The 109,623-nt window shown below is 68.1% G+C and carries 107 protein-coding genes and 1 pseudogene (1 of these 108 only partly in view); 68 read left to right on the top strand and 40 right to left on the bottom strand.

Annotated features, from left to right (window positions below; all coding sequences use genetic code 11):
- Together TSB10P1A_RS16960 and TSB10P1A_RS16955 are read left to right on the top strand one after the other, a co-directional pair.
- Nucleotides 1-505 carry the final stretch of an aspartate aminotransferase family protein gene (locus TSB10P1A_RS16960; RefSeq protein WP_186389131.1) on the top strand. The gene continues 809 nt to the left of window position 1, outside the view, so 505 of the gene's 1,314 nt are visible here — the last part of the coding sequence; its start codon lies beyond the left edge, outside the window; its stop codon occupies nt 503-505.
- A gap of 150 nt (nt 506-655) precedes the next feature.
- On the top strand, nt 656-997 hold the full coding sequence (locus TSB10P1A_RS16955) for a RidA family protein (RefSeq protein WP_186389130.1): 342 nt from the start codon (nt 656-658) through the stop codon (nt 995-997).
- A gap of 74 nt (nt 998-1,071) precedes the next feature.
- Here the strand turns inward: TSB10P1A_RS16955 and TSB10P1A_RS16950 are convergent, their stop codons facing one another.
- Nucleotides 1,072-1,947: a universal stress protein gene (locus TSB10P1A_RS16950; protein ID WP_186389129.1), complete on the bottom strand. Its 876-nt coding sequence runs from the start codon at nt 1,945-1,947 to the stop codon at nt 1,072-1,074.
- Nucleotides 1,948-2,073: 126 nt separating this feature from the next.
- Here TSB10P1A_RS16950 and TSB10P1A_RS16945 point away from each other — a divergent pair, with 126 nt between their 5' ends.
- Both TSB10P1A_RS16945 and TSB10P1A_RS16940 read left to right on the top strand, forming a co-directional pair.
- Nucleotides 2,074-2,289, top strand: a complete 216-nt coding sequence (locus TSB10P1A_RS16945; protein WP_186389128.1) for a helix-turn-helix domain-containing protein — start codon at nt 2,074-2,076, stop codon at nt 2,287-2,289.
- Nucleotides 2,289-4,019: a cation:proton antiporter gene (locus tag TSB10P1A_RS16940; RefSeq protein ID WP_208987128.1), complete on the top strand. Its 1,731-nt coding sequence runs from the start codon at nt 2,289-2,291 to the stop codon at nt 4,017-4,019. The genes TSB10P1A_RS16945 and TSB10P1A_RS16940 overlap by 1 nt, the downstream gene beginning before the upstream one ends.
- A gap of 160 nt (nt 4,020-4,179) precedes the next feature.
- On the opposite strand, the gene TSB10P1A_RS16935 is transcribed toward TSB10P1A_RS16940, so the two are convergent.
- A complete protein-coding gene (locus TSB10P1A_RS16935) occupies nt 4,180-5,100 on the bottom strand; it encodes a LysR substrate-binding domain-containing protein (RefSeq protein WP_186389127.1) in 921 nt (306 codons plus the stop codon).
- Between the two features lie 135 nt (nt 5,101-5,235).
- Here TSB10P1A_RS16935 and TSB10P1A_RS16930 point away from each other — a divergent pair, with 135 nt between their 5' ends.
- From TSB10P1A_RS16930 to TSB10P1A_RS16900, 7 genes are all read left to right on the top strand, one after another.
- A complete protein-coding gene (locus TSB10P1A_RS16930) occupies nt 5,236-5,706 on the top strand; it encodes a TRAP transporter small permease (RefSeq protein WP_186389126.1) in 471 nt (156 codons plus the stop codon).
- A complete protein-coding gene (locus TSB10P1A_RS16925; protein WP_186389125.1) occupies nt 5,703-7,001 on the top strand; it encodes a TRAP transporter large permease in 1,299 nt (432 codons plus the stop codon). The genes TSB10P1A_RS16930 and TSB10P1A_RS16925 overlap by 4 nt, the downstream gene beginning before the upstream one ends.
- Nucleotides 7,002-7,055: 54 nt before the next feature.
- The gene (gene dctP / locus TSB10P1A_RS16920; RefSeq protein WP_186389124.1) at nt 7,056-8,045 is read left to right on the top strand and encodes a TRAP transporter substrate-binding protein DctP; all 990 of its coding nucleotides are present in this window, start codon (nt 7,056-7,058) and stop codon (nt 8,043-8,045) included.
- A gap of 64 nt (nt 8,046-8,109) precedes the next feature.
- Nucleotides 8,110-9,210: an FAD-binding oxidoreductase gene (locus tag TSB10P1A_RS16915; protein WP_186389123.1), complete on the top strand. Its 1,101-nt coding sequence runs from the start codon at nt 8,110-8,112 to the stop codon at nt 9,208-9,210.
- Entirely contained in the window at nt 9,185-9,490 is a 306-nt protein-coding gene (locus tag TSB10P1A_RS16910) for a (2Fe-2S)-binding protein (RefSeq protein ID WP_244293154.1), read from the top strand. The genes TSB10P1A_RS16915 and TSB10P1A_RS16910 overlap by 26 nt, the downstream gene beginning before the upstream one ends.
- Entirely contained in the window at nt 9,483-10,883 is a 1,401-nt protein-coding gene (locus tag TSB10P1A_RS16905) for an NAD(P)/FAD-dependent oxidoreductase (protein WP_186389121.1), read from the top strand. Before TSB10P1A_RS16910 ends, TSB10P1A_RS16905 begins: the two co-directional genes overlap by 8 nt.
- On the top strand, nt 10,880-11,221 hold the full coding sequence (locus tag TSB10P1A_RS16900; RefSeq protein ID WP_186389120.1) for a RidA family protein: 342 nt from the start codon (nt 10,880-10,882) through the stop codon (nt 11,219-11,221). Before TSB10P1A_RS16905 ends, TSB10P1A_RS16900 begins: the two co-directional genes overlap by 4 nt.
- A 64-nt stretch (nt 11,222-11,285) precedes the next feature.
- Here the strand turns inward: TSB10P1A_RS16900 and TSB10P1A_RS16895 are convergent, their stop codons facing one another.
- From TSB10P1A_RS16895 to TSB10P1A_RS16885, 3 genes are all read right to left on the bottom strand, one after another.
- A complete protein-coding gene (locus TSB10P1A_RS16895) occupies nt 11,286-12,602 on the bottom strand; it encodes a M20/M25/M40 family metallo-hydrolase (RefSeq protein WP_186389119.1) in 1,317 nt (438 codons plus the stop codon).
- Nucleotides 12,603-12,634: 32 nt separating this feature from the next.
- Complete coding sequence (locus tag TSB10P1A_RS16890) at nt 12,635-13,450, bottom strand: aspartate dehydrogenase domain-containing protein (protein ID WP_186389118.1); 816 nt, start codon at nt 13,448-13,450, stop codon at nt 12,635-12,637.
- Between the two features lie 148 nt (nt 13,451-13,598).
- Nucleotides 13,599-14,474, bottom strand: a complete 876-nt coding sequence (locus TSB10P1A_RS16885) for an ABC transporter substrate-binding protein (protein WP_186389117.1) — start codon at nt 14,472-14,474, stop codon at nt 13,599-13,601.
- 117 nt (nt 14,475-14,591) lie between these two features.
- On the opposite strand from TSB10P1A_RS16885, the gene TSB10P1A_RS16880 reads away from it, so the two are divergent.
- Nucleotides 14,592-15,620, top strand: coding sequence for a phosphotriesterase (locus TSB10P1A_RS16880; RefSeq protein WP_186389116.1), 1,029 nt, complete (start codon nt 14,592-14,594; stop codon nt 15,618-15,620).
- A gap of 25 nt (nt 15,621-15,645) precedes the next feature.
- On the opposite strand, the gene TSB10P1A_RS16875 is transcribed toward TSB10P1A_RS16880, so the two are convergent.
- Nucleotides 15,646-16,371: a GntR family transcriptional regulator gene (locus tag TSB10P1A_RS16875; protein ID WP_186389115.1), complete on the bottom strand. Its 726-nt coding sequence runs from the start codon at nt 16,369-16,371 to the stop codon at nt 15,646-15,648.
- A 74-nt stretch (nt 16,372-16,445) separates the two neighbouring features.
- Between TSB10P1A_RS16875 and TSB10P1A_RS16870 the strand changes: the two genes are divergently transcribed.
- From TSB10P1A_RS16870 to TSB10P1A_RS16845, 6 genes are all read left to right on the top strand, one after another.
- The gene (locus TSB10P1A_RS16870; protein ID WP_186389114.1) at nt 16,446-17,090 is read left to right on the top strand and encodes a GntR family transcriptional regulator; all 645 of its coding nucleotides are present in this window, start codon (nt 16,446-16,448) and stop codon (nt 17,088-17,090) included.
- 390 nt (nt 17,091-17,480) lie between these two features.
- Nucleotides 17,481-18,173 (top strand): amino acid ABC transporter permease, encoded by a 693-nt coding sequence (locus TSB10P1A_RS16865; RefSeq protein WP_186389113.1) that lies wholly within the window; start codon nt 17,481-17,483, stop codon nt 18,171-18,173.
- 22 nt (nt 18,174-18,195) lie between these two features.
- Nucleotides 18,196-19,086, top strand: a complete 891-nt coding sequence (locus TSB10P1A_RS16860) for a dihydrodipicolinate synthase family protein (RefSeq protein ID WP_186389112.1) — start codon at nt 18,196-18,198, stop codon at nt 19,084-19,086.
- A gap of 16 nt (nt 19,087-19,102) precedes the next feature.
- Nucleotides 19,103-22,012 carry an FAD-dependent oxidoreductase gene (locus TSB10P1A_RS16855; protein ID WP_186389111.1) on the top strand — a complete coding sequence of 970 codons (2,910 nt, stop codon included), beginning with the start codon at nt 19,103-19,105 and terminating at the stop codon, nt 22,010-22,012.
- Between the two features lie 2 nt (nt 22,013-22,014).
- Nucleotides 22,015-22,743: an amino acid ABC transporter ATP-binding protein gene (locus TSB10P1A_RS16850; protein WP_186389110.1), complete on the top strand. Its 729-nt coding sequence runs from the start codon at nt 22,015-22,017 to the stop codon at nt 22,741-22,743.
- Between the two features lie 74 nt (nt 22,744-22,817).
- Nucleotides 22,818-23,228 (top strand): DUF3830 family protein, encoded by a 411-nt coding sequence (locus TSB10P1A_RS16845; protein ID WP_186389109.1) that lies wholly within the window; start codon nt 22,818-22,820, stop codon nt 23,226-23,228.
- A gap of 135 nt (nt 23,229-23,363) precedes the next feature.
- Here the strand turns inward: TSB10P1A_RS16845 and TSB10P1A_RS16840 are convergent, their stop codons facing one another.
- Entirely contained in the window at nt 23,364-23,822 is a 459-nt protein-coding gene (locus TSB10P1A_RS16840) for an Lrp/AsnC family transcriptional regulator (RefSeq protein ID WP_186389108.1), read from the bottom strand.
- Between the two features lie 116 nt (nt 23,823-23,938).
- On the opposite strand from TSB10P1A_RS16840, the gene TSB10P1A_RS16835 reads away from it, so the two are divergent.
- Nucleotides 23,939-24,928, top strand: coding sequence for a nucleoside recognition domain-containing protein (locus TSB10P1A_RS16835; RefSeq protein ID WP_186389107.1), 990 nt, complete (start codon nt 23,939-23,941; stop codon nt 24,926-24,928).
- Between the two features lie 55 nt (nt 24,929-24,983).
- On the opposite strand, the gene TSB10P1A_RS16830 is transcribed toward TSB10P1A_RS16835, so the two are convergent.
- From TSB10P1A_RS16830 to TSB10P1A_RS16820, 3 genes are all read right to left on the bottom strand, one after another.
- Nucleotides 24,984-26,369, bottom strand: a complete 1,386-nt coding sequence (locus TSB10P1A_RS16830; protein WP_186389106.1) for a PepSY domain-containing protein — start codon at nt 26,367-26,369, stop codon at nt 24,984-24,986.
- A gap of 132 nt (nt 26,370-26,501) precedes the next feature.
- A complete protein-coding gene (locus TSB10P1A_RS16825; RefSeq protein WP_186389105.1) occupies nt 26,502-27,023 on the bottom strand; it encodes a copper chaperone PCu(A)C in 522 nt (173 codons plus the stop codon).
- A 77-nt stretch (nt 27,024-27,100) separates the two neighbouring features.
- Complete coding sequence (locus TSB10P1A_RS16820; protein WP_186389104.1) at nt 27,101-27,493, bottom strand: hypothetical protein; 393 nt, start codon at nt 27,491-27,493, stop codon at nt 27,101-27,103.
- Between the two features lie 147 nt (nt 27,494-27,640).
- On the opposite strand from TSB10P1A_RS16820, the gene TSB10P1A_RS16815 reads away from it, so the two are divergent.
- Both TSB10P1A_RS16815 and TSB10P1A_RS16810 read left to right on the top strand, forming a co-directional pair.
- Entirely contained in the window at nt 27,641-27,778 is a 138-nt protein-coding gene (locus TSB10P1A_RS16815; protein WP_186389103.1) for a hypothetical protein, read from the top strand.
- A 344-nt stretch (nt 27,779-28,122) separates the two neighbouring features.
- On the top strand, nt 28,123-29,784 hold the full coding sequence (locus TSB10P1A_RS16810; protein WP_186389102.1) for a hypothetical protein: 1,662 nt from the start codon (nt 28,123-28,125) through the stop codon (nt 29,782-29,784).
- Between the two features lie 404 nt (nt 29,785-30,188).
- Here the strand turns inward: TSB10P1A_RS16810 and TSB10P1A_RS16805 are convergent, their stop codons facing one another.
- Together TSB10P1A_RS16805 and TSB10P1A_RS16800 are read right to left on the bottom strand one after the other, a co-directional pair.
- Nucleotides 30,189-30,944: a class I SAM-dependent methyltransferase gene (locus tag TSB10P1A_RS16805; protein WP_186389101.1), complete on the bottom strand. Its 756-nt coding sequence runs from the start codon at nt 30,942-30,944 to the stop codon at nt 30,189-30,191.
- Nucleotides 30,941-31,291 carry a hypothetical protein gene (locus TSB10P1A_RS16800; protein ID WP_186389100.1) on the bottom strand — a complete coding sequence of 117 codons (351 nt, stop codon included), beginning with the start codon at nt 31,289-31,291 and terminating at the stop codon, nt 30,941-30,943. The genes TSB10P1A_RS16805 and TSB10P1A_RS16800 overlap by 4 nt, the downstream gene beginning before the upstream one ends.
- A 121-nt stretch (nt 31,292-31,412) precedes the next feature.
- Between TSB10P1A_RS16800 and TSB10P1A_RS16795 the strand changes: the two genes are divergently transcribed.
- The 4 genes from TSB10P1A_RS16795 (at nt 31,413) to TSB10P1A_RS16780 (ending at nt 34,303) form a co-directional block, all read left to right on the top strand.
- Nucleotides 31,413-31,745, top strand: coding sequence for a helix-turn-helix transcriptional regulator (locus TSB10P1A_RS16795; protein WP_186389099.1), 333 nt, complete (start codon nt 31,413-31,415; stop codon nt 31,743-31,745).
- 41 nt (nt 31,746-31,786) lie between these two features.
- On the top strand, nt 31,787-32,296 hold the full coding sequence (locus tag TSB10P1A_RS16790) for an arsenate reductase ArsC (protein WP_186389098.1): 510 nt from the start codon (nt 31,787-31,789) through the stop codon (nt 32,294-32,296).
- A 3-nt stretch (nt 32,297-32,299) separates the two neighbouring features.
- Nucleotides 32,300-32,986: an MIP/aquaporin family protein gene (locus TSB10P1A_RS16785; RefSeq protein WP_186389097.1), complete on the top strand. Its 687-nt coding sequence runs from the start codon at nt 32,300-32,302 to the stop codon at nt 32,984-32,986.
- Between the two features lie 90 nt (nt 32,987-33,076).
- Nucleotides 33,077-34,303 carry an MFS transporter gene (locus TSB10P1A_RS16780; RefSeq protein ID WP_186389096.1) on the top strand — a complete coding sequence of 409 codons (1,227 nt, stop codon included), beginning with the start codon at nt 33,077-33,079 and terminating at the stop codon, nt 34,301-34,303.
- 6 nt (nt 34,304-34,309) lie between these two features.
- Here the strand turns inward: TSB10P1A_RS16780 and TSB10P1A_RS16775 are convergent, their stop codons facing one another.
- Complete coding sequence (locus TSB10P1A_RS16775) at nt 34,310-35,203, bottom strand: LysR family transcriptional regulator (RefSeq protein WP_186389095.1); 894 nt, start codon at nt 35,201-35,203, stop codon at nt 34,310-34,312.
- Nucleotides 35,204-35,329: 126 nt separating this feature from the next.
- On the opposite strand from TSB10P1A_RS16775, the gene TSB10P1A_RS16770 reads away from it, so the two are divergent.
- Both TSB10P1A_RS16770 and TSB10P1A_RS16765 read left to right on the top strand, forming a co-directional pair.
- Nucleotides 35,330-35,962 carry a nitroreductase family protein gene (locus TSB10P1A_RS16770; RefSeq protein ID WP_186389094.1) on the top strand — a complete coding sequence of 211 codons (633 nt, stop codon included), beginning with the start codon at nt 35,330-35,332 and terminating at the stop codon, nt 35,960-35,962.
- Between the two features lie 105 nt (nt 35,963-36,067).
- Nucleotides 36,068-36,940: an EamA family transporter gene (locus TSB10P1A_RS16765; RefSeq protein ID WP_186389093.1), complete on the top strand. Its 873-nt coding sequence runs from the start codon at nt 36,068-36,070 to the stop codon at nt 36,938-36,940.
- A 27-nt stretch (nt 36,941-36,967) separates the two neighbouring features.
- Here TSB10P1A_RS16765 and TSB10P1A_RS16760 read toward each other — a convergent pair whose 3' ends face one another.
- Nucleotides 36,968-37,243, bottom strand: coding sequence for a PilZ domain-containing protein (locus tag TSB10P1A_RS16760; RefSeq protein WP_186389092.1), 276 nt, complete (start codon nt 37,241-37,243; stop codon nt 36,968-36,970).
- 241 nt (nt 37,244-37,484) lie between these two features.
- Between TSB10P1A_RS16760 and TSB10P1A_RS16755 the strand changes: the two genes are divergently transcribed.
- The 5 genes and pseudogenes from TSB10P1A_RS16755 to TSB10P1A_RS24000 form a co-directional block, all read left to right on the top strand.
- Entirely contained in the window at nt 37,485-38,063 is a 579-nt protein-coding gene (locus TSB10P1A_RS16755) for an NnrU family protein (RefSeq protein ID WP_186389091.1), read from the top strand.
- 245 nt (nt 38,064-38,308) lie between these two features.
- Nucleotides 38,309-38,980: a tetratricopeptide repeat protein gene (locus TSB10P1A_RS16750; RefSeq protein WP_186389090.1), complete on the top strand. Its 672-nt coding sequence runs from the start codon at nt 38,309-38,311 to the stop codon at nt 38,978-38,980.
- A gap of 47 nt (nt 38,981-39,027) precedes the next feature.
- The gene (locus TSB10P1A_RS16745; RefSeq protein WP_186389089.1) at nt 39,028-40,356 is read left to right on the top strand and encodes a PQQ-binding-like beta-propeller repeat protein; all 1,329 of its coding nucleotides are present in this window, start codon (nt 39,028-39,030) and stop codon (nt 40,354-40,356) included.
- Between the two features lie 138 nt (nt 40,357-40,494).
- Complete coding sequence (gene der / locus TSB10P1A_RS16740) at nt 40,495-41,982, top strand: ribosome biogenesis GTPase Der (protein ID WP_186389088.1); 1,488 nt, start codon at nt 40,495-40,497, stop codon at nt 41,980-41,982.
- A gap of 195 nt (nt 41,983-42,177) precedes the next feature.
- Nucleotides 42,178-43,257, top strand: a pseudogene (locus tag TSB10P1A_RS24000) (adenylate/guanylate cyclase domain-containing protein); the annotation flags it as partial.
- Nucleotides 43,258-43,301: 44 nt separating this feature from the next.
- On the opposite strand, the gene TSB10P1A_RS16735 reads toward TSB10P1A_RS24000, so the two are convergent.
- Nucleotides 43,302-44,060 (bottom strand): DUF599 domain-containing protein, encoded by a 759-nt coding sequence (locus TSB10P1A_RS16735; protein WP_186389087.1) that lies wholly within the window; start codon nt 44,058-44,060, stop codon nt 43,302-43,304.
- Nucleotides 44,061-44,359: 299 nt separating this feature from the next.
- On the opposite strand from TSB10P1A_RS16735, the gene TSB10P1A_RS16730 reads away from it, so the two are divergent.
- Nucleotides 44,360-45,829, top strand: coding sequence for a PAS domain-containing protein (locus TSB10P1A_RS16730; protein WP_186389086.1), 1,470 nt, complete (start codon nt 44,360-44,362; stop codon nt 45,827-45,829).
- 745 nt (nt 45,830-46,574) lie between these two features.
- Complete coding sequence (locus tag TSB10P1A_RS16725) at nt 46,575-47,006, top strand: rhodanese-like domain-containing protein (protein WP_186389085.1); 432 nt, start codon at nt 46,575-46,577, stop codon at nt 47,004-47,006.
- Here the strand turns inward: TSB10P1A_RS16725 and TSB10P1A_RS16720 are convergent.
- A complete protein-coding gene (locus TSB10P1A_RS16720) occupies nt 46,995-47,603 on the bottom strand; it encodes a hypothetical protein (protein WP_186389084.1) in 609 nt (202 codons plus the stop codon). The genes TSB10P1A_RS16725 and TSB10P1A_RS16720 overlap by 12 nt on opposite strands.
- A gap of 116 nt (nt 47,604-47,719) precedes the next feature.
- On the opposite strand from TSB10P1A_RS16720, the gene TSB10P1A_RS16715 reads away from it, so the two are divergent.
- The 4 genes from TSB10P1A_RS16715 to TSB10P1A_RS16700 all read left to right on the top strand — a co-directional run bounded on the left by TSB10P1A_RS16715 (nt 47,720) and on the right by TSB10P1A_RS16700 (nt 52,652).
- Entirely contained in the window at nt 47,720-48,367 is a 648-nt protein-coding gene (locus TSB10P1A_RS16715) for a glutathione S-transferase family protein (RefSeq protein ID WP_186389083.1), read from the top strand.
- Nucleotides 48,368-48,515: 148 nt separating this feature from the next.
- Nucleotides 48,516-50,123 carry a carboxyl transferase domain-containing protein gene (locus TSB10P1A_RS16710; RefSeq protein ID WP_186389082.1) on the top strand — a complete coding sequence of 536 codons (1,608 nt, stop codon included), beginning with the start codon at nt 48,516-48,518 and terminating at the stop codon, nt 50,121-50,123.
- A 63-nt stretch (nt 50,124-50,186) separates the two neighbouring features.
- Nucleotides 50,187-52,124 carry a biotin carboxylase N-terminal domain-containing protein gene (locus tag TSB10P1A_RS16705; RefSeq protein ID WP_186389081.1) on the top strand — a complete coding sequence of 646 codons (1,938 nt, stop codon included), beginning with the start codon at nt 50,187-50,189 and terminating at the stop codon, nt 52,122-52,124.
- A 93-nt stretch (nt 52,125-52,217) separates the two neighbouring features.
- Nucleotides 52,218-52,652 (top strand): DUF1489 family protein, encoded by a 435-nt coding sequence (locus TSB10P1A_RS16700; protein WP_186389080.1) that lies wholly within the window; start codon nt 52,218-52,220, stop codon nt 52,650-52,652.
- Between the two features lie 44 nt (nt 52,653-52,696).
- Here the strand turns inward: TSB10P1A_RS16700 and panC are convergent, their stop codons facing one another.
- Entirely contained in the window at nt 52,697-53,563 is an 867-nt protein-coding gene (panC, locus tag TSB10P1A_RS16695; protein WP_186389079.1) for a pantoate--beta-alanine ligase, read from the bottom strand.
- Between the two features lie 152 nt (nt 53,564-53,715).
- On the opposite strand from panC, the gene TSB10P1A_RS16690 reads away from it, so the two are divergent.
- A complete protein-coding gene (locus TSB10P1A_RS16690; RefSeq protein WP_371515141.1) occupies nt 53,716-54,462 on the top strand; it encodes a VWA domain-containing protein in 747 nt (248 codons plus the stop codon).
- Nucleotides 54,463-54,567: 105 nt separating this feature from the next.
- A complete protein-coding gene (locus tag TSB10P1A_RS16685) occupies nt 54,568-55,278 on the top strand; it encodes a DnaJ domain-containing protein (RefSeq protein ID WP_186389078.1) in 711 nt (236 codons plus the stop codon).
- A 51-nt stretch (nt 55,279-55,329) separates the two neighbouring features.
- Here the strand turns inward: TSB10P1A_RS16685 and TSB10P1A_RS16680 are convergent, their stop codons facing one another.
- The gene (locus tag TSB10P1A_RS16680; protein ID WP_208987127.1) at nt 55,330-57,033 is read right to left on the bottom strand and encodes a D-alanyl-D-alanine carboxypeptidase; all 1,704 of its coding nucleotides are present in this window, start codon (nt 57,031-57,033) and stop codon (nt 55,330-55,332) included.
- Nucleotides 57,034-57,711: 678 nt separating this feature from the next.
- Here TSB10P1A_RS16680 and TSB10P1A_RS16675 point away from each other — a divergent pair.
- The 6 genes from TSB10P1A_RS16675 to TSB10P1A_RS16650 all read left to right on the top strand — a co-directional run bounded on the left by TSB10P1A_RS16675 (nt 57,712) and on the right by TSB10P1A_RS16650 (nt 63,378).
- Nucleotides 57,712-58,041 carry a phasin family protein gene (locus TSB10P1A_RS16675; RefSeq protein WP_186389190.1) on the top strand — a complete coding sequence of 110 codons (330 nt, stop codon included), beginning with the start codon at nt 57,712-57,714 and terminating at the stop codon, nt 58,039-58,041.
- Nucleotides 58,042-58,560: 519 nt separating this feature from the next.
- Nucleotides 58,561-58,890: an ATP-dependent Clp protease adapter ClpS gene (gene clpS, locus TSB10P1A_RS16670; protein WP_186389077.1), complete on the top strand. Its 330-nt coding sequence runs from the start codon at nt 58,561-58,563 to the stop codon at nt 58,888-58,890.
- A gap of 9 nt (nt 58,891-58,899) precedes the next feature.
- Nucleotides 58,900-61,326 carry an ATP-dependent Clp protease ATP-binding subunit ClpA gene (gene clpA / locus TSB10P1A_RS16665; protein WP_186389076.1) on the top strand — a complete coding sequence of 809 codons (2,427 nt, stop codon included), beginning with the start codon at nt 58,900-58,902 and terminating at the stop codon, nt 61,324-61,326.
- A 154-nt stretch (nt 61,327-61,480) separates the two neighbouring features.
- Complete coding sequence (locus TSB10P1A_RS16660) at nt 61,481-62,254, top strand: AzlC family ABC transporter permease (RefSeq protein WP_186389075.1); 774 nt, start codon at nt 61,481-61,483, stop codon at nt 62,252-62,254.
- Nucleotides 62,251-62,601, top strand: coding sequence for an AzlD domain-containing protein (locus TSB10P1A_RS16655; protein WP_186389074.1), 351 nt, complete (start codon nt 62,251-62,253; stop codon nt 62,599-62,601). Before TSB10P1A_RS16660 ends, TSB10P1A_RS16655 begins: the two co-directional genes overlap by 4 nt.
- A gap of 114 nt (nt 62,602-62,715) precedes the next feature.
- Nucleotides 62,716-63,378: a glutathione S-transferase family protein gene (locus TSB10P1A_RS16650; protein WP_186389073.1), complete on the top strand. Its 663-nt coding sequence runs from the start codon at nt 62,716-62,718 to the stop codon at nt 63,376-63,378.
- Nucleotides 63,379-63,392: 14 nt separating this feature from the next.
- Here TSB10P1A_RS16650 and TSB10P1A_RS16645 read toward each other — a convergent pair whose 3' ends face one another.
- The 4 genes from TSB10P1A_RS16645 to TSB10P1A_RS16630 form a co-directional block, all read right to left on the bottom strand.
- Nucleotides 63,393-63,821 carry an HIT family protein gene (locus TSB10P1A_RS16645; RefSeq protein ID WP_186389189.1) on the bottom strand — a complete coding sequence of 143 codons (429 nt, stop codon included), beginning with the start codon at nt 63,819-63,821 and terminating at the stop codon, nt 63,393-63,395.
- A 215-nt stretch (nt 63,822-64,036) separates the two neighbouring features.
- Nucleotides 64,037-65,296, bottom strand: a complete 1,260-nt coding sequence (locus tag TSB10P1A_RS16640; RefSeq protein WP_186389072.1) for a GNAT family N-acetyltransferase — start codon at nt 65,294-65,296, stop codon at nt 64,037-64,039.
- A 122-nt stretch (nt 65,297-65,418) separates the two neighbouring features.
- Nucleotides 65,419-66,189 (bottom strand): glycerophosphodiester phosphodiesterase family protein, encoded by a 771-nt coding sequence (locus tag TSB10P1A_RS16635; RefSeq protein ID WP_186389071.1) that lies wholly within the window; start codon nt 66,187-66,189, stop codon nt 65,419-65,421.
- Nucleotides 66,190-66,214: 25 nt separating this feature from the next.
- Nucleotides 66,215-66,679, bottom strand: coding sequence for a RidA family protein (locus TSB10P1A_RS16630; RefSeq protein WP_186389070.1), 465 nt, complete (start codon nt 66,677-66,679; stop codon nt 66,215-66,217).
- A 193-nt stretch (nt 66,680-66,872) separates the two neighbouring features.
- On the opposite strand from TSB10P1A_RS16630, the gene TSB10P1A_RS16625 reads away from it, so the two are divergent.
- Entirely contained in the window at nt 66,873-67,727 is an 855-nt protein-coding gene (locus tag TSB10P1A_RS16625; protein ID WP_186389069.1) for a cell envelope integrity EipB family protein, read from the top strand.
- Between the two features lie 65 nt (nt 67,728-67,792).
- Here TSB10P1A_RS16625 and TSB10P1A_RS16620 read toward each other — a convergent pair whose 3' ends face one another.
- Complete coding sequence (locus TSB10P1A_RS16620) at nt 67,793-68,821, bottom strand: amino acid ABC transporter substrate-binding protein (protein WP_186389068.1); 1,029 nt, start codon at nt 68,819-68,821, stop codon at nt 67,793-67,795.
- Nucleotides 68,822-68,898: 77 nt separating this feature from the next.
- Nucleotides 68,899-69,879, bottom strand: coding sequence for a N(4)-(beta-N-acetylglucosaminyl)-L-asparaginase (locus tag TSB10P1A_RS16615; RefSeq protein ID WP_186389067.1), 981 nt, complete (start codon nt 69,877-69,879; stop codon nt 68,899-68,901).
- Nucleotides 69,880-70,129: 250 nt separating this feature from the next.
- Here TSB10P1A_RS16615 and TSB10P1A_RS16610 point away from each other — a divergent pair, with 250 nt between their 5' ends.
- Nucleotides 70,130-70,858 carry a GntR family transcriptional regulator gene (locus TSB10P1A_RS16610; RefSeq protein ID WP_186389066.1) on the top strand — a complete coding sequence of 243 codons (729 nt, stop codon included), beginning with the start codon at nt 70,130-70,132 and terminating at the stop codon, nt 70,856-70,858.
- Here TSB10P1A_RS16610 and TSB10P1A_RS16605 read toward each other — a convergent pair.
- From TSB10P1A_RS16605 to TSB10P1A_RS16595, 3 genes are read right to left on the bottom strand one after another with little or no spacing between them, the layout of a single operon-like run.
- Entirely contained in the window at nt 70,855-72,207 is a 1,353-nt protein-coding gene (locus tag TSB10P1A_RS16605; protein WP_186389065.1) for a DNA polymerase IV, read from the bottom strand. The two genes, TSB10P1A_RS16610 and TSB10P1A_RS16605, sit on opposite strands and share 4 nt — an antisense overlap.
- Before the next feature lie 38 nt (nt 72,208-72,245).
- Complete coding sequence (locus TSB10P1A_RS16600; RefSeq protein WP_186389064.1) at nt 72,246-72,926, bottom strand: hypothetical protein; 681 nt, start codon at nt 72,924-72,926, stop codon at nt 72,246-72,248.
- Nucleotides 72,923-73,252, bottom strand: a complete 330-nt coding sequence (locus TSB10P1A_RS16595) for a DUF3572 domain-containing protein (RefSeq protein ID WP_186389063.1) — start codon at nt 73,250-73,252, stop codon at nt 72,923-72,925. The genes TSB10P1A_RS16600 and TSB10P1A_RS16595 overlap by 4 nt, the downstream gene beginning before the upstream one ends.
- 156 nt (nt 73,253-73,408) lie before the next feature.
- Between TSB10P1A_RS16595 and TSB10P1A_RS16590 the strand changes: the two genes are divergently transcribed.
- Together TSB10P1A_RS16590 and TSB10P1A_RS16585 are read left to right on the top strand one after the other, a co-directional pair.
- Entirely contained in the window at nt 73,409-73,777 is a 369-nt protein-coding gene (locus TSB10P1A_RS16590; RefSeq protein ID WP_186389062.1) for a response regulator, read from the top strand.
- Nucleotides 73,778-73,804: 27 nt separating this feature from the next.
- Entirely contained in the window at nt 73,805-75,310 is a 1,506-nt protein-coding gene (locus TSB10P1A_RS16585) for a PleD family two-component system response regulator (RefSeq protein ID WP_186389061.1), read from the top strand.
- A 15-nt stretch (nt 75,311-75,325) separates the two neighbouring features.
- Here TSB10P1A_RS16585 and TSB10P1A_RS16580 read toward each other — a convergent pair whose 3' ends face one another.
- Entirely contained in the window at nt 75,326-75,967 is a 642-nt protein-coding gene (locus TSB10P1A_RS16580) for a DUF2799 domain-containing protein (protein ID WP_186389060.1), read from the bottom strand.
- A gap of 323 nt (nt 75,968-76,290) precedes the next feature.
- On the opposite strand from TSB10P1A_RS16580, the gene topA reads away from it, so the two are divergent.
- The 5 genes from topA (at nt 76,291) to rpmG (ending at nt 82,902) form a co-directional block, all read left to right on the top strand.
- Nucleotides 76,291-78,990 carry a type I DNA topoisomerase gene (gene topA / locus TSB10P1A_RS16575; RefSeq protein WP_186389059.1) on the top strand — a complete coding sequence of 900 codons (2,700 nt, stop codon included), beginning with the start codon at nt 76,291-76,293 and terminating at the stop codon, nt 78,988-78,990.
- Between the two features lie 86 nt (nt 78,991-79,076).
- Complete coding sequence (gene rnr / locus TSB10P1A_RS16570; protein WP_186389188.1) at nt 79,077-81,329, top strand: ribonuclease R; 2,253 nt, start codon at nt 79,077-79,079, stop codon at nt 81,327-81,329.
- Complete coding sequence (locus TSB10P1A_RS16565) at nt 81,326-81,814, top strand: DUF983 domain-containing protein (RefSeq protein ID WP_186389058.1); 489 nt, start codon at nt 81,326-81,328, stop codon at nt 81,812-81,814. Before rnr ends, TSB10P1A_RS16565 begins: the two co-directional genes overlap by 4 nt.
- Entirely contained in the window at nt 81,811-82,554 is a 744-nt protein-coding gene (locus tag TSB10P1A_RS16560; protein ID WP_186389057.1) for an NUDIX hydrolase, read from the top strand. Before TSB10P1A_RS16565 ends, TSB10P1A_RS16560 begins: the two co-directional genes overlap by 4 nt.
- Nucleotides 82,555-82,734: 180 nt before the next feature.
- Nucleotides 82,735-82,902 carry a 50S ribosomal protein L33 gene (rpmG, locus tag TSB10P1A_RS16555; protein WP_186389056.1) on the top strand — a complete coding sequence of 56 codons (168 nt, stop codon included), beginning with the start codon at nt 82,735-82,737 and terminating at the stop codon, nt 82,900-82,902.
- Nucleotides 82,903-84,499: 1,597 nt separating this feature from the next.
- Here rpmG and dprA read toward each other — a convergent pair.
- The 6 genes from dprA to ruvX form a co-directional block, all read right to left on the bottom strand.
- Nucleotides 84,500-85,645, bottom strand: a complete 1,146-nt coding sequence (dprA, locus tag TSB10P1A_RS16550; protein WP_186389055.1) for a DNA-processing protein DprA — start codon at nt 85,643-85,645, stop codon at nt 84,500-84,502.
- Entirely contained in the window at nt 85,642-86,262 is a 621-nt protein-coding gene (gene plsY, locus TSB10P1A_RS16545) for a glycerol-3-phosphate 1-O-acyltransferase PlsY (protein ID WP_186389054.1), read from the bottom strand. Before plsY ends, dprA begins: the two co-directional genes overlap by 4 nt.
- A 102-nt stretch (nt 86,263-86,364) precedes the next feature.
- A complete protein-coding gene (locus TSB10P1A_RS16540) occupies nt 86,365-87,675 on the bottom strand; it encodes a dihydroorotase (RefSeq protein ID WP_186389053.1) in 1,311 nt (436 codons plus the stop codon).
- 11 nt (nt 87,676-87,686) lie between these two features.
- Nucleotides 87,687-88,643: an aspartate carbamoyltransferase catalytic subunit gene (locus tag TSB10P1A_RS16535; RefSeq protein ID WP_186389052.1), complete on the bottom strand. Its 957-nt coding sequence runs from the start codon at nt 88,641-88,643 to the stop codon at nt 87,687-87,689.
- 139 nt (nt 88,644-88,782) lie between these two features.
- Nucleotides 88,783-89,709, bottom strand: coding sequence for an AEC family transporter (locus TSB10P1A_RS16530; protein WP_186389051.1), 927 nt, complete (start codon nt 89,707-89,709; stop codon nt 88,783-88,785).
- On the bottom strand, nt 89,706-90,245 hold the full coding sequence (ruvX, locus tag TSB10P1A_RS16525; RefSeq protein ID WP_186389050.1) for a Holliday junction resolvase RuvX: 540 nt from the start codon (nt 90,243-90,245) through the stop codon (nt 89,706-89,708). The genes TSB10P1A_RS16530 and ruvX overlap by 4 nt, the downstream gene beginning before the upstream one ends.
- A gap of 111 nt (nt 90,246-90,356) precedes the next feature.
- Here ruvX and TSB10P1A_RS16520 point away from each other — a divergent pair, with 111 nt between their 5' ends.
- The 5 genes from TSB10P1A_RS16520 to gatA all read left to right on the top strand — a co-directional run bounded on the left by TSB10P1A_RS16520 (nt 90,357) and on the right by gatA (nt 95,176).
- Nucleotides 90,357-91,064, top strand: coding sequence for a metal-dependent hydrolase (locus TSB10P1A_RS16520; protein ID WP_186389049.1), 708 nt, complete (start codon nt 90,357-90,359; stop codon nt 91,062-91,064).
- A gap of 1,008 nt (nt 91,065-92,072) precedes the next feature.
- Complete coding sequence (locus TSB10P1A_RS16515; RefSeq protein WP_186389048.1) at nt 92,073-92,633, top strand: hypothetical protein; 561 nt, start codon at nt 92,073-92,075, stop codon at nt 92,631-92,633.
- Between the two features lie 206 nt (nt 92,634-92,839).
- Nucleotides 92,840-93,127: an Asp-tRNA(Asn)/Glu-tRNA(Gln) amidotransferase subunit GatC gene (gene gatC, locus TSB10P1A_RS16510; protein ID WP_186389047.1), complete on the top strand. Its 288-nt coding sequence runs from the start codon at nt 92,840-92,842 to the stop codon at nt 93,125-93,127.
- Nucleotides 93,128-93,129: 2 nt separating this feature from the next.
- The gene (locus TSB10P1A_RS16505; RefSeq protein ID WP_186389046.1) at nt 93,130-93,603 is read left to right on the top strand and encodes a GNAT family N-acetyltransferase; all 474 of its coding nucleotides are present in this window, start codon (nt 93,130-93,132) and stop codon (nt 93,601-93,603) included.
- 97 nt (nt 93,604-93,700) lie between these two features.
- Nucleotides 93,701-95,176, top strand: coding sequence for an Asp-tRNA(Asn)/Glu-tRNA(Gln) amidotransferase subunit GatA (gene gatA / locus TSB10P1A_RS16500; protein ID WP_186389045.1), 1,476 nt, complete (start codon nt 93,701-93,703; stop codon nt 95,174-95,176).
- A gap of 164 nt (nt 95,177-95,340) precedes the next feature.
- On the opposite strand, the gene TSB10P1A_RS16495 is transcribed toward gatA, so the two are convergent.
- A complete protein-coding gene (locus TSB10P1A_RS16495; RefSeq protein WP_186389044.1) occupies nt 95,341-97,131 on the bottom strand; it encodes a methyl-accepting chemotaxis protein in 1,791 nt (596 codons plus the stop codon).
- A gap of 274 nt (nt 97,132-97,405) precedes the next feature.
- On the opposite strand from TSB10P1A_RS16495, the gene rpiA reads away from it, so the two are divergent.
- The 3 genes from rpiA to gor all read left to right on the top strand — a co-directional run bounded on the left by rpiA (nt 97,406) and on the right by gor (nt 100,112).
- Nucleotides 97,406-98,110 carry a ribose-5-phosphate isomerase RpiA gene (gene rpiA / locus TSB10P1A_RS16490; RefSeq protein ID WP_186389043.1) on the top strand — a complete coding sequence of 235 codons (705 nt, stop codon included), beginning with the start codon at nt 97,406-97,408 and terminating at the stop codon, nt 98,108-98,110.
- 62 nt (nt 98,111-98,172) lie between these two features.
- Nucleotides 98,173-98,715 (top strand): DUF2059 domain-containing protein, encoded by a 543-nt coding sequence (locus TSB10P1A_RS16485; protein WP_186389042.1) that lies wholly within the window; start codon nt 98,173-98,175, stop codon nt 98,713-98,715.
- 23 nt (nt 98,716-98,738) lie between these two features.
- A complete protein-coding gene (gene gor, locus TSB10P1A_RS16480; RefSeq protein ID WP_186389041.1) occupies nt 98,739-100,112 on the top strand; it encodes a glutathione-disulfide reductase in 1,374 nt (457 codons plus the stop codon).
- A 95-nt stretch (nt 100,113-100,207) separates the two neighbouring features.
- Here gor and TSB10P1A_RS16475 read toward each other — a convergent pair whose 3' ends face one another.
- Nucleotides 100,208-100,870 (bottom strand): LysE family translocator, encoded by a 663-nt coding sequence (locus TSB10P1A_RS16475; protein ID WP_186389040.1) that lies wholly within the window; start codon nt 100,868-100,870, stop codon nt 100,208-100,210.
- Nucleotides 100,871-100,995: 125 nt separating this feature from the next.
- Entirely contained in the window at nt 100,996-101,253 is a 258-nt protein-coding gene (locus TSB10P1A_RS16470) for a YjhX family toxin (RefSeq protein WP_186389039.1), read from the bottom strand.
- A 319-nt stretch (nt 101,254-101,572) separates the two neighbouring features.
- Here TSB10P1A_RS16470 and TSB10P1A_RS16465 point away from each other — a divergent pair, with 319 nt between their 5' ends.
- Nucleotides 101,573-101,878 carry a phosphatidylglycerophosphatase gene (locus tag TSB10P1A_RS16465; protein WP_186389038.1) on the top strand — a complete coding sequence of 102 codons (306 nt, stop codon included), beginning with the start codon at nt 101,573-101,575 and terminating at the stop codon, nt 101,876-101,878.
- Between the two features lie 70 nt (nt 101,879-101,948).
- Here the strand turns inward: TSB10P1A_RS16465 and TSB10P1A_RS16460 are convergent, their stop codons facing one another.
- Nucleotides 101,949-102,209, bottom strand: a complete 261-nt coding sequence (locus tag TSB10P1A_RS16460) for a DUF6455 family protein (RefSeq protein ID WP_186389037.1) — start codon at nt 102,207-102,209, stop codon at nt 101,949-101,951.
- Between the two features lie 207 nt (nt 102,210-102,416).
- Here TSB10P1A_RS16460 and TSB10P1A_RS16455 point away from each other — a divergent pair, with 207 nt between their 5' ends.
- The 3 genes from TSB10P1A_RS16455 to TSB10P1A_RS16445 all read left to right on the top strand — a co-directional run bounded on the left by TSB10P1A_RS16455 (nt 102,417) and on the right by TSB10P1A_RS16445 (nt 105,246).
- The gene (locus TSB10P1A_RS16455) at nt 102,417-103,682 is read left to right on the top strand and encodes a flagellar hook-length control protein FliK (RefSeq protein ID WP_186389036.1); all 1,266 of its coding nucleotides are present in this window, start codon (nt 102,417-102,419) and stop codon (nt 103,680-103,682) included.
- A 52-nt stretch (nt 103,683-103,734) separates the two neighbouring features.
- Nucleotides 103,735-104,001 (top strand): EscU/YscU/HrcU family type III secretion system export apparatus switch protein, encoded by a 267-nt coding sequence (locus tag TSB10P1A_RS16450; RefSeq protein ID WP_186389035.1) that lies wholly within the window; start codon nt 103,735-103,737, stop codon nt 103,999-104,001.
- 222 nt (nt 104,002-104,223) lie between these two features.
- Complete coding sequence (locus TSB10P1A_RS16445) at nt 104,224-105,246, top strand: fatty acid desaturase (RefSeq protein WP_244293152.1); 1,023 nt, start codon at nt 104,224-104,226, stop codon at nt 105,244-105,246.
- An 83-nt stretch (nt 105,247-105,329) separates the two neighbouring features.
- Here the strand turns inward: TSB10P1A_RS16445 and chrA are convergent, their stop codons facing one another.
- Nucleotides 105,330-106,700, bottom strand: coding sequence for a chromate efflux transporter (chrA, locus tag TSB10P1A_RS16440; protein WP_186389033.1), 1,371 nt, complete (start codon nt 106,698-106,700; stop codon nt 105,330-105,332).
- A complete protein-coding gene (locus tag TSB10P1A_RS16435) occupies nt 106,697-107,518 on the bottom strand; it encodes a sulfurtransferase/chromate resistance protein (RefSeq protein ID WP_186389032.1) in 822 nt (273 codons plus the stop codon). Before TSB10P1A_RS16435 ends, chrA begins: the two co-directional genes overlap by 4 nt.
- A 388-nt stretch (nt 107,519-107,906) precedes the next feature.
- Between TSB10P1A_RS16435 and gatB the strand changes: the two genes are divergently transcribed.
- On the top strand, nt 107,907-109,391 hold the full coding sequence (gene gatB / locus TSB10P1A_RS16430) for an Asp-tRNA(Asn)/Glu-tRNA(Gln) amidotransferase subunit GatB (protein WP_186389031.1): 1,485 nt from the start codon (nt 107,907-107,909) through the stop codon (nt 109,389-109,391).
- The last annotated feature ends 232 nt before the right edge of the window (nt 109,392-109,623 follow it).

The raw sequence follows: 109,623 nt of genomic DNA, 5'->3' as shown, positions 1-109,623 counted from the left end.
AGGCCTGCCGATCTCCGCCGTCGTCGGGCCCGAAACCGTGATGAACCATGCGGTGGCGTTCTCGCTGCAGACCGTCCACGGCAATCCGGTCTGTTCGGCCGCGGCTCTGGCGGTGCTTGAAACCATCGAGGGCGACAGGCTGGCGGAGAATGCCAACGCCACAGGCCGTGTGCTCTTCGAGGCTCTCGGCAGGCTGGCGGCAACGCAGCCGCTGATCGGGGAGGTGCGCGGCCGCGGTCTCGCTCTCGGGATCGAGCTCGTCACCGACAGGGGCACCCGTCGGCCGGCATCGCGGCAGGCGGCACTGACGGTCTACCGCGCCTACCAGTTGGGGCTCGTGCTCTACTATGTCGGGGTCCATTCCAATGTCCTGGAACTGACGCCGCCGTTGACGCTTACCGAGGCGCAGGCCCTGGAGGGCGCCGCCATTCTGGGCCAGGCGCTTGACGATGTTCAAAACGGGCGCGTCGACGAGAACCTGCTTGCCGGATTCGCCGGCTGGTAAGGCTCCTTCGTCCCGGCGCTCCCATCATCCCTTGCATGGCTGGCCCGAAGCCTGTCAGACAGACCCTCGGCCCGTCGTTGAGGCCGGCGATTCCGGGCGGACGGGCCGCGCCGGTCGTCTGGCCGGGTCGGCACACAAGGAGAGATTTGAATGATCGAACGTATGGATGTCGGGACGCGCCTGAGCCAGATCGTCAAGCACAATGGCGTTGTCTATCTGGCCGGCCAGGTCGGGGAGGGCGCGACCGTCGCCGAGCAGACCCGCGACTGCATCGCTGAGGTGGAGGCGCTGCTCGCCCGCGCCGGCTCCTCGCCCGAGAAGATGCTGCAGGCGATCATCTGGCTGGCGGACATGACCGACTTCGCCGAGATGAACTCGGTGTGGGACGCCTGGGTGCCGGCCGGCTGCGCGCCCGTGCGCGCCTGCGGCGAGGCGAAGCTGGCTACGCCCGAATACAAGGTCGAGATCATCGTCACCGCCGCCTGCGACTGATCTGATCGCGGACGGCGGGGCGACCCGCCGTCCCTTTTTCGCTCCCGCGTTGCGGGCCGGCGTCGTGCCGTGCGTCAACCGGCGTCCGCTGTGGCCGGACCCGGCGGGATCGCAAGCACATCCATCGTGGCGTTCCTCAGCACCTCTTCGGCGACGCTGCCGAGCAGGAACTTGGCAAGGCCGCCGCGACCGCGCGTGCCGACGACGACCAGCCCGGCCTCGTCCTGCCGCGCCGCGGCCAGGATCTCGTCGGCCGTGCCCGATGCGTCGTGGCGCGCCAGATATTCGGCCGGCGCGATGTCGAGCCCGTCGAAAAAGGCCGCAAGCTTGCCGGTCGCCTCGCTCCGCTCCCGTTCCAGATAATGCTCCTTGTCCTCCTTGTTCAGCGAATGGCCCATGGCAAGGCCGATCGCCGGGGCGTCGAAGACATGGAGGGCGGAAAGCCGCGCATGCCCGTGCAGGGAGAGCGCGCGGAAGGTTTCGATCGCCGCGCGCGAGGCATCGGACAGGTCGGTGGCCAGCAGGACGTTGCGATAGGGGCCGACCGGAGGCGCGTTGGCCATCAGCACCGGGCAGGCGACGAAGCGGATGGCACGTTCGGCCGTCGTGCCGACAAAGGCGTCGCGCAGCACCTGCCGGCGATGCGGACCGAGCACCAGCAGGTCCGGCGTCTCATCGTCACTCGCCTGCGCGATGCCGGCGAAGGGGGAGGCGAGGACCACGCGGGTCTCGCAAGCCACCCCGTCGATCCGGCGCAGCGTCGCGGACTGCTCGTAAAGCAGGCGCAACGCCACCTCGCGCTCGGCGTCGACGATCCGTTGCGGCTGGTCGTCGTCGACCACATGAACCAGCGACAGGCTGGCGCCGGTCTGCCGTGCCAGCAGCGTGGCGCGCCGCAGCGCGCGGTCGGACCGCTCGGAAAAATCGGTGGCCACCATGATTGTCTTCATTGCGCGTGTTCTCCGCCGTTCCCGACCTACACAGACACGAGAAAAGGACACTTTCCTTGATCTGGATCAGGCGGGGATCATCATGTTTCGCTATTCTGCGACAAACACGTGCAAAATGGCATACCCATGACCCGAGAGCAGTATCAGACAGTCAGGGAGGTGGCCGAGCGCCTGAAGATCAGCGAGGCGACGGTGCGGCTGTGGATCCGCAGCGGCGAATTGCGGGCGATCGACATCGGCAAGGGATGGCGGATTGCAGACAGTGATTTCGATACCTTCCTGAACAATCATGCGACAAGGGCACGGCCGGATATGGCGTCGCCCGAGGACAGGAGTGCCTGATGGACGTGCTGATCCAGTCTCCGTTTGCCGAGATTGCCGCCTTGCTGGTGATGGCCGCGGCCGTCGGGCTGGTCGGCATCCTGCTCCGGCAACCGCTGATCGTCAGCTTCATCGCGGTCGGCCTGATTGCCGGACCCTCGGCGCTGGACCTCGTCCATGCGGACGAGCAGATCGCGTTCCTCGCCGAGCTCGGCATTGCCGTCCTGCTGTTTCTCGTCGGCATCAAGCTGGACGTAAAGCTGATCCGCTCGCTCGGCGCGGTGTCGCTGTTGACCGGGCTCGGCCAGGTCGCCTTCACCTCGTTCTTCGGCTATCTGATCGGCCTTGCGCTCGGGCTCGGCCACACGACGAGCCTCTATGTGGCGGTGGCGCTGACCTTCTCCTCGACGATCATCATCGTCAAGCTGCTGTCCGACAAGCGCGAGATCGATTCGCTGCACGGGCAGATCGCCCTCGGCTTCCTCATCGTCCAGGACCTGGTCGTGGTGCTGGCGATGATCGTGCTGTCGGCCATCGGCATCGGCGCGGCCACTGAGGGGGCGGGGGGACATGGCGGCGGCTCGGTGCTGACGGTGCTGGTCTCCGGCATCGCCATGGTCGCGCTGGTGGTTCTGTTCGTCCGTTTCGTCGCCACCCCGCTGACCGAGCGGCTGGCGCGGGCGCCGGAGCTGCTGGTGATCTTCGCCATCGCCCAGGCGGCGATGTTCGCCGCCATCGGCGATGCGGTGGGGCTCGGCAAGGAGGTCGGCGGGTTGCTGGCCGGCGTCTCGCTCGCCTCGACGCCCTATCGCGAGACCATCGCGGCGCGGCTGGCGCCGCTGCGCGACTTCCTGCTGCTGTTCTTCTTCATCGCGCTCGGGGCGACGCTCGATCTGTCGCTGCTGGGCGCGCATGTGACCGGCGCCATCATCTTCTCGCTGTTCGTGCTGATCGGCAATCCCTTGATCGTGCTGGCGATCATGGGGGCGATGGGCTACCGCAAGCGCACCGGCTTCCTGGCCGGCCTGACCGTGGCGCAGATCAGCGAGTTCTCGCTGATCTTCATCGCCATGGGCGTCTCGCTCGGGCATGTGCGGGACGATGCCCTCGGCCTCGTCACGATGGTCGGTCTCGTCACCATCGCCGCCTCTACCTATATGATCACCTATTCCCACCACCTTTATGCCTGGTGCGAGCCGTTGCTCGGCCTGTTCGAGCGCAGGGGCACGCCGCGCGAGCCGAGCGAGGCGGGGGCGCATGAGGTCACCGGCCACAAGGTGATCATTTTCGGCCTCGGCCGCTTCGGCACGGCGATCGGCCTGCGGCTGCAGCGGCGGGGCATCCGCGTGCTCGGCGTCGACTTCAATCCGCTGGCGGTGCGGCGCTGGCGCGAACTCGGTCTGGAGGCCGAGTTCGGCGACGGCACCGACCCGGAGTTCATCTCCGAACTGCCGATGTCCCATGCCGAGTGGCTGGTGTCGACCGTGCCGAGCCACGTCACCGGGCTCAGCCAGGAGGATCCGCGCACGACCCTGCTGCAACTGGCCCGCAGCGCCGGCTTCGGCGGACGTATCGCCGTCTCCTCGCATCACGCCAGCGATACGGAGACGATGTTCAAGGCCGGGGCGGACATGGTGCTGGAGCCGTTCCAGGACGCTGCCGACCGTGCCGTCGAGCTGCTCTGCGGCGCCCGCAAGGAGGAGCGCACGGTCATTCCGCTGATCGAGAGCGAGGCGAGGGAGGCCTCCTGAGGCCGCCCTGCCGCCGCGTTCGCTCAACGCTTCGCCTCATCCATCTCGGCGCTCTCGCGGGTCAGGTAGGTCCGTGTGATGCCGGGGATGCGCTCGGCGAGCCAGCCGCCATATCGATGGGTTCACGACCTGGCTTCCGCAACGCTTTGCGCGGGCCTGGCTACCAGTCGCGCCTTGCGGCAAGCTCGGTAAGCTGATCGGCCAGCTCCGCGGCGAACTCCTGCACCAGCATGGAGAGCGGCCGGTTGGCGGGCGTCATCAGCGACAGGTTGTGGTGCAGTTCGGGGGCGAAGGGACGGAAGACGATGCGGCTCGACGTCCCGAACGTTTCCTCATGGCTGATGGCGGTGAAACTGTCGCAGATCGTGCAGCACAATCCTTCCGAGACGAGCTGCAGCGCCGGCAGGAAGGTGCGCAGCTCGAAGCGGCGGTTGAGGCGCGCCCCCGCATCCCGAAAGGCACGGTAGGTCTGCACCGCGGTGATGTGCTCGTCATACAGCATGGCGAGCGGCCGGCCGTCGAGGTCGGCCGGCGTGATCACCTCCCGTTCGGTGAGCGGATCGTCCGCGGGCATCGCGCAAAGCCCGGGAAAGACGAAGTCCTGCGAACGGATCGTGCGCCGCGGCTCGGACGTCTCGGCAAGGCCGATGTCGTATTGCTGCGATGCGATCCAGTCGGTGATGACCACCGACGACTGCATCATCAGCGAGACTTCGACCTGCGGGCGGCCGCGCAGGAACCCTGCCACCACCTTGGGCATGAAAAAGCCGGATGCGGCCGGATTGCAGGCGATCCTGAGCTTGCCCTTTTCCAGGTTGCCGATTTCCTGCAGCGTGCGCGCCGAGTGCGACAGGCGCTCCAGGACGAATTCCGCCTCCTCCAGGAAGTAATGGGCCTCAGGCCGGGCCACCAGCCGGCCGCGCTCGCGCTCGAACAGGGGAAAGCCGATTTCCCGCTCCAGCCCCGAAATCATCGCGCTCACCGCCGGCTGGGTCCGCCCGAGGGAACGGCCCGCCTCGGAGACCGAGCCCGTGCGCATCACCTCCACGAAAGTCTGCAACTGGCGGAATGACAGGTTCATGTCCGTCCCATAGGGTGACTTTATTGATATAGCAGTAATTCTAATTTGATTTTATGCCATAGCAGATCCGACAATGGCAACTGCAATGGAGGTTGCTGTGGCGCTCGCAAGACCGCCATGAGAGGGGGGCGTGTTTTGGACCGGTTTGCGAAATACCTTCTGACGACGCTGATCTGCATCGTGGCGCTCGGTCAGTTTGCTCAGGCACTCACGCGTTACGTCTTCCAGATTCCGGTGATGGGGCTGGAGGAGACGATGATGTATCCGACGCTCTGGCTCTACATTCTCGGGGCGGTCAATGCGTCGCGGGAGAACAGCCACATCCGGGCCAACGTGCTGGAGATCTTCCTCAAGACGAAGCGTCAGCACACGATCCTTGCCATTATCGGCGAGATCCTCAGCCTGATCATCGGCCTCTGGCTGCTTTACTGGGCCTGGGACTTCACCCGCTATGCCTGGCGCGTGTGGAAGGAGAGCCCGACCCTCTACATCCCGACCTTCTACTCGGATGTGGCGCTGGTGATCGGCCTTGCGCTGATGATGCTCTACACGGCGATCCACATGGTCGGCCATGTCCGTGCCCTGGCGGGTGAGGGCGCACGATGATCGAGATCGCGCTTCTGGCCATCGCGGCCCTCGTCGTCACCCTGTCCTTCGGTGTTCCGCTGCCCTGGTGCTTCGGTGCCGCGCTGATGGTGATGTACTATCTCGGCGACGTCACCATGAAGGGCATGGTGCTCTGGGGCTTCCAGCAACTGGGCAACCCCGTGCTGCTGGCCATTCCGCTCTTCGTGCTTGCCGGCGCGGTGATGTCGGAAAGCGGCATCGCCGCCTCGCTGCTGCGCTTCGTCAACGCCTTTGTCGGCCATGTGCGCGGCGGCCTCGGCATCGTCGCGGCGGTGAGCTGCGCCGTGATCGGGGCGATCTCCGGCTCCGGCCTCACCGGCATTTCGGCGATCGGCCCGCTCCTGATCCCGGAGATGGAAAAGCGCGGCTATCCGCGCGAATACGCCACGGCCCTGATCGCCAATTCCTCGATCCTCGGCCTGTTGATCCCGCCATCCCTCAGCATGATCCTGTTCGGCTGGGTCACCGAGACCTCGATCCTTGCCTGCTTCCTGGCGACGCTTGGGCCGGGCCTCTTGATCATGGTCAACTTCTCGCTCGTCAACCTGTGGATGTCGCGCAAGTTCAACCTGGTGCTGGACGAAAAGCCGGCGCTCGGGGACCTTGCCGGCGAGGTGGCGCGGCGCGGCGTCCATGCCTTTCCGGCGATGCTGATGCCGGTGATCATTCTCGGCGGCATCTATGGCGGCATCGTCACGCCGACGGAGGCGGCGGCGCTCGCGGTGATCTACGCCGTGCCGGTCGGCTTCCTCGTCTACAAGGGGCTGAAGCTCGAGAACTTCCTGTTCGCCGGCAAGGAAGCGGCCACCGCCGTCGGCGCGATCATGCTGATGATCCTGTTCTCGATGATCGTCGGCCAGATGTTCGTCTATGAGGGCGTCCCGCAGCAGCTCGTGCAGGCGATCTTCGGCATCACCGAGAACAAGATCCTGCTGCTGATCATGATCAACGTGCTGCTCTTCCTGATCGGCATGGTGGTCAACGACACGACGGCGATCCTGCTCGTCGCCCCGCTCCTGATGCCGTTGATGCAGGCGATGGACGTCTCGCCGGTGCAGTTCGCCGCGATCATGGGGGTCAACACGGCGATGGGCGGGGTCACGCCGCCCTATGCCTCGATCCTCTATCTCGGCGCGCGCATCGGCAAGGTGAAGGTCACCAAGGTGATCCCGCCGGCGATGCTGCTGATCGTCACCGGATACCTGCCGGTCGTCTTCCTGGTGTCGTTCTGGCCGGACCTGTCGCTCTACCTGCCGCGGCTGTTCGGCTACTGACCCCGACAACAACAAGAAGAACCCTGAACTGCATAACCTGAAGAGGAGGTCCTCATGAAACATATGCTGCATGTCACCGCCGCCGCCCTATGGCTGGCCACCGCCGGCCTTGCCCAGGCCGCCGACCTGAAGATGAGCCATGTCCGCCCGCAGGGCACGACCATCGACACCGAGCTGAAGGTCTTCGCCGATGCGATCCGCGAGGCGAGCGGGGGAGAGGTCAATATCCAGATCTTCGCGGCCTCGGCGCTCGGCGACTACACCACCGTGCAGGAGCGCGTGTCGGTCGGCGCCATCGACATGTCGGTCCAGCCGGCGGCGACCGCCGCCGACCGCCGGATGCAGATCGCCTCCCTGCCGTTCCTCGCCTCCAACTGGGAGGAGGCGCGCAAGGTCTACGGCCGCGGCGGGGCCATGCACGCGACGATGGCGGAGCTTTTCGCCAAGCAGGACATCACGATGCTGGCGGCCTATCCGGTCTATTTCGGCGGCATCGCGCTCAACCGCGACGCGGTCACCCCCGGCACGACCGAGGCCAAGGGCATCAAGGTGCGCGTTCCCGGCATCAAGGGCTTCCAGCTCACCGGCGAGGCGCTCGGCTACATTCCCTCGCCGATCCCGTTCTCGGAAGCCTTCACCGCGGTCCAGACCGGCGTCGTCGACGGGGTGATCGGCTCGGGGGCGGAGGGCTACTACTCCTCCTTCCGCGACGTGACCAAGACCTATATCCCCGCCAACACCCATTTCGAGGTCTGGTTCATGATCATCTCGACCGAGGTGTTCGAGGGGCTGAACCCGGACGTGCAGGCAGCGATGCAACGTGTCGCCGCCGAGTTCGAGACCATGCGCTGGACCGTTGCCGAGCAGGATCAGGCGAAGAACGAGCAGCGCCTGGCCGACGAGCTCGGCACCACGGTGGTGGCGCTCTCCGACGAGCAGCTCTCGGCCATGGCCGAAAAGGTGCGCGAGACCGTATGGCCCGAGGTGCTGAAGGACATCGGCGAGGACTGGGCGCGCTCCGTTCTCGAGACTGCCCGCGACTGATCCTGCCTCCTGCCGGGCGGCCCCGCGCTGCCCGGCATCCTTTCCAATCCGATCGGACATCGTCATGGATTCTGACTACGCCATCATCGGTGGGGGCGTCGTGGGCCTTTCCGTCGCCTGGGGCCTGCTCGGGCGCGGGCGCTCGGTCACCGTGATCGACGGCGACGACGGCAGCTTTCGCGCCAGCCGCGGCAATTTCGGCCTCGTCTGGGTGCAGTCGAAAGGCATGAACCAGCCGCGCTATGCAAGCTGGTCGCAAGCGTCGGTCGCCGCCTGGCGCGGCTTTGCCGAGGAGCTGCGCGAGGGCACGGGTGAGGATCCCGCGCTTCGGCAGAACGGCGGCTACGATCTGCATTTCTCCGAGGAGACGCTCGCCGAGACCGTCGCCCGCTACGAGGTGCTGAAGGCGAAGCTCGGCGGCAACTATCCTTACGAGGTGCTCGGCCACAACGAGTTGCGCATGGAGGAGCCGGCGATCGGGCCGAAGGTCGCAGGCGCGATCCTGCATCACCAGGACGGCCACGCCAATCCGCTGAAGCTGCTGCGGGCGCTCGCCGCCGATGTCCGGCGCCGGGGCGGGCGCGTGCTCAATGGCAAGACGGTCCAGTCCGTCAGCCGCAACGACGTGTTTCGCATCGAATGCACCGACGGCACCATCGTGGAGGCGGCGCGCACGGTGCTCTCCGCCGGGCTCGGCTCGGCGGCGCTGGGGCCGAAGATGGGCTTTCGCGCGCCGATCCGGCCGCAGCGCGGCCAGGTGCTGATAACCGAGAAACTGCCGAAGCTCCTCAACCGTCCGTCGCTGCTCGCCCGTCAGGTGGACGAGGGCGGCGTCCAGATCGGCGTGACCAACGAGGAGGTCGGCCACGACGACACGGTGACGGTGGAGGGCATTGCCGGGATCGCCGCCCAGGCCATCGCCGCCTATCCGGTGCTGGCGAAGGCCCAGCTCGTGCGCTCCTGGGGCGCGCTGCGGGTGCTGTCGCCCGACGGGCTGCCGATCTACCAGCACAGCCGAGAGATGCCCGGCGCCTATCTCGTGACCTGTCACAGCGGGGTGACGCTCGCCGCCGCCCATGCGCGCTTCCTGCCCGACTGGCTGGAAGGCACGGCGCAGGCCCCCGACCTGGAGGTGTTCAGTGAAGACCGCTTCGACCTTTCGTGAGCTGGAGCCGGAGGGACCGCGTGTCCGCGTCCGTTTCGCCGGCCGGGATCTCCTGCTGCGCGAGGGCGGCAATCTGGCGGCCGAGCTGCTGGCGGCCGGCGTCACCCCGTTTCGCCGCACGCCCGTTTCCGGCGCGCCGCGCGCTCCGTTCTGCATGATGGGCGCCTGCTTCGACTGCCTGGTGGAGATCGACGGCGTCACTCGACAAGCTTGTATGTGCGAGGTCGGCCCCGGCATGGAGATCGCGATGCCGTTTGCGGAGAGGGACGGGGATGCGTGACGCCGATCTCGTCATCCTCGGCGCCGGACCTGCCGGCATGGCCGCTGCCCGGACGGCGGCGGAGGCCGGCCTTGTGGTGGTGCTCCTCGACGAGCAGCCGCGCGCCGGCGGCCAGATCTACCGCGATGTCGAGCGGGCGGGAGAGCGGCGCGCCGCGATCCTCGGCGCCGACTATCTCAAGGGCGCCGATCTCGTCCGCGACCTGCCGCATCCGAATATCCGGCATCTCGCCGGCGCCACCGCCTGGCAGGTGGAGGAGGGGCGCCGCGTTGCCTTCACCCTCGACGGCGAGGCCGAACTGGTCGAGGGGCGCCGGCTGCTGATCGCGACCGGCGCGCTGGAGCGGCCGATGCCGATCCCCGGCTGGACGCTGCCCGGCGTCATGACGGCAGGGGCCGCGCAGATCCTGCTGAAGCAGTCGGGCATGGTCTGCGAGGGGGCGGTGCTCGCCGGCTGCGGGCCGCTGCTCTATCTCGTCGCAGCGCAGATGTGCCGTGCCGGCACGCCGCCGCTCGCCCTGGTCGAGACGCAGACGGCTGCCGACCGGCTCGCCGCGCTGCGCCATATCGGCGGTGCGCTGCGCGGCTGGCGGGCGCTTGCCAAGGGTCTCGGCCTGCTGGCCGAACTGCGCCGGGCCGGCGTGCGCCGCTACACCGGCGCCAGCGATCTTGCCGTCGAAGGGGGCGCGCAGGCACAGGCGCTGCGCTTTACCGCCGGCGGGCGCGCGCACCGGATCGCCTGTTCGACCGTGCTGCTGCATCACGGCGTCGTGCCCAACACCCAGGTCGCCCGCTCCATTGGCGTGCCGCATCGCTGGGACGATGCCCAGCGCGCATTCGTTCCCGAGCGCGACCCCTGGGGCCGTGCGGCGGGACTGGAAGGCGTCTTCATCGCTGGCGATGGCGGCGGCATCGGCGGGGCTGGGGCGGCGGCGCTGGCTGGCCGGCTCGCCGCGCTTGCCGTTGCCTGCGACCTCGGCCGGCTGAGCCCTGGCGAGCGGGATCGGGCCGCACGGCCCTTGCGGGCGGCGCTGTCGCGCGAGCTGGCGGTGCGCCCGTTCCTTGATCGCGCCTATCCGCCCTTTGCCGGCGCGCTGCGTCCGGGGGATGACACGCTCATCTGCCGCTGCGAGGAGGTGACGGCGGGCGACATCCGGCGCTATGCCTCCATCGGCTGCCTTGGTCCCAACCAGACCAAGGCCTTCGGCCGGGTCGGCATGGGGCCGTGCCAGGGGCGCTATTGCGGATTGACCGTGACGGAGCTGCTGGCCGACGCCAACGGGCGCAGCCAGGACGAGACCGGCTATTACCGCATCCGGCCGCCGTTGAAGCCGGTGACATTGGGCGAACTGGCGGCACTGGCCGCCTCGCAAAGCAAGGAGACTGCGGAATGATTGAACGCATCGATGTGGCGACGCGCATGAGCAAGATCGTCAAGCACAACGGCGTCGCCTATCTGTGCGGCCAGGTCGGCGAGGGCGAGACCGTCGCGGATCAGACCCGCGAATGCCTTGCCCGCGTCGAGGCGCTGCTCGAGCGTGCCGGCTCTTCGCGCGAGAAGATGCTGCAGGCCATCGTCTGGCTGGCGGACATCAACGACTTCGCCGAGATGAACTCGGTCTGGGATGCCTGGGTGCCGGCCGGCTGCGCGCCCGCCCGTGCCTGCGGCGAGGCCAGGCTCGCCCGCGCCGACCTCAAGGTCGAGATCATCGTCACCGCCGCCTGCGACTGACGCTGCCTGCGGCGGCGGAACACCGTCGCCGCCTGCATGTGGCAGAAGCAAGGGGCGCGCGCGCCTATGCCTCGATCTTCGAGACCCCGCACCACGTGGCGATGATGCCGGCGACGGCGCCGACGAAGCGCACGTGATCCTCGGTATCGACCCATTCGTCGGTGCCGTCGTTCTGGCTGAGATCGCCGCAGAGCGGGCCGATGCCGATGGTCGGGATGCCCTTCTGGATCATCGGGTTGCGGATATCGCTGCCCGTGTGCATCGGGTTCACATGCGCGTCCAGGCCGCAGACACCGCGGATCGCCTCATGGGCTGCGAGCAGCAGCGGATGGTCCTGTGGCACCTCGGCACCGGTGGTGCCGCTGTCCCAGACGATGCGCGGCGGGTTCTCCGCCAGCCAGGGATCGCTCGCGGCGGCCTCCGCCACCGCCGCCTCGATCTGCGCGCAGACGTCGGAAAGCTCTTCCGGCGGCGGGAAGGCGATGGCTGCGCCGAGCGTGCAGCGTGTCGCAAGGCGGGCGAGCCGCTTCGGATCGCCGGCCGAGATGTAGGACATCATGATGTTGGTCGAGCGGCCGACTTCGCCGTGCAGCGCCGGATGGTGCACCTCTTCGCCGCGCCGGGCATCGAGCCGTCTCAAGGCCTCCCAGATGACGAACGCCTTGTCGATGGCGTTGACGCCGAGATGCCCGAAGGCGGTCTGCAGCGGCTCGGTCGTCGGCGGCGGGCAGCCCTCGACGATCACCCGGAACTCGATCTGGCCGGAGGCCAGCGCCTTGATCTCGCGCAGCCCGGCGCCGGACTCGGCCGGGTGCAGGTAGAGCGCGGCATCCGCCGTCATGCCCTCCTGCATCAGCCGCGAGACGCCGCGGGCATGGCGCTTGCTCGGGGTGCTGGCGATCAGCACGTCGCCGTCGGGGCGCAGGCCGAGCGAGGCGAGCAACTCCAGCGCCTGCAATCCGGCGGCCACGCCGGAGAGATCATCCGCAACGCCCCAGCCGTAGAGCCGGCCCCCGTCGATCTCGCCGGCGAACGGGTCGTGCCGCCAGCGGTCGGTGCCGGTGACGGGCTCGCCGTCGGGATGGGCGAAGAGGATCAGGCTGCGCCCGTTTCCTGCGCCCTTGCACCGTGCGACGATGCTGGTGCGCGCCTGCGGATCGATGGCCGCCGCGCCGGCGAACTCTTCGATCATGCGCACCTCGGCCGGATTGTAGGAGCTTGCCTCGACGCTGCAGCCGAGCGCCTCGGCGGACTTGGCGAAGAGGGCCTGCACCGCCGTCTCGCCGTCCTTGCCGGCGCGGATATAGGCCCGCAGCCCGTCGAGAATGCGTGCGTGCTCGCGCGCCGAGGCACTGGCGATGTCCTGCAGGATCGATGTCACGGTGGTCTCCTGTCGGTGTCCGTCGCCAGCCGTCATGTCGCGATGGCCGCCGAGCGGCGCTGCAACAGGCGCATGAGGCTGAACGTCGTGTGGTCGAGCGGGTCGTGATGGACGGGGGCATCGCGCCCGTCGACGCGAAGATGCACCGGGCCGCAAGCCGAGTGGGCCTCCACCTCGAACCAGGCCTGGCTGACGGTGGGGTCGGCGACCAGCGTCACCCGCGTCGCGTCGAGGCCGAGACCAGCCAGCGCGACGCCGATGGTGACATTGAGATGGCCGGGAAACTGCGCGGCGATCTCGCGGGCGCTCGCCTCCAGGAAGGTCGTCGGCACCGCGACCCTCTCCAGGTCGATGTAGCGGCCTGCGCCCATCGCCTGCCAGCGCTCCAGCGGATAGCCGATGCGCATGGCGACGCGGGAAAGGCCGTTCTCGCGCGCCGCTGTCAGGAAGCCGATGGAGCCCAGCGCCCCGGCCGGCACCTCGATCCGTCCCGGCCCCCTGGCGGCCGCCTGCCTCAGCCGGCGTTCCGCCTCGCGATCGGCGAAGGCGCCGAGCGAGAGGGGCAGGATATCGCAGCCGGCGGAGAGCAGGGCGGGAGCCGCCTCGACCAGCGTCGCGGCGGAGGCGCATTCGGCGGCGACGGTGGGCCGCGCGGCAAGAAAACTCGCAAGGTCGGTGCAGATCGCCGCATCGGGGGCAAGGGCGCTCGCCTCGCCCGCCTGGTGCGCCCGCACCAGCAGCGCGGCGAGCTGCGGTCCGTCGCTCGCACCGGAAAAGCGCGCGGCAAGCCGTCTGCCGATCGGTCCGAAGCCGATGATCCCGAGCCGGTCGCGGGGGCGGGTGCTCATCACGATGTCCAGACCGTATCGAAAACAGCGGGAGGAGAGGCGGCGGCGGGGAGGCGCCGCCGCCCGCCGCAGGACCCGCCGGGCGCGGGGGAGGGCCGGGCGGGTCCGTTTGCGGGGAAAGGCGTCAGACCGGATGTTAAGCCGGAGATCAGGCCGGTCCGGGGCCGCTGATCGCGAACTTCTCTTCCTCGATGGTCAGCACGCCGTAGCGGTCGAACAGCTCGTCATAGAAGCCGCTGGCGCGCAGGTCGTTGAGCACGCCGACGGTGGCCTCGGCCAGCGTCTTGTCGGCAAAGGCCAGCGTCGCGATCTGCGGGAACAGGCCGGCGATGGCGCGGGTGAAGTCGTCGCGGTCCTCGAGGAACTTGGCGGTCGCGTCGATCGAGGTCGCGGCATCGACCTGGCCGGCGCGCAGGGCCTGGAAGGCTTCCGAGAAGTTGTTGAACACCCGGACGGTGATGCCCTTGAGCCCGGCATTCTTGAGCATCTCGTCGACCTCGCGGGTGCGGCGCTCCTCGATGCCGCCGAGCTCGACGCCGACGGACAGGCCCGCCAGCTCTTCCCACTTGGTGATGCCCTTCGGGTTGCCCTTGGGCACCAGGAAGCTCACGGCGGCGCGCTCGTAAGGCACCATGTACATCAGCTTGGAGCGCTCTTCGGTCCAGAAGATGCCGGTGTTGATCATGTCCCAGCGGCCGGCGGCGAGGCCCGGCACCATCGCCGCGAACTCGACCTTGATATATTCCGGCGTCAGGCCGAGCTTGGCGGCGATCTCCTTGCCGAGCTCGATGCGCATGCCCTGCACCTCGCCCTTGTCGTCGACGAACTGGAGCGGCGGCAGGGTCGGGTTGGTGCTCATGACGAGCGTGCCCGGCTTGATGATGTGCGGCGGGGCGAGCGCCGGCTGGGCGAAGGCGGCGCGCCCGCCAAGGGCAAGGCCGGCACCAGCCGCTGCCGCGCCGAGAAGCACGCTCCGGCGGGAGACGCCTGTGCCGAGAATGTGATCGAAGCCTTTGTTTTTCATGGGAGTTGTCTTCCGCTCTGGGGGATGGGACGGGGCTTGTTATTTATTGTATTCGGACGGTATACCATTTATATGCGATCTGCAAGCGGGCAAAAACGACGAATTCGGGAGGGCGGCATGGCGCATGCGGGGACGGTTCGGACGGTGTGCGGGCCGGTCGCGCCGCAGGCGCTGGGCTACACGTTGATGCACGAGCATCTGCTGTGCGACCTCACCCCGCCGGCGCTTCGCGGCCGCGGCCTGCCCGAGGTCGAGATCACGCTGGAAAACGTCTTCGACGTCACCTACCGGCCGAACGACTATCACGGCAATCACCGGCTCCAGGACCTTGCCGTCGCGACATCCGAGACCCGCCGCTTCGCGCAGGCGGGCGGCGGCACCATCGTCGAGATGACCACCGGCGGGCTGTGTCCGGACCCGGAAGGGCTCGCCGCGCTCTCGGCGGCGACCGGCGTGCATGTGGTGCTCGGCGCCGGCTTCTATACGCAAGGCTATCAGGACGCGGCGACGCTGGCGCTGCCGGTCGAGGCGCTGGCCGACATCGTCACGGCGCAGGTCGAGGAGGGCGCCTGGGGCACCGATATCCGCTGCGGCATCATCGGCGAGATCGGCTGCTCCTGGCCGCTGACGCCGTTCGAGCGGCGCTCGCTTGCCGCCGGCGCCATCGCCCAGCAGCGCACCGGCGCCGCCATCACCGTCCATCCCGGCCGCCATCCCGACGCCCCGCACGAGATCCTCGACGTGCTTCAGGCGGCAGGCGCCGACCTCTCCCGCGTCATCATCGACCATATGGACCGCACCTATGACGGCGTCGACGCGGTCGTCGCGCTGGCCCGGCGCGGCTGCGTCGTCGAATACGACTTCTTCGGCATCGAGCAGTCGCAATACTGGATGGCGGTCGCCGACCTGCCGACCGACTACATGCGCATCCATGCGGTGCGTCGGCTGTTTGACGAGGGGCTCAGTGGCAATGTCGTCCTGTCGCAGGACATCTGCACCCGCTCGCGCCTGCAATGCCATGGCGGCCACGGCTATGCGCATATGCTGCGCAACGTCATCCCCTTGATGCGCGACCGGGGCTTTGCGCAATCCGAGATCGACCTGCTGCTGAAAGAGACGCCGGCGCGGCTGCTGACGCTGGTGTGAGACGGATGGGGCGGGCGAGGGGCCTTCAGTCGGTCATGTTCAGGTGTTTGCGGGCGAAGTCGATCAGGCTGACGATGTGGTTCGCCACCGTCCGGCGCACGTCGTCGGCATCCTGCCGCTGAAGTGCGTCGATGATCATCAGGTGCTCGGTCGAATCGGGCGTCAGCCGGTCCTTCAACTGGCCGATCTCGAACAGCCGCGTCGTGGCGCGCAGGTTGCGCAGCACCTGCGCCATCACGTCGTTGCCGCAATGGTCGATGATCAGCCCGTGCAGATGGTCGTCGGAGAACCAGTGGGCGTCGGTGTGATAGCTCGTCGCCCCCATCAACTCGTCGATCTCGCGGCGAACCTCGATCAGCTTGCGGCGCGGGATGCTCCCCATCGCCTGCACCGCCGCTTCCGGCTCGATCAGCAGCCGCAGCTTCAGGCTCTGGATGTACTCGCCGATATCGACGTGCCGGACCACGTAGTTGCGCCCCTCGCCCTTGTGGACGAGGCCTTCGCCTTCCAGCCGCTGCAGCGCCTCGCGCAAGGGGGTGCGCGACACGCCGAGCGTCTCGGCGAGCCGCGCTTCGACGATGACATGGCCGCCACTGAGCTTGCGGTGGCGAATCATGTCCGACACGGCGTTGTAGGCCAGCGCGGCGAGGCTGTGGCTTCCCCGACCCGCTGCGCTGCCGCCGCTTTCCTCCGTCACGCTCACTTTGGCTTGCTCCTCCCCCGTCTCGTCGCTGCGCGGATCCTGCCTCATGCGAAAGACTTTCCTTGGCTACAGCCATGCGGCATAGCAGTCCTGATCGTCAAATAGGGAAGTGGAGACGGCGCATGGCCGAACAGGACACCGGCACGGAGACAAGTCTCGCCGACGAGACCTATCGCGCCCTGCTGGAGGAGATCCTGTCGGCGCAGCTTGCCGGAGGCGTCGTCATCCAGGAGCGGCGCCTTGCCGCCCGGCTCGGCGTCTCGCGCTCGCCGATGCGCGACGCGCTCGGCCGGCTGGAGGGGCAGGGGCTCCTGGTGCGCAACGGCAAGAGCCTGCTCACCGTACGCGTCATCACCCTGAAGGACTATCTCAACAGCCTCGCCATGCGCCTGCTCGTCGAGCCGGCGGCCGCCGCGCTCGCCTGCCCGGACCTGCCGGAGGCGGTGCTGCGCCGATGGACCGCGATGCTGGACGCCATCGAGGCCGACCCCGACCCCGATCCGGCGACGATCTGGCGCTTCGACGATGCGCTGCATCAGGGGCTGGGCGAGGCCAGCGGCAACCCGTTCATGGCCGAGACCATCGTCCAGATGCGCCGCTACACGACGATCTTCGAGCGCCAGCGCCGGCTCGAGCAGCGCAAGCCCGGCCTTGAGGACCATCGCGAGATCCTCGCCGCGCTCGCCGCGCGCGATCCCGAAGCCGCGCGCCAGGCGATGGCGCGGCACCTCGACAAGGTGCGCCAGCGGGTGCTCTCCACCTATTGAGATCGCCGCCGGGCGGCGGGGACGGGACGCCATCTCGTTCTTTCGCACGCTCGTTGTCTCGCACGCTCGGTCTTCGCAAGGAGCGGGACGCGCGGCGTCCCGAAAGGCCCGTGCACAGGTCCGACAAAGGGACTTGCGCCGGTCTCGATGCTGTGTATTAAATCGGTATACCAAATGAATGCGGGAAATGCAAACCAACCCGTGGCCCCATCTCACCCCGTGACGCCTCCCGGACGGGAGGCCCGCGACCCTGTCGCTGGCGCGCGCCCGTCGGTCGACCCGTTCCGCCTCCGCACGCCAGCGGCCGCCCGTCGGTCCGCGCCGTTCGGGGCGGCGCCGTCGTCCGCCGCCTGCCGCTCCCGATAGAAGGCCCGCACAGGAAGGCCCACCATGTCAGTCTGGAACTGGTCAGGTTTCTTCAACTATCTCACCAACGCCTACATTCTCGAAGGCGTGTTCACGACGGTCTGGCTGACCTGCGTCTCGCTGCTGTGCGGCCTGGTTCTCGGCTTCGTCATCGCCCTGATGCGCCGCTCGAAGCTGCGGGTGATGCGCGCGATCGCCTGGTTCTACATCTGGCTGTTTCGCGGCACGCCGCTCCTGGTGCAGCTCATCGTCATCTACACCGCGCTGCCGCAGCTCGGCATCCGCTTCTCGGTGATCGAGGCGGCCCTGATCGGCCTTGCGCTCAACGAGGCGGCCTATCTCGCCGAGATCATCCGCGCCGGCATCGAGGCGGTGCCGGAAGGTCAGTCGCGCGCGGCGCGGGCGCTGGGCATGACCGAGCGCCAGATCATGCGCTACATCATCATGCCGCAGGCCTTCAAGGTGATCATCCCGCCGCTCGGCAATTCGGTGAACGGCCTGCTCAAGACCACCTCCGTCACCTCGGTCATCTCCATGGAAGAGCTGCTGCGCCGCACGCAGGTGCTCATCCAGGAGAAGTTCATGGTGCTGGAGCTCTTCGCGGTCGCCGCCCTCTACTACCTCATCCTGACAACGCTCTGGGACTTCGTCCAGCGACGCATCGAACGCCGCTTCGGCCAGTCGACCGCCGCCGTCGGCCTCACGGAAAAGCGCTGAATCTTCATAAGGGTACCTTCACATGTCCACGACATTTCGCGGCGTCTTCACCGTGATGATCACGCCGGTCGACGGCACCGGCCGGCCCGACCTTGCAGCGCTCGCGGCCTTCACCGACTGGCAGATCCGCGAGGGCGTGCACGGCCTCATTCCGCTCGGCTCCACCGGCGAGTTCCTGTCGCTGTCCGAGGACGACAAGGACGCGGTGGCGCGCACGGTGATCGACACCGCCGCCGGCCGGGTGCCGGTGCTGATCGGCACCGGCGCGGAGGATACGCGCGAATGCGTCCGGCTCGCCCGCAAGGCTGAGGAGATGGGCGCCGACGGCGTCATGATCATCCCGCCGTTCTACTGCACCCCGACCGACGACGAACTGGTCGAGCACTACCGCACCATCGCCGCCGCCATCTCCATCCCGATCATGGTCTACAACAACCCGGCGACGTCGAATGTCGACATGACGCCGGAGCTGCTGGCCCGTATCGCCGAGATCGACGGCTGCGACTACGTCAAGGAATCCACCCTCGAGGTGACGCGCATCCGCGACATCGTCCGCCTTGCCGGCGACCGCATGGTGCCGTTCGGCGGCATCCTCGGGTTCGAATCCTTCGTGATGGGCGCGCAGGGCTGGGTGGCGGTCGCCTCCAATGTCGCGCCGGGGCCGATGGCGCGCATCTTCACGCTCGCCGCCGACGACAAGGATTACGATGCGGCCCGCGCGCTCTATCTGGAATGGCTGCCGATCATCCAGGCGGTCGGCGGCCAGGCCTATGTCGCCGGCACCAAGTCGCTGCTCGCGCATATGGGCCTTGCCGTCGGCGCGCCGCTGCCGCCGCGCCTGCCGCTGCCGGCCGCGCGCGATGCCGAAATGAAGGCGCTGGTCGAGCGGTTCGGCCTGCGCTTCGAGACCTGACCGGAGACAGACGCCCATGTCCGCTGCGGCCCCGCACGGTGCCAGGCCGGCCCCAGACCGCGTGACCGTCCATCTGGACGGCGAGACGCATCGTGTCGATCCGGGCATGTCCGTCGCCGCGGCCCTTGCGGCCGGCGGGCGGTCCGCCTTCTCGCGCGATGCCGTGGGCCATCCGCGCGGGCTGTTCTGCGGCATGGGCGTGTGTCACGATTGTCTCGTCACCATCGACGGGCGCAGCAGCCAGCGCGCCTGCATGACCAAGGTGCAGGACGGCATGCGGGTCGAGCGGCAGGCGGCCCGCCCGGACATTCTCTCGCCGGCGCTCGCCGATCTTGCGCCGGTGCCCGCCGAGCTTCCCTCGCGGGCTGTAGACGTGCTCGTCGTCGGCGCGGGGCCGGGCGGGCTCTCCGCCGCCATCGCCGCTGCCCGTGCCGGCGCCAAGGTCACCCTCGTCGACGAGCGGCCCGCTGCCGGCGGCCAGTTCTACAAGCAGCCGGCAACCGGGGAAGCGCGGGCAGCGCTTTCCCGTGACCGGCAGGCGCGGGACGGTGCCGGCCTCGTCGCCGAGGCCCTTGCCTGCGGCGTCGAGCTTCTCTCCGGTGTCACCGTCTGGGGCGCCGAGCGCCAAGAGGACGGCGCCCCCGTCCTCGGCTGTCTCGGCCCGGACGGCGCCTTCTACCTGCGCCCGCGCAGACTGGTCATCGCCACCGGCGCTTTCGAGCGGCCGGCCGCGTTCCCCGGCTGGACCCTGCCGGGCGTCATGACCACGGGCGCGGCGCAGACCCTCCTGCGCAGCTATGCCAGCCTTCCCGGACGCCGCTTCGCCATCACCGGCAACGGCCCGCTCAACATCCAGGTCGCCGGCGAGATCCTGCGCCATGGCGGCACGGTCGTCTGCCTTGCCGACCGGGCCCGCGCGCCCTGGTCGAGCCCGCGCGATGCCGTCGCCATCCTGCAGGCCGATCCGGCGCTGGCGCTGAAGGGCATGGGCGAGATCGCCGCCCTGCAGCGCGCCGGGGTCTCGATCCGCTGGCAGACCCGCGCCGTCGAGGTGCTGGGCGAGGGCCGTGCGCAGGCTGTGCGTCTTGAGGGGCCGTCCGGCGAAGAGGTGTGCGAGGTCGATACGGTGCTCATCGGCGGCGACTTCGCCCCGTCCAACGAGCTGTCGCGCCTGCTCGGCCTTGCCCATGTGGTTGCCGGCGACGGCACGCTGGTCGCCCGCTGCGACGAGGCCGGCGAAAGCTCCGATTCCTGTGTCCATATCGTCGGCGAAGCGGCGCGCTTCGGCGGCGCCCATGTCGCCATGGCCGCTGGGCGCCTTGCCGGCCTTGCCATTGCGCGCAAGCTCGGACTTGCCGCCGAGCCCGATCCCGGCGCGCAGCGCCGGCTCACTCGCGCCCGCCGCTTCCAGGCGGCGCTGTGGCGGTTGTTCCGCCCGGCAGACGGTGGACAGGCCGAGGCCGGCACCACGCTGTCCTGCCGCTGCGAGAGCGTCGGCTTAAGTGTGCTGCGGCAGACCGCCGCCGGCGGCCCGCCGGACATCGCCACCTTGAAGCGGCTGACGCGCGCCGGCATGGGCCGCTGCCAGGGCCGCTATTGCGGGCGCACGCTGACCGCGCTTGCCGGCCGCCCGGCCAGCGAGACGAACGGCCTGCTTGCCCCGCAAATGCCGCTGCGCCCGGTGCCGCTGGCAGCGCTCGCCGTCGAGAAGCCCGAATGGGGCGGCCACAAGCGGGCGCTGCTGCCCGAACGTCCGCCGCTGGACACTCCGGAGCCGCTTGCGATCCGCGAGGTTGCGACGCTCGTCATCGGTGCCGGCATCGCCGGCCTTGCGACCGCGCTCTTCCTCGCCGAGGCGGGGGAGGAGGTGGCGGTGGTCGAGCGCGGCTTTCCCGGCGGGCTCGCCTCGGGCGGCAATGCCGGCAGCCTGCACGCCCAGTTGCTCTCCTTCGACCATGGCGCCAAGGCGGAGGGCGATGGCGGTGCCGCCGCCCGCACCCTGCCGCTGCAGCTTGCCTCCATCGACCTGTGGCGCGAGCTGGAAGTGCGGCTCGGCCGCGACTTCGAGATGAAGATCACCGGCGGGCTGATGGTCGCGGAGAGCGAGGCGCATCTGCGCTTCCTGGAGGAAAAGACCCGCGTCGAGCGCAGCCACGGCATCGACTGCCAGGTGATCGGCCGCGCGGATCTCGCCCGGCTGGAACCCGGCCTGTCGCCGGCGATGGTCGGCGCCGCCTATTGCCCGCAGGAGGGCAAGATCAATCCGCTGGTCGCCACCCGCCATGTGCTGGAGGCCGCCGCCTCCGCCGGTGCCCGGGTGTTCGACCGCACCGAGGTTCTGGCGATCCGGCGCGAGGGCGCGGGCTTTCTCGTCGAGACCTCGCGCGGGTCCTTGCGCACTGGGCGCCTCGTCAATGCCGCCGGTGCCTTCGCTGCCCGCATCGGCGCCATGCTCGGGCTCGACATTCCCGTCTTCGGCGCGCCGCTGCAGATGGTGGTGACCGAGGCCGCCGCGCCCGCCGTCTCCCATCTCGTCGCCCATGCCGACCGGCACCTGACCTTGAAGCAGGCGGCCAACGGCAATTTCCTGATCGGCGGCGGCTGGACGGCCGGGCTCGATCCCGTGCACAGCCATCCGCGCCCGCTCCTCTCCAGCCTGGAGGGCAATCTCTGGGTCGCCCAGCATGTGGTGCCGGGCCTGCGCAAGCTGCATGTGATCCGCAGTTGGGCGGCGATGAACATCAATATCGACGGCGCGCCGATCCTCGGAGAACACCCGGCGATGCCCGGCTTCTTCAACGCCGTGACGTCGAACGGCTACACGCTCGGCCCCCTGGTCGGGCAGGTGACGGCGGCGCTGGTGCGCGGCCGCGATCCCGGCCGCGACCTTTCGGCCTTTTCCATGTCCCGCTTCCAAGGAGGGTGACCATGATCGAGATCACCGGAGTGACGAAATACTACGGCAAGTTCCCCGTCCTGAAGAATTGCTCGACCAGCGTCGCCAAGGGCGAGGTCGTCGTCGTCTGCGGCCCCTCCGGCTCGGGCAAGTCGACCCTCATCAAATGCGTCAATGCGCTGGAGCCGATCCAGCAAGGCTCGATCCGGGTGGACGGGGTCGAGGTCAACGACCCGCAGACCAACCTTCCCGAGCTGCGCTCGCTGGTCGGCATGGTGTTCCAGAATTTCGAGCTGTTCCCGCATCTCACCATCGAGAACAACATCATGCTGGCGCAGCGGATCGTGCTGGGCCGCAGCCAGCAGGTCGCCCGCAAGCGGGCAATGGAACTGCTGGAGCGCGTCGGCATGACCGGACACGCCCACAAGTATCCGGGCCAGCTTTCCGGCGGCCAGCAGCAGCGCGTGGCGATCGCCCGGGCACTCGCGATGAACCCCAAGGCGATGCTGTTCGACGAGCCGACCTCGGCGCTCGATCCGGAGATGATCTCCGAGGTGCTCGACGTGATGACCTCGCTGGCGCGCGAGGGCATGACGATGATGGTCGTCACCCACGAGATGGGCTTTGCCCGCCGCGTCGCCACGCGGATGGTGTTCATCGACCAGGGCGAGATTGTCGAGGACCGGCCGACCGAGGAGTTCTTCCCCGCCCGCCACAACCCGCGCACCGAGGCCTTCCTCGGCAAGATCCTGCATCACTGACCATTCGGCCGAGGCGCGGGGCACCGACCGCCTCCCGCGCGCCGGCCGCGAACCACCACCAAGGGAGAAATGACATGAAGATCAAGATCACCGCCGGCCCCTTCACCTTCGACGCGGTGCTGGAAACCGAGAAGGCGCCGGAGACCTGCAAGGCCTTCCTGGCGCGCATGCCCTTTGCCGGGCAGATCGTGCATGTGCGCTGGTCGGGCGAGGGCGTGTGGATCCCGCTCGGCGACCTGTCCTTCGGCGTCGGCTACGAGAACCACACCAGCCACCCGGCGCCGGGCCATATCCTGCTCTATCCCGGCGGCATCAGCGAGACGGAGATCCTGCTCGCCTATGGCGGCGTCGATTTCTCCTCGAAGATGGGCCAGCTCGCCGGCAACCACTTCGTCACGCTGACCTCGAACCTCGACAAGCTGCCAGAGCTCGGCCGCAAGGTCCTGTGGGAAGGCGCGCAGGACATCCGCTTCGAGGCGGCCTGACCTTTCCGGCTCAGTCCAGAACGGCGAACTGGTCGAGGATCCAGAAGACCTCCGCGGCCAGCGCCAGCACCAGAAAGGCGATGTGGAAGCGCGGTGCGCGCTTGCACATCGCGGGGCTTCCATTTCTTACCTCTCTCACGGCGCCAGCCGGATCGCCGTGGTTTCCTTGCCGGTGCGGATCACGAACATCGTGTAGAAGCGCGCCACATTGGTCTCGTTGCGGAACAGACGTTCGCACAAGCCGTCGAATTCCTCCATGCCGGACAGCCGCAGCATCAGCACCACATCGGCCTCGCCGCTGACGCTGTAGGCCTGCACCACCGCCGGCTCGCTGTCCGCCAGCGCCAGGAAGCGGCGGGGGTGCTGCTCGCCGTGGCGCTCCAGTTCCACCGTCACGATGGCCTTCAGACCCTTGCCGGCGCGCACCGGGTTCAGGATCGCGACCGTGCGGTCGATGACGCCGGCTGCCCGGAGCCGGCGGATGCGGCGCAGGCAGCTCGACGGCGACAGGCCGACCTCCTCGGCAAGGTCGGCATTGGTGCGCGCGGCGTCGTCCTGCAGCAGGTTGAGAAGCTTTCTGTCGATGCGGTCCATGGTGCCTCCGGAGGTCGCGGCACTATGCAATAAAATTGCACGAACTTGCAAAGTTTGACCAAAAATGCCGCGCGGCTGCGGTATCGCTAGCGCAGGAAACTGTTGGAGTGACTCGAATGTCGGTGCGTGCGCGGCTGATCCAGCGAAACCGCGAAACCCTTGGGATCTATTGGGAACTGGTGCGCATCATCGTCCCGGTGATGGTGATCGTCGAGATCCTGGCGCGCCTTGGCGCCATCCGCGCCATGGCCCCCTATTTCGAGCCGGTGATGCAGCTCTACGGCCTGCCGCCGGAGATCGCGCTCGCCTGGCTCACCGGCCTGCTGATCGGCATCTGGGGCGCGATCATCATCGTCTTCGCCCTGGTGCCGGTGTCCGAGCTGACCGTCGCCGACATCACCGTCTTCTCGACGCTGCTGCTCTTCGCCCATGCGCTGCCCATCGAGCAGCGCATCATCCAGCGCGCCGGGCCGGGCTTCTGGATCACCACGGTGCTGCGCATCGCCGGCGGGCTCGCCTGCGCCGCGCTGCTGCACCAGCTCTATTCCGCCACCGGCTGGCTCGCCACGCCGCTGTCGCCGGTGTGGATGCCGATGGAGGAGACCACGACCTGGACCGGCTTTGCCATCGGCCTCGGCAAGACGCTGCTGATGATGCTGATGATCCTGTTCGGCCTGTGCTGGCTGATGGACATCCTCAAGGTCACCGGCATCATGGACCGGCTGATCCGCGCGCTGGTGCCGCTGTTCCGCCTTGCCGGCATCGCCCCGCCGGCGGTGCCGTTCGCCTCCGTCGGCCTGCTGCTCGGCATTTCCTATGGCGGCGGCCTGCTGATCCGCGAGGCGCGGGAGGCGCGGGTCGATCCGCGTCAGGTGTTCCTCGCCAGCGCCTTCATGGGCTTTGCCCACAGCCTGATCGAGGACACGCTGTTGGTCGTCGCGGTGGGGGCGGATTTCGCCAGCGTCTTCTTCGGCCGGCTGCTCTTCGCGGTGGTCGCGACCGCGCTGCTGGCAAGGCTCGTGTCGCTGATCCCGGACTGGATCCTGTTCGCCGAACCGGCGCGGGCGCGGGCCATGCTGCGCGAGGTCGAGGCCGAGGCGCGCTGAGCCGGGCGCCTGATGCTCGCGGCAGCCAAGGCCGCCGCGAGCTGTTGCCGCAAGACTAGCGGGCGGCGGCGCGCTTGCCGAGCGGGCGGATCACCAGGAGGTCGATCGCCAGCATCACCAGCAGCGAGGCGCCGACCAGCGGGAAGACGATGCCGCCGACGATGAGGATCGCCAGCAGGCCTCGGAACACCTTCGGGTCCGTCGGCATCGGCGGCACGCCGAGGCTCCCCGACGGCCGCCGCTTCCACCACATCACACCGGCGGAGACGGCGAGCATCACGATGGCCAGGCACACCGCCACCAGCAGGATCTGGTTGGCGAGGCCGAATTCCTGGCCCATATGCACGTTGATGCCGAATTCCAGCCATTTGCCGAGCGGGCCGTAATCGGCATAGGTCATGTCGACCAGCGGCTTGCCGCTGTACTGGTCGAGATGCACGACGCGCTGCTGCGAAAGGTCGTCCGGATAGACCGAGGCCGAATAGACGCCGGTCGGCGAGGTGGGCAGCGCCAGCGCATAGCCCCGGTGCAGCCCCAGCCCGTCGACGATCTCCACCGCCCGGTCGATGCCCATATCGCGGGCCTGCGGCGCGGCGTCGGTCGAGTTGGGGATCCGCGCCTGTTCCAGCGACCAGGCGGTCTGGCCGGTCTCGGCGAGTTTCACGTCCGACATCGGCACGTTGACGCGCACGCCGGACGGATAGCCGAAATTGTTGCCGTTGGCCCATTCGTTGACCTTGGCGCCCCAGTTGCCGGACCACGGCATGCCGGTGATCGCCAGGAAGACGATGAAGGCGCCGACGAAGATGCCGGTGACCGCGTGCGTATCGCGCCAGAACATCCGGTTCTTCGGCGTGCCGCGCACGCTGGTGACGCCGCCGCGTCCGCTTTTGCGTGGCCACCACAGATAGATGCCGGTGCCGACCAGCAGGATCGCCCAGCCGCCGACGATCTCGATGACGGCGCGCACGGTGGGTCCGAAATAGCGCAGGCTGTGCAGGTAGCGCACCGTCCACATCACCGTGCCGCGGTCGGGCAGGGCGCCGAGCACCGTCGCGTCATAGGGGTCGACATAGACGGCGAGCCGCTGGCCCGTGTCGGCCTTGACGGTGATCTCGGCCGAGGCGTTGGCGACCGGCGGATCGGTGTATTTCACCGCCGTGCCGGGATGGGCGTCGAGCGCGGCCGCAACGATGGCGGAGGGCGCGGCCTTGGCGAGGGTCTCGCGGATCTCCACCCGCTTCAGGTCCGCGTGCAGGATCGCGTCCAATTCGTCGCGGAAGAGATAGAGCGCGCCGGTGACGGCGAGCGTGATCATGAAGGGCAGGACCAGCAGGCCCGCATAGAAGTGCCAGCGCCAGACGGCGCGGTAGAGGTCGGAATTGGAGGCCGGGGAGGCGAGCGCCCCCGTTCCGGCTCCAGGCGCGGTGGTATCGGTCATCGATGGATCTCCAGGCAGGAGGGCGCTCGCCGCCGCGCGGGGGTCGCATCGGCGGCGGGACGGCCCAGGTGCCGTTTGTTGAGTGGATACGGCGGCGCCGGCCCGAAAGCCTCGGCCGGCGCCGCGCCGGGATCAGTGGGTGCTGTGGTCGGTCTTCTTCGTCTCGCCGTGACCATGGCTGCCATGGTCATGCGCCTTGCCGCCGGCGCCCATCTTGTCGGCCGCCAGCTCGACCTCGATGTCGCCGCCCTTCTCGAAGGTCAGGGTCAGCGGCACCATGTCGCCCTCGGCGATCGGCTGCTTGAGGCCGATCAGCATGACGTGGAAGCTGCCGGGAACGAGTTCCACCTTGGCGCCGGCCGGCACCTCGAGACCATCGGCGAGCGGACGCATCTTCATGATGCCGTCGACCACTTCCATCGTGTGGATCTCGACCTTCTCGGCGACCGGCGAGGACCCGCCGATCAGCCGGTCGGCGGTGCCGCCCTCGTTGGTGAAGGTCATGAAGGCGCCGGCGACCTTGGCGGCCGGCGGCGTCGCGCGGGTCCAGGGATGGCCGATCTTGATTTCGCCGATCCGGTAGCCGTGGGCATGGGCGCCGGCGAGCGCGACGAGCGTCAGGCCGATCGCGAAGACAATCTGCAGGATACGCATGAGAAATGCTCCATAAGTCGCAAAGGTGCGAACCGGCGGCCATCGGGCACGGCCGGTCGTCATTGAGGTCGATTGCGTCAGATGGAGACGAGGGGCGGCGCGCGGGCCGGCGGCGGCGGTCCTTCCGCACGGTCGGTGGCCGTCGGAGCCGGGGTGGGAGCCCAGGAGGCGGCGTCGGCCGCCGCTTCCGGATCGGGCAGGGGCGTGGCGGCCGGGGCCGTCAGCGTGCCGCCGACGCAGGCGAGCTTGCACAGCGTCGAGCAGCAGTCGCGGGCGAGATCCTTGAGCGGATGGTCGTCGCCCGGATCGGCGATCGCCATCGGCGAGCACAGGATATAGGCCGGGCTGGTGCCGTCGGCGGCCATCACCGTGCGGGCATGGGCGGCGACAAGGCCCTGCAGCAGCATGGCGAGGACGATCGTCGCGGCCATCGACCACGTCAGCAACCGGTCCTTCAGGAGTTGCCTCATGCTGTGCATCCCTCGTCTCTAGCCGTGTCGCGTGCGTCTGTCACGAGGGGAAATCGGCGCCGCGCGGATGACACGTCGCAGGGCGCGCTCCTATAGTGCCCGGACCCATCCGGATGCGCGGGCGGGCAGTGGCGGCAGGACGGGCAGGTGAACGGCAGCGAGAACGCGAAAGGGGCGACCGGCATCGGCGCCGTGGTCGGCGCCGCGGTGCGGCGCGAGCGCCTGCGCACCGGTCTGTCGGCGAGGCTTCAGAACCACTGCAAAAACCGAAAAGAGACCTGCTGACAACTGACCCGAAACAGGTTTCGCTGCCTCTCTGAAAACCCCGCCGTCCGAACCGGTTTCAAAACACTAAACTGTCAGGGGAACACCGTCTCTGTGCATGTTGCTGACTTTCATCCTGTTTTTCACGATAATAGCCTTATGGGAGATGCGAAGCCCCCAATCAGAACGGCGAGATCGTCAGACGCAGGAGATATTGCTTGGGTGCATTTTTCATCTGGAGGTGGGCGTATACGGGCTTGCTTCGAGACGAAGTGCTAGCAAGGTTAGATATTGAGTAAGCGTGAATCTGGAGTCGTTTACATATCTACTGAGTTTTGATGATGTAAAACTGGATGGAGATATGAGTGACACTTTACGATTGGAAGGAAAAAACACTCAGGCGCATTTCTGCGAGAGCTGACCGTGAGTTCGACCGGGCAATCTTTGCGAAAAGACATTCCTTGTACAAACGTGACGATTTTGAGATTGCCGGTTCTCGTCTCTACAAGGCTCTATCCATTCTATTCAACCGAATTGACCTCCGTTACATAGAGCTCGACCGGCTTCTGCGGACGTTTGGAAAGAGTTCGATAATGCGGTCCGTAGGTATCGTAGAAGAAACGATCGATTGGTCCAGTCACGAGATAGATTTCCGCGAATTTTCAGCCAGTGAATTGAGAGGCTGGCCGTCGTTGCAATTTCGAATTCGTCAAGCAAAAAAATATATTAGCCGCTTTCTCAAAAGAATTTTTGGATATTTATCATGGCGCTTTAAAAGGAGTCGCGCAGATATTTTTCTTGGTTCGAGGGACGATAATGTATCCTTCTACGGAATGATCATATTGATGATTTCTGCTCTACCTATCGTACTCGTTTACATGTTAGGCATCGTGCCCAGTAGGGGAACTCTGGCGCACGATATATTTATCGCATTACACGCTTCTGCGGTGGATATCATTTTACTCGTAGTAATACTATCGATATTTATATCGGAGAACAAAAAAAGAGAAAATCGCAAGGCCTTAGACCGACACTTGCTTTTAAATCACGGTCGTCAGGGCGCTGAAATCAGTCAAGAATTAGTGGCGTTGCTGCGGAATGTCCATATTCAAGATGGTCATCTTCGAAATTCGGAAACAATGTACGGTGCCCGTATTGTCCATGACGAGAAGGAAATGAATATTTTCGGATTTTCAGGGTATTTATGCATAAAAGGATGTGATGTTGAGGGTTTAAACATTCTTGGGGTAAATGAATTGCATATAGGGCGCGAGCATATTCCAGACTGCCTGGATGCGACCGCCTACGATAAGAAGGAAACTTCAATATCAGATATTAATATTATATGGATCATTTCATATAATAACTTATTCAACAAGGTTCATGTAAAGCGTATTAGAATGCTTTATACTTATTTGCCTTCTTATATCGATGGATTATCAATGGTGGCGATAAATTCAGTTTTTGTCGGTGGGTATATCTATAAAATGGAGGCGAGGTGTAGATCATTCGTCAAGTCTGAGTTTCACTCATTGACAATAGAAAATTCGAAGTTCGAGGATTGCTTATTTGAGAAATGCGTATTCACAGACCTCACAATAATTAATACGGAGTTTTTGAGGTGTAGATTTGTTGGTTGTGTGTTCTCTGCTAGAGATGTGTACAGTGGTTTTCTCACTCGTGAATCAAGCATACGAAGTATGGGTGAGCCGAGTGGAGATTTTCGTGCCCGTAGAAGAAAAATAATAAAAAAGGTCTACGGAGGGTCGCTAACAAGCTTTGTGGACGATTTTTCCATAATCGATGGGAAGCGGCTTGTGGATGTTGCAGAGAAAATGAAGCGGCGGGTTGCGTTTGGCGTGAGAGACGTTTGGCTAGGTGGTGTCCCTAAATCTGAGGGTGACAAGGGAGAGTTTCATCGGGAGAGGCTGATAAAAAGGCGGGCAGCACAGATTGCACAGCATAGATCGACGATGGATCTGCTGAATAGGATGCATTCGGGAGAAGCAGAGCAAGACGAATGGTGATTGCCGTAACGTCGACTTGCTATGTAGACCGTATATGTGCAGAGACGGTATTCCCGTGACAGTACCGCGCTATGAAACGGTTTCATACGGCGCGGGTTTCAGAGGGCATGGGAGCCTGTTTCGGATCTGTTTTCGGCCTGTCTTCTTTCGGCTTCCGCAGTGGTTTGTGCTGCGTACCGGGCAGCCCGTCGGCGAAGGTCTTGAGCGGGGTTTGCCGTTCATGCCGCGGCGCTGATGCGAGCGTGGCGCTCGATGGCGGGCTGGTACGATTACTAAAGCAGCGAGACCTGGGACGGTGCGCGTCTGCCAATCCGCAGGTGCTATATGCCTCCCCCGTGAGGATAGGGCTCGGGCGAGTGCTGGCTGTCGACCCTGCCGGTCAACCGGACGGGGCGGATCTGCGCTCACAGCTTCCGGGCGACAGCGCGGAAAACGAGTTCCCACAGGCAGGTGGCGCCGCTCGCCTGCCGCTCCTGGCGCAGCCGCGCGTCCAGCGTGTCCGGGTCGGCGCTGGCCATGTCGGTGATGCCGAAGCGCTCCAGCCGCGGCATCACTGCGCGCACGATCATTCCGACCGGATAGCTGCTGTCCGGCGTCAAAAGGTTCGCCTCCGCCCGCAGGCTCTCGACGGTCAGCCCCGCCGCACTCATCACCTCGTGCAGCGTCAGCCCCATGTCGAGCCGCGCGCCCTCCCGCCGCAGCATCTGCGCCAGCCAGTCGCGCACCTCGTCATGCAGGGGCAGGGGATGGCGGCCGGGCACCAGCTTCGAGGCGTCGTGTTCGTGAAAGGCGACGACCCCGCCGGGCCTGAGCGCGCTGCTGATCGCTTCCACCGCCGCGACCGGATCCTGCTGGTACATCAGCACCCTGCGGCCGACGACGGCGTCCAGCGTGCCGTGGCCGGGAAGCTCCGCATCGAAACCGCCCTCGATCACGCTTACATTGGCAAGGCCCTCGGCCGCCGCCATCCGCCGGGTCATCTCCAGCATGGCGGGATCGTGGTCGACCGCCAGCACCCGGCCTTGCGGCCCGACGCGGCGGGCGATCATCCGCGTCACCGCGCCGGGACCGCAACCGATATCGACCACCGTCCAGCCGGGCGCGATGCCGGCCTCGTCCAGCAGGTGCTCGGTCATCAGGTCGACGGGATTGGTGCTCATGCGGTCGGCTCCTGCGGGGCGGTGCAGCAGGTATCGTCGGCCGCCGCCGCGATATCCGCAAGGCCGACCTCGGCCAGCGACATGTGCAGGCGCAGCCGGCGCGCAGGCACTCCCGCCTCGTGAATGCCGATCACCGTCTCCACGTCCGGGCAGCCGTCCTCGCCGCAGGCAAGCTCGCTGACCGAGATCACCGCCTCCGCGCCGGGTGCCAGCACCTGACGCACCGCCTGCTTGACGCGCTCGCGCAGGGCGTGCCGTTCCGCCTCCGCCTCCGCGCTGTTTGCGGCGGCTGCGGCGTTGGCGGGGTGCCGGCCCTTCGGGGCGAACGGATTGACGAAGAGGCGCATGCGGCGGGCTCCGGATTTGTTATGTGATAACGTTTCATCATTGGCGAATGCGGAGGCGCGCGTCAAGCCGCTTGCGGGGGCGGGCGGGATAATGTATCCATATATCCAGAAGGAGAGATAAATGGATAAGTTGTCCGCGCTCGCCGCGCTGGCCGCCCTCGGGCAGGAGACCCGGCTGGACATCTTCCGCCTGCTGGTCAAGGCCGGGCCGCAAGGTATCGCCGCCGGCGAGGTCGCGGCCCGTCTCGGCGCGGTGCAGAACACCGTCTCGGCCCATCTCAAGACGCTGGCCCAGGCCGGCCTGATCCGGGCCGAGAGGGACGGGCGCAGCGTGCGCTACATCGCCGACATGACCGGCTTCCGCGACCTGCTGGCCTTCCTGATGGAGGACTGCTGCAACGGCGCGCCGGAGCTCTGCCGCCCGGTGATCGAGGCGGTGACCTGCAATTGCTGATCGTCCGCCGGACGGAGAACGGGCGGACCAAGGAGGGACGAATGAGCGACCGCGTCTTCAACGTGCTGTTCCTGTGCACCGGCAACTCGGCCCGGTCGATCCTCGCCGAGGCGATCCTCAATCGCGAGGGAATGGGGCGGTTCAAGGCCTTTTCCGCCGGCTCGCAGCCCAAGGGCGAGGTGCATCCGCAGGCGCTGGCCCTGCTCGAAAAGCTCAACCACGACACCGGCTTCGCCCGTTCCAAGAGCTGGGAGGAGTTCGCGCAGCCCGGCGCGCCGGTGATGGATTTCGTCTTCACCGTCTGCGACAACGCCGCCGGCGAGGCCTGCCCGGTGTGGCCCGGCCAGCCGATGACCGCCCATTGGGGCGTGCCGGACCCGGCGGCGGTCGAGGGGACGGCCATCGATCAGGCGCTCGCCTTCGCCGACACCTACCGCATGCTCGCCACCCGCATCTCGATCTTCACCGCTCTTCCGCTCGCCTCGCTCGACCGCATGACGCTGCAGTCGCGGCTCGGCGAGATCGGCCGCGATCTGCCCGAGGTGGGCTGAACCATGGGCTTCGATCTTCAGCGCCGCCTGGCGGCGGAAGCGCTCGGCACCGGCGTGCTGGTCGCGACCGTCGTCGGCTCGGGCATCATGGCCGATCGGCTGACGGGCGATGCGGCCCTTGCGCTGCTCGCCAACACGCTGCCGACCGGCGCGATCCTGGTGGTGCTGATCACCTGTCTCGGGCCGCTCTCCGGCGCGCATTTCAACCCGGCGGTGACGCTGGTCTTCGCGCTGCGGCGGGAGCTTGCGCCTGCGGAGGCGGCGGCCTATGCGCTCGCCCAGATCCTCGGCGGCGTTGCCGGCACGCTCGTCGCCCATGCGATGTTCGAACTGCCCCTGTTGCAGCTCTCGGCGACCATGCGCACCGGCCCGGCCCAGTGGCTGGCGGAAGGCGTCGCCACCTTCGGGCTGCTGCTGGCGATCCTTGCCGGCCTGCGCTTCCGGGCCGAGGCGGTGCCCTGGCTCGTCGGGCTCTACATCACCGCCGCCTACTGGTTCACCGCCTCCACCTCCTTCGCCAACCCGGCGGTGGCAGTGGCGCGCAGCCTCACCGATACGTTCGCCGGCATCCGCCCGGTGGATCTTCCCGCCTTCATTCTTGCCGAATGTCTCGGCGCGGCTCTTGCCTTCGCGCTGCTGCGGTGGCTTCTTGTCGAACGGGAGGCGAGGGGCGCTGCCCGGGTGGCCTGACGGGCCGTCCGCCGCGCCACGTCCTTCCGTTCGCCTGCCTCCCGCCTCGAGCCTCCCATCGCGGCGGCCATCCCTGAAAGGTCATCGCCGATGTCGCAGCGCCTCCTTGGCGGTGACGCGCCGCCGGCCGCAACCGGCTGGTTCATCACCGCGCTCGGCATCGCCCAGATCTGTTCCTGGGGCACGCTGTTCTACGGCTTTCCGCTGATCGCCGAGGCGATGCGCGCCGATCTCGGCTGGTCGAAGCCGGTGCTCTATGGCGCGGCGACGCTCGGCGTGGTGCTCGCCAGCCTTGCCGCCTATCCGGTCGGGGCGGCGATCGACCGCGGGCACGGGCGCTACATCATGGCGGGCGCCTCGGTGCTGGCCGGCCTGCTGCTGCTCGCCTGGTCGCAGGTGGAGGAGATCGCCGCCTTCTATGTGGTGCTCGCCGGGCTCGGCATGCTGCAGGCGGCAACGCTCTACGAGCCGGCCTTCGCCGTCGTTGCCCGCCGCGTCGGCCCGTTGCGGGCGCGCGGCGGCATCACCACGCTGACCCTGTGGGGGGGCTTTGCCAGCACCGTCTTCATCCCGATCATCCAGCTCCTGATCGAGACGCAGGGCTGGCGCGGGGCGCTGATGGTGATGGCCGCCGTCAACGGCCTCCTGTGCGCTGCGCTGTATTTCGCGGCGATCAACCCGGCGCGCGATGCGCCGGCACCCGTGCATGAGGACGGCAGCGCGCCGCTGTCGGGCCGCCATGCGGTGGCGGCGGCGATGCGCCGGCCGTCCTACTGGGGGCTGATGCTGGCCTGGGTCTCCTATTCGGCGGCGGTGTCCGCGCTGATCTATCATCTCTATCCGCTGCTGCTGGAGCGGGGGCTGGATGCGGCCGGGGTGGTCATGGTGATGACGGTGATCGGCCCGGCCCAGGTTGCCGCGCGCATCGCCATCCGCGTGCTGGCGCCGGGCGCGCCGGTGCGGCTGATCGGCTCGGCCGTGGTCGCCGTCTTTCCGCTCGCCATCGCCGCGCTTGCCTTCGCCCCGCCCTCGGTGCTGGTGATCGGCGCCATCGCCGCCCTCTATGGCGCGGCCAACGGCATGATCACCATCGTGCGCGGTCTCGCCGTGCCGGAAATGGTCAGCCGCGAGGCCTATGGTGCGGTCAACGGCTCGCTGATCGGGCCGATGAACCTGATGCGGGCGGGTGCCCCGCTTGCCGCCGCGCTGCTGTGGCAGGCGTCGGGCGGTTATGGCGCGGTGCTCGTCGCGGTCTTCGTCGGCGCGCTGGTCCTCTGCCTCGGCTTCTGGTTCGCCGCGCTCAAGGCCCCGCGCTGAAGCGCCTCACGTTTCGCTCCGCAGATCCTCGGCGAGAAAGTCGATCAGCGCGCGCACCTTCGGCAGCAGGTAGCGGCGCGAGGGATAGACCGCATAGACCTGCGTGTCCGCCGGCGCCCAGCCGTCCAGCACCGTCTCCAGCCGTCCGGCGGCGATGTCCTCGCGCACATAAGACGCCGGGATCAGCGACAGGCCGTAGCCGTCCAGCAGTGCCTCGCGCACGGCAAGGCTGGTCGACGCCCGGTAGCGGCTTGTCACCGGCAGCGTCACCCGTTCGCCCTCCCGCTCCAGCGCCCATTCGCTGGCATTGCCCGACAGCGAGAACTGCACGATCCGGTGGCTCGCGAGCTCTTCCGGACGGTGTGGCCGGCCGGCCCCGTCGAAATAGCTTGGGGCGCCACAGATCACATGGCGCATCGCCATCAGCCGGCGGGCGACCAGGCTGGTGTCCTCCAGCTTCGCCGTGCCGCGGATGGCGACGTCGAAGCCGTCCTTGACGAGATCGACCCGCCGGTCGTCCAGATGCAGGTCGATCTCCACGTCGGGATAGGCCTGCATGAAGGCGGTGATCGTGCGCGACAGGCGGGTGAGGGTGAGCGAGATCGGCGCCGCCACCCGCAACAGCCCGCTCGGCCGGTGGCGCAGCGGCTGCATCGAACCGTCGGCCTCGGTCAGGTCGTCGAGGATGCGCGCCACCTGTTCATGGTAGAGCCGGCCCGGCTCGGTCAGGCTCATGCGCCGCGTCGTGCGGTTGAGCAGGCGCACGCCGAGATGCGCCTCCAACTCGCCGATATTCTTGCTGATCGCCGCCGGCGACAGCGACAGGCTACGCGCGGCACCGGCGAAGGAGCCCTCGTCGACCACCCGGCGGAAGACGCGAAGCGCGGTGAGTTGATCCATTATTGTTCACTTATGGTTGCGAGTGATCGGATAAATAGCCGGATTATCGCGAAACGGGAACGGGAATATCTCTTGGGCACCGACGGGAGCACGGGCTCCCGGCCCACTCACGGAGAGATCCTCGTCATGACCGCCACCGCTACCGCCACCGACATCGACACCCTTCTGGAAGGTCGCGTCTCGACCAATCGGTTCGACCCCGACGCCCGTCTCGCCCGCGCGCAGATCGAGGATCTGATCCGGCTCGCCACCCGCGCGCCGAGCGCCTACAACCTGCAGAACTGGCGCTTCATCGCCGTCGCCTCGCCGGAAGCCAAGGCGCGGCTGCGCGCGGCGTCCTATGATCAGGCCAAGGTGTCGGAGGCCGCCGTCACCTTCATCATCGTCGGCAGCCATCCGGACGCGGCAAGCCTCGGCGACCGGCTGCGCCCCTCCGTCGAGGCCGGGTTCATGCCCGCCGACATGGCCGCCGGCTGGGTCGATGCGGTGGCCGGCACCTATGGCGCGGACCCGGTCGCCGCGCGCGACGAGGCCGTGCGCTCGGCGACCCTTGCCGCCTCCTTTCTGATGCTGGCGGCGGCCGCCAGGGGGCTTGCCAGCGGGCCGATGGTCGGCTTCGAGCCGGCAAAGGTCACGGCCGGGTTCGGCCTGACGGACGGCGAGGTGCCGGTGATGCTGCTGGCCGTCGGCCCGGCCGCGCCCGGCAACTGGCCGCAGAAGCCGCGCCGCCCGCTCCCCGAGGTGCTCTCGCACGCCTGACCTTGCCGGGCGAGGGGGCTTGTCTGCCCCTGCCGCTCCCGCCAAGATCGCCGGGCGGCGCGCCTGTCGCCCGGCCCGTTCCCGCCTTCCTCAAACGAGGCCGCCATGTTCCGCGCTTCCGACCTGCTGCTGACCGCGCTCGCCCCGATCGTCTGGGGCAGCACCTATATCGTCACCACCGAGCTGCTGCCGCCCGGCCATCCGGTCTTCGTCTCCGCCGCCCGGGTCCTGCCGGCCGGCCTGTTGCTGCTGCTGATCGTGCGCCAGTTGCCGCGCGGGCAGTGGATCTGGCGATCCTTCGTGCTCGGCGCGCTGAACTTCGCCATCTTCATGGTGCTGCTGTTCATCGCCGCCTACCGGCTGCCCGGCGGCATCGCCGCCACCGTGGGCGCGGTGCAGCCGCTCATCGTCATCTTCGTGGCGGCCATGCTGCTTGGCAGCGTCATTCGTCCGCTCGCGGTTCTCGCCGCCCTTGCCGGGCTGTGCGGGGTGGCCCTGCTGGTGCTGCGCAACGAGGCGGTGCTCGATGCGGTGGGCATCGCGGCAGCGCTGGGTGGGGCGGTCTCGATGGCCTTCGGCACGGTGCTGACCCGCCGCTGGCAACCGCCGGTCTCACCGCTCATCTTCGCGGCCTTGCAGCTTCTCGCCGGCGGCGTGCTGCTGGTGGTGATGGCGCTGTTGCTGGAGCCGCTGCCGCCTGCGCCGAGCGCGCGCAACATGGCGGGCTTCCTCTATATGAGCCTGTCCAGCGCGCTCACCTATGTCCTGTGGTTTCGCGGCATTTCGCGGCTGGAGCCCTCGGCGGTCGCCTCGCTCGGCTTCCTCAGCCCGACCACCGCCGTGCTGCTCGGCTGGGGGCTGCTCGGCCAGGCGCTGGCGCCGTCGCAGATCGCCGGGGTGTGTCTCGTTCTTGCAGGGGTCTGGGCGGCGCAGAGGGCGGTGCGGCGGGCGCCGGCACGCGGGCCTGCCCCGGCCTGACGGGAAGACGGAAAGAAGACGGCGGGTTCAGTCCGCCGTCTCGTCGTCCTCGCGCAGGAACTGCACGCCGATCTCGGTCGCCGTGCGCCAGCGCACCAGGGCGGCGACGGCGATCTCCTCGTTGACGATGCGCAGTTCGAACCGGTCGGGAATCTCGGCAGTGCTCGGCAGTTTCAGCAGGGCGCCATCGTCCGACAGGTTGCGGACGCGGCATTCATGCACCTTCGCCCCGTCGTCGAGGACGATCCGGCCGCTTTTCAGGGTGCGGTGGCGCGGACTGCTCCGCCTGTCGCGAATCGGCATCTCATCCCACCTCCAGGCGCGCGAACTATGAGCCCACCTGCAGTGATTCTCCAAGCCGGTTGCGGCTTGAATTGGTCCGCAATCGGGTTTTTTGCGGATCGGGCGGTCTGACGGCCCGTCGCCGGGCGACCGTCGCATTCCTGCAACAGTCGCGTCGCCTCCCGGCGGCTTGGCCCTGTGCCGCTTGACCACGCCGCGCGGGCGGTCAACCCTGCGCCGGAAAGAGGGAGATTCCAACGCCATGACCCTGCTCGTTCTGGGACTCGTCGTGTTCTTCGGCGTCCACCTGCTGCCGATGATGACCGGCCTGCGGGAGCGCCTGCGCGCCCGGTTCGGAGCGGGCACCTACCGGATCCTGTTCAGCATCGGCTCCATCGTCGGCTTCGTGCTGCTGGTCTATGGCTATGGCGCGGCGCGGGCGGAAGGCCCGGCGATCCTGTATTATCCGCCGGTCTGGCTGCGCCACCTGACCGCGCTGCTGATGCTGCCGGTCTTCGTGCTGCTGGTCGCCTCCGGCGGGCCGATCGGGCGGATCAAGATGGTGGTCAAGCACCCGATGGTGCTGGCGGTGAAGATCTGGGCCGTCTCGCATCTGCTGGCCAATGGCGATGCCGCCTCGGTCCTGCTGTTCGGCTCGTTCCTCGTCTGGGCGGTGGTCGACCGGATCTCGCTGAAGCGGCGCCCGGCGACGCTGGGCGGAGCGACGGCCGGCGTACCGTCGCTGGCCAGCGACATCGTCGCCATCGCGGTCGGCCTCGGCCTCTACATCGCCTTCGTGCTGTTCCTGCATGAATGGCTGATCGGCGTGCCCATCTTCTAAGGACAGCCGCCGTCCGGCAGCCAGGGGGCGCGGCGGGCGCGCGCCGGGGCGGACCCGCCGCCTGCCTCACTTGCGCCATGAAGACGCGCAAGGGGAGGGACGCAGAGCCGTCTCCGGCCGTCGTTCCGGGCTCCTGCCGCGCAACCCGTGTCGTTTGCCAGCAGAAGGGCAAATGGATATGGTGGCGCCGCGCCGCGCCGGCAGACCGGGCGGCGTATTGCTCAAGTATCGGGAATTCGCAGCGTATGTCCGACATTTTTCGCGAGGTCGACGAGGAGATCAGGCACGAGCGCTACAAGCGCCTGTGGAACCGTTTCGGCACCTACCTGATCGCCATTGCCGTCCTCATCGTCGCCGGCACGGCCGCCTGGCGCGGCTGGGTCTACTGGCAGCAGACCGCGGGGCGCGAGGCGGGCGACGTCTATGTCTCGGCGGCGCGGCTGGCCGACCAGGGCAGTTTCGCCGAGGCCGAGGCGCGGCTGGCGGAGCTTGCCCGCGGTCCCGGCGGCTATCCGCAACTGGCCGCCATGCGCGCGGCGGCGCTGAAGGCGCAGGCGGGCGATGCGGCCGGCGCCATCGCCGCCTTCGACCAGATCGCCGACGACGGGCGTTCGGAGCGGCTGCTGCGCGACATCGCCCGGCTGCGCGCCGGCTATCTCGCCCTCGACCTTGAAGATCACGCCGGCGCCACCAGCCGGCTCGAAGCCCTTGCCGGCGACGACAACGGCTGGCGCTTCCTTGCGCGCGAGGCGCTGGTGCTGTCGGCCTGGAAGCAGGGCGACACGGCCGCCGCGCGCCGCTGGATCGGCGGCATCGTCGAGCAGGAAGGCGTGCCGGGCGACGTCGCCTCGCGGGCCCGCACCCTGCGCGACCTGATCGACGCCGCCGAAGGCAAGCCGGCCGGGGAGGGGTCGTGATGACCGTCTGCCCGAGCCTTCGCCCCACATCTTTCCGGAGGTCCCGGATGACGTTTACCACCGTCCTGCGCGCGGCGACCCTGTCGCTGGCGGCGCTGGCGCTGGCCGGCTGTGAGACGGTCGCCGACCTCAACCCATTCTCGAAGGACACGGTGCTGCCGGGCGAGCGGCAGGCGCTGTTCGACACCACGCTTCCGGGCACCGAGAGCGGCGGCCGCGCCGCCAGCATCGGCGCGGCGAGCGGCGTCGAGTGGCGCCAGGGCGGCGGTGATGCCGCCAACAATTCCGGCAATGTCGCGGCCAATGTCACCGGCGGGCGCGCCTGGCGCGCCTCGATCGGCAGCTCCGGCGGCGGCATGTTCTCCGGCAATGTGCGCATTGCCGCGCGCCCCGTTTCGGCCAATGGCCGGATCTTCGTCTACAACCAGAATGGCGAGGTCACGGCGCTGTCGACCAATGGCGGCCGCCTGTGGAGCCGTTCGCTGCGGCCCGAGGGCGAGAGCGGCGTGGCGTCGGGCGGCGGCGTCGCCGCCGAGGGCGGCCGCGTCTTCGTCGCCACCGGCTACAGCCAGCTCGTGGCGCTCGATGCCGGCTCCGGCGCGGTGCTGTGGACCAAGGACATCAACGCGCCGGCCCGTCAGGCACCGGCCGCGGCCGGCGGCCTCGTCGTCGCCGTCACCCAGACCGGCGAGGTCCATGCGGCCTCGCAGGATGACGGCGCCGAGCGCTGGACCTATACCGGCATCGCCGAGAACAGCGGCCTGCTCGCCTTCGCCAATCCGGCGATTTCCGGCGGCACCGTCATCGTGCCCTTCACCTCCGGCGAGGTGATGGCGCTCGACATGAAGAACGGCGAGCCGAAATGGGTCGAGGGCGTCACCCGCTCCTATCGCACCCGCGCCGTCTCCGGCTTCTCGGATGTCGCGGCGAGCCCGGTGGTCAATGGCGACATGGTCTTCGCCTCCGGCGTTTCCGGCCGTCTGGTCGCCTCGCGTCTGCGCACCGGCGAGCGGGTATGGGAGCAGGATGTCGGCTCGCTGCACACGCCGATCGTCTCCGGCGGCAGCGTCTTCCTGATCGACATCGAGGACCGCATCGTCGCGTTGGAGCGCTCCACCGGCAAGCCGCTGTGGCGCACCGTGCTGCCCAATGTCGAGGGCAAGAAGAAGAGCCGCATCAACTGGGCCGGACCGGTGCTCGCCAATGGCGTGCTGGTCGCGGTGTCGAGCGATGGCCGCATGGCGCGGGTGGATGCGGCCTCCGGCCGGATCCTCGGCACCTCGTCGACCTCGGAAAACATCTATGTGACGCCGATCGTCGCCGGCGACCGGCTGGTGACGATCACCGCCAAGGGCGACGTCGTCGCGTTCAACTGACGGGGCGCCGGCGCTCCCGCCGGCCCGCTCCCGCGTTTCCCGCATCCCGCGCCGTGCCGGCGCGGGATGCTTCATTTGATCCGGGCCCTCGGCGGGTGTATTCCGCCGGGGCCTTCGCCATTTCCGGGGTTACAGGACGTGCCTGCCAAGATCGCCATCATCGGACGCCCGAACGTCGGCAAGTCCACCCTCTTCAACCGTCTCGTCGGCAAGCGGCTGGCGCTGGTCGACGACACGCCGGGCGTGACCCGCGACCGCCGGCCGGGCGATGCCCGTCTCGGCGACCTGCGCTTCACCATTCTCGACACCGCCGGCCTCGATGAAGCCGACGCCGCCAGCCTGGAGGGGCGCATGCGCGCCCAGACCGAGGAGGCGATCGCCGATGCCGATGCGGTGCTCTTCGTCGTCGACGCGCGCGCCGGGGTGACGCCGAGCGACAGCCATTTCGCCAACCTGCTGCGCCGCGCCGACAAGCCGGTGATCCTGATCGCCAACAAGGCGGAGGGGCGCTCGGGCGAAAGCGGGCTCTACGAGGCGTTCGGCCTCGGCTTCGGCGAGCCGGTGGCGATGTCGGCCGAGCACGGCGAGGGCCTTGCCGATCTCTACCAGGCGCTGCGGCCGGTGGTCGACGCGGTCGAGGAGCGCGAGGCCGCCGCCGCCGATGCTGAGGTGCGCGCCGCCGAGGCGGCGCTGGCGCCGGCCGAAGTCGCCGAGACCGATGTCGATCTCGCCACCGACGAGGATGGCGAGGTGGTGGAGGAAGAGGACAAGGGCCCGGCCGCCGGCAGCGCCCAGCGTCCCTTGCGCGTGGCCGTCGTCGGCCGTCCCAATGCCGGCAAGTCGACGCTGATCAACCGCTTCCTGGGGGAAGAGCGGCTGCTGACCGGCCCGGAGGCCGGCATCACCCGCGATTCCATCTCCGTCGACTGGGTCTGGCGCGACCGGCACGTCAAGATGTTCGACACCGCCGGCATCCGCCGCAAGGCGCGGGTGCAGGAGAAGCTGGAAAAGCTCTCCGTCGCCGACGCGCTGCGGGCGATCAAGTTCGCCGAGGTGGTGATCGTCACGCTGGACGCGACCATTCCCTTCGAGAAGCAGGACCTGCAGATCATCGATCTGGTCGCCCGCGAGGGCCGCGCCCTCGTCATCGCCATCAACAAGTGGGACCTGATCGAGGACCGCGCCGAGGCGATGCAGCGCATCTCCGATGCCTCGGAGCGCTATCTCAACCAGATCCGCGGCGTGCGCATCGTCACCCTGTCGGGCCTGCACGGGCGCGGCCTCGACAAGCTGATGGAGGCCGCCTTCCAGGCCTATGACATGTGGAACCGGCGCGTCTCCACCTCCCGGCTCAACCGCTGGCTCGACGGCGTTCTCGTCCACCATCCGCCTCCGGCGGTGGCCGGCCGGCGCATCAAGCTGCGCTACGTCACCCAGGTGAAGGCGCGCCCGCCGCATTTCGTCGTCTTCTGCTCGCGCCCCGAGGTGCTGCCGGAAAGCTACACGCGCTACCTCGTCAACGGCTTGCGCGAGACGTTCAACATGCCCGGCACGCCGATCCGCCTCAGCTACCGCAAGGGCGACAACCCCTATGCGGCGAAGGCGAAGAAGCGCAAGATCCACTGACGCCGGATCGCGGCATCCGGATCGCCGGCTGCATCACGAAGTTGCGGCTGCATCTTCCATTGCGTGTCCGGGCGACCCAAATAAGCGCCAGTGCGCGGGGGCGGCCTGCGCACGACCCGTTGCCCGTGCCGTGCGGCGCGGGGACAGCCATCGGCATTGCGGAGACCGGCGACGACAGGCCGGAGGGGTGAGAACATGACAATCAGCGCAAGTCTGGTCGCCGCCGAGGTCATGGAATGGCTGCATGGCGACGCGGTGCGGGTCGAGGAGATCTCGGTGCTGATCGAGATGCTGGCGCTGCGCCTCAACGAGGCCGGCGTGCGCATCGACCGGGTGGTGACCGGCATCACCGTGCTGCATCCCAACGTGCGCACGGAAGGCGTCACCTGGACCCCCGAGAAGGGGCTCGAGCTGCGCCGCTACATGGAAACGCCCGAGAGCCTCAAGGCCTATGACAACAGCCCGTTCAAGGTGGTGTTCTCCGAGCGCCGCAGTGTTCGCATCCGCCTTGCCGCGGGCGGCGAGCTGCCGGACTACGGCATCGTGCCGGAGCTGCTGGAGGCCGGCTATACCGACTATCTCGCGCTGCCGCTGCCGTTTTCCGACGGGTCGGTGAAGGGCGTCACCTTCGCCACCCGCCGCGCCGGCGGCTTCACCGGCGCGCAGATCTCGCTGCTGGAGACCATCGCCCGGCCGCTGGGGCTGTTGTGCGAGCTCTACACTTTGAAGCGCATGAGCCAGACCCTGCTCGACACCTATGTCGGCCGGCGCGCCGGCGCGCGGGTCCTGGCCGGCACGGTGACGCGCGGCGACGGCGAGACGATCTCCGCCGTGGTCGGCTTCTTCGACCTGCGCGGCTTCACCGAACTCTCCAACGCCCTTCCCGGCGACAAGCTGATCAAGCTGCTCAACGCCTATTTCGACGCGGTCACCCGCGCGGTCGAGGCGCATGACGGCGAGGTGCTGAAGTTCATCGGCGACGAGGTGATGGCCGTCTTCCCCTATGGCTGCGACGACAGCGCCCGCACCGCCGCGCGCCAGGCGCTGCTGGCGGCGCGCGAGGCGAGCGCGGCGATCGCCGAGATGAACCGCGACTGCTGCGACGAGAAGCCGCCGCTGCGCGTCGGCATTGCCCTGCATGCGGGCGACGTGTTCTTCGGCAATGTCGGGGCCGAGGCACGGCTCGATTTCACGGTGGTCGGGCCGGTGGTCAACCTGGCCTCGCGCATCGCCGGGCTGACCCGCGACCTGGAGCAGGACATTCTCGTATCCGAGGCCATCGCCGACCTGATGGGCTGCCACGCCGGTGCCCTCGGCCGCTACCGGGTGAAGGGGTTCGAGGCGCCGGTGTCGGTGTTCATGCCGCCGGCCGGCTCGATCGGCGCCGACGGGAGCTGGTGCAGCGAGGCGGCCAGCGCCCTTGCTCGCGAGGCGAACTGACGGCGCACCAGCACGCAGACGACGAAGAACGTCGTCGCCATGAAGACGCGCGGGTCGATGAACCAGCCGAGATAGCCGACCGAGAAGAAGAAGGCCCGCTGGCCGCGGTTGAAGTGGGTGCCGGCGAGCACCATGATCCCGGCGGCGCGCTCGGCGAAGGCGTCGCGGTGCTCCCGCGGCGCGTTTTCCTCCGGCATCGCGCCCATCAGGATCGTCGCGTAGTTGAACAGGCGATAGGCCCAGCCGAACTTGAAGAAGGCATAGGCATAGATCAGCGTCAGGCCGATCACCTTCAGCTCCCAGACGGCCGGGCTGCCGCCGCCCTTCAGGCCGAGGTCGCTCATCATCTTCAGGATCGATTCGGTCGAGGTCAGCAGCGCGAAGCAGCCGCCGATCGCCAGCAGCGAGGTGGAGGCGAAAAAGCCGGTGCCCTGCTGCAGGCCGGCGGCGATGCCGACATCCATGATCCGCACCGGGCGGCGGCTCATCATCTCCATCCAGCCGCGCCGGTGCAGGTTCATCTGGTGCGACAGCGTGCGCGTCTTCAGCGGCGACAGTTCGACGACGACGTTGAAGCCGAGCCAGGCAGCGACGAACCAGGCCAGCGCCGCCAGATCCGTTCCGGCCAGATCGATCATGATGCGGGGTCCTCGCGCTTTCCCTTGCGTTGCCGGTGAAGTCTGACCTCGCATGCAGCGCCGATCAACTGCGCCGGTGCGGTGGTCCACTGCTGGCGGCGCGGGCGGACCCGATCCCGGCTTGCCGCAGATCGCAGTGGGGCGCGGCCGGCGCGCTGGCTGCGTGTTTTACCGTATTTCCAGCCCGCGTTTTCGTGACGTTTTCTACGTAAGGTTGGGCATGTTACTTTCCAAGTTAATTATTTTTAAAATCGTCCGCTCTTATGCTTTCAGGGTTAGTCTAGGGAGCACGACACATAATGTTCGGCAGCGGAAAGAAGGCGCTTATCGAGGCGATCGGCCGGTCTCAGGCGATCATCGAGTTCACGCCGGATGGCACGATCCTCGATGCCAACGAGAATTTCCTGAAAACCGTCGGCTATCGGCTCGACGAGATCCGCGGCAAGCACCACAGCCTGTTCGTCAGGCCGCAGGACCGCGAGAGCGCCGAGTACCGCGCGTTCTGGGCGGGGCTGGCGCGCGGCCAGGCGCTGTCCGGAGAGTTCCGCCGCACGGGCAAGGAGGGGCGCGACATCTGGTTGCAGGCGTCCTACAACCCGGTCCTCGGCCGGGCGGGGCGCATCGTCCGGGTGGTCAAGGTCGCCGCCGACATCACCGAGGCCAAGCGCCGCGCCATCGAGACGGCCGGCGAAATCGCGGCGATCCGCCGCTCCCAGGCAGTGATCAGCTTTGCCATGGATGGCACCATCCTTGAGGCGAACGACAACTTTCTCAAGACGATGGGCTACCGGCTCGACGAGATCGTCGGCCGCAATCACAGCCTGTTCGTCGGCGAGGACCAGGCGCGCAGCGCCGAGTATCGGCGGTTCTGGGACGAGTTGAGGGCCGGACGGTTCCAGTCGAACGAGTACCGGCGGCTCGGCAAGGGCGGCAAGGAGGTGTGGATCCAGGGCACCTACAATCCGATCCTCGACGAGGACGGCAAGCCGGTGAAGGTGGTCAAGTTCGCCACCGATCGCACGGAGCAGGTCTCCCTGCGCAGGCACCGGGAGGCTGTGCAGAAGCAGATCGACGCGGATCTGGATTCGGTTGCCGCCGCCATCGCCCAGGCGAGCGGGCGGGCGGTCGATGCCTCCGCCTCCTCGCTGCAGGCGTCCGGCAATGTCCAGGCGGTCGCCTCGGCGACGGAGGAACTGGTCGCCTCGATCAGCGAGATCACCCGGCAGGTCAACCAGGCCATGCAGGTGGCGGGCCGGGCGGTGGACGAGGCGCGCGAGTCCTCCGCCGTGATGAGCGAACTGGCGGCGAATGCCGGAAAGATCGGCGAGGTGCTGGAACTGATCGACAGCATCGCGGCGCAGACCAACCTGCTGGCGCTCAACGCGACCATCGAGGCGGCGCGCGCGGGCGAGGCCGGCAGGGGCTTTGCCGTCGTCGCGGGCGAGGTCAAGAGCCTTGCGGCGCAGACCTCGAAGGCGACCGAGGATATCAGTGCGCGCATCGCCCTGGTGCAGGGGTCGTCGTCGCAGGCGGAAGGCTCGATCCGGTCGATCATGACGATCATCGAGGAGATCAGCGACATTTCGTCGAGCGTCGCCACGGCGATCGAGGAGCAGTCGATCGTCACCCGCGACATTTCGAGCAACATGCAGCAGGCCCATGCGGGCGTCGCGGCGATCAGTTCCAACATGCAGTCGCTGTCGCAGGAGACCGAGCGGGTCGAGCAGGCGACGGTGAAGGTGCGCGAGGCCTCCCGCTCGATCGCGTGAGGCGGCCGGCGGGCCGGTCCGTTCGCGGCCGGCCCCGGCACTTGTCCCCGTTGGCTGCATGTCTCATCGACTGTTTGTCTGCGCCGGCGCTTATCCCCGTTTTCGGCGGCGGCGCCGGGTTGCGATTTCGAGACGGGAGTCTCGAAATTTCTCAAAATTTGAGACGGATTTCGGCGAATTTTGAGAGGCTCGTCGCAATTTTCCGGCGCGGTTTCTCGCAAAAATCCCGAGAGGATTGGGGCGGTTCATCGAACTGTCATGCGTGACGTGCAGGTCAGCTTGTCCTTTTTTTGCGCTTGCGAAATTATTGCCAAATCGTTAAATGCCGCCTCGGACCGAACGTGAGCGCGGGGGGCAAACACGCGCCGCAACACTCGGACAACAAGGAACTTCATGGACGAACAGGTTCAGAAATCCTGTTGGGGCGTAACGGCTTGGGTCGTTCTCCTGGCGGGTGGCGCACTTGCGCTGATGTATGTGTTCGGCGGGGATGTCACGCCCGCGACGGTGGCCATCGTCCAATAGGACATGCTGCGCCCGCGAAGGCGGAGGCGCCGGACGGCCACATGAACTGCGAAAATCAAACTGCAGAAATTGCCAGGGGCGCGGAGACATCCGCGCCCTTTCGCGTTTTCCGACGATGCTTTCGCGCCGCCACGCGCGGGGACAGGGCTTGTCATTTGCGCAGGGCCCGGCAAACAATGGCGGCCTTGCCGGCGGGCGGCCGGACTGCGGGGAGAGCGCGATGACGGGACGGATCATCAGGGGATACAAGGCCTTGCTCGCCGAGGCCGAAGCCGTGGTCGAGACCCTGGAGGTCGGCGCGGCGGTGGCGCTGCATGGCGATCCAGGCACCGTCTTCGTGGATATCCGCGACATCCGCGAATTGGAGCGCGAGGGCCGTATCCCCGGCGCGGTGCATGCGCCGCGCGGCATGCTGGAGTTCTGGATCGACCCGGAGAGCCCCTATTTCAAGCCGGTCTTCGGCGAGGACAAGCGCTTCGTCTTCTTCTGTGCCGCCGGCTGGCGCTCGGCGCTGGCGACCCGCGCGGTGCAGGAGATGGGGCTGGCCCCGGTCGCCCATGTCGGCGGGGGATTTTCCGCCTGGCGGGAGGCGGGCGGCCCGGTCGAGCTTCCCGGCAGCGCCCCCAAACAGGCAGCCGCATCAATCGGCTAGCGTCTCGACGCCGGGATAGGAGCGGGGCATGCCCGGCGCGCGCGGCCGGGAGCGCGGGGTGAGGGTCTGAAACATCATCTGCCGCAGCACCGGCACCCCGGAGGGGGCGCTGGACAGCAGGCCGCCATAGCTTTCCGGGCTCGTCTCGAAGAGGACAAGCGTTACCGGGCCAAGGTCCGGCCAGATCACCTCGGCGCCCCAGGTGGGCACATCGGCCGCCGTGGCCTGGCCGGACAGGGCGATCGCGTCGTCGCGCGACAGCGCCGTGCCCGTGCCCTGCGGCCAGTCTATGCGCGCGAGCCCGTCCGGAATCTTCCACAATTTCAACCGTGTACCGATGTCGAGCAGCAGGTTCTCGCCGGTCTTGCACAGTGAGATATGGACGATGCGCTGGTCGAGTTCACCCGGTGTCGCCGTGACCCCGTCGGGCGTGCGGGTCAGCACCGCGGTGTTGGTGACGCGGAACGCCTGGGCGTCGGCGGCGGCGGGGACAGGTTTCGCCAGCGCCGCCGTCAGCGACACCATCAGGGAGAGGGCGGCAAGGAGCGCGTAGCCGACCGAAGCCGGTCTGGAGGCTTGCAACGAAACGGCGATCATCGGACCTTGTCGGGACGGGAGGGTGCGGGGAGTAAGTGACGAGTCTAGCCCTGTCAGATTTACGAAGGATTACGTTAGGCCGGCGTTATTTCGCTGTTTTGTACGGGAGCGCATGAATGAGACTGGTGATCGGCAACAAGACCTATTCCTCCTGGTCGCTCAGGGCCTGGGCGGCGGCGAAGCTTTCCGGGCTTGACTTCGAGGAGGTGCTGGTGCCGCTCGACACGCCGGAATTCGCCAGTCGGGTCAAGGCGATCTCTCCGGCGGCGCGGGTGCCGGTGCTGGTCGATGGCAAGCTTGCCGTGTGGGATTCCCTTGCGATCATCGAATATCTGGCCGAGCGGGCGCCGGCCGGGCGGTTGTGGCCGCTGGACGGGGCGGCGCGGGCGCGGGCGCGCTCGCTCTGCGCCGAGTTGCATTCCGGCTTTCCGGACCTGCGCGGGCATTACCCGATGAACCTGCGGCGCACGCCGGCGCCGCATCCGCGCTCGCCCGATGCCACGCGGGACATTGCGCGGATGCGGGAGATCTGGCGGGACTGCCGCGCCGACCATGCCGGGGAGGGGGATTTCCTGTTCGGGCCGTTTTCCGCCGCCGACTGTTTCTTCGCGCCCGTCGTCACCCGGTTTCTGACCTACCTGCTGCCGCTGGGCAAGGTCGAGCGCGCCTATGCGGAGGCGGTCATGGCGCATCCGATCCTGGCCGAGTGGCGGGGGGGGGGGGCGCGCGAGCCCTGGGTCGTCGACGCCGACGAGGTCGATTGAATGAAAAATAACACAATGAAATAAAAGAGAAATACGGATGGTATTGACTAAAACGTAAGCGTCATTCACTGTCCCGCTCAGCAAGAAACCGACAGGTCGGGAGCGGCGATATCCGTCTCATCCCGACAGCAACCGGGGGGATAACCAGGTGGCGATCCTGCGCAGCAATTCCACGACCCACGGGCCGGAGGTGGAGGCGAACCGCGCCGCCTGGGCCGAGCTTCGCGCCGACCTCTTGGGCAAGCGGCATGCGGCGGCGCTCGGCGGCCCCGAGCGGGCGCGCCAGCGGCATCTGGCGCGTGGCAAGTTGCTCCCGCGCGAGCGCGTCGCCCGGTTGCTCGATCCCGGCAGTCCGTTCCTGGAAATCGGCGGCCTCGCGGCCCATGGCCTCTATGACGACGCCATCCACGGCGCCGGGCTTATCACCGGCATCGGCCGGGTCTCGGGCCGCGACTGCATGATCGTGTGCAACGACGCCACCATCAAGGGCGGCACCTATTATCCGCTGACGGTCAAGAAGCACCTGCGGGCGCAGGAGATCGCCATGGAGAACCGGCTGCCCTGCATCTATCTGGTCGATTCCGGCGGCGCCAACCTGCCGAACCAGACCGAGGTGTTTCCCGACCGCGACCATTTCGGCCGGATCTTCTTCAACCAGGCCAACATGTCCGCGATGGGCATCCCGCAGATCGCCGTGGTGATGGGCTCGTGCACCGCCGGCGGGGCCTATGTCCCTGCGATGTCTGACGAAACCATCATCGTGCGGCAGCAGGGCACGATCTTCCTGGCCGGTCCGCCCTTGGTCAAGGCGGCGACCGGCGAGGAGGTTTCGGCCGAAGATCTGGGCGGCGCCGACGTGCATACCCGCATCTCCGGCGTTGCCGATCACTACGCGGTCGACGACGATCAGGCGCTGGCCCAGGCGCGCCGCATCGTCGCCAATCTCAACAGCACCAAGGCGCCGGATCTGGCGCTTATCCCCGCGCGGGCGCCGGCGGTCGATCCGCGCGATCTCGACGCGGTGGTGCCGGTCGACCTCAAGAAGCAATACGATATCCGCGAGGTCATCGCCCGCATCGTCGACGGCTCGGAACTCGACGAGTTCAAGGCGAATTACGGCACGACGCTGGTGACGGGCTTCGCCCGCATCCAGGGTATCCCCGTCGGCATCGTCGCCAACAACGGCATCCTGTTCTCGGAATCGGCGCTGAAGGGCGCCCATTTCATCGAACTGTGCTGCCAGCGCCGCATTCCGCTCCTGTTCCTGCAGAACATCACCGGCTTCATGGTCGGGCGGGAGTACGAGGCCGGGGGTATCGCCAAGGACGGCGCCAAGCTGGTGACGGCGGTCGCCTGCGCCAGGGTGCCGAAGGTGACGGTGATAGTCGGCGGCTCCTATGGCGCGGGCAATTACGGCATGTGCGGGCGCGCCTACGCTCCGCGCTTCCTGTTCATGTGGCCGAATGCGCGGATATCCGTGATGGGCGGCGAGCAGGCGGCGAGCGTGCTGGCGACCGTCCGGCGCGACAATATCGAGGGCGACGGCGGCAGTTGGAGCGCCGAGGAGGAGGCCGCCTTCAAGGCGCCGATCCGCGAGAAATACGAGGCGGAGGGCCATCCCTATTACGCCACGGCGCGGATGTGGGACGACGGCATCATCCTGCCGGAGGAGACCCGCACGGTGCTTGGCCTTGCCTTCTCCGCCGCGCTCAACGCCCCGGTTCCGGAGACCCGTTTCGGCGTCTTCCGCATGTAATCCCCGTCGCGGGCCGCGCATCCGGCCCCGCGCTCGCCTGCCCTTTCAACGAGGACCCACCCCATGCTGGACTCGGTGCTGATCGCCAATCGCGGGGAAATCGCCTGCCGCATCATCAAGACCGCGCGCCGTCTCGGCCTGCGCACCATCGCCGTCTATTCCGAGGCCGACCGCGACGCGCTGCATGTGCGCATGGCGGACGAGGCGGTCGCCATCGGTCCCTCGCCGAGCTCGGAGAGCTATCTGGTGGGCGCGCGCATCCTGGAGGCGGCCAAGGCGACAGGGGCGGCCTCGATCCATCCCGGCTACGGCTTCCTGTCGGAAAACGCCGCTTTTGCCGAGGCTTGCAAGGCCGCCGGCATCGTTTTCGTCGGCCCGTCGGCGGCGGCGATCCGCTCCATGGGGCTTAAGGACGGGGCCAAGGCGCTGATGGAGAAGGCCGGCGTGCCGGTGGTGCCGGGCTATCACGGCGAGCGGCAGGAGGCGGAGTTCCTCAAGCAGAAGGCCTATGAGATCGGCTATCCGGTCTTGATCAAGGCGGTTGCGGGCGGCGGCGGCAAGGGCATGCGCCGCGTGGACAAGGCGATCGAGTTCGAGGCCGCGCTCGCCTCGGCGCAGCGCGAGGCGAAGTCCGCCTTCGGCGATGCCCGGGTGCTGATCGAGAAATTTGTCCTCAACCCGCGCCACATCGAGATCCAGGTCTTCGGCGACGGCAAGGGCAATGCCGTGCACCTGTTCGAGCGCGACTGCTCGGCGCAGCGCCGCCACCAGAAGGTGCTGGAGGAGGCGCCGGCTCCCGGCATGACGCAGGAGACCCGCGCGGCGATGGGCGCGGCCGCGGTCGCGGCGGCCAAGGCCGTCAACTATGCGGGCGCCGGCACCATCGAGTTCATCGCCGACGGCTCGGGGACACTGCGCCCCGATGGGTTCTGGTTCATGGAAATGAACACCCGGCTGCAGGTCGAGCATCCGGTCACGGAGATGATCACCGGCCAGGACCTCGTCGAATGGCAGTTCCGCATCGCCTCCGGCGAGGGCCTGCCGCTGTCGCAGGAGGAGATCGCCATCAGCGGCCACGCGGTCGAGGTGCGGCTCTATGCGGAGGACCCGGATACGGGATTTCTGCCCTCGACCGGCCGGCTCGATCTGCTGGATCTGCCTGAAACTGAAGGCGTTCGCATCGATACCGGCGTCGAGACGGGGGCGGAAATCTCCGCCTTCTACGACCCGATGATCGCCAAGCTGATCGCTTATGGGCCGGATCGCCAGACGGCGCTCGACCGGCTGGCGGCGCAGTTCGACCGCTCGCTGATCGCCGGACCGAAGAACAATCTCGCCTTCCTTGCCGCGCTGGTCGCCCATGAGGAGGTGCGCCGGGGCGGCTTCGACACCGGGCTGATCGACCGCGACCTGGCCCGGCTGACCACCGGGCGGGTCGGCGAGGCAGCGATCGAGGCGGCGGTGGCGGCCCTGGTGCTGCCGGAAGCCGCGGCCGCGAGAGCCGGCTGGCAGGATCCTTTCGCGGCGACCAGCGGGTTCGAACTGGCCGGCATCCGGCGCATCGGCGTCGGTGTCGAGGTCGACGGCGAGCCGCGCGAGGTGACGATCTCCTGGTGGGGCGGCGAGGCCAGCGTTTCGGGCCCCAGCCATGACGCCCCACGGACGGGAGCCGGCCGGGTGGTGCGCAGCGACCGGGGCGTTTACGCGGTGGAGGGCGGGCGCGCCGTGCTGGTGACCTTGGTCGACCATCTCGCCCGGGTGGCGGAGGACGCGGAAGCCGCGTCCGCCGTCAAGGCGCCGATGCATGGCAAGGTCATTGCCGTCGATGTCGCGCCCGGCGACCGGGTGGGAAAGGGCGACCGGCTGGCGGTGGTCGAGGCGATGAAGATGGAACACGCCATCACCGCGCCGCGCGACGGCACGGTCGAGGCGGTCTTCGTCACCGAAGGGGCGCAGGTCGACCAGGGCGCGCCGGTGGTGGCGCTGGCGGACGAGGACTGACGCTTCTACGGCTCAGCGCATCGCCTGTGCATAGCGGGCAAGGCCGGCGCCTTGCGGGTTTGCCGTCGCGTGCGGAGCCCTATAACAGGAGGCATGCCGCTTCATCTGCTCAAGCTCTGCGTCGGCGTCGACGCCATCGAGGATCTCCAGGCCTGGATCGATTTCCGCCTGGAGGAGAAGCGGACGCGCGGCGAGCCGGTCGAGCAGTATCACACCACGCGGATGATCCCGACCCGGCGCGACGAGCTGCTGGGCGGCGGCTCGCTCTACTGGGTGATCAAGGGCACGATCCAGGCGCGCCAGCACCTCCTCGACATCCGCCCCTTCACCGACACATCCGGGGTCAAGCGCTGCCACCTGGTGCTGGAGCCGGTGCTGCATCCGACGCGGCCGCAGCCGCGCCGGCCGTTCCAGGGCTGGCGCTATCTCACCGACGAGGACGCGCCGGCCGACATCCGCCGGCTCGCCGGCGGCGGCGACATTCCCGAGGCGATGCGCCGGGAACTCGCCGAACTCTGCCTGATCTGATTGGTTTTCTTGCGAAACTCGCAGTCCGCTCAGGCCTGTTCCGCTCAGGCCCAGCCCGAGGCCGGGCGGGCGACCGCCATATTGTCGATCAGCCGCGTCGAGCCGAGCCTTGCGGCGACCAGCAGGCGGGCATTCGTGCTGTCGGGCCCGACGGGGGCCAGCGTCGCGGCATCGCGCAGCTCCAGATAGTCGACGGCAAAGCCGCCTTTGGCGAGCTGCGCCGTGCCGTCCGCCAGAACCGATGCCGCCGGCTCGCCGGCCTCGATGCGCGCGATCGCCTGGGTCAAGACCTGCGGGATCAGCGCGGCCGTCCGGCGGGCGCCGGCGTCGAGATAGCGGTTGCGCGAGGACATGGCGAGCCCGTCCGCCTCGCGCACGGTCGGCGCGCCGAGGATCTCGGTCGGAATGCCGAGATCGGTGACGAAGCGGCGCACGACGGCGAGCTGTTGGTAGTCCTTCTCGCCGAACACCGCGACATCGGGCAGGGCGGCGAGCAGCAGCTTGGTGACGACGATGGCAACGCCGTTGAAGAAGTGCGGGCGGGTGACGCTTTCCAGCCCGGCCGACGGACCGCCGACGGTGACGCCGGTGGCAAAGCCTTGCGGGTACATCTCGGCGACCGAGGGCAGGAACACGCCCTCCACCGACAGCTCTTCCAGCATGCGGATGTCGGCCTCGTTGTCGCGGGGATAGGCGTCGAAATCCTCCGTCGGGGCGAACTGGGTGGGATTGACGAAGATCGAGACGACCACGTGTTCGGCCCGCGCGCGGGCGGCGCGCACCAGCGACAGGTGGCCCTCGTGCAGGGCGCCCATGGTCGGCACCAAGGCGATGCGGCGTCCGGCGGCGCGGGCAGCGGCGATGCCCTGGCGCAGGTCGGCAACGGTCTCGTGAACCCTCGGCCTGGTCATGTCTTGCGGTATCCTCCAGTGTGCGACGCCGCTCCCGTGCCGGCGCCGGATACGGTGTTTAGCGCCTTTTGCGGTTGGCGTTTGGATTTTTCCGCAATGGGCGCCATATCAATTGCGACTGACTGAAATGCATGGCGGAACCGTAAGGAGCACTGGTGGACGAGGACCGCAGGATCGAGGCGACACGCAGCCGCAGCCCGGCCGGAACGAGCCAGGGCAAGGCCCCGGCGACCTCCGCCAGAAGCGCGATTTCCGCCTTCCTCGGCGCGGCGCAGGCGACCCGCAACGTCGCCACCGCGGGGCGGCTGGTGATCGCGCTGGACGCGACGATGAGCCGCCAGCCGACCTGGGACCGGGCCTGCGCCATCCAGGCGGAGATGTTCACCGCCGCCGGCAAGGTCGGGCGGCTTGCCATGCAGCTCGTCTATTTCCGGGGCTTCGGCGAATGCGCCGCCTCCAGATGGGTCGACGACGGCGAGACGCTCGCCGGGTTGATGACGCGGATCGACTGTCGCGGCGGCCAGACCCAGATCCGCAAGGTGCTGCGCCATGCCATCGACGAGACCCGCCGGCGCAAGGTGCAGGCGCTGGTCTATATCGGCGACTGCGTCGAGGAGGATGTCGACGCGCTCTGCGCCAGGGCGGGGGAGCTCGGGCTGCTCGGCGTGCCGGCCTTCATCTTCCAGGAAGGGGCGGACGCCCATGCCGAGACCGCCTTTCGCGAGATCGCAAGGTTGACGCGTGGCGCGCATTTCCGTCTCGACGGCTCGTCGGCGCGGGAGCTTGCCGAGTTGCTGAAGGCGGCGGCGGTCTATGCGGCGGCGGGGCGCGAGGGGCTGGAGCGGCTGACGCGCGGCGGCGACGGCGGGGCGAAGCGGCTGCTGCGGCATATGGGGTGAACCGATGGGCATGAGGTGGCGGGGCGCTCGTTTGCCGCCTCGTACGGGGACGACCGGCTCTTTATAGTGCCGATGGCTGCACGATTTGCGAAGACGGGGACTGGCATGGGATTTCTGCTGCTCGGCGTGGGGACGCTTGCCCTGCTGCTGGCGCTCGCGCACTACACGACACGGGCCAATCCGGGCGATCTTGCCCGCCAGCTCAAGACGGCCGGTGGCGTCGCCCTTCTGGCGCTGGCGGCGGTGCTGCTGGTGGCGCGGCGGATCGACCTGGCGCTGCTGGCCGGCGGCTTCGGGCTGACGCTGCTCGGGCTGCGGCGCGCCCATGGCTTCAAGCCGGCGGGCGAGGGGCAGAACGGGGGAAGCGGAGCGACCTCGACGGTGCGCTCCGCTTTCCTGGAGATGCGCCTCGACCACGACAGCGGGGCCATGGCGGGCGAGGTTCTGGTCGGCCACTTCGAGGGGCGCAGCCTCGACAGCCTGTCGCGCGGGGAGCTTGCGACGTTGTACCGGGAACTGTCCGGCGATGCGGACAGCCGCGCCTTATTTGAGGCTTATCTCGACCGCCGGGAGCCCGGCTGGCGTGTAGACTTCGAGGCGGATGCCACAGCGGGGCATGGAAGCCCGCCGGGCACGGGCGCCATGACCGAGCAGGAGGCCTACGAGGTTCTGGGGCTTGCGCCCGGCGCCGGCGAGGCGGAAATCCGGGCGGCGCACCGCAGATTGATGAAGCGCGTCCATCCCGATCAGGGGGGGAGCGGATTTCTCGCTGCCAAACTCAACGAGGCGAAGGCCCTGCTTCTCGATCGTCATTGAACTCACCAGTACGCGTAACAAGTTGATCTGGGTTTCAGACGGTCCGTCCCACTACTGATACACGGCGTAGCAGTTGAACCGCTTCTGCTTCAGGTCGCGGCAGGCGTTCCAGGCCGCGGTCTTGGTCTCGAACCCGACGAAGCGGGCGCGATAGAGGGTGGAGCCGCCGGAATCGACCGGCTCGGTATAGGGGTCGTAGCCGCGCAGCTTCGGTCCGAGCGCGCCCTGCGCCCGCTTCAGCATGGCGACGGCGGCATCCTCGCTTTCGGCGGCGGCGATCTGCACCTGCCAGCCCGGCGCCGGATCGGCGGCGTTGTTGGCGGCGACGGTCACCGAGGAATTGGCCGGCGCGTCGGGCAGATCGGCTCTCGCCTGCTGCTGGGCCTGCTGCTGCTGGGCCTTTTGCCGGGCCGGCTGCGGGTCGGGCAGGGTGGCGGCGACCGCCTCGTCGGTGAGGGCGGCAACGCGGATGGTCTGCGTGCGCACCGTACGCACGGCCGGTATCGGCGCGGGAACCGCCGGTTGCGATGCCGCGATGTTCGGAGCCGAGCCCTGCGGAACCATGTCGGTACCGGCCACTTCCATCGCCTTGCGGTGCAGGATCGCCTTGAGGTCGGGCTTCTGCGGCACCGGCGCAATCGAGCCGGTGACGATGTCGGCGCCGGCGTCGGCCGCGCGGACAGCCGGAACGGCAGGCGCAGCCGGGGGAGCCGCCATGGGAGCCGCTGCGGGGGCGACGCGGGCGGCGGGAGCCGCCACCGGCACGGCGCTGGCGGCTTGGCTGAGCGCCGCCATCTGCATCACCTGCTCCTGCGGCTTCAGGCCGGGGACGGGCACGTTGCGCAATTCGGCGAAGGCGAGCGGCTTGGGCGTGACCTTCGGCGTGGCGGCCGCCTGGCTGCGGGACGCCGGGGCACTGGCCGCCGGAGCGCTGGCGACCAGCATCGGCGCGGTGCGGTTGCCGCGGGTTGCCTTGGGCAGGTACTGGGCGATCAGCTTTTCCATCTGCGCGTTGCGCGAGGCGCCGGTGCGCCCGCCCATCACCACGGCGACGACGTGGCGGCCATCGGTGTTCACATTGGTGACCAGGTTGAAGCCGGAGGCGCGGATGAAGCCGGTCTTGATGCCGTCGACGCCCTTGACCCGGCCGAGCAGGCGGTTGTGGTTGCCGTAGCGCTGGCCCTTATAGGTGTAGACCCGGGTATTGAAGTACTTGTAATACTTCGGGAAACGCTCCTGGATCGCGCGGCCGAGCAGGGCCATGTCGCGGGCCGTCGTCTTCTGCGCATTGTCCGGCAGGCCGGACGGGTTGCGGAAGGTGGTGCTCTTCATGCCGATCTGGCGGGCGGTGCGGGTCATCCGCTGGGCGAAGGCCGGCACGGAGCCGCTGACATTCTCGGCGACGACGACGGCGACGTCATTGGCCGACTTGGTCACCAGCGCCAGGATCGCATCCTTCGCGGTGATGGTGCTGCCCGGCTTCAGGCCGAGCTTGGAGGGCGGGCGGCTCGCGGCGTATTGCGAGACCTTGAGCCGGGTCTGCAGCGACATGCGGCCGGCCTCGAGCTCCTCGAACAGGACGTAGAGCGTCATGATCTTGGTGAGCGAGGCCGGATAGCGGGCCGTATCGGCCTTGTAGCTGTAGAGCGTGCGCCCCGACTTCACGTCGACGACGATGCCCGAGTATTTCGGATTGGCGAAAGCTGGAGCGGACAGCATCGCGGTCAGCGCCAGGGCCATGGCGGCCAGAAGCACTCCGCGGGTTCCGATTGCAAGGGCGCGCCCGACGCGCCGCACACCTTTACTCAGCACAATTTCACCCCACTCGGGTCCAGGTGTTTCGTTTGCGGTGCGATCCGGATCCCCGCCAGCCCCGGCCGGATGTCCCGCGTGTTGCCTCATGATGCCCGAAATACGGTTACGAATGTCCAAACGCAGTCGTCGAGCGAAACCGATTTCCGAGATTTTTAGCCGCGTTGTCGCCGGCTTTCATGATGGCGAAGAGTCGCAAAAGGCGGTTAATGCGCCGTTACCGGAGATCTCCGCCGCACGACAACCGTCGCGCGAAACGGCAGCGGCGAACCGGGCCGGTCAAAAACGCAAGGCAGGACGGGGACTTGCCGTGGAAGCGGCGGATCGGCCCCACTGGCGCGCCGCGGCCGGGCTCCTTCGCCGGCTATGCTGCACTGCAAAATGACTCTTGACAAAATTTGTGCATCGCATATATCTCTTTTCGTTATCGCAAGGCTCGACGTTGAGGCGTGCTTTGGGGAAATCCTCCGCGGATCTTCCTCTGGCGCCCCGAACATTCGGGCGCGTCGCATACCGGGCCCGGCGAGGCCGGACCGGACCGGAATACCGGGGCAATGCCGGAACACCGGGGCAATCAAGAGGCCGCAAGGCCGCAAGGCAAACGCTCAGAGGTCACAGATGATGAACAATTTCGAAGACATCCAGAAGCTCGGCAAGGACAACATGGACGTCGTCATGCAGAGCTTCGGCGCCATGACCAAGGGCTTCCAGGCGATCGCCTCGGAAGTGGCCGACTACCAGAAGAAGTCCTTCGAGGACAGCACCGCCGCTGTCGAGAAGCTGGTCGCCGCCAAGTCGCTCGACAAGGCCTTCGAGGCCCAGAGCGAATTCGTCAAGACCGCCTATGAGGGCTTCGTCGGCGAGGTCACCAAGATCGGCGAGATGTACAGCGACCTGGCCAAGGACGCCTACAAGCCCTACGAGGCCGCCTTCTCCAAGGCCGGCAAGTAAGCTTCCGTCTCTGAAGACGATCCCGGCGGCACGCCGCCGGGCCTTCGACCCGCGGCCCTGTCCGCGGGTTTTTTGTTGCCTGCGCCGTTCCGTCGCGGCTGCGGCCGTTTCCCGCGCCAGGTCGCGGCTCTTCCTCCCAACAATTCGGCGTGTTGCGCGTGCGAATGCACATCGCCGCCATTGAGCTTGGCGCAGGATGCCATACATTAGATGGACGCGCGGGCAGGTCGCCGAAACGGCTGTCCCGAGGGGCGGCGTGCCCTGGGCGGCGTGCCTGGGGTGGCGTGCTTGGGGCGCAGCGGCCGTGCCGCGGTCGTCGCAGGGGCCATCTCCCAGCAGGACTGCAGGCGCTCGCCGGCCGAACCTTGCGGGCCAGACGTTGCTGGTCAGGCCGTTCGGGCCAGACCTTGCGGCTTTCCGAGGGACAGGTCCGCCGCAGGACAGGCGATTGCGGAACAGGCGATTGCAGGACAGGCGATTGCGGAACAGGCGATTGCGGGACAGGGCGATGGAGAGCCAATGACCAACGGACCTCAGCGCGGCAACGGCGACGACACGGGCAACCTGGTCGTCACCAAGACGCGGACTGTCGCCAAACGGCCGAACCTGTACCGTGTCCTGTTGCTGAACGACGACTACACGCCGATGGAATTCGTCGTGCACGTGGTGGAGCGGTTCTTCCAGAAGAACCGCGAGGAAGCCACGCGCATCATGTTGCACGTCCATCACCACGGCGTCGGGGAGTGTGGTGTTTTTACCTATGAGGTGGCGGAGACCAAGGTCACTCAGGTCATGGACTTTGCCCGCAAACACCAGCATCCTCTGCAATGCGTGATGGAAAAGAAATAGGGGTCGCCCGTGCCGTCATTCTCCCGAAGCCTTGAAAAGGCCCTGCACCAGGCGCTCTCGTTCGCGAACGAGCGTCAGCAGGAATACGCGACCTTGGAGCACCTGCTCCTCGCGTTGATCGACGACCAGGACGCCGCCGCGGTGATGCGCGCCTGCAATGTCGATCTCGACGTGCTGAAACGCAATCTCGTCGAATATATCGATACCGAACTCGAGAACCTGGTGATCGAGGGCGATGACGATTCCAAGCCGACGGCCGGATTCCAGCGCGTCATCCAGCGCGCCGTGATCCATGTCCAGTCGTCGGGCCGGGAGGAGGTGACGGGCGCCAACGTGCTCGTCGCCATCTTCGCCGAGCGGGAAAGCCATGCGGCCTATTTCCTGCAGGAACAGGACATGACCCGCTACGACGCGGTCAACTACATCTCCCATGGCATTGCCAAGCGCGCCGGCATGTCCGAAGCACGTCCCGTTCGCGGCGCCGACGAGGAAGCGGCGACGGAGGAAGGCGTGGAAAAGCCTAAGCAGAAGACGGATGCGCTTGAGGCCTACTGCGTCAACCTCAACGAGAAGGCCAAGTCCGGCCGTATCGATCCGTTGATCGGACGCGATGCCGAGATCTCGCGCACCATTCAGATCCTGTGCCGCCGCTCGAAGAACAACCCGCTCTTCGTCGGTGATCCGGGCGTCGGCAAGACCGCCATCGCCGAAGGCCTCGCCAAGCGGATCGTCGACGGCGACGTGCCGGAGGTGCTGCTGGACGCGACGATCTTCTCGCTCGACATGGGCGCGCTGCTCGCCGGCACCCGCTATCGCGGCGACTTCGAGGAGCGGCTGAAGCAGGTCGTCAAGGAGATCGAGGACTATCCCGGCGCGGTGATGTTCATCGACGAGATCCACACGGTGATCGGCGCCGGCGCCACCTCGGGCGGGGCGATGGACGCCTCCAACCTGCTCAAGCCGGCGCTCGCCTCCGGGACGATCCGCTGCGTCGGCTCGACCACCTACAAGGAATACCGCCAGTTCTTCGAGAAGGACCGCGCCCTGCTGCGCCGGTTCCAGAAGATCGACGTCAACGAGCCGACCATCTCGGACACGGTGGAGATCCTCAAGGGGCTGAAGCCCTATTTCGAGACCTTCCACAAGGTCCGCTACACCAACGAGGCGATCAAGACGGCGGTGGAGCTGTCGGCCCGCTACATCAACGACCGCAAGCTGCCGGACAAGGCCATCGACGTGATCGACGAGTCCGGCGCCTCGCAGAAGCTCGTTCCCGAGGCGCGTCGTCGCAAGACCATCGGCGTCAAGGAGATCGAGACCACGGTCGCCTCGATGGCGCGCATCCCGCCGAAGTCGGTGTCCAAGTCCGACGCGGAGGTGCTGTCGAACCTCAACGCCACCTTGAAGCGCATGGTCTACGGCCAGGACGAAGCCATCGAGACGCTGGCGAGCGCCATCAAGCTCGCCCGCGCCGGCCTGCGCGAGCCGGACAAGCCGATCGGCAACTACCTGTTCTCCGGCCCGACCGGCGTCGGCAAGACCGAGGTCGCCCGTCAGCTTGCCGCCTCGCTCGGCGTCGAGCTGCTGCGCTTCGACATGTCGGAATATATGGAGCGCCACACGGTCTCGCGGCTGATCGGCGCGCCTCCCGGCTATGTCGGCTTCGATCAGGGCGGCTTGCTGACCGATGGCGTCGACCAGCATCCGCATTGCGTGCTGCTGCTCGACGAGATCGAGAAGGCGCATCCGGACCTGTTCAACATCCTGCTGCAGGTGATGGACCACGGCCGGCTGACCGACCACAACGGCAAGCAGGTCGACTTCCGCAATGTCATCCTGATCATGACGACCAATGCGGGCGCCTCGGACATGGCCAAGCCGCCGATCGGCTTCAACCGGGTCAAGCGCGAGGGCGAGGACCAGGAGGCGATCAACCGCCTGTTCACGCCGGAATTCCGCAACCGTCTCGACGCGGTCATCGCCTTCGGCAGCCTGCCGACGGAGGTCGTGCACCGGATCGTCGAGAAGTTCGTAATGCAGCTCGAGGCGCAGCTTGCCGATCGCGGCGTCACCTTCGAGCTGACCGACAACGCCATCGCCTGGCTCGCCGACCAGGGCTATGACGAGCGCATGGGCGCGCGTCCGCTCGCCCGGGTGATCCAGGAGCACATCAAGCGGCCGCTGGCCGACGAGGTGCTGTTCGGCAAGCTCAAGAAGGGCGGCACGGTCAAGGTGTCGGTGTCGGAGGATGCGGCCGGCCTGCTGCTGGAGACGGTCGAGGACACTCCGGTCAAGCCGAAGGCGGAAAAGCCCAAGGCTGCGCGTCCGAAGCGGCGGCGCAAGCCGGCGGCGAAGAAGGTCGAGGTCGCCGCTCCGTCGAAGAAGGGCGGATCGGCCAAGAAGAGCCTCGTCCCGAAGGTGCCGCTGGCCGACTGAAGACGGCGGACGATCATTGCCGCGCTTGCGCGCGGCCTCGCGGAACGGCGCCCCTGCGGCGCCGTTTTGCATTTTTGCCTCGACCTGCTAGGTAGGAAGTCCCCTGGCCGGCCCGCCTCCCTGTGGCCGGCGCCCTGTCTTGCGGTTTCGTTTCATGCCGACGCCCCCGTCCGCACCCCCGACACGTTTGCCGGAGCCCCCGGAGGACGGCAGCGACCTGCCGGCCCGGATCTGGGTTCTGCGCGGTGTCCGGGCGGCGGTTTCCATCCCCGCGCTGATCCTTGCCGCCGCCTTTGTCGGCTATGCCGGCCTTGCCCGCGAAAGCGGCTTCACCCTCGGCGAGACGCTGGCGATGGCTGGCCTCGTCTGGGCGCTGCCGAGCGTCGTCGTGCTGACCGGCGCGATCACCGCCGGCATGGGCCTGGTGCCGGCGGCCATCGCCGTGGCGCTCGCCTCGGTGCGCCTGATGCCGATGACCATGGCCTTGATGCCGATCCTGCGGGTGGACGGCAAGACGCCGCGCTGGCAGTTGCTGGTCGCCTCGCATTTCGTCGCGGTGACCGCCTGGGTCTGGGCCATGCGGCATCTGGAGGACCATCCGCGCGAGGCGCGGCTGCCGTTCTTCCTCGGCTTCGGCGCCAGCCTGACCCTCTTCGTCTTCGTCATGACCGGCGTCGCCTACCTGCTGGTGGAGGGCATGCCGGCGCTGCCCTCGGCGGCGCTGTTCCTGCTGACGCCGGTCTATTTCCTGTGCTCGCTGTGGGGCGCGGCGCGCATTTCCGCCGACAAGGCGGCGATGGCGGCCGGGCTGCTGCTCGGGCCGCTGTTCTACATGCTGCTGCCCGGCCTTGATCTGTTGTGGACCGGGCTGGTCGGCGGCACGCTCGCCTATCTCGGCACGCGCATCGCGCGGCGGGGGTGGCGATGACCGGCGCCGAGGCCTGGTGGTGGCCCTATGTGATGATCGTGGTGGCCGGCTGGCTCGCCACCGACATCTGGCGCTGGCTCGGGGTGCTGGCCAGCGGCCGGCTGCGCGAGGACAGCGAGGTGATGATCTTCGTGCGCGCGGTCGCCACCGCACTGGTCGCCGGCGTCATCGCCAAGCTGATCCTGTTTCCCGCCGGCGCGCTGCAGACCACGCCGATGGCCTTGCGGATCCTGGCCGCTGCCTGCGGCTTTGCCGCCTTCTTCGCTTCCCGGCAGAAGGTGGTGGTGGGCGTTGCCGTCGGCGAGGTCGTGCTGATCGGCGGCTGGCTGCTGCTCGGCCTTGGCTGAGGACAACGTGCCTGACAGGATGGGCTGCTGACACGAGGCTGTCAGCAGGGGGCTGCTAATCCAGGGATGCGACGGCGCGATAGCGCGCCGCCGGTTTGACCTCAAGGAGACCGCATGTCCGACACACGTTCCGCCGACAAGCTGACGCTGCACTACGCCCCGCGCAGCCGCGCCAGCACCACCCGCGTGCTGCTTGACGAACTCGGCGCGCCCTACGACCTGCATGTTCTGAACATGCGCGCCGGCGAGCTGCAGTCGCCCGACTATCTGGCGATCAATCCGCTCGGCAAGGTGCCGGCGCTGACCCATGGCGACACGGTGGTGACCGAATCCATCGCCATAGCGCTTTATGCCGGCGATCTCTTCCCGCAGGCGGGGCTGACCCCGGCCATCGGCGATCCGCGCCGCGGCGCCTATCTGCGCTGGATGGTGTTCTATGCCGCCAGTTTCGAGCCGGCCCTGATAGACAAGTTTCTTGGCCACGATCCCGGACCGCAGTCGCCCTATGGCACCTACGACAAGGTGATGGAGACGCTGGCCGAGCAGCTCGGCAAGGCGCCCTACATCCTCGGCGACGAGATCACCGTCGCCGACATCCAGTGGGGCTCGGCGCTGCGCTGGACGCTGATGTTCAAGCTGGTGCCGGACCTGCCGGTCTTCACCGACTATGCCGGGCGCATCACCTCGCGGCCGAGCTTCCGGCGCGTCCACGAGGACGAGGGCCGGCTCGACGCCGAGCACGAGGCCGCCGCCGCGCAGGCGAGCGGCGGCAACTGAGCCTCGGCGTTCGCTCAGGCGAGAGCGGCGCGGATCTTGTCGGCATTGGCCGCCAGCACCGCCTGGTCGGCCATCTCGCCGGTATGCGGGCGCATCGCCACACCGGCAAAGCGCGGGATGACATGGATATGGGTGTGGAACACCACCTGTCCGCCCGCGCTTTCCGAAAACTGCTGGATGGTGGTGCCGTCGGCGTCGAAGGCGCGCACCACCGCATGCGCCATCTTCTGCACGGTCTTCATCACCGCGTTGAGATCGTCCTCGGCGATGTCGAGGATGTTGCGCGAAGGGGCCTTCGGAATCACCAGCACATGGCCGTCGCCGCGCGGCATGATGTCCATGATGACGAGGGTCCTGTCGTCCTCGTACACCTTCTGCGCGGGCAGTTCGCCGCGCAGGATCTTGGCGAAGACATTCTGGTCGTCATAGGCGGCAGCTTCGATCGGCATGGCTTTCTCCGGTAGGGCCCTGGCGGGCGAACTTGGGTGTCCCTTGGCAGCACAGCCGCCGCCGGCGTTCAAGTTCAGAATCAGAGTCAAGCTGAGAAATCGATTCAACGACGGCTCGCGGGTGGCGCCAAGGCCGCCTGAGCCGGCCTCGCATCTCGATTCAACGGCGGCGAAAAGACGAGTCGGCAGAATCGCTTGGGCCAGGGTCTTCAGGCTTTCCTGAAGGGCGAATGCTCGTCGCGGATATAGGCGCCTTCCTGCTCCACCGCCCGGCGCTCGCGCGCCAGATAGTCGGCGACCGCGTCCCGCAGTCCCGGATGGGCGATGTAGTGGGCAGAGCGCGTCAGGCTCGGCAGATAGCCGCGCGCCAGCTTGTGGGCGCCTTGGGCGCCGGCCTCGACGCGGGGCAGGCCATGCTCGATCGCATGGTCGATCGCCTGATAGTAGCAGACCTCGAAATGCAGGAACGGGTGCTCCTCAAGGCAGCCCCAGTTGCGCCCGAACAGGGCCTGCGAGCCGACGAGGTTCAGCGCGCCGGCAATGTAGCGCCCCTGGCGCCGCGCCATCACCAGCAGCACCCGCCCGCCCAGCCGCTCGCCGAGCAGCGAGAAGAAGCGGCGGTTGAGATAGGGGCGGCCCCATTTGCGCGCGCCGGTGTCCTCGTAGAAGGCATGAAAGGCGTCCCAATGCGCCTCCGTGAGGTCGCTGCCGGTCAGCCGCTCGATCTCGATGCCGCCGGCCACCGCCTCGCGCCGTTCCTTGCGGATCTGCTTGCGCTTGCGCGAGGCGAGGTCTTCCAGGAACCCCTCGAAATCGGCATAGCCCCGGTTCTCCCAGTGGAACTGCTGGTCGGTGCGCAGCAGATAGCCGTGCTCGCCCGCAGCCCCCCACTCGTCCTCTTCCATGAAGGTGATGTGGGCGGAGGAGGCCTCGCGCAGCGCGCAAAGGTCCCGGAGCCCCTGCGCCAGCGCGGCGATGGCCGCCGGCCGGTCGATATTGGTGCCGGTCAGGAAGCGCCGGCCGGTCGCCGGGGTGAAGGGCACCGCGCACTGGAGCTTGGGATAATAGCTGCCGCCGGCCCGCTCATAGGCGTCCGCCCAGGCGTGGTCGAAGACATATTCGCCCATCGAGTGGGACTTCAGATAGCAGGGCAGGGCGGCGACGGCGCGCCCCTCCGGGTTTTCCAGGACGAGGTGCTGCGGCAGCCACCCGGCGCGCCGGCCGACGCAGCCGGATTCCTCCAGGATCGACAGGAAGTCGTGCGAAATGAAGGGGTTGAAGGCGGTTTGCGGAGAAACTGAGTCAGCGCCTGGAGAATCAGATTCAAGTGGGGCGGGCGACAGCTTGCCGCCCGGCTCCAGCCGCCAGCCGGGATTGGCGAGCGCGTCCCACTCTTCGCGCGGAATGTCGGAAAGCCCGCCGATCGCCTTCAGGCGGAACGTGCGGGTGTCGTCGTCGCATGCGCTCACTTGGCAGGCCTTCAACGCTTGCGGCCCGCGTGGGAAGAGGCGCTGCGGGCCGGGTGGGGAACTCGCCCGTCAAATCTAGTGCGCTGCACGCGTGCTGCAAAGGCGCCGCGTCAGGTGCCGCGTCAGGAGGAGGGGGCGGCGTCCGGATCGAAGCCTTCGAAGACGATCTGGTCGGCGAAGGCGCGGGCGCGGGCAAGGTCGTCCGGGGTGCGCACCGTCCAGGCGATCAGCGGCAGGCCGAACGCCTTGCGCAGCACCGTCGGGGCGAGCGCCGGCAGGTCCTTCACCCAGTAGGAGACGAAGCTCGGCCGGGTGCGGACACTGTGCAGCATGTGGCGCAGGGCGAAGCGCTCGACGCGGCTGGCATGGCCCCAGTCCTTCAGGTCGCGGGCGCCGTCGCCGAGCGCGCCGCGCGGGATGTCGGGGGCGGCCTCGCGCATCAGGGCCAGCATTTCCGGGTCGAAGGACTTCACCGCGACCGGGCCGGAATAGCGGCCAAGGCTGGCGGCGATGGCGGCGATGAAGGCGCGCTCGGGCCGGCGGCCGAAGCGCGACTTGATCTCGATGCAAAGGCCCGCCTTGCCGTCCACCTGGGCGAGCAGGTCGTCCAGCGTCCACAGCCGGTCGTCGGTACCGCGCAAGGCGATGCGGGTGAGCTCGGCGGCGCTGCGCTGGCGTACCGGTCCGCTTTCGAAGGTCAGCCGGTCCAACTCGTCGTCATGGAAGACGATCGGCACGTCGTCGGCGCTCTGCTGCAGGTCGACCTCGATGGCAAAGCCCTTGTCGACGGCCGCCTGCACGGCGCTCTGGCTGTTCTCGATACAGCCGCGCGAGGCGTCGTGATAGCCGCGATGGGCGATGGGACGGCTGGTCAGCCAGGAAATGTCACGCATCGTGGTGTCCGCCGTCCCGCCGCCGTTACTCGACCTCGAAGATCGCCTCGACCTCGACGGCGACGCCGAAGGGCAGGCCGGCGACGCCGACGGCCGAACGGGCATGGCGGCCGCGCTCGCCGAGCGCCTCGACGAGGAAGTCGGAGGCACCGTTCATCACCTTCGGCTGGTCGCCGAAGTCGGGCGCGGAATTGACGAAGCCGACGATCTTGACGAGGCGCACGACCTTGTCGAGGTCGCCGAGCGCGGCCTTGGCCTGGGCCAGCAGGTTGATGGCGCACAGCCGCGCCGCCGCCTGGCCGTCCTCGATCGAGGTGCCGGCGCCGAGCTTGCCCTGGAACTGGATGCCGTCCGGACCCATCGGGATCTGGCCGGAGATGAAGAGCTGGTTGCCCGTGCGCACGAAGGGCACGTAGTTGGCCGCCGGCGCCGCCGCCTTGGGAAGGGTGACGCCCAGTTCGGCGATGCGTGCCTCGATCTGACCCGACATTGCGGTCCTCCTTTGGATTGTCGGCGGCGACATTGGCGCAAATCCCGTGTGGCATCAAGCCGCCTGCCGGGCGGGAGGGGAGAAACGGGTGGATGATCGGCACGGCCACCGCGCGCATGCGATAAATGGGTCTGGTCGGCGCGCGCCGGATCGGCAAGACTAGGGCTCGGATTGCTCCAAGGAGACAGGCTTCATGTTTCATACCCACTGGACGCGCCCGCTTCCCCTGGCCGGGCTCGGCGTCCTGCTGGCGCTGGCCGGCGCGCCTGCGACCGCGCTCGCGGGAGCGCCGCTGCAGCCGCACCGCGCCGTCTACGACCTCGGCCTGACCGACAGCGCGGCGGCCGCCGGCATGGCGGCGGTGCGCGGGCGCATGGTCTACGAGTTCACCGGCAATGCCTGCGAGGGCTACAGCATCGCCTTCCGTTTCGTCACCCAGATGGCGGACGAGAGCGGCGGCACGCGGGTCACCGACCTGCAGACCAGTTCCTTCGAGGAGCCGGCCGGCAAGAGCTTCCAGTTCCTCTCCAAGACCTTCATCAACCAGCAGCTCAGCGAGGAAACGCGGGGCCGGGCCGAGCGGACGCCGCAGGCCATCGCCATCGACCTGAAGAAGCCGAAGGACCATGCGGTGACGCTGGCCGGCTCGGCGCTGTTCCCGACCGAGCATCTGATGACCCTGCTGGAGCGGGCGCGCGGCGGCGAGACGATCTTCGTCGCCGACCTGTTCGACGGCTCGGAGACCGGCGAGAAGATCTACGGCACCACGGCGGTGATCGGCCCGCGCCGGGAGGGCGCAGGCGATGTCGGCCGCGACGATCCGGCCGCCGTCGGGGCCATCGGGGCGGGCGCCCACTGGCCGGTGACGATCTCCTATTTCGACGAGAGCAAGGGCGACGGCGGCGAGGGCACGCCGATCTACCAGCTCAGCTTCCTGCTCTATGACAACGGCGTCAGCCGCCGCCTGGTGCTCGACTACGGCGATTTCGAGCTGCGCGGAAACCTTGTCGAACTGACGCCGATGCAGGCCAGCGCCTGCGACCGGTAAGCGGCGTTTCGAGCTAGGGGTGCGGGCGGAAGACCCCGTCCGCACCCGGTTGCGTCGGCGGTCGATCAGCGGATCGGGGGAGCGAACTGGATGCCGCCCTGCGACCACAGCGCGTTGACGCCGCGCGGGAGCTGCATCGGGCTGCCGGCGCCCAGGTTCCGGTCAAAGGACTCGCCGTAATTGCCGACATGGCGGACGATCCGGGCGACCCAGTCGTTGGTCAGGCCGAGATTCTTGCCGAACTCGCCTTCCAGGCCGAGCAGCCGGCGGATCTCCGGATTGTCGCTGGTCTCGGCGATCGCGTCGACATTGGCCTTGGTTACGCCGAGTTCCTCCGCATTGACCATCGCGAACACCGTCCAGCGGACGATGTCGAACCAGACGTCATCGCCCTGGCGGACATAGGGGCCGAGCGGCTCCTTGGAGATGACGCCGGGCAGCAGCATATGCGCGTCCGGCTCGGCCATCTTCAGGCGGTAGGAGACGAGCTGCGACATGTCGGTCGTCAGCGCGTCGCAGCGCCCGCTCTCATAGGCCTTCACCGTGTCGTCGATGCTCTGGAAGGTGACGAGCTGGTAGGTCATGCCGTTGACGCGGAAATAGTCGGCAAGGTTCAGCTCGTTGGTGGTGCCCTGCACGGTGCAGATCGAGGCGCCGTTCAGATCGCGGATCGTCTCCACGCCGAGGTCGCGGCGCACCTGGAAACCCTGGCCGTCGTAGTAGTTGACGGCGGTGAAATCGAGGCCGATGCCGGCATCCCGGCCGAGCGTCCAGGTCGTGGTGCGCGGCAGCACGTCGATCTCGCCGGTCTGCAGTGCCACGAGACGGTCCTTGCTCGACAGCGGCACGAAGTCCGCCTTCTGCGGATCGTCGAAGATCGCCGCCGCCAGCGCCCGGCAGACGTCGACGTCGAGGCCGGTCCATTCGCCCTTGTCGTCGGCCATGCTGAAGCCGGCGATGCCGGTGCTGGTTCCGCAGACCAGCCGCCCGCGATCCTTGACGATGTCGAGCGTGTCCTTCGCCAGCGCCGCATTGCCGAGCAGCAGCGTTCCCGCCACTGCGGCCAAGGCCAGTCTGATGCCAGATGATGCCATTCCATGTTCTCCGGTTGGGTCGTGTTTTCAGGTCAAGGGCGCGGGCCTGCCCCGCGCCCTTCCGCTGGCGGCACGCGCTACAGGTCCATGACCTCGTAGCGGCCATGCGCCGTTGGCCTCGGTGTCGGATCGTCGCTGATGGCGATGAGTTCCGCCGGTTCGGCGCGGGGGGCGGCGTCGCCCTCGCGCCAGATCCAGTAGTGGTTCTCGGGCAGTCCGTTGACCGCGACGACCTTGTGGTTTCCCTGCGCGTCGATGGCGTGGATGGTGACGCGGCCGATCAGGCCGCCGACCAGCCGGCGCATGTCCTCGACCGCCTCGTAGACGGCATCCGCGACCGAAAACCCCATCTTCATGTAGAGAACGACCGCCCGCGACGTGCCGGCGCGGATGGTCATCTCGCCGACGCCGGTGCAGGCGCAGGCGCCATAGCGGCTGTCCGCATAGGAGCCGGCGCCGATCGCCGGGCTGTCGCCAAGGCGTCCGGGATATTTCCAGCCCCAGCCTGAGGTGCTGGTCGCCGCGGCGATGTCGCGGTTGCGGTCCTGTCCGAGAAACACCGTCGTGTCGCGGCCAAGCTCCGGGTCGATCGCCTGCTTGCACAGTTCGCGCATCGGCACGTTCGGCCAGTTCCGGCGGTCGGCCTCGCCGACTTCGGTGGCGAACCAGCGCTCCCAGGCGTTTTGCGCGTGCGGCATCAGCAGTCCGCCGGCCTCCGCGCCGATCTCGGCGGCAAAGCGGCGCGCGCCGTCGCCGACGAGGACCTCGTGCGGCAACTGCTCCATCACCTGTCGGGCGATGCTCACCGGATGCAGGAAGCCGGTGAGGGCGCCGACGGCGCCGGTGCGGAATGTCGTTCCGTCCATGACCGAGGCGTCGAGCTCGACGGTGCCCAGAAGATTGGGCCAGCCGCCGCGGCCGACGGTGCGCACGCTCTCGTCCGCCTCGACCAGGCGCAGGCCCGCCTCGAGCGCGTCGAGCGCGGAGCGGCCCTCGGCCAGGAGCCGCGCCGTCGTCGGAATGCCGCAGCCCCCCTCGTTGTTGGAGACGACGATCATGCCGGCCTTGCCTGTGTGTGAGCGGTCTGTTGACTCATTTTGTATCCAGTTATTTGAGAGCCATTCTGCCTATTTTTTGGCGGTTTATCGCCGAATTTTTCAATATTCGGCAGATGCGAAGAGCGACAGTATGGCAGATTCTCTGAGGGATTGGATTCAATTTTTTCGAGGGCGAAAGGCTGCTATCATCGCGGCGGGCGACGGGCTATGCCTTGCCCGACCGAGACCGCAACAGAGGCGCGTTCTGCCGATGACATCGAGTGCAGCATCAGGGACCCTGGCGGGGCCCGCATCGAGCGAAGCCTCGACCGGGCGCCGCAAGACGACGAGCGCCCAGGTGGTCGACCGGCTGCGCGAGCGCATCCTCAGCGGGGACCTGCCGGAGGGCGCGCAGTTGCGGCAGGAGAAGCTGGCGAGCGAACTCGGTGTCAGCCGCGTGCCGGTGCGCGAGGCGCTGCATCAGCTTGAGGCGGAAGGGCTGGTGACGCTGGTCACCCACAAGGGCGCGGTGGTCTCGGGGCTCTCGGTCGACGATCTGGAGGAGACCTACGAGATCCGGGCCCAGCTCGAAGGCTGGTTGCTGGAGCAGGCCATGCCGATCCTCAGCGAGCGGGACTATGCCCGCGCCGAAGCGCTGGTCGTGGAGATGGAGAGCGACCTGCGCGACGAGAGCTGGTCGGATCTCAACTGGCGCTTCCACGCGACGCTCTATGCGCCGGCGAACCGGCCGCGCACGCTGGAGCTGGTGCACAAGCTCTACCGCAATGCCTATCGGCATTTTCCCTTGCCGATCCGGCTGACCGGCGGACGCGAGCGGATGAGCCGCGAGCACCGGATGCTGGTCGAGCTGTGCCGCAAGGGCGATGTCGCTGCCGCCCGCGAGCACCTGACGACGCATATCCTGCTGGGCGCGCGGACGCTGATTTCCCGGCTCAAGGCCTTGCGGCAGAAGGAAGCGGCGGACGAGAGCGGCCGTTAGCGGTCGCGCTGGCGGCGCGGGTCGCCGGCCTTGGTGAGGCCGAGTTCGACCGCTTGGCTGCCGAATTTCGAGCGCAGCGCGTCGATGGCCCGCTCGGCCCTGGCGCGCTGGCCGGCGGCCGGGTCGACCAGGTCGTCCGGGTCGGCCCGCGTGCCGTCGCTCAGTTCCGACAGGCCGATGCCGATCAGGCGGAAGCGGCGGCCGTCCGCGGCGCCCTTCAGCAAGTCCTCGCCGGTGCGGAAGATGCGGTCGGCAAGCTGCGTCGGATCAGCGAGGCTGCGCGAGCGGGTGAGGATGCGGAAGTCCGGCGTCTTCAGCTTCAAGGTCACGGTGCGCCCGGCGAGATCCGCCGCCTTCAGCCGCGCCGAGACCTCTTCCGCCAGCCGCCGCAGGATGGCGCGCAGCGTCCCCAGATCGGAAATGTCGGTGTCGAAGGTCGTCTCGCTCGACACGCTCTTGGTCTCGCGGCTCGCCGAGACCGGCCGGTCGTCGCGGCCATGGGCAAGGCTCGCCAGCCGCAGGCCCATCGCGCCGTAACGGCGGGCAAGGTCGACCGGGTCCATCGTCTGCAATTGGCCGATGGTGATCAGCCCGTCGGCGGCGAGCTTCTGCTGGAACACCTTGCCGACGCCCCAGATCAGCCCGATCGGCTGCCCGGCAAGGAAGCTTTTCGCCTCCGCCGCGCCGATCACCGAGAAGCCGCGCGGCTTGTCGAGATCGGAGGCGATCTTGGCGAGGAACTTGTTGGGCGCAAGCCCGACGGAGACGGTGACGCCGACCTCCTCCTCGATGGAGCGGGCGAAGCGGGCGAGCGTTTCCGCCGGGCTCGCGTGGTGCAGCCGCTCGGTGCCGGTCAGGTCGAGAAACGCCTCGTCGATCGACAGCGGCTCGACCAGCGGCGTCAGGGCCCGCATCCGCTCGCGGATGTCGCGGCCGACACGGGCATATTTCGCCATGTCCGGCTTGATCACCACCGCGTCGGGGCACAGTTCGCGCGCCTTGAACATCGGCATGGCCGAGCGCACGCCCTTGATGCGGGCGATGTAGCAGCAGGTCGAGACGACGCCGCGGGTGCCGCCGCCGACGATCACCGGCCGGTCGGTGAGCTCCGGATTGTCGCGCTTTTCCACCGAGGCATAGAAGGCGTCGCAGTCGATATGGGCGATCGACAGGCTGTCGAGCTCGGGATGGGAAAGCACGCGCGGACTGCCGCAGGCGCGGCAGCGCAGAAAGCTGCCGCGCAGTGCCGCCGGCGCCCGGGTCAGGCAGTCGCGGCACAGCACGGTGCCGGCGCGGGGGGCTTGCGCGCCGTCCGCTCGATCTCCCCCAACAGGCGCTGCGCCCGACATGTCCCGCGGCTCCGGTCCTTCGGCGGCGGGGTGGGCTCTCAGCCGCCGATCACCTGGCGAATATACGTTGCCGCCGTGTTCCAGTCATGGGTCTTGAGGCCGGTTCCCGCGATATCCTCCGCCCCGGCGAAGAAGCGCCGGTCGGCGATGAAATGCACCAGGGTGCTGCCCGCATGGCTGTCGCGCACCGAGCGGATATTGGCGGGGCTGTCGTCGATGAAGACGACCGGCGCGCTGCGCCCGGCGGCAAGGGCTGCCACCGCGCCGCCCTTGGGGCCGGAATTGGTGATGAGCGGATAGGTCATGCCGTGGCTGGTGAGGGTGCGGATGCGGCCCTCGCGGTTCCAGTCGCCGGGCAGGTTGGTGAGGAACACCACGTCGGCGACCCCGGCAAGGCCGGCCAGCGCGTCGGCGGCGCCCGGCACCGGCTGCTGCCGCTCGACCCATTCGTCGAAGAAGGCCTGGATCAGCGCCCGCACCACCACCGCCTCCAGCAGCGTGCCGGCGGCATCGGCGATGTTGCCGGTGAGCTTGTAGTCGTGGCTGAGGAAGCGGTGGCCGGAGCGGCCCATATGCTCCTCCAGATGGACGAGGAACAGCAGCGCCACCTCGTCGACGTCGCAGATGACCAGCGGCCGGGCAGGGCGCGCGGGCTGTGCCGCGTGCAGCCGGCGGATCTGGTCGAGCGTTGCCGGCAGCACCGGGGTCGGCGCGCTCATGCGCCGCTGTCCCCGGATCCGTCCCCGAAGCCGTCCGCGCCATGGGCGGTATCGAGCGCGTGGCGGGCGGTGGCGATGGTGGTCGGGCGCAGGCCGCGCGCCTCGCAGAAGGCGAGCAGCAGGGCCTCGTGGCCCATGTAGAATTCCAGCACGCCGATCAGGAAGCCGGGCTCGCTCGCCGCCTGGCGCAGCTCCGCCGGGCCGATGCCGGCGAGAGCCAGGAAGCGGCCGAGATGCTCCATGTCATGGGCGAGATAGCCGAGCGCGTCGGCGGCGACCGCCTCCGCTTCCTCGGGTCCCAGCCGGGATGAATGCCGCGCGATCATTCGCGTTTGCCTTTCCGAAACGAATTCCCTCTACGATATATGGTACCTATCGTGGGTAAGGGGCCGACGCCAGTCACGCTCTCGCCAAGCCGGCACGGGTCTCGTGCCGGCATGTGAGCCGCGGGTAGGCCGGGCGCGGGGACGAAGGCGAATACTATGGCTAAAACCGTGCTGATTGTTGAGGATAACGAACTCAACATGAAGCTGTTTCACGATCTTCTCGAGGCGCATGGCTATCAGACGCTGCAGACCCGCACGGGGATGGAAGCGCTGGAGCTGGCGCGCGAGCATCGTCCGCAACTGATTCTCATGGACATCCAGTTGCCGGAGGTTTCCGGCCTCGAAGTCACCAAGTGGATCAAGGAAGACGACGACCTCAAGGCGATCCCGGTCATCGCCGTCACCGCCTTCGCCATGAAGGGGGACGAGGAGCGGATCCGGCAGGGCGGCTGCGAGGCCTATATCTCCAAGCCGATCTCGGTCGCCAAGTTCCTGGAAACCGTTCGTTCCTATCTGGGCGACTGACCGACGGACGGGGGCCAACGGGCGGGCATGAGCGGGCGCATTCTCGTCGTCGACGACGTCAAGGCGAATGTGAGGCTTCTGGAAGCCCGGCTCGGCGCCGAGTATTTCGAGGTCCGCTCCGCCGTGAGCGGCGCCCAGGCGCTGGAGATCCTCGCCGGCTGGCCCTGCGACATCGTGCTGCTCGACGTGATGATGCCCGGCCTCGACGGGTTCGAGGTCTGCCGGCGGATCAAGACCGACCCGCGCAGCGCCCATATCCCGGTGGTGCTGATCACCGCGCTGGACGGGGCCGAGGACCGGATCCGCGGCCTGCGCGCCGGGGCCGACGAATTTCTCACCAAACCGGTCAACGATGTCGCGCTGGTGGCGCGGGTGCGCAACCTGATCGGCCTCAAGCGGCTCAGCGACGAGTTGCGCCTGCGCGCCCAGACCGGATCGCAATTCGGCCTTGCCAGCGACTTCGACCCGGCCGGCGAGGCGCCAGCCTGCGTGCTCGTCGTCGATGACCGGCCCGCCTCGGCCGAGCGGCTCGCTGCCGCGCTCGCGCGCGACTACGACGTGGTGGTCGAGCCCTCCGCGCCGCAGGCGCTGCTGGGCGCCGCCGATGGCGGCTACGACACGATCCTGATCAACCTGCGCATGGCCGGCTACGACGCCCTGCGCCTCGTCTCGCAACTGCGCTCGCTGGAGCGCACGCGGCTGGTGCCGATCGTCTTGATCGCCGATGCGGACGACACCGCGCGGGTGACGCGGGGGCTCGATCTCGGCGTCAACGACCATGTCGCGCGGCCGATCGACAAGACCGAACTGCTGATCCGGGTGCGCACCCAGGTCAGCCGCAAGCGGGCGATGGACCGGCTGGCGGCGGATGTCGAGCAGACCCTGGCGATGGCGGTCACCGATCCGCTGTCGGGCCTGCGCAACCGGCGCTATCTGGAGACGCATCTGGCGAGCGAATTGCGCCAGGCGGCGGAGGCCGGCCTGCCCTTGGCGCTGATGCTGGTCGATATCGACCATTTCAAGCGGATCAACGACCTGCACGGCCATGACGCCGGCGACAGGGTGATCCGCGACGTGGCGCGGCGGCTGCGCTCGCACACCCGCAGCCTCGATCTCGCCTGCCGGTTCGGCGGCGAGGAATTCGTCATGCTGATGCCGGAGACGGACCTGGACAAGGCCGCCGGCATCGCCGAGCGGCTGCGCAAGGTCATCGAGGCCGAGCCCTTCCGCCTGCCGTCCGACGACGAGATGCTGGTGACCGTCAGCATCGGCGTCGCCAGCTATCGGGGAACGGGCGACAGCGGCCCGAAGATGCTCAAGCGCGCCGACCAGGCGCTGTACCGGGCCAAGGGCGAGGGGCGCAACCGCGTGGCGCTGGAGCAGTCCGGGGAGCAGTCCGGGGAGCAGACCCGAATGGAGCAGGCCGAGGCGCAGACCCGAATGGACCATGCGCCGGCCGGCCGTCCCGACAGCGCTCCGGCGGGCGAGGCCGCTCCGGCGCCGTCGTCCGGCCGCGGCGCCCGCACCGGCTGAGCCCCAGGCGTCCTCCTAGCGGTAGCCGGGGATCGTGCGGCGGGCTTCCTCCTCCACCTGCCATCTGGTCGCTTCATAGTCGCGGCGCCGGTCGTTCAGCTCGAAACGGGCTTCCTGGATGTTGAAGCGGGCGTCCTGCACCTTCTGGCGCAGGTCGTTCTGGCGGTTGCGGCAGGTGGTCAGCTCGTCGCCCGACTTGTCGCTGCAGTTGACCCGGCCAAGGTCGGCGTTGAGGCGGTCGATCTCGCGCTGGCGCTCGTCGATGCGCCGCTCCAGACTGGTGAGGCGGTCGCGCGAGGACCACAGCCGCTGGCCGAGCCGGTGGGCGCGCTCGGCCTCGCCGGCAAGGTTGGGCGGGCAGATCGGCGACAGGCTGGTGTTCTGCTGGCCGAGGTTGAAGCCGTTCAGCGGGGTGCAGTAGAGCAGCACGCCTTCGCTCCAGCCGCTCATATAGGCCTGCGGATCGGGGGTGACGCCGTGGCGGCCGCAATCCTTGGTCACGTCCTCGAAACGCGAGGACGGGTAGCCCTGGGCGGCGTGAGCGCGGCCGATCTCGCTCCAGTCGCCGGCAAGGCATTGTTCCTTGGAAACGGTTTCGCAGCCGGCGAGAAGGCCCGCGCCGAGCAGCAGCAAGGCTGCGTGAAGAACATATTTCATGACATGCACCCGTGTGAGCCAAGACGTGCCGACCGGGTATATGCCCCCCCAACGGCATGTTCTCCTTACAGGACCGGGCGGGGCGGGCGCAACGGCCCTGAGGCTGCGACCTGCCGCCGCTTCGCGTCACGCCCTTCTGCTGGTGCCGCTGCCGCACCCTGTCGCTGCGCGTCGCCGTGCCGCCCTTGACCCGCCTCGTCGGAAAGGTCATTTGACAGCGGCCATAGATTTGAGGGATCGTCCCGCGTCAGTCGCGCAGGCCGTATCCGTTGCAAGGCGCCGTCCGGACGGGTCGGCGCACCCGTTTTCCTGTTTGGGGTCTCATGAATATCGTCATTGTGGAATCGCCGGCCAAGGCCAAGACCATCAACAAGTATCTTGGCTCGGATTATCAGGTCCTCGCCTCCTACGGCCATGTCCGCGACCTGCCTCCCAAGGACGGTTCCGTGCTGCCCGACGAAGATTTCGCGATGACCTGGGATGTCGATGCGAAGTCGCAGAAGCGCCTCAACGACATCGTCCGCGCCGTCAAGGATGCCGACCGCCTGATCCTCGCGACCGACCCCGACCGCGAGGGCGAGGCGATTTCCTGGCATGTGCTCGAGGTGCTGCGGCAGAAGAAGGCGCTGAAGGACAAGCCGGTCCAGCGCGTCGTCTTCAACGCCATCACCAAGAAGTCCGTGCTCGACGCGATGGCCAATCCGCGCGAGCTCGACGAGCCGCTGGTCGATGCCTATCTGGCCCGCCGCGCGCTCGACTATCTCGTCGGCTTCACCCTGTCGCCGGTGCTGTGGCGCAAGCTGCCGGGCGCCCGCTCGGCCGGCCGCGTGCAGTCGGTCGCCCTGCGCCTCGTCTGCGACCGCGAGGCCGAGATCGAGCGCTTCGTGCGCCAGGAATACTGGTCGGTGCTGGCCAATCTGACGACGGCGGGCGGCGCTGGCTTCCAGGCGCGCATCGCCGCCTTCGACGGCAAGAAGCTCGGCCGCCTCGACATCGCCAACGAGGAGCAGGCGAACAGGATCGCCGCCTTCCTGCGCGCTGCCTCGCTGAAGGTTGCGAGCGTTGAATCGAAGCCGCAGCGCCGTCATCCGGCCGCGCCCTTCACCACCTCGACCCTGCAGCAGGAAGCCTCGCGCAAATACGGCTTCGCTGCCGCCCGCACCATGCAGATCGCCCAGAAGCTGTATGAAGGCGCCGATATCGGCGGCGAGACCGTCGGCCTCATCACCTATATGCGAACCGACGGCGTGCAGATCGCCGGCGAGGCCATCGCCTCGGCCCGCAAGGTGATCGGCAAGGACTACGGCGACACTTACGTTCCGGAAAAGCCGCGCCACTACTCCTCCAAGGCGAAGAACGCCCAGGAGGCGCACGAGGCGATCCGCCCGACCGACCTGACCCGCCGCCCGCGCGACGTTGCCCGCTATCTCGATCCCGATGCCGCCCGGCTCTACGAGCTGGTGTGGAAGCGCACCATCGCCTCGCAGATGGAATCCGCCGTGCTGGAGCGCACCACGGTCGATATCGACGCGAGCGGCGCTGGCGGGTCGGCGACCCTGCGCGCCACCGGCTCGGTCGTGCGGTTCGACGGCTTCCTCGCCCTCTATCAGGAGGGCCGCGACGACGAAGAGGACGAGGACGCCCGCCGCCTGCCGGCCATGAGCGAGGGCGAGAAGGTGGAGCGCCAGTCGATCGAGACCGCGCAGCACTTCACCGAGCCGCCGGCCCGCTTCACCGAGGCGACATTGGTCAAGAAGATGGAAGAGCTCGGCATCGGCCGCCCCTCGACCTATGCCTCGACGCTGCAGACCCTGCGCGACCGCGACTATGTCACGCTCGACGGCAAGCGCCTGATCCCGCAGGACAAGGGCCGGCTCGTCACCGCCTTCCTGGAAAGCTTCTTCAACCGCTATGTCGAATACGACTTCACGGCGGAACTGGAGGAAAAGCTCGACCGCATCTCGGCCGGCGAACTGTCGTGGAAGGATGTCTTGCGCGATTTCTGGAAGGACTTCTCCCTCTCGGTGCACGACACCAAGGACCTGCGCGTGTCGCAGGTGCTGGACGCGCTGAACGAGATGCTGGCCGCCCATGTCTTCCCGGACACGGGCAATGGCGAGGATCCGCGCAAGTGTCCGGTCTGCGGCTCCGGCCGCCTGTCGCTGAAGGTCAGCCGCTTCGGCGCCTTTGTCGGCTGCTCGAACTACGACAAGGACAAGCTGGAGGGCAAGGTTCCCAACGAGAACCCGCCCCATTGCGGCTACACGCGCCAGCTTTCGGCCGCCGGCGGCGGCGAGGAGGGCGATGCGGAGATCGCCGACGGCCCGAAGCTGCTCGGCCAGGACCCGGCGAGCGGCCTCGACGTCACCCTGCGCTCCGGGCGGTTCGGCCCCTATGTCCAGCTCGGCGAGGAGGCCAAGCCGAAGCGCGCCTCGCTGCCGCGCGGCTGGCAGGTCGCCGATATGGATCTCGACAAGGCCCTGCAGCTTCTGTCGCTGCCGCGCGAGGTCGGCCCGCATCCCGAGGACGGCAAGATCATCTCCGCCGGCATCGGCCGCTACGGCCCCTTCGTGCTGCATGACGGCACCTATGCCAATCTGGAAAGCGCCGACGAGGTGTTCTCCGTCGGCATCAACCGCGCGGTCGATGCGCTGGCCCAGAAGCGCGCGAAGTCGACGCGCGGCGGCGCTGCCGCCGCCCCGCTGAAGGAGCTCGGCGCGCATCCGGACGGCGGGCCGATCACCGTGCAGGACGGCCGCTATGGGCCTTACGTCAAGTGGGCGAAGGTCAACGCCACCCTGCCCAAGGGCAAGGACCCGATGACGGTGACGCTGGAAGAGGCGATCGAGATCGTCAACGCCAAGGCCGGCAAGTCGGGCAAGGGCGCCAAGAAGGCTGCGCCCAAGAAGGAGCCCGCCGCGAAGAAGGCGCCGGCGAAGAAGCCCGCCGCGAAAACGACAGCAGCCAAGAAACCGGCGGCGAAGCCGAAGAAGGCGAGCGCCGCCGCGGATGGCGCTTCTTGAGCACCAAGGCGCCGAAACGTCCGCGCGCGGCGAAAAAGGGCGAAAAGACCAAGGGCACAGCGGAGCTGCCGGGCCGTGACGCGATCATGGCCTTCCTCGCCGACAATCCCGGCATGGCCGGCAAGCGCGAGATCGCCCGCCATTTCGGCATCACCGGCGGGGCCCGCATCTATCTGAAGCGGCTGCTGCGCGAGATGGCCGATGACGGGCTGCTGGAAAAGCGGCAGAAGCGCCTGTCGCGCCCCGGCGACCTGCCGCCGGTGCTGGTCGTCGTCGTCACCGGGCGCGACAGCGACGGCGAGCTGCTGGCCGAGCCGGCAAGCTGGGACCAGGACGACCACGGGACGCCGCCGCGCCTCCTGGTGCTGCCCGATCCGCACAAGTCCGACGTGCGCGTGCCCGGCCTCGGCGACCGGCTCCTGGTGCGCGTCACCGGCGATCCGACGGGGGACGAGGCGTCCCGCGCCGGCCGTATCATCAAGCTGCTCGAACGCCAGTCCTCCAGCGTCCTCGGCATCCTGCGCCAGGCGCGCGGGCGCACCTTCCTGGAGCCGATCGACCGCAAGCAGAAGGAACTGGAGATCGACACGAGCGATCTCAAGGGCGCGGTAGACGGCGACCTCGTCGGCGCCCAGGTCACCAAGGTCGGCCGCTACGGGCTGCCGCGCGGGCGCATCGTCCGCCGCATCGGCGCCATGCATTCGGAAATGGCGGTCTCCGAGATCGCCCTGCACACCCACGGCATCCCGCATGACTTCCCCGACCGGGTGATCGAGGCGGCGGAGGCGGCGACGCCCGCCACCCTGTCGGGCCGCGAGGACTGGCGCAAGCTGCCGCTGATCACCATCGACCCGGCCGACGCCAAGGACCATGACGACGCGGTGCATGCGGTCGCCGACGACGACCCGGCCAACGAGGGCGGCTATATCGCCACCGTCGCCATCGCCGATGTCGCCTATTACGTCCGCCCCGGCGAGCCGCTCGACCGCGAGGCGCATCTGCGCGGCAATTCGGTCTATTTCCCCGACCGGGTGATCCCGATGCTGCCCGAGGCGCTGTCCAACGGGCTGTGCTCGCTGAAGGAGGGCGAGGAGCGCCCGGCGATGGCCGTGCGCATGGTCTTCGACGGGGAGGGGCGCAAGCTGCGTCACAGCTTCCACCGGGTGATGATGCGCTCGGCGCTGAAGATCTCCTACGACAAGGCACAGGCGGCCATCGACGGGGAGGGCGGCATCGTCGCCGATGCGGTGCTGGACGATGTCCTGAGGCCGCTGTGGGCCGCCTATGCCTGCCTGAAGCGCGGCCGCGAAGCGCGCGAGCCGCTCGACCTCGACCTGCCCGAGCGCAAGATCCGCCTGAAGCCGGACGGCACCGTCGACGGCGTCCATGTGCCGGCCCGCCTCGACGCGCACAAGCTGATCGAGGAATTCATGATCCAGGCCAATGTCGCGGCGGCCGAGACGCTGGAGAAGCACGGCGTTCCGCTGCTCTACCGCGTCCACGACGCGTCGAGCCCGGAAAAGCTGGAGGCGCTGAAGGAGTTCCTGGGGACGCTCGGCATCCGCCTTGCCTCGAGCGGCGGCATTCGCCCGTCGGCTTTCAACGGCATCCTGCGGAAGGTCGAGGGCACGCCGGAGGCCGAGCTGGTCAACCAGGTGATCCTGCGCAGCCAGGCCCAGGCGGAATATTCGCCGCAGAACATCGGCCATTTCGGCCTCAACCTGCGCCGCTACGCCCATTTCACCTCGCCGATCCGCCGCTATGCCGATCTCATCGTCCATCGCGGCCTGATCCGGGCGCTGAAGCTCGGCGACGACGGGCTGCCGGACGGCATGGAGGGGCGGCTGGAGATGATCGGCGCCGACGTCTCGGCGGCCGAGCGGCGGGCGATGCTGGCCGAGCGCGACACGATCGACCGGCTGATCGCCCTGTGGCTGGCCGATCAGGTCGGCATGCGCTTCGCCGGGCGGATCTCCGGCGTCGTCAAGTCGGGCCTGTTCATCCGCCTCGACGACACCGGCGCGGACGGGTTCGTGCCCGCCTCGACCCTTGGCGCCGACTATTACCATTACGACGAATCGTCGCATTCGATGAGCGGGCGAACCACCGGGGAAACCTTCGCTCTTGGCGACCGGGTCGAGGTCCGGCTGGTCGAGGCGGCCCCTTACGCGGGGGCGCTGCGGTTTGAACTTTTGAGCGAAGGTCACTATCACAAGCGAAGGAATGCGCGTGAGCGCACCATCGCGCGCAGCCGCAAGCACAAGAGCGGCAGTGCCGGTGTCCCGGGCAAGACCGGGCAGCCGCCGAGGGGGCGGCCATCGAAAGGACGGCGCACATGACAGTCACCTATGCAGGATCGCCCGAGCTTGTGGGCACCGCCGCGGCCAGGGGCTCCCTGGACGCCAAGCCCAAGCGCGATGTCGGCCGCGCCATGCTGCTGGGCGCCAAGGGGCGCTGCCCGGCCTGCGGAACGGGGCGCCTTTACGGCAAGTATCTCAAGGTCGAGCCGGTCTGCGCCTCCTGCGGCGAGGAGCTCCACCACCACCGCGCCGACGACGCGCCGCCCTATTTCACCATCTTCGTGGTCGGCCACGTGGTGCTGCCGATCGCGCTCGCGGTCGAGGTGATGACGGTGCCGCCGATGTGGGTGCACATGGCGCTGTGGCTGCCGCTGATCGTCGCGATGACGCTGGTCTGCCTGCCGCCGATCAAGGGCGCGCTGATCGGCCTGCAATGGGCCAATTACATGCACGGCTTCGACCCCAACGCCATCGGCGATGACCAGCCGGCCTATGATTTCGGCGGAGACGGCACCCGTTCATGAGCGAGTTTCTGGTCCGCCGGCTGTCGGAAGCCGAGCGCTACATGGACAATCCCAACCTGCGGCCGAAGGATGCGGCGACGCTCTTGGTGCTCGACCGCAGGGACGACGGCAACCACCGGGTGCTGATGGGCCGCCGCCACATGCGGCACCGCTTCATGCCCGGCATGTTCGTGTTTCCCGGCGGCCGGGTCGACCCGGCCGACAGCCGCGTGCCGGTCGTCGGCGACTACCATCCGGTGGTCGCCAGCAAGCTTGCCCATGCGATGAAGGGACCGAAGACGGACGCCCGCACCCGCGCCTTCACCGTGGCGGCGATTCGCGAGACCTATGAGGAGGCGGGCCTGTTGGTCGGCTCCCGCTGCGACATCGACTGGCAGGGCGCCGGCGACATGGCCGCCTTTTCCGAGCGCCATCTGCTGCCGGACCTGTCGCCGGTGCGGCTGATTGCCCGCGCGATCACTCCGCCGCGCCGGCCGCGCCGCTTCGACACGCGCTTCCTCGCCGTCTTCGCCGATGCGGTGGCCGACCAACTGCCCTCGGGCACCGGCCCCTCCGGCGAGCTGGAGGAGGTGCATTGGCTGACCCTGCAGGAGGCCAAGGCGCTGGAACTGCCGACGATCACGCTGACGGTGATCGAGGAGTTGCAGGCGCGGCTTGCCGAGGATCCCGAGCTCGATCCGGCCCATCCGGTGCCGTTCTACTACTGGCGCGGCAAGGGCTTCGTGCGCGAGGAGATCTGAGGCGCGGATCGGGGCGCGGATCGGGGCGCGAAACCGGGAGCGCCGCGCGCCTTCCCGCTTGACTTTGGGCGCGCGAAACGTATGGTGCGCGCTCAGTTTCCCAGAACAACCGGTGGAGCGTCCTCTCCGAACAGCGGAGGCTCCGACGTACGGCCGGACACAAGTGCAAGGACAAGAACGATGGCCAAGGCAAACACCATCAAGATCAAGCTGCTGTCGACGGCCGACACGGGCTTCTTTTACGTGACCAAGAAGAACTCCCGCACCATGACCGACAAGATGGTCAAGCGGAAGTACGATCCGGTCGCGAAGAAGCACGTCGAGTTCCGCGAGACCAAGATCAAGTAAGACCTCGCGCGCAGCGCATCGGTCCCGCCGCTTCAGGCCCCTTCGGGGGCCTTTTGCGTTGCGGCGCCACGCGGCCTTGGCGTCCCGAAAGCCCTTGGTTCTGGGAGCCACTGACAGCCCCTGAGGCCGGGAGCCCTTGAGCCCCCCTTGAGAAAACTGCGAAGTGCGCGAGGGGGCAGGCGATCGGCGTCCCGGCCGGGACACGAGGAGGCCACTCCAAACCCGGGGGACGCCGATCAAGCCCACGGGTGTCAGGAGATGCGGCGGACCTGAACGTGCCGTGGGTCACCCTGCCGGTCGGAGCCGAAAGCGGCGGCCGGCAGGAACAGGCGGCGACGGTTCGGTTGGAGCGGTCGCGGCCGGTTCCCGAAGACTACTCGAAAGCTTCGACGAATCAACACGCTCGCCGGCTTCGCTAAGAATTTCTTTCATTTTTATGTAAATGAGATCGGTTAATCCGCCGGCCTCGCAATATTGTTGCGTTTCCCGCGGATTTGCGGATCGATTCCTCCTCGGCTCTCCTTCTCTCCGCCTCCTCCCGGACGCCGGTCCTCTCTTTTTTGCGCGTCCTCCCGGCCGACGAGCCCCTCCGGCGTCATCCCGCACGACGCGAAGCGGAGATGCGGGACCGGCGAGCCGAGGGCCTGTCGGACACGCTCCCCGAACGACGCCACACGCACCGTGGCTCTCCGGTTCCGGCTCGCGGCTGCGCCTTGCCCGGAATGACGACGAGAGAGGCTGGAGCAGCGAAAGGGGACAACGCCAGCGCCTTCCGTCTCATGCCCGCCAAGGGCGCCAATGGTTCCCGGATCTTCGGCCTCCGACCTCGTCCGGGACGACATCCGAGAGGGAGGGGCGGCCCCGCATCCCCGCCGCCGTCGTTCCACGCTCCGACTGTCGTCCCGGCACGTCAGGCGCCCGCCGTCCGGACGCTGGCGCGCTGGCACGGGGCCGACCGGAGGCAAGGTCCGTAGAACTGCGCAAGTTGCGGGTACGGCACGCGAATATCACGTCATCAGCTTGCCAGAGATCGTTTTTGACGTGTACTATGATTGTATAAAATCAATGGTTGTGCAAACCTTCCATGCCGCCTCGACAAGCCAACAACCGGGTCACACAATGCCGATAGATGCCCATAACGACCGCTCTGAGGCCGCCCGCTACTGCGCCCAGATTTGCCGTGAACTGAGAGACCTTGCTTCTAATAACGAACTGGAATTCCTTGCATATTTGCTGGAGATGGCGCGGGTGGAGGCCTTCGACCGGCATGTCGAACTGCAGCGGCCGGGAGCGGAGAAAGCGGGTAGGCGCTGACCCTTATCACAGGTTGTATTCGGGCATGTGCATCTATTCCGCAACCCTTGTGCTTCTCTTGGTTGAAATTTAGGTTGTGGTTGTTGCAGGCTACAATTCGCGGTGATCTTGGCCCTGCCGGCGGGAATGAGCCGCTCGGCCGGCCGCCTCCTGCGCCTGTCGGGGATGGGGATCGCAACAGCGGACCGCCGCCTCTTCGAGGCGCCCGCTGAACTCCCGCGAGGCCCCCCACAGCGCCGGTGGAACGCCCCTGGAGCCTCGCCGAGGCCGCCGGCCGGCCGCCTCAGCGGCCGTCGATCAGGCTGATGCGCTGGCCGCGATGGCGTTCCAGCCGGCCGGCCAGTTCCAGCTCCAGCAGGATCACGTGGACGATGCGGGCAGAGAGGCCGGTGTAGCGGATCAGCTCGTCGACCTCGACCGGTGCCGGCCCCAGCGCCGAGAGCACGCGGCTGCGGTCGCTGTCGCCGACATCCGGCGGGGCGATCCGCCGTCCGTCCGCGTCCGGTTCCTCGATGTCGAGGCCGGGGATGTCGTCGGCGATGCGGCGCGGCCCGAGGCTTTCCAGCACGTCGGCGCCGTTTGCGACCAGCGTCGCGCCGTCGCGAATCAGCCGGTTGCCGCCTTCCGAGCGCGGATCGAGCGGCGAGCCCGGCACCACGAAGACCTCGCGGTTCTGCTCGGCGGCGAAGCGCGCCGTGTGCAGCGAGCCGGAGCCGCGCGCCGCCTCGATCAGCACCGTTGCCAGCGCCATGCCGGAGATCAGCCGGTTGCGGCGGGGGAAATCGCGGGCGCGCGGCTTCCAGCCGAACGGCATCTCGCTGACGATGGCGCCGCGCGCGGCGATGTCGTGATAGAGGTCGCGGTTTTCCGGCGGGTAGATGATGTCGATGCCGCCGGCCAGCACCGCCGCCGTGCCGCCCGCAAGCGCCGCCCGGTGCGCCGCCGCGTCGATGCCGCGTGCCAGCCCCGAGATGATGGTATAGCCGGCCGCCGACAGGTAGCCGGCGATCTCGCTGGCGATCTTCTGCCCGGCCAGCGAGGCGTTGCGCGCGCCGACCATGGCGATGGTGGCGCCGTCCGCCAGCCGGTCGTCGGAGCCGAGCACGGAAATCAGCGGCGGCGCGCCGTCGACATGGCGCAGCAGGGGCGGGTAGCCGTGTTCGCCGAGTGCCCTGAAGCGCCCGCCGATCCGCGCCAGCGCCTCGATCTCGCGTTCCGCCTCGTCTTGCGAGGCGATGCGGATGGCGCGCTTGCCGCCGCGGCGGGAGAGTTCGGGCAGGGCGGCGAGCGCCGCCTCGGCCGAGCCGGTGTGGTTGATCAGCTCGCGAAAGGTGACCGGGCCGACATTCTCGGAGCGGATCAGCCGCAGCCAGGCGAGGCGCTGGCGCTCGGAAAGGGCGCGACCGCGCCCGGTCGCGCCTGCGCTCATCCCTTCTGGCCGATCCGGCCTTCGGTGCCCTTGAGAAGGCGGCCGATATTCTCGTGATGCTTGGCCCACAGGATCACCGAGAGCAGCGCCATCAGCTCGGCCACCTGCGCCCGGTCGAAGACGAACCACAGTAGCACGGGGGTGGCGAGGCTCGCCGCCAGCGCCGAGGCGGAGGAGTAGCGCGTGACGAGCGCCACCGCGACCCAGATCGCGGCGAAGGCCAGCGCTGCCGGCCAGTAGAGGCCGAGCAGCACGCCGAGATAGGTGGCAACCCCCTTGCCGCCGCGAAAGCGCAGCCAGACCGGGAAGAGATGGCCGATGAAGGCGCCGAAGCCGGCGATCACCGCCGGGTCCGGCCCGCCATAGCGGCTCGCCACCAGCACCGCCACCGTGCCCTTCAGCATGTCGCCGAGAAGGGTGAGGGCGGCGAGATGCTTCTTGCCGGTGCGCAGCACATTGGTGGTGCCGATATTGCCGGAGCCGATCTTGCGGATGTCGCCCTGGCCCGCCAGCCGGGTGATGATCAGCCCGAACGGGATCGAGCCCAGCAGATAGCCGAAGGCGAGGGCGGCAAGGTAATAGGGCCAGACGAGACCCCAACTGATCGGATCGGGCAACGCGCAGCCTCCGGTTGCAACAGCGCGGTAACTCTAAAGCACAAGCAGGGAAAGGCAAATCCGCTTTTCCCGAGGGGCCTGATCCAAGAGCGTTTGACGCCTTCAGGGCGTGACGATCTTTCCCGCAACGAGCGTGTGCAGCACCTGGCCGGTAAAGCGCGCATCCTCGAACGGGGTGTTCTTGGAGCGCGATTTCAGCCGGGTCTTGTCCAGCACCCAGGGCCGGTCGAGATCGAACACCACCACGTCGGCGGGGCTGCCCGCGGCAAGGCGGCCGGCGTCGAGGCCCAGCCGGCGGGCCGGGTTGCAGGTCATCGCCGCAAGCAGGGGGGCAAGGCCGATCTCGCCGGAATGGACGAGGCGCAGGCCGGCGGCCAGCAGCGTCTCCAGCCCGATGGCACCGTCCGCGGCCTCGGCGAAGGGGTGGCGCTTGGTCTCCACGTCCTGCGGGTCGTGGCCCGAGACGATGACATCGATGGTGCCGTCGGCGAGGGCTGCGATCATCGCCTGGCGCTCGTCTTCCGAGCGCAGCGGCGGCGACATCTTGAAGAAGGTCCGGTAGGGGCCGATGTCGTTCTCGTTCAGCGTCAGATGGTTGACGGTGATGCCGCAGGTAACGTCGAGCCCGTCCGCCTTCGCCCGGGCGATCGCCCTGGTGCTCTCAGTGCAGGAGACCGACTGGGCGTGGTAGCGCCCGCGCGTCAGCGCGGCGAGCCGCAGGTCGCGCTCGACCATGATGATCTCGGCCTCGCGCGGGCTTGCCGGCAGGCCCTTCCAGCTTGCCGACAGGCTCTCGTTGACGACGCCGCCGCCGGCCAGCGCCGGGTCTTCCGTGTGGTGCACGACGAGCGCGCCGAAGTCGCGGGCATAGGTCATCAGCCGGCGCATGATGCCGGCATGGGTGACGGAGCGGTGGCCGTTAGAGAAGGCGACGGCGCCGGCCTCCTGCAACAGGCCGATCTCGCTCATCTCCTCGCCGGAAAGACCCTTGGTCAGCGCGGCGAAGGGGTGGACGTTGACGCAGGCCGTGTCGCGGGCGCGGCGCAGCACGAAGTCGACCAGCGCCGGGTCGTCGATCACCGGATCCGTGTCGGGGGAGGTGACGATGGTGGTGACGCCGCCGGCCGCCGCCGCCTGGCTGGCGCTGGCCAGCGTCTCGCGGTGTTCGGCGCCGGGTTCGCCGACGGTGACGCCCATGTCGACGAGGCCGGGGGCGACGACCGCGCCGGCAACGTCGATCATCTCAGTTCCCTCTGGCGCACCCTGGTTGTGAGCGCTGGGGCCTGCGGCGGTGATGCGTCCGTTCTCGATCAGCACGCTACCGGGCGCATCCAGGCCGCTTGCCGGGTCGATCACCCGGGCATTCGTGAGGAGGATCGGGGCGAGGAGGATCGGGCTCTGCGGGTTTGCCATGGCCGGGCTCCTCACTTGTTCGGCAGATGGGCGGCGAGCGCCTCGAGAACGGCCATGCGCACGGCAACGCCCATCTCGACCTGCTCGCGGATCAGGCTTTGCGGCCCGTCGGCGATCTCCGGGTCGATCTCCACGCCCCGGTTCATCGGGCCGGGATGCATCACCAGCGCGTCCGCTGCCGCCGCCGCCAGCTTGTCGCGGTCGAGGCCGTAATAGCGGAAGTATTCGCGCACGGAGGGGATATAGGCGCCCTGCATGCGCTCGCGCTGCAGGCGCAGCATCATCACGATGTCGGCGCCGGCCAGCCCCTTGCGCATGTCCTGGAACACCTCGACGCCCATCTGGGCGATGCCGTTCGGCAGCAGCGTCGAGGGGGCGACGACGCGCACCCGCGCGCCGAGCGCGTTCAGCAGGATGATGTTGGAGCGGGCGACCCGCGAATGCAGGATGTCGCCGCAGATCGCCACCGTCAGCCCGGCGATGCTGCCCTTGTGGCGGCGGATGGTCAGCGCGTCGAGCAGCGCCTGGGTCGGGTGCTCGTGCGCGCCGTCGCCGGCATTGACCACCGAGCAGCCGACCTTCTGCGCCAGAAGGTGCACCGCGCCGGCGGCGTGGTGGCGCACGACGATGATGTCCGGGTGCATGGCGTTCAGCGTTGCCGCCGTGTCGATCAGCGTCTCGCCCTTCTTCACCGAGGACGAGGCGACCGACATGTTCATGACATCGGCGCCGAGCCGCTTGCCGGCGATCTCGAACGAGGACTGGGTCCGCGTCGAGGCCTCGAAGAACAGGTTGATCTGGGTCCGGCCGCGCAGCACGGCCTTTTTCTTCTCGACCTGCCGGCTGATTTCGACGGCGGCTTCCGCCTGGTCGAGCAGCGCGACGATCTCGTTGGGCTGCAGGCCCTCGATGCCGAGGAGGTGACGGTGCGGATAAAGCTCCGCGAGGGGGGGATGATGAGCGCTCATTAAAGCCAACCCTATAGGCGCTTCCCGGCGCCGGCTCAAGCGCGGCGAGGTGTTCTCCACCGGCGGGGGGCATTGAGCCGAAACGCGCGCCCGCGTGACAGATCGAAACGCGCGCCAGATGGCCGTGGGAGCGCGTTTGCTACTGCGCAAGCAAGAGGGCCAGCGGCATGGTAATGGCCGCCAGCACCGTCTGCAGGGTCAGGATCTCGGCCATCAGCGGTGCGTCGCCGCCCATCTGGCGGGCGAGCAGATAGGCATTGCCGGCGGACGGCACCGCCATGGCGATGATCACCGCTGAAAGCGCGGCGCCGTCGAGGCCGAGCAGCAGCGCGAAGGCGACGCCGAAGACCGGCATCACCACCAGCTTCAGCACCGTGGCGGTGGCGAGCGACGGGCCGGGACGGCGCAGGGCGGCAAGGTTCAGCCCGGCGCCGACGCAGACGATGCCGATCGGCAGCGCCGCATTGCCGAGGATCTGCAGCGTCGCATCGGCAAAGCGCGGCAGCGGCAGGCCGGTGAGGTTGAATGCCAGCCCGGCGCCGGTCGACCAGATCAGCGGATTTTTCGCCAGATCCAGCGCGATGCGGCCGGCGCCGGGCGGGGAACCGCTGGCAAAGCGCGCCAGCACCAGCACATTGATGACATTGAGCAGCGGGATCATCGCCACCACCGCCACGGCCAGCAGCGCGACGCCCTCGCGGCCCAGCAGCTCGTCGGCGATGGCCAGCGCGACGAAGGTGTTCCAGCGCGTCGCGCCCTGGAAGATCGAGCTGAAGCGCGGCCCGGTGATGCCGAACCGCGTCTTCAACAGCGGTTGCAGCGCCAGCGTCAGCGCCGACATCGCCAGGATCGACAGGATCAGCGCCGCGCTCATGCCGAAGGCGGGGATCGCCAGGAAGTCGGTCTTGGCGACGGTGCGGATGATCAGCGCCGGGAACAGCAGGAAATAGGCGATCTTCTCGATGCCGCGCCACTGGTCGCCGGTGATCAGGCCCATGCGCGCGACGATGTTGCCGGCGGCGATCACCAGCAGCACCGGGATCAGCGCATTGAAGACGCCGTTCATGGCTGCCCGTCGTCGGGTATGCCGCCTGGCCCATAGTCCGGCCCGTCGTCCTGCTCGTCGAGGCTGCCATAGGTCAGGCGGTCGAGCAGGCCCTGCAGGATGTAGGAGGCGGCCATCTTGTCGACCAGCTCGGCCCGGCGGGCGCGCGAGCGGTCGGCGTCGATCAGCGTGCGGGTGACGGCGGCGGTCGACAGGCGCTCGTCCCAGGCGGTCATCGGCATGTCGGTCAGCGCCGCGAGATTGCGGGCGAAGGCGCGGGTCGCCTGCACGCGTGGGCCTTCCGTGCCGTCCATGTTGAGCGGCAGGCCGAGCACCAGCCCGCGCACCTCGTGTTTGGCGCAGATGGCGAGCAGCGCGGCGGCATCGACGCCGAATTTCTTGCGTCGGATCGTCTCCAGCGGCGAGGCGATGCCGCGCCCCAGATCGGACAGCGCAAGGCCGATGGTCTTGGTGCCGAGATCGAGACCGATCAGGCGTCCGATACGGGGGAGGCGCGCTGCGAAATCTTCCAGCGCAAGGAGAGGGTCTGTCGCCATTCTGCGGCTTTAGCACGGCGCGGCAGGGGCGAACAGCTCCGGGATTGCCGTTTGCCGACAAGTGGCTAGATTCCGGCGGGAGAGTTCCAACCAGATCCGAAGGCAGCCATCATGAAGCTCACCTATCTCGGCCATTCGGCGTTCCGCGTCGAACTTCCCGGCGCGATCCTCCTCATCGACCCGTTCCTCAGCGGCAATCCGTCCTTTCCGTCCGACATGACCGTCGAGGAGGCCAGCGCGGGCGTCACCCACATCCTGCTCAGCCACGGCCATGACGACCACACCGGCGACGCCGTCGCCATCGCCAAGGCGACCGGCGCGCAGGTCACGGCGAATTTCGAGGTCTCCATGTGGGTCCAGTCGCAGGGCCACGAGAACATCAACCCGATGGGCTGCGGCGGCACGGTCGATGTCGGCCCCTTCGCGGTCTCGCTGACGCAGGCGCACCACACCTCGTCCTCGCTCGCCGGCGGCTGGCCGCCGGTCTATATGGGCCAGCCGAACGGCCTGATCGTGCGGGCCAAGGGCCAGCCGACGCTCTACCACATGGGCGACACCGACATTTTCGGCGATATGGCGCTGGTGAACGAGCTCTACGCGCCGAAGGTCGGCATCGTGCCCATCGGCGACCGCTTCACCATGGGCGCGCGCACCGCCGCGCTCGCCTGCCGCCGCTTCTTCGACTTCGACACGGTCATCCCCTGCCACTACGGCACGTTCCCGATGCTCGACCAGTCGGCGGATGCCTTCGTGCGGGAAATGGGCGACCAGGGCTCGCGCGTGAAGGTCACCGCCCCCGGCGCCTCGCTGGAGATCTGAGGGAGGGGGCGACGCACCGCGAGTGAGGCACGGCCTCTCATCCCCTCTGCCGTCACCCCGGCCAAGCGCAGCGCGCGCCGGGGCCCATTGGTTGCCAGAGCGGTTGCGGGGGCGCGCTGGCGCGAACCCTATCCCTCGGCTGTCGTCCCGGTTTCGGCGCAGCCGAAGACCGGAACCCAGTAACCACAGGTCGCGCGGCTCGGGTCTCGGCGCTGCCGCGAACGACCCTCGCGGAGGCTGCGGGGCTGCTTTGGCGCCGCCATCCGCCCCGGCGGATACTGGATACCTGCCTTCGCAGGTATGACAGCCGGGGGGGGGGGCGACGCTCTCCCGCCTCATGCCCGCCAAGGGCGCCAATGGGTCCCGGATCTTCGGCCTTCGGCCTCGTCCGGGACGACATCCGAGAGGAGGCGCGGCCTCGCCCCGTCCATAGGCCGTCACCCCGGCCGCGCGCAAGCGCGCGCCGGGGCCCATTGGTTGCCAGAGCGGGCGCGAGGACACGCCTGCGCGAACCCCACTCTCCGGCTGTCCCCCCACGCGCAAGCCCCTCCGGCGTCATCCCGCACGCAGCGCAGCGGAGATGCGGGATCGGAGAGCCGAGGGCCTATGGGGCGCGCTCCCGGACGACCCCGCAAACGCCGTGGCTCTCCGGTTCCGGCTCGCGCTTCGCTTGGCCGGAATGACGCATGGGGAGGTTGGAGCGAAGAACACCTGCCGGGGTTGCCAATGGCTCCCAGAGCGGTGGCGAGGCGCGCAGCCCTATCCCTTCGTCCTCCCGGACGGCGCGTAAGCGCCGAGCCGGGACCGGAGAGCCGAGAGCCTATCGGCCACGCCGCCGAGCACACACTCCCGCCATGCCGGATCGCGGGGCGCGTCAACGCCATCGCGAGATCCGGCATCCAGACATCAGTCGCGGGCGTGAGCCCGCGTCTTGAAGAGCCGTCCTGACCACTGGACACACGTCAAATGTTCTCGTAATGTTCTCGTCAGTCCAGAACAGGTGCCGCCATGACGATTGCCCTTCCGCTCCGCTCCCGCCTGCGCGTTTCGCCGTTCCGCGGCCGGCTTGACGACTATCTGGTGTCGCTGGCGCGCGGCGATCTGCTCGGCGCGGCGCGGGCGCATTTCGCCCCCGATATTCGCCTGTTCGACAATGGCGCGCTGGCGGCCGAGGGGCTGGAGGGGGTGCTGCGCAAGCTGCACCCCGTTGCCCGCCGCTTCACCATGCTGCGCGGCACCATCGACGGGCTGGTCTGCGACCGGGCGGGCGAGACGGCGGAGTTCTCCTGCCGCTTCGACGGGGTCGAGATCGACGGCCGCGTCTTCCGCGAGACGGTATCCCTCCGCCAGCGCTGGCATCTCGGCCGGATCATCGAGGAGGAGCAGTGGCGCGGGCTGGCGGCTTTCGCCCAAGCCTCCGCCCATGCCTCCGCTCTGGCCCCCGCCCATGCTCTGGCCGGCAGGCATGCGTCTGCCGCTCCGGGCTCCGGCCTGCCGGCGTCGCGGCCCTCCGCCGCCGCCTGTTCCGCGCTCGGCCCGTCCGCCTGCGGCCAGGGGGCTGCCGCCTGATCGGGCGAAGGCCGGCCTAATTGATTTGCGCGCCGGCTGCGGCTTGCGGGGCGAAGGATGCGGATGATATAGCCCGGTCAAGCGGGTGCGGCCCGCCGGCACTGTTGCCGGCCGGGCTTGCCGGCATTGCGGCGGGCCTGTCGTCACGGAGGGGCCACGTTCGCAAGGCCCGCACCCTTTCAGGCCCGATCTGTTGGAGAATTCGCATGTCCGTCGATGTCGATACGGTGAAGCGCGTCGCCCATCTGGCGCGGATCAAGGTGACGGATGAAGAGGCCGGCCGGATGACCGGCGAGCTCAACACGATCCTGGCCTTTGTCGAGCAGCTCGACGAGGTCAATGTGGACGGCGTCGAGCCGATGACCTCCGTCGTCCATCAGCAGATGAAGAAGCGGGCCGACGTCGTCAGCGATGGCGGCTATCCGGACAAGGTCGTGGCCAATGCCCCGGCCTCCGACGACAATTTCTTCATGGTCCCCAAGGTGGTGGAATAGGCATGTCGGTCCGGGTGGGCATTGAAAGCCCGCTGACCGACGACATGCGGGCGCTGGTCGGCGAGTTGAACGCCGTGCTGCTCGAGCTCACACCGCCGGAATTCTGCTTCCACATGAGCGTGGAGGAGATGGCGGGACCGCAGACCACCGTGTTTGTCGCCCGCGATCCGGCCTCCGGCGAGGCGCTGGGCTGCGGCGCGCTGTTGCGCCACCCCGACGGGGTCGGCGAGGTCAAGCGCATGTACACCCGGCCGCAGGCGAGGGGGCGCGGCATCGGTCGGGCGATCCTGGAACGGATCGAGGCCTTGGCCGAAGCCGAGGGGGGCGCCGAACTGGTGCTTGAGACCGGCGACCGGCATCCTGCGGCCTGGCGGGTGTATGAACGCGGCGGTTTTGTTCGGTGCGGCCCGGTTCTCGACTACCCCGACAGCAGCTATTCCGTCTTCTACCGAAAGGCGCTGACCCGTCGCACTTGACGCGGGCCGCGCGGGGCGCGAGACAGGCTCCCAAGAGAGGGCGCCGAGCGCCGTGCCTCCCAGACCACCAGCGAGATCCAGTCCGAGCGAGACCCCGATGACCGAGCTGACCAAACTGACCCTGGCGGAGGCCCGCGCGCGGCTCGCCGCCCGCGAGATCACCGCGAGCGAGCTGACGCAGGCCTATCTTGCGGCCATCGAGGCGGCCAATCCGACGATCAACGCCTATGTCGCGGTCACCGCCGAGCGGGCGCTGGAGATGGCCAGGCGCTCCGACGAGCGGCTGGCGCGCGGCGAGGGCGGGGCGCTGGAAGGCATTCCGCTCGGCATCAAGGACCTGTTCGCCACCGAGGGCGTCCACACCCAGGCCTGCAGCCACATCCTCGACGGGTTCAAGCCGCCCTACGAATCGACCGTGACGGCGAACCTGTGGGCCGACGGCGCGGTGATGCTGGGCAAGCTCAACATGGACGAGTTCGCCATGGGCTCGTCCAACGAGACCTCCTATTACGGCAATGTCGTCAATCCCTGGCGCCGCGAGGGCTCCAACGAGGCGCTGGTGCCGGGCGGCTCGTCGGGCGGTTCGGCCGCCGCGGTCGCGGCCTGGCTCTGCGCCGGCGCCACGGCGACCGACACCGGCGGCTCGATCCGCCAGCCGGCGGCGCTCACCGGCACGGTCGGCATGAAGCCGACCTATGGCCGCTGCTCGCGCTGGGGCGTCGTCGCCTTCGCCTCCTCGCTCGACCAGGCCGGCCCGATCACCCGCACCCTGCGCGACAACGCCATCATGATGCGCTCGATGGCCTCGGTCGATGCCAAGGACACAACCTCTGTCGACATGCCGGTGCCGGATTACGAGGCGGCCATCGGCCGTTCGGTCAAGGGTTTGAAGATCGGCATTCCGGCCGAATACCGCATCGACGGCCTGCCGGCGGAGATCGCCGCGCTCTGGCAGCAGGGCATCGACTGGCTGAAGGCGGCGGGCGCGGAGATCGTCGAGATCAGCCTGCCGCACACCAAATACGCGCTGCCGGCCTATTACATCGTCGCCCCGGCCGAGGCCTCGTCGAACCTCGCCCGCTATGACGGCGTGCGCTACGGCTTGCGGGTTCCGGGCGAGGATATCGCCGACATGTACGAGAACACCCGGGCCGCCGGCTTCGGCGCCGAGGTCAAGCGCCGCGTGCTGATCGGCACCTATGTGCTCTCGGCCGGCTACTATGACGCCTACTACCTGCGCGCCCAGAAGGTCCGCAGTTTGATCAAGCGTGATTTTGACGAGGCCTTCGATGCGGGCGTCGACGCGATCCTGACGCCGGCAACGCCGGACGCCGCCTTCGCGCCGGGCGCCTTCAGTGGCGATCCGGTACAGATGTACCTCAACGACGTCTTCACCGTGACCGTGAATATGGCCGGCCTGCCGGGACTGGCTGTCCCCGCCGGGCTGACCGGCTCCGGCCTGCCGCTCGGCCTGCAGCTCATCGGCCGGCCCTTCGGCGAGGAGACGCTCTACACCCTCGGCACCGTCATCGAGGAGGCTGCCGGCCGCTTCGAGCCGGGCAAGTGGTGGTAAGGCCGATTTGAGAGGGTTTGCGCAAATTTTCGCGATTTTGACGCGCGATTTTGCAAAATCCGTCTCAATTTTTGCAAGCCCGGCGCCCGGCGGTAACCCGTTCGGGCGCCTTGCTTTTTTGCCCCTGAGCCGGTGATTTGGCGCGATCGCCGCGCAAAATCGCCTTACAGCTTGTAGGCGGTGCGGAAGCCGCCCCAGTGGCGGCCGGAGACGGTGATAGGTGCGTCGATCTCGCGCATCCAGATGATCGTGCCGTTGCCCATGTCGCGGGGATAAGTCTGCACCAGGAAGGGGCGTGTGTTGCGCGCCGCGCTGAGGCCGGCGCGGTCGTCGAAGATCCGCCGGTTGCGGCAGTTGGCGGCATTCCAGGCCGGGTCGTCGGGGCGCTGCGGCTGGGAATAGGCGGCATTGTGCACCGGCAGATAGGCGTTGCGGTCGACCGCGACGCAGAAGACGAGGCCGCTGCCCTTGGCGCGGGCGAGGATATCTTCCTGGATCGGCGGCAGGATCCGCTCCAGCACTTTGAGCGCGCGGTTCGAGACCTGGCGCGGGTTGGTGTCGGGGATCGGCTGATAATCGATGTCGAACAAGGCGTCGAGCGTCAGCTCGCGCTTGGCTACCGCCTGTTCCATCGCCTCGGTGACGCGGCGGGCGCCGTCCTGGGCCCGGTCGATCGACGGGGACAACTCGCCGCGCACCCGCGCCAGCACCTCGGCAAGGCGGGCGACGAAGGCCTCGTCCGGCCGCTCGAAGGCGCAGTGCATGCCGAGATCGGTGACGGCGACGATCTGCAGCGCCGTGCGGCCGAGGCCGGAGAGATCGACCTTCGCCGGGCCTTCTTTGGCGCGCTCCTCGCCCTGTTGCGGGGCGAGAAGAACGCCGCCGGCCGACAGGTCCAGCGTCTTGATGCGGTAGCTGTGGCCCGATTGGGTCAGGGTTCCGGACAGTTCCGCCGGCAGCCGGTCGTCGCGCCGCCGGTCGCCGATCGCCGTCTGGCGGATCATCATCGTGAACCGGCCGCTCAGACTGTTCCCCAGGGCGAGCATCGAGCGGGAGGCCTCGCCGGCGGCCTCGCCGGCGCGCTCGGCGCTGTCCGTCGCCTCGGTGATCGTCGAGACTTTCTCGGTCACCGCGCGCACGAAATCGGCGGTTTCCCTTGCGGTTTCGCCGACCGAGCGGGTGGTTTCCAACTGGCGGCCGACGGCTTCGGCGACGGCGGCGAAGCTCGGCCGGATCTCGCCGATCACGCCGATGATGCGGTCGACGGCAAGAATACTCCCCTCGGCCGAGCTCTGCAGGCGGGCGATGTTGGCGACGATTTCGTCGGTGGCGTTCTGGGTCTCCACCGACAGTGCCTTGACCTCGCTGGCGACGACGGCGAAGCCCCGGCCGGCCTCGCCCGCGCGGGCCGCCTCGATGGTGGCGTTGAGCGCGAGCAAGTTGGTCTGCTTGGCGACGTCGGAGATCAGCCGGACGACATTGGCGATGGCGTCGATGGCGCTTTTCAGCTCCTGGATGCCTGTGTTCGCGGTGTCGGCGACCTGACGCGCTTCCTCGGCCAGGCGCGAGGAATTGCGGACCTGTTCGTCGATCTCGTTGCTCGCCGCGACGAGCTGCTCGACCGAGGCGGAGAGACTGTGGGCGGTCTCGTCGGCATGGCGCGTTTCGCTGTGCAGCGCCTGCGAGTGACCGCGGATATCCGAAAGCTGCTGCAACTGCTCGCCGACCCGCGCGCGCAGGTCCTGCGCGCCGGTGCCGATGCTGCTGGCGGCGGCCCGCAGATCGGATTCGATCAGGTCGAGCGTCAGCGCCGTCTGCTGATCGCGCGCCAGCGACAAGGATGTCTCGGCCGACGTCACCGTGTGCTTGTCGGCCTCGGCTGCGTGGATCTCTTCGCTCCGGACCGTGTTGGAACCGTCGGTGATTCTCGGTCTCGCTGCCGCGAATAGACGCATGATTGGATCTCCGGTTTCCGCCCTATCCCAAAGGGTTATCCAATAATTTTCTGGTAATAGTTTTGCATGATTGCTTGAATTGTTGGTTAACGCAGCGGGAAGTTTTCAATCTGATTTGCTCGCTCGCAAAACGTGTGGACACCTGCCGGCGCGGCGCATGTCGCGGGTTCTTTGCCTTGCGCGGTTCCCATGCTAAACCCGCCGGGCACGGCCGGCGGCAGGCGCCACGGCGCGGGACCGACGCGGAACGACGCGGAACGACGAACGGAACGGGATGAGCGATCAGCTTAAGAGACAGGCCGCCGAGGCGGCGCTGGAAGAGGTGACGCCGGGGATGCGTCTTGGCATCGGCACCGGGTCCACGGCGGAGCAGTTCGTCCGCGCCCTGGCGGAAAAGGTCCAGGGCGGGCTGTCGGTGATCGGGGTGCCGACCTCGGAGCGCACGGCGGCGCTGTGCCGCGAACTCGGCGTGCCGCTGGCGACGCTGGAGGAGTGCCCCGAGCTCGACCTGACCGTCGACGGGGCGGACGAACTCGACCCGAAGCTGCGGCTGATCAAGGGCGGCGGCGGCGCCTTGCTGCGGGAAAAGATCGTCGCGACCGCCTCCCGGCGGATGATCGTCATCGCCGATGCCAGCAAGAAAGTGGCGCGTCTCGGCGCCTTCGCGCTGCCGGTCGAGGTGGTGCCCTTCGGTCTTCGCGTCACCCGCAACGCGGTCGCCCGGGCACTTTCGAACCTTGGCTATGATGCGCCGATCCTGCTGCGCGGCGGGGACACGCCGTTTGTCACGGATGGCGGCCACCATATTCTCGACATCGATTTGCGCGAGATCACCGATCCGGAGGCTCTGTCGCGGTCATTGCTCGACATTCCGGGGGTGGTGGACCACGGGCTCTTTCTCGGCATCGCCGATGCCGCGTATCTGGCCGGGGCCGATGGAGTGGAGCGCCTGCTTCCCGTCGCCGACCAGCAAAACTGACCTTCAAGGACCAGCCCGGCGAAGGCGGCCGGGCACCCGATCACTTGCTCATGGAGTATCCGATGTTTGATTTCTGCCGGAAATCCGCGACGGCCGCCGCCACGGCGGCGGCAATGCTGCTGTCCCTCGCCCAGGCGACCCATGCCCAGGAGAGCTTTTCCGAGGAGCATATCGCGGCCGCGCGCAGCGCCGTGCAGGCGGCGCAGGCGATCCGCGCCTTCGACGATGTGCTGCCGCTGATGGCGGAGCGGACCCGCAGCCTGTTCATCCAGAACGATCCGGCGAACACCGGGATGATCGACGAGGTGGTGACCGATGTGGCCCTGTCCCTCGCCGGGCGCCGTCCGGAGCTCAACCGGGTGGTTTACGAGGTCTGGGCGCGCCGCTTCACCGTCGAGGAATTGAACGAACTGGCGGCCTTCTACAACACCCCGCTCGGCCAGAAGTATTCCGCCGTCGAGCCGGAGCTGCGGGCGCTGTCGATCGGTGCCGCCAAGCAGTGGGGCGATGCGATTTCGACCGAAATGGTGACCCTGGTGCGCGAGGAGATGATTAAGCGCCAGGAGGCGCAGGAGACCCAGCCGACGGAAGCCCCGGCGCAATAATCAGGGCCGAGAGGGCTCCAGGCATGAGCGATTTCGACTTCGACCTCTTCGTCATCGGCGGTGGTTCGGGCGGCGTGCGCGCGGCCCGCATCGCCGCGACCCATGGCGCGCGCGTGGGCATCGCCGAGGAATACCGCTACGGCGGGACCTGCGTGATCCGTGGCTGCGTGCCGAAGAAGCTGATGGTCTATGCCTCGCGCTTTTCCGAGGAATTCGAGGACGCGGCCGGTTTCGGCTGGCAGGTGGGCGAGCGCCGTTTCGACTGGGAGCGGCTGATCGATGCCAAGGACCGGGAGATCGCCCGGCTGGAGGCGATCTACCGTCGCAACCTGGAACGCTCCGGCGTCGAACTGTTTGACACGCGGGCGGTGCTGGAAGACGCCCACACGGTGCACCTGCTGACCGACGGACGGCGCATCCGCGCCGAGCGGATCCTGATCGCGGTCGGCGCGACGCCCAATGTCGATGCCGGCCTGCCGGGCGGCGAGCACGTCATCACCTCCAACGAAGTGTTCCATCTCGCCGACCTGCCGAAGCGCATTGTGGTGGCCGGCGGCGGGTATATCGCGGTCGAGTTCGCGGGGATTTTCGCCGGGCTCGGCGCGGAGACGACGCTGATCTATCGCGGGGAAGAGATCCTGCGCGGCTTCGACGATGACCTGCGCCAGGTCCTGCACGAGGAGATGGAGAAGAAGGGCATCCGCGTCCTGTGCGGCGACGTGTTCTCCTCCATCGAGAAGACCGGTGAGGGTCTTGTCGGCCACACCCGCAAGGGCGAGACGCTTGCCGCGGACAAGATCATGTTCGCCATCGGCCGGCGGCCGAATACTGCCGGTCTCGGCCTCGACAAGGCGGGGGTAGAGCTGGCGTCTTCGGGGGCGATCGTCGTCAACGAGGCGTCGCAGACCAATGTTCCGTCGATCTATGCGGTCGGAGATGTCACCGACCGGGTCAACCTGACGCCGGTGGCGATCCGCGAGGGCCATGCCTTCGCCGACAGCGTCTTTGGCGGCAAGGAATGGTCCGCCGATCACTCGATGATCCCGACGGCGGTGTTCTCGCAGCCGGAAATCGGCACGGTCGGCCTGACCCAGGCCGAGTCGCTGGAACGCTACGGCGCGGTCGACGTCTATAAGGCGCATTTCCGCCCGATGAAGCACACGCTGTCGGGGCGCGACGAGAAGATGCTGATGAAGGTGCTGGTGCAGCCGGAGACGGACCGGGTGCTCGGCGTGCACCTCCTCGGCCATGACGCCGGCGAACTGGTGCAGGTGCTGGGCATCGCGCTGCGGATGGGCGCCACCAAGGCGGACTTCGATGCGACGATGGCGGTGCATCCGACGGCGGCCGAGGAACTGGTGACGATGCGCGAGCCGACCGAGCGGCTGCGCGCCTGACCGGCCGACAAGGCGGACCTGAAAAGACGACGGGGAGGCACTGCCTCCCCGTTTTGCTTGCGGTTTTGCGGTTCCGAGCGGCCGGCGGAGCGCTGTCAGTTCGCCGCCGCGCGGCGCCAGCCGAGCGCCAGCAGGCCGGCACCGATCATCAAGGTGCCACCGCTGCGGTTGATCCAGCGCCGGACGGAGGGACGGCGGATGCGCGTGCGCACCATCGAGGCCATCAGCCCGTAGGCGGCGGCATTGAGCGCGGCGAGGATGACGAAGGTCGCCTCGAGAATCACCGCCTGCTGCAGCAGCGGGCGCGCCGGATCGATGAACATCGGCAGGAAGGCGATGAAGAAGACGATGCTCTTGGGATTGAGCGCCGTCACCGCATAGGCGTGCAGGGCGATGCGCAGCATCGGCGCGCGGGTCGGGGCAGATGCGGGGCCAGGGGTGCCGTCCGCCATCTCCTGCGGCGCCGTGTCGGCAACGGGCGCGCGCCAGAGCTTCAGCCCGAGCCAGATCAGATAGGCGGCGCCGATCCACTTCAGCACCGTGAACAGGGTCGCCGAGGTGGCGAGCAGCGCGCCGAGGCCGAGCAGCGAGGCGGTCATCGCGGTGAGATCGCCGAGCGCCACGCCGATGACGGTCGCCGAGGCCACCGCCCGGCCGTGGGCGAGCGCATAGGAGACGACCAGCAGGATCGTCGGGCCGGGGATGGCGAGCATCACGAAGGAGGCGGCGGAAAAGGCCAGCCAGGTTTCGAAAGACATGGAAGAACTCCGGCAGGTGGGACGTCGATCTGCCCAGCAATCCACAACCGATGGCATTTGAAAAGAGGCAAACACCCGCATCGAGGCCGCCGCCGCGGCGCGGGGGCGCGGCGGCGGCGGGGGTTTCAGCGATTGTCCAGTTGCGAACGGACCCGCAGCAGCCCGAGACGGGTGATGCGGTAGGGGCCGGACTGGGCGGAGGCGATGAGCCGGCGCCGCTTCAGCTTGCGAAAGAGGTCAAGCGTCAGCCCGGTGTTGTGCCAGCCCTCGCGGGTGACGATGGCGAGCTCTTCGATGCGGCCGCGCTCGTCCTTTTCGACGAGCACATGGCCGCCTTGAGCGAGCAGGTGCAGGACCCGCTGCTCGGCCTTGGAAATATCCATTTTCGGAGTGTCCGGAGATGCAGTTCACACGCGCACGTCACCGCCGCCCGCAACGCAAGCGGTCGTGCGTGGGTTGTTGCCCGGTCTTTCTCGATGGACCGGGCTTTACCGGGTCTCGAGTTGGCTGCGCATAAGCTCTCCGAAGTTGACGCGGCACAGATAGGCGTTGAGCGCCCGCCGCGCAAGGCAGCGCGGGCGGTGCCCGGTCGGGGCGGGCCAGTGTCGTCGATCCGTGTTGCGGAAATGTCGCGCTCGCGTGAAGGCGCGCGGGGGCGCGATTGCAGTTCCCTTTTGTGTCCCGCGATCCTAAAACAGCGGCATGAGCCCGACCGAATCCCTGCCGCTGCTTTTCGGCCTTGCCGGCCTGTTGAACCCTTTCGCGCTGCTGATCGGGGCGGCGCTCGGCTGGTATGCCGACGCGCGCGCCAAGCTGATCATCGCCGGCTTCGCGGCTGCAGTGATCAGCGTGCTGATCGACGTTTCGCTGTCGGCGAGCGGCGTGCGGGCGCTCGGCGGCTATGACGGCGGGCCGCTGGCCGTGCTGCCGTTCCGCTTTGTCGGCGCGCTGGTGCTCGCCGCCATCGTGCACGGCATCCGCAAGCGGGCACAGCGCCACCGCCGCTGAGGCAGGGGCCGAGCCTGCAGCACCGTCTCTTGCGCGCGCCCGACGCCGCGCGGCGAAGCAAGGTCGCAGCCTAGTTGCCGGAACGGCCCGTCCAGGCGGCGAACAGCTCGCCATTGGGGCAGAATCCCGGCGCGTGGGCAGCGCCGTCGGCGTGCTCTTCGAGCCAGTTCGCGCAGTCCTGCGGCCGTTCGCAGCCCATGCAGCGGGCGGCGGCGGTGCGCATCGTGCTTTCCAGGATCATGCCGGACGGCAGCGTGTCGTCGGCGCCAACCGTGCGCATCATCCGCCCCATCAGCCCGGCACGTTCGTCGAGGCGCTTCATCAGTCCCATGGCAGCCCGTCCTCTGTTCGCGGCGCCGATGCGGCGGCCGCTGCCCGGTTACTGTAGGATCGTTGCGGAGGAAACTATTTGACGGAAATCAAACGGCGGACCGCTCCATAAGCGGGATCGGCGGGATTTCGCGAATCTGCTAGGCTCACTCACCGTCGGCGCGAGGCTGGACGGCAGCACGGCGAGGCCCCGCGCATGATCTCTCGCGTGACATCCCAGAGCAACCAGAGCGGCGTCGTCGCGGTGCGGCCGGTGAGCCGGGTGCCGATGCTGAATGTCGGCGATGTGATCGCCGTGCGCGTCGCCAAGCACCTGACCGACAACGTCATGCGGCTGATTGCAGGGGGCGGGGCAGGGGCGGGCGGTTTTCAGCTCGATGTCGAGGGGCAGGAGATGCTGCCGCTCGGCACGCGCGCCACGCTGAGCGTCGAGCGCGGCCCCGACGGCCCGCGCTATCAGGTGAGCGCCGCGCCGCAAAACGCCGGCCAGGGCGCCCCGCAGGGCGCATCCAGCCCGGCCTCCGGCGAGGCGGCGGCACTCGCCCGCATCACCGCGCTCGCCACCTCCCTTGCCGCCCGCCAGGATGGCTTGTCGCCGCTCTATGGCGGCCTTGCCGCGACGCTGGCCGCAGCGCCCGCCGGGGCGGCGGGCGGCTTGCTGCCGCCTGCGGTGACGAGCGCGCTGGCGAGCCTGCTCGGCTTCCGGCTGGATCCTGCCGGAACCCGGGAAGGCCGGCTGGATGGCCCCGCGCTCAAGGCGGCACTGGAAGGCGTGACGGGGCGCGGGGCGGCGAGCGGGACTCCCAGTCTTGACGAGGCGTTGAACGGGCTCCTGCGCGTGCTGAAAGGGGCGGCCGGGGGGCGCGAGGCGCCGGCCCGGCAGGCGACCCCGCCGCCGCTGCCCGGCATTTCCCGGCATCCGCGCGGCGAAAAGCCGGCCCGCGCCAGCGGCGAGCTGATCTCGGCCCTCCTGGCGCGCGACGGCGAGGAAGCCGCCGCCATCCTTGCGGCCAAGACCGAGGCGGCGCTGGCCCGGCTGCGGCTCGCCTCGCTGGCCTCGCGCGGGTTGCTGGCCGATGGCGAGGGCGCGGGCGATGCGGCGCTGTTCGACCGGGTGCTCGACCTGCCGCTGGTGGTCGGCGGGCAGACCGCGGTGATCTCGCTGCAGATCGGCCGCGACGACACGCCCGGCCACGACGGGGAGGGCGCGCATCCCGCCTGGCGGCTGCGCTTTGCGCTCGACACAGAGGCGACCGGCGCGGTGGAGGCGCTGGTCGGGCTCGACGGTCCCCGCCTGTTCGCCAGCCTTTGGGCCGCGCGGGCGGACATCGCCGCGGACCTCAACGAGCGGCTGCCGCGCCTTGCCGCGACGCTTGCCGAACAGGGGCTGGAGGTGGTCGATCTCAAGGTGACCAGCGGGCTGCCGGACGATCCGCCGGCGCCCTCCGGCCAGTTCGTGGACGTGGTCTCGTGAGCGGGCGCCGGGCGAACGGAACGCGGCCCCTGGCCCTGCGGGAGGGCCGGCCATGAGCGAGGAGCAGGACCCGCGCCGCCGGCTGGCGGTGGCGCTGCACTACGACCATGCCGGCGCGCCGCGCGTCACCGCCAGGGGGCGCGGCGCCATCGCCGCCCGCATCCTGGAACTGGCGGCCGAACACGGCGTGCCGGTGGAAGAGGACGCGGCCCTGGCCGAGGCGCTGTCGCAGATCGAGCTCGACCGGGAAATCCCGGTGGAGCTCTACGAGGCCGTCGCCGCCGTGCTGCGCTTCATCCTGATGGCCCGGGGCCGGTGAAGGGGCGGTGAGGGGCCGTTGAAGGGCCGTTGAAGAGCCGGTGAGGGACGGATTGTCGCTGTGCGAGGCGACGAATTGACTTGCCAAATCGGGGCTGAAATGGGAGTTCGATGGCTTCGGCTGGCCGGCGTCGCACCCTTGCGAAAACGGACAGTTTTTCAGGCGGGTTGTTTACTCATTTCCTCCATCTGGGGGGCTCGCTCCCGGATTGGATGGATATTGGTGAACACTGACTGCCGCCCGGCGGAAAAGCCGCGCTCCTGGAACGCCTCGCTGGCCAAGTATCGCCAGCCGAGCACCGCGCGCAGCGTCTTCGAGATCCTCGCCAGCCTCGTGCCCTTCGCGGCCCTGTGGGCGGCGGCGGCGGTGCTGGTGAACCACGGCCAGTGGTGGGGCCTCGTCCTGACCGTGCCGGCCGCCGGCCTGCTCGTGCGCCTGTTCATGCTGCAGCACGATTGCGGGCACGGCGCGCTGTTCACCCGGCGCGGGCTCAACGACTGGACGGGCCGCGCGCTCGGCGTCTTGACCTTCACGCCCTACGACTACTGGCGGCGGAGCCATGCGATCCACCACGCCTCGACCGGCAATCTCGACCAGCGCGGCATCGGCGACATCGACACGCTGACGGTCAGGGAGTACCAGGCGCTGCCCTGGAGCGGGCGGCTGCGCTACCGGCTCTACCGGCATCCGCTGGTGATGTTCGGGCTGGGGCCGGCATGGCTGTTCGTGTGCCAGTACCGCCTGCCGTTCGGCATGATGCGCGGCGGCCTGGAGCCGTGGCTCTCGACGCTTGCCACCAACCTTTGCATCGCCGGCATGGCCGCGCTTTTGATCTGGGCGGCCGGGCCGGGGACCTTCCTGATGGTGCAGGGGCCGATCATCCTGATGGCGGCGACCGCCGGCGTCTGGCTGTTCTACGTCCAGCACCAGTTCGAGGAAACCCACTGGTCGAAGGGCGGCGAGTGGAACTTCCAGACCGCGGCGCTGGAGGGCAGCTCGCATTACGACCTGCCGCCGATCCTGCAGTGGTTCACCGGCAATATCGGCATCCACCACGTGCATCACCTGTCCAGCAAGATCCCGTTCTATCGCCTCAGCGAGGTGATGCGCGACTTCCCCGAACTGCGCGACATGAACCGCATCACCCTGCGCCAGAGTTTTGGCTGCGTGAAGCTCGTCCTGTGGGACGAGGACACCCGCCGGCTGGTCACGTTCCGCCAGGCCCGCACGGCCAGCGCTGCCTGAGGGGGAGCTTCAATCCGCTCCCGGCCGACGGGTGGCGCTTCATTCCGAGGGCGCTGAGGGATGGCGTGTCGCCGTTGACACGCCTATCGCAGCAGCCCGGCCAAGTTGAGTGCAAGGCCGGCAAGCGCACATCCTGCGAGGACCGTGACCGGCCCGAGACGGAACCGGAATGTGGCGAGGAGAGCCGCGAGGACGAGCACTGCCGCAGCGAAATTGAGCGAGGACCAGACCGGAAGGTCGAGGTTGAGGCCGAGGGCGACGACGCGGCGCAACTCGTCGAAAACCACATGCAGGGCGAACCAGACGGCCAGGTTGAGGATCACTCCGACCACCGCCGCGGTGATTGCCGTCAGCGCCGCGGTCAGGGCGCGATTGTCGCGCAGGCGCTCAATGAAGGGCGCGCCCAGGAAGATCCACAGGAAGCAGGGTATGAAGGTCACCCAGGTGGTCAGCAATCCGCCCAGCGTTCCGGCCATCAGAGGCGATAGCCCGCCCGCCTCGCGATAGGCTCCCATGAAGCCGACGAACTGGGTGACCATGATCAGCGGTCCAGGAGTGGTCTCGGCCATGCCGAGACCATCCAGCATCTCGCCCGGGGCCAGCCAGCCGTAGTTCTGCACTGCCTCTTGCGCGACATAGGCCAGCACCGCATAGGCCCCGCCAAAGGTCACCACGGCCATGACGCTGAAGAAGCTTGCGATCTGGGCGAAGACGTTGGTGGGACCAAGGACTGCGATCAGCGTGCCCACGGACAGCAGCCACAGGGTGAGGAACACGGCCGAGACGCGGAAAGCATAGGCGCGATTGACCCGGGCGTGCTCGGGTATCTCTTCGCCGAGGATCGTCTCGGCATCGTCAACCTGGACTTTCCCGACCTTGCCGTGTCCGTGCCCGCTCCGGAATGCGGACAGGCCTGTGCGGGCGCCGATGAACCCGATCAGTCCTGCGAGCAGGATAATCAGCGGGAAGGGCACGCCGAAACCGAAGATTCCCACGAATGAAGCGGCTGCGATGCCGACCATCACGCGGTTCGTCAGCGCCCGGGTGCCGATGCGGATGACCGCCTGAACCACTATGGCGAGCACCGCAGCCTTCAGTCCGAAGAACAGGGCCTCGACCGCGCCGACATTGCCATAGATCGCGTAGATCCAGCTAAGGCCCATGATCGCCACGACACCCGGCAGCACGAAGAGGGTGCCTGCAATGATGCCGCCGACCGTTCGATGCATCAGCCACCCGATGTAGACGGCCAACTGCATTGCCTCCGGACCCGGCAGCAGCATGCAGTAGTTGAGGGCGTGCAGGAAACGCTTCTCCCCGAGCCAGCGCTGTTCCTCGACCAGGATCCGATGCATCAGCGCTATCTGCCCGGCGGGACCTCCGAAACTGAGGAGGCCGATACGTGCCCAGATACGGGTGGCCTCGGCCAGGGTAGGGTATGGGGTCCGCATCATCCTGCCTTGGGTCTGTTGGTCGGCCAGTTGTGGGTTTCGTCGCCTGCGTCGCGTGCCCAGCGGTAGAAGGCGTCGTAGAGCAGCATTCCGGCGTCGAGCTGTTCAAGATCGTCGGAGTACATTCGTGACAGCCCGAGAGAGGCGGCCAGCAGGCCTGCGGCTTCGGGCGCGAGGTCGAGCCGCGCGGTGTCGGCGCCGCGGACGATCGCGGCGAGACGGTCGAGTGCCGGCATGGACAGTCCAAACTCACCCAGCATGACGTCGAAGGTGCAAAGGTCGCCTCGATGGCTCCAAAACACCTGCTCGATGTCGAAGGGGGCGGCGTTGTACCGTTTGGCGACGCCTGTCACCTCGGAAGGGGCCACGAACAGAATCACTGCACGTGGGTCGAGGAAGCGGCGGATCAACCAGGGGCAGGCGATCCGGTCGATCTTCGGTCGCGCCCGGGTGACCCAGACGGTGCGATCGTGTGTGTCGCGAATGGGCAGCTTCGCCGGATCGATCAGCGGCAGCCCGGCGGCGCTCCAGGCCTCGAAGCCGCCTTCGAGATATTCGGACGGGATACCCTCCGCCCGCAGCCAGGCCGCCGCCCCCTGGCTGCGATGATGTCCTGCATGACAAACGGTGATCGAGGGGCTGCCGGCCAGACGCTTTGCAAGGCCGGCAAGGTTCCGATCTCCGACGTGCAAGCTTCCAGGCAAAAGGCGCGGGTCGCTGGCATAGTCTTCGTCCGAGCGCATGTCGAGCAGAAGAGGGGAGCGGGGCGTGCCGATCAGGCGAGAGAGTTTTTCAGGCGAAATGGCATTGGGGGCAGGCATGCGCGTTCCTCCTTTTTAAGGATTTGTATGGAACGCGATCTTCGGCTGGCGCCTCGTGGGGAGGTCGCGGATCCCCATGCGGCCAGTTATCGGCGGTTGGACGAACGTGTCAAGAAATTGAGCGGTCATTTTCCATGCGGGCGGTCCTGCGCCACGTTCAAAGCGGCGGGTTTTCGCTTCGTTCATCTTCCCACTCCCACCTCCCCCCTTGCGGGGAGGGCAAAGACCCACTACCCACACATTCAAGCGGTCTGGCGCGCGTTTTACGCGCGCGCGGCACGCGTTCAGGACAAGTCCGCCCCTTGGCAAACCCGTTTTCGCGCGCGTGCGCGCGGGGGCTTGAGGGGGCGGGCGACAGGCACGACACAACGGGCAGGACTTCCACGGCATGAGCATCGTCGACACCCGCACCCCCGATCCCAAGAAGTTCATCAAGGGCGCCACGGGCGACTGGGAAATCGTGATCGGCATGGAGGTGCACGCCCAGGTCACCTCGAATGCCAAGCTATTTTCCGGCGCCTCGACCGAGTTCGGCAAGGACCCGAACGCCAATGTCAGCCTCGTCGATGCGGCGATGCCCGGCATGCTGCCGGTGATCAACGAGGAATGCGTCAAGCAGGCGATCCGCACGGGCCTTGGCCTCAAGGCGCAGATTAACCTCAAGTCCGTGTTCGACCGCAAGAACTACTTCTATCCGGACCTGCCGCAGGGCTACCAGATCTCCCAGTTCAAGCAGCCGATCGTCGGAGAGGGCGAGGTCCTGCTCGACATGCCGGGCGGCGAGCAGGTGACCGTGGGCGTCGAGCGGCTGCATCTGGAGCAGGACGCCGGCAAGTCGCTGCACGACCAGCACCCGACCATGTCCTTCGTCGACCTCAACCGCTCGGGCGTCGCCCTGATGGAGATCGTCTCCAAGCCGGACCTGCGCTCCGCCGACGAGGCGAAGGCCTATCTCACCAAGCTGCGCACCATCCTGCGGTATCTGGGCACCTGCGACGGCAACATGGACCAGGGCTCAATGCGCGCCGACGTCAACGTCTCGGTGCGCGCGCCGGGCGGGGCCTTCGGCACGCGCTGCGAGATCAAGAACGTCAACTCCATCCGCTTCGTCGGCCAGGCCATCGAGTATGAGGCCCGCCGCCAGATCGGCATCCTGGAGGACGGCGGCAGCATCGACCAGGAGACGCGCCTGTTCGATCCGGCCAAGGGCGAGACCCGCTCGATGCGCTCCAAGGAGGAGGCGCACGACTACCGCTACTTCCCCGATCCGGACCTGCTGCCGCTGGAGTTCGACCAGCCTTACGTCGACGCGCTCGCCGTCGGCCTGCCGGAGCTGCCGGACGACAAGAAGGCGCGCTTCATCGCCGATTACGGGCTCACCGCCTATGACGCCGACATTCTGGTGGCGGAAAAGGCCTCGGCCGACTTCTTCGAGGAGGTCGCCAAGGGGCGCGACGCCAAGCTTTCGGCCAACTGGGTGATCAACGAGCTGTTCGGCCGGATCAACAAGGAAGGGCTGGAGCTGAGCGAAAGCCCGGTTTCGGCCGGCCAGCTCGGCGGCATCGTCGATCTGGTGGTCGACGGGACGATCTCGGGCAAGATCGCCAAGGACCTGTTCGAGATCGTCTGGAGCGAGGGCGGCGAACCGGCGCAAATCGTCGAGGCGCGCGGCATGCGCCAGGTGACGGATCTCGGCGCCATCGAGGCCGAGGTCGACAAGATCATCGCCGCCAACCCGGACAAGGCGGAGCAGGCGCGCGCCAAGCCCGGCCTTCTCGGCTGGTTCGTCGGCCAGGTGATGAAGGCGACCGGCGGCAAGGCCAACCCGCAGGCGGTCAACGACCTGCTCAAGGCCAAGATCGGCATCGAGTAGGGCGGTCGTTCCGCCATCGCTCCGGCAACCAATGGGCCCCGGGTCGCGCTTCGCTTGCCCGGGGTGACGGCTGAGGGGATGCGAGGTCGCGCGCCACTGACAGGATGTCATCAACTCATATCGTTGAGGTGGTCTCTCGTTCTGGCGTTGAGGATGACGACGATCTTTCTCATGAGGGCTGTGAGGGCGACGATTGGCTTCTTTCCGTTTGCGATCAGCCTGTGGAAGACGG

Origin of the sequence: Stappia sp. TSB10P1A, from assembly GCF_900185725.1 — a bacterium.
GTDB lineage: Bacteria > Pseudomonadota > Alphaproteobacteria > Rhizobiales > Stappiaceae > Stappia.
This window is presented reverse-complemented; position numbering and strand designations above follow the sequence as displayed.

Coding starts and splice junctions, on each gene's coding strand:
- TSB10P1A_RS16585 (WP_186389061.1), top strand. CDS start 73,805: ATGAGCGGGCGCATTCTCGTCGTCGACGACGTCAAGGCGAATGTGAGG.
- TSB10P1A_RS16890 (WP_186389118.1), bottom strand. CDS start 13,450: ATGAGCACCCGCCCCCGCGACCGGCTCGGGATCATCGGCTTCGGACCG.
- rpmG (WP_186389056.1), top strand. CDS start 82,735: ATGGCCAAGGCAAACACCATCAAGATCAAGCTGCTGTCGACGGCCGAC.
- TSB10P1A_RS16735 (WP_186389087.1), bottom strand. CDS start 44,060: ATGATCGATCTGGCCGGAACGGATCTGGCGGCGCTGGCCTGGTTCGTC.
- TSB10P1A_RS16925 (WP_186389125.1), top strand. CDS start 5,703: ATGATCGAGATCGCGCTTCTGGCCATCGCGGCCCTCGTCGTCACCCTG.
- TSB10P1A_RS16605 (WP_186389065.1), bottom strand. CDS start 72,207: ATGTCGGGCGCAGCGCCTGTTGGGGGAGATCGAGCGGACGGCGCGCAA.
- TSB10P1A_RS16610 (WP_186389066.1), top strand. CDS start 70,130: ATGACATCGAGTGCAGCATCAGGGACCCTGGCGGGGCCCGCATCGAGC.
- TSB10P1A_RS16715 (WP_186389083.1), top strand. CDS start 47,720: ATGAGACTGGTGATCGGCAACAAGACCTATTCCTCCTGGTCGCTCAGG.
- TSB10P1A_RS16540 (WP_186389053.1), bottom strand. CDS start 87,675: ATGGCAAACCCGCAGAGCCCGATCCTCCTCGCCCCGATCCTCCTCACG.
- TSB10P1A_RS16870 (WP_186389114.1), top strand. CDS start 16,446: ATGGCCGAACAGGACACCGGCACGGAGACAAGTCTCGCCGACGAGACC.
- gatA (WP_186389045.1), top strand. CDS start 93,701: ATGACCGAGCTGACCAAACTGACCCTGGCGGAGGCCCGCGCGCGGCTC.
- TSB10P1A_RS16600 (WP_186389064.1), bottom strand. CDS start 72,926: ATGAGCGCGCCGACCCCGGTGCTGCCGGCAACGCTCGACCAGATCCGC.
- TSB10P1A_RS16515 (WP_186389048.1), top strand. CDS start 92,073: ATGACGATTGCCCTTCCGCTCCGCTCCCGCCTGCGCGTTTCGCCGTTC.
- TSB10P1A_RS16900 (WP_186389120.1), top strand. CDS start 10,880: ATGATTGAACGCATCGATGTGGCGACGCGCATGAGCAAGATCGTCAAG.
- TSB10P1A_RS16730 (WP_186389086.1), top strand. CDS start 44,360: ATGTTCGGCAGCGGAAAGAAGGCGCTTATCGAGGCGATCGGCCGGTCT.
- TSB10P1A_RS16530 (WP_186389051.1), bottom strand. CDS start 89,709: ATGAACGGCGTCTTCAATGCGCTGATCCCGGTGCTGCTGGTGATCGCC.
- TSB10P1A_RS16580 (WP_186389060.1), bottom strand. CDS start 75,967: ATGAAATATGTTCTTCACGCAGCCTTGCTGCTGCTCGGCGCGGGCCTT.
- TSB10P1A_RS16955 (WP_186389130.1), top strand. CDS start 656: ATGATCGAACGTATGGATGTCGGGACGCGCCTGAGCCAGATCGTCAAG.
- TSB10P1A_RS16835 (WP_186389107.1), top strand. CDS start 23,939: ATGTCGGTGCGTGCGCGGCTGATCCAGCGAAACCGCGAAACCCTTGGG.
- TSB10P1A_RS16790 (WP_186389098.1), top strand. CDS start 31,787: ATGAGCGACCGCGTCTTCAACGTGCTGTTCCTGTGCACCGGCAACTCG.
- gatB (WP_186389031.1), top strand. CDS start 107,907: ATGAGCATCGTCGACACCCGCACCCCCGATCCCAAGAAGTTCATCAAG.
- TSB10P1A_RS16635 (WP_186389071.1), bottom strand. CDS start 66,189: ATGCGTGACATTTCCTGGCTGACCAGCCGTCCCATCGCCCATCGCGGC.
- TSB10P1A_RS16760 (WP_186389092.1), bottom strand. CDS start 37,243: ATGCCGATTCGCGACAGGCGGAGCAGTCCGCGCCACCGCACCCTGAAA.
- TSB10P1A_RS16800 (WP_186389100.1), bottom strand. CDS start 31,291: ATGCGCCTCTTCGTCAATCCGTTCGCCCCGAAGGGCCGGCACCCCGCC.
- TSB10P1A_RS16465 (WP_186389038.1), top strand. CDS start 101,573: ATGAGCCCGACCGAATCCCTGCCGCTGCTTTTCGGCCTTGCCGGCCTG.
- TSB10P1A_RS16675 (WP_186389190.1), top strand. CDS start 57,712: ATGAACAATTTCGAAGACATCCAGAAGCTCGGCAAGGACAACATGGAC.
- TSB10P1A_RS16495 (WP_186389044.1), bottom strand. CDS start 97,131: ATGCGTCTATTCGCGGCAGCGAGACCGAGAATCACCGACGGTTCCAAC.
- TSB10P1A_RS16820 (WP_186389104.1), bottom strand. CDS start 27,493: ATGAGGCAACTCCTGAAGGACCGGTTGCTGACGTGGTCGATGGCCGCG.
- TSB10P1A_RS16855 (WP_186389111.1), top strand. CDS start 19,103: ATGTCCGCTGCGGCCCCGCACGGTGCCAGGCCGGCCCCAGACCGCGTG.
- rpiA (WP_186389043.1), top strand. CDS start 97,406: ATGAGCGATCAGCTTAAGAGACAGGCCGCCGAGGCGGCGCTGGAAGAG.
- dctP (WP_186389124.1), top strand. CDS start 7,056: ATGAAACATATGCTGCATGTCACCGCCGCCGCCCTATGGCTGGCCACC.
- TSB10P1A_RS16470 (WP_186389039.1), bottom strand. CDS start 101,253: ATGGATATTTCCAAGGCCGAGCAGCGGGTCCTGCACCTGCTCGCTCAA.
- TSB10P1A_RS16475 (WP_186389040.1), bottom strand. CDS start 100,870: ATGTCTTTCGAAACCTGGCTGGCCTTTTCCGCCGCCTCCTTCGTGATG.
- TSB10P1A_RS16435 (WP_186389032.1), bottom strand. CDS start 107,518: ATGCCTGCCCCCAATGCCATTTCGCCTGAAAAACTCTCTCGCCTGATC.
- TSB10P1A_RS16940 (WP_208987128.1), top strand. CDS start 2,289: ATGGACGTGCTGATCCAGTCTCCGTTTGCCGAGATTGCCGCCTTGCTG.
- TSB10P1A_RS16935 (WP_186389127.1), bottom strand. CDS start 5,100: ATGAACCTGTCATTCCGCCAGTTGCAGACTTTCGTGGAGGTGATGCGC.
- TSB10P1A_RS16830 (WP_186389106.1), bottom strand. CDS start 26,369: ATGACCGATACCACCGCGCCTGGAGCCGGAACGGGGGCGCTCGCCTCC.
- TSB10P1A_RS16845 (WP_186389109.1), top strand. CDS start 22,818: ATGAAGATCAAGATCACCGCCGGCCCCTTCACCTTCGACGCGGTGCTG.
- TSB10P1A_RS16865 (WP_186389113.1), top strand. CDS start 17,481: ATGTCAGTCTGGAACTGGTCAGGTTTCTTCAACTATCTCACCAACGCC.
- TSB10P1A_RS16725 (WP_186389085.1), top strand. CDS start 46,575: ATGACGGGACGGATCATCAGGGGATACAAGGCCTTGCTCGCCGAGGCC.
- TSB10P1A_RS16950 (WP_186389129.1), bottom strand. CDS start 1,947: ATGAAGACAATCATGGTGGCCACCGATTTTTCCGAGCGGTCCGACCGC.
- TSB10P1A_RS16750 (WP_186389090.1), top strand. CDS start 38,309: ATGTCCGACATTTTTCGCGAGGTCGACGAGGAGATCAGGCACGAGCGC.
- TSB10P1A_RS16720 (WP_186389084.1), bottom strand. CDS start 47,603: ATGATCGCCGTTTCGTTGCAAGCCTCCAGACCGGCTTCGGTCGGCTAC.
- gatC (WP_186389047.1), top strand. CDS start 92,840: ATGTCCGTCGATGTCGATACGGTGAAGCGCGTCGCCCATCTGGCGCGG.
- TSB10P1A_RS16850 (WP_186389110.1), top strand. CDS start 22,015: ATGATCGAGATCACCGGAGTGACGAAATACTACGGCAAGTTCCCCGTC.
- TSB10P1A_RS16625 (WP_186389069.1), top strand. CDS start 66,873: ATGTTTCATACCCACTGGACGCGCCCGCTTCCCCTGGCCGGGCTCGGC.
- TSB10P1A_RS16880 (WP_186389116.1), top strand. CDS start 14,592: ATGGCGCATGCGGGGACGGTTCGGACGGTGTGCGGGCCGGTCGCGCCG.
- TSB10P1A_RS16660 (WP_186389075.1), top strand. CDS start 61,481: ATGCCGACGCCCCCGTCCGCACCCCCGACACGTTTGCCGGAGCCCCCG.
- TSB10P1A_RS16780 (WP_186389096.1), top strand. CDS start 33,077: ATGTCGCAGCGCCTCCTTGGCGGTGACGCGCCGCCGGCCGCAACCGGC.
- TSB10P1A_RS16655 (WP_186389074.1), top strand. CDS start 62,251: ATGACCGGCGCCGAGGCCTGGTGGTGGCCCTATGTGATGATCGTGGTG.
- TSB10P1A_RS16705 (WP_186389081.1), top strand. CDS start 50,187: ATGCTGGACTCGGTGCTGATCGCCAATCGCGGGGAAATCGCCTGCCGC.
- panC (WP_186389079.1), bottom strand. CDS start 53,563: ATGACCAGGCCGAGGGTTCACGAGACCGTTGCCGACCTGCGCCAGGGC.
- TSB10P1A_RS16745 (WP_186389089.1), top strand. CDS start 39,028: ATGACGTTTACCACCGTCCTGCGCGCGGCGACCCTGTCGCTGGCGGCG.
- TSB10P1A_RS16700 (WP_186389080.1), top strand. CDS start 52,218: ATGCCGCTTCATCTGCTCAAGCTCTGCGTCGGCGTCGACGCCATCGAG.
- TSB10P1A_RS16650 (WP_186389073.1), top strand. CDS start 62,716: ATGTCCGACACACGTTCCGCCGACAAGCTGACGCTGCACTACGCCCCG.
- TSB10P1A_RS16945 (WP_186389128.1), top strand. CDS start 2,074: ATGACCCGAGAGCAGTATCAGACAGTCAGGGAGGTGGCCGAGCGCCTG.
- TSB10P1A_RS16620 (WP_186389068.1), bottom strand. CDS start 68,821: ATGGCATCATCTGGCATCAGACTGGCCTTGGCCGCAGTGGCGGGAACG.
- chrA (WP_186389033.1), bottom strand. CDS start 106,700: ATGATGCGGACCCCATACCCTACCCTGGCCGAGGCCACCCGTATCTGG.
- TSB10P1A_RS16765 (WP_186389093.1), top strand. CDS start 36,068: ATGTTCCGCGCTTCCGACCTGCTGCTGACCGCGCTCGCCCCGATCGTC.
- TSB10P1A_RS16590 (WP_186389062.1), top strand. CDS start 73,409: ATGGCTAAAACCGTGCTGATTGTTGAGGATAACGAACTCAACATGAAG.
- TSB10P1A_RS16795 (WP_186389099.1), top strand. CDS start 31,413: ATGGATAAGTTGTCCGCGCTCGCCGCGCTGGCCGCCCTCGGGCAGGAG.
- ruvX (WP_186389050.1), bottom strand. CDS start 90,245: ATGGCGACAGACCCTCTCCTTGCGCTGGAAGATTTCGCAGCGCGCCTC.
- TSB10P1A_RS16630 (WP_186389070.1), bottom strand. CDS start 66,679: ATGTCGGGTCAGATCGAGGCACGCATCGCCGAACTGGGCGTCACCCTT.
- TSB10P1A_RS16840 (WP_186389108.1), bottom strand. CDS start 23,822: ATGGACCGCATCGACAGAAAGCTTCTCAACCTGCTGCAGGACGACGCC.
- TSB10P1A_RS16860 (WP_186389112.1), top strand. CDS start 18,196: ATGTCCACGACATTTCGCGGCGTCTTCACCGTGATGATCACGCCGGTC.
- TSB10P1A_RS16560 (WP_186389057.1), top strand. CDS start 81,811: ATGAGCGAGTTTCTGGTCCGCCGGCTGTCGGAAGCCGAGCGCTACATG.
- TSB10P1A_RS16770 (WP_186389094.1), top strand. CDS start 35,330: ATGACCGCCACCGCTACCGCCACCGACATCGACACCCTTCTGGAAGGT.
- TSB10P1A_RS16460 (WP_186389037.1), bottom strand. CDS start 102,209: ATGGGACTGATGAAGCGCCTCGACGAACGTGCCGGGCTGATGGGGCGG.
- TSB10P1A_RS16755 (WP_186389091.1), top strand. CDS start 37,485: ATGACCCTGCTCGTTCTGGGACTCGTCGTGTTCTTCGGCGTCCACCTG.
- TSB10P1A_RS16615 (WP_186389067.1), bottom strand. CDS start 69,879: ATGATCGTCGTCTCCAACAACGAGGGGGGCTGCGGCATTCCGACGACG.
- TSB10P1A_RS16685 (WP_186389078.1), top strand. CDS start 54,568: ATGGGATTTCTGCTGCTCGGCGTGGGGACGCTTGCCCTGCTGCTGGCG.
- TSB10P1A_RS16875 (WP_186389115.1), bottom strand. CDS start 16,371: ATGAGGCAGGATCCGCGCAGCGACGAGACGGGGGAGGAGCAAGCCAAA.
- TSB10P1A_RS16520 (WP_186389049.1), top strand. CDS start 90,357: ATGAAGCTCACCTATCTCGGCCATTCGGCGTTCCGCGTCGAACTTCCC.
- TSB10P1A_RS16885 (WP_186389117.1), bottom strand. CDS start 14,474: ATGAAAAACAAAGGCTTCGATCACATTCTCGGCACAGGCGTCTCCCGC.
- TSB10P1A_RS16505 (WP_186389046.1), top strand. CDS start 93,130: ATGTCGGTCCGGGTGGGCATTGAAAGCCCGCTGACCGACGACATGCGG.
- clpS (WP_186389077.1), top strand. CDS start 58,561: ATGACCAACGGACCTCAGCGCGGCAACGGCGACGACACGGGCAACCTG.
- dprA (WP_186389055.1), bottom strand. CDS start 85,645: ATGAGCGCAGGCGCGACCGGGCGCGGTCGCGCCCTTTCCGAGCGCCAG.
- TSB10P1A_RS16595 (WP_186389063.1), bottom strand. CDS start 73,252: ATGATCGCGCGGCATTCATCCCGGCTGGGACCCGAGGAAGCGGAGGCG.
- TSB10P1A_RS16775 (WP_186389095.1), bottom strand. CDS start 35,203: ATGGATCAACTCACCGCGCTTCGCGTCTTCCGCCGGGTGGTCGACGAG.
- TSB10P1A_RS16450 (WP_186389035.1), top strand. CDS start 103,735: ATGAGCGAGGAGCAGGACCCGCGCCGCCGGCTGGCGGTGGCGCTGCAC.
- TSB10P1A_RS16565 (WP_186389058.1), top strand. CDS start 81,326: ATGACAGTCACCTATGCAGGATCGCCCGAGCTTGTGGGCACCGCCGCG.
- TSB10P1A_RS16805 (WP_186389101.1), bottom strand. CDS start 30,944: ATGAGCACCAATCCCGTCGACCTGATGACCGAGCACCTGCTGGACGAG.
- TSB10P1A_RS16535 (WP_186389052.1), bottom strand. CDS start 88,643: ATGAGCGCTCATCATCCCCCCCTCGCGGAGCTTTATCCGCACCGTCAC.
- topA (WP_186389059.1), top strand. CDS start 76,291: ATGAATATCGTCATTGTGGAATCGCCGGCCAAGGCCAAGACCATCAAC.
- TSB10P1A_RS16915 (WP_186389123.1), top strand. CDS start 8,110: ATGGATTCTGACTACGCCATCATCGGTGGGGGCGTCGTGGGCCTTTCC.
- rnr (WP_186389188.1), top strand. CDS start 79,077: ATGGCCTTCCTCGCCGACAATCCCGGCATGGCCGGCAAGCGCGAGATC.
- TSB10P1A_RS16905 (WP_186389121.1), top strand. CDS start 9,483: ATGCGTGACGCCGATCTCGTCATCCTCGGCGCCGGACCTGCCGGCATG.
- TSB10P1A_RS16485 (WP_186389042.1), top strand. CDS start 98,173: ATGTTTGATTTCTGCCGGAAATCCGCGACGGCCGCCGCCACGGCGGCG.
- TSB10P1A_RS16825 (WP_186389105.1), bottom strand. CDS start 27,023: ATGCGTATCCTGCAGATTGTCTTCGCGATCGGCCTGACGCTCGTCGCG.
- TSB10P1A_RS16785 (WP_186389097.1), top strand. CDS start 32,300: ATGGGCTTCGATCTTCAGCGCCGCCTGGCGGCGGAAGCGCTCGGCACC.
- gor (WP_186389041.1), top strand. CDS start 98,739: ATGAGCGATTTCGACTTCGACCTCTTCGTCATCGGCGGTGGTTCGGGC.